The following is a 112,270-nucleotide window of genomic DNA, read 5'->3' as shown; positions in this document are numbered from 1 at the left end:
CGTCCGCACTCGCGGCAGGCGCCTCGGCCATGATGGATGTTTCCGACGGACTGGTCCGCGACGGCAACCGCCTGGCCGCCGCCAGCGGTGTGGTGCTGGACCTTGATCCCGCCGCCCTGAAGCAGCTCGCAGAGCCTTTGGCCGCTGTCGCCGACGCGGTGGACGGTGACCCGATGGGCTGGGTGCTCGGCGGCGGGGAAGATCATGGACTTCTTGCCACATTCCCCGCGGACGTTCAGCTGCCTCCGGGTTTCGCTGCGATAGGCTCAGTAGAAGCCCTTGCACCAATGGAAAGCACTGGCGTGACGATAGCGGGCCGGCCCGCGGAAACTGTGGGATGGGATCACTTTGCAGACTAAGATTGCCGCCAACGCGCAAGCGATGAAGCGGTGGTTGGGCAAGGCCGAAACAGTCCTGGGGAACCACAGCGACCGCCTCAACGCCATCAATATTTTCCCTGTGGCGGACGGCGATACCGGCACCAACCTCTATCTGACGGTCCGTGCAGCTGCACAGGCCCTCCACGGCCCCGCAACGTCACCGGACCCCGAATTTGCGCCGCAGTCCGGGGGGACCCCGGGCCAGCAGGACGTCGGGGCCGTACTCGCAAGCGCAGGCCAGGCGGCGATGGAGCAGGCACGCGGCAATTCCGGCACATTGTTCGCTGTGTTCCTGTGCGCCGCTGCGGAGCCGTTGGCCGGTCATAACCGCCTGAGCTCGCCGCTGCTCGCAGCCGCGCTTAACCGCGCCCAGATCCGCGCCTGGTCGGCGTTGAGCGATCCTGTTCCGGGGACCATGCTCTCGGTTATGGAGGCTGCTGCGCGCGCCGCCGCCGGAGTGGACGCCGAGCAGAACGGCGACGACAGCAACCATGTCCTGGGACTCGCCCTGGACGCAGCGGTGGAGGCGGCCCTCGAAGCCGTGGTCCGCACCGAAGACCAGCTGGCAGCCCTGCACGAGGCCCATGTCGTGGACGCCGGCGGAGTGGGGATGCTCCTGATCCTTGACTGCCTGCGTTCCGCGGTGCTCGGCGAAGAACTTCAAGGCGACATGCTGGACGGCCTGCACGGCTACAACGTCCAGGACCCCCACATCCATGCAGACATGCCCGACGACGACGGCGTGGAAGTCATGTGCACCATCAACCTTTCGCCCCTGGATGCGGCCACCCTGCGGCAACGGCTGGACGAAATGGGTGATTCGGTGATCATGAGCCAGGTTGGCGGTGCAATCGACGCCGACGGAAAGTACCGCTGGCGCGTGCACGTCCACGTGCCCGCCCCGGAACCGGCCGTGGCGCTCATCGGTTCCCTCGGCGAACCCACGGACATTTCGGTCAGCCAGCTCGCCCTGCCGCGGGACCCCGACGGACATGAACACTGAGCTGGAACTGGGCCTGGAACGCCGCATCGGCAAACGGTCCGCAGCCGTCATTGAGAAACACCTGGGGATCACCACCGTCGGCGGCCTACTCAACTATTTTCCGCGCCGGTACCTCAGCCGGGGTGAGCTGACCCCCATCAGTGAGGTGCCACTGGACGAAGAGGTCACCCTGATTGCGCGCGTCGTGTCCAACAGCACCAGGGCCATGCGGGCGCGCCGCGGCACGCTGACCGACGTCGTGATCACGGACGATTCCGCGACGAGCCACCATAACCCCGGGAGCGCCGGCAGGCTCCCCGGCGCCGGCGTGCCCGGCACCTTGAAGGTGAGCTTCTTCAACGGCTACCGCGCCAAAGCGGAGCTGCTCCCGGGGCGCCGGGCGATGTTCTCGGGCAAGGTCACCCGGTACGGCGGCAGCTTAAGTCTCACCAACCCTGACTTCCTGCTGCTGGACGAGGACCCGGACACCCCGGGCATGGACCCGGAGAAGCTCGCCGCCATGCCCATCCCGGTCTATCCGGCAACGGCCAAGCTCACCAGCTGGTCGATCCAGAAAGTCATATCCACCCTCCTGGACACCGTCGACCTGGATGTCCTCGACGATCCGGTGCCGGCCGGGGTCTCGGCGCGGGAGAAGTTCCTGCCGGCTCCGGAGGCCTACCGGCTGATCCATGCCCCGGAGGTGCCCGGCGACTGGCAGCGGGCCAGGGACCGCTTCAGGTACCAGGAGGCCCTGGTCCTGCAGACCGCCCTCGCGCGGCGCCGCGCCCAGCTCGCCGCCGAGGAGGCCACGGCCCGCCGGCCGGTTACCGGCGGAATCCTGACCGCGTTCGACCGCCAGCTGCCCTTTACGCTCACCGCCGGCCAGTCCGCCGTCGGGAAAACACTTGCGGAGGAGCTCTCGCAGGACAGCCCCATGAACCGGCTCCTCCAGGGCGAGGTGGGGTCCGGCAAGACCATCGTCGCCCTGCGCGCAATGCTCCAGGTGGTTGACGCCGGGGGCCAGGCCGCCCTGCTGGCGCCCACGGAAGTCCTGGCCGCGCAGCACTTCGAATCCATCCGCAGGACCCTGGGACCGCTGTCCCGGGACGGTCTGCTGGGCGGATCAGGTCCCGACGCAGTGCAGGTCACGCTGCTTACCGGATCGATGCCCACTGCTGCCCGCAAGCAGGCCATGCTGGATGCCGCGTCAGGGACTGCCGGGATCGTGATCGGGACGCATGCCCTGCTGAGCGACAATGTCTCGTTCTACGACCTCGGCCTGATCGTGGTGGATGAACAGCACCGCTTCGGGGTGGAGCAGCGCGACGCCCTGCGTGCGAAAGCCAGCAAACCGCCCCACCTGCTCGTCATGACTGCCACGCCCATTCCGAGGACCGTGGCCATGACCGTGTTCGGCGATCTCGAAACCTCCGTGCTGGACGAACTCCCCGCGGGCCGTGCCCCCATTTCCACGCACGTCGTTGGCCTCGCCGAAAACCCCGGGTGGGCCGGACGTATCTGGTCCCGGTCCCGGGAGGAGATCGACGCCGGGCACCAGGTCTACGTGGTGTGCCCCAAGATCGGCGAAGACGACGACGGCGACTTCAGCCCCGGGGAAGCGGAGCCTTCCGCGGCGGACCTGGAAGGTGACGGCCCTGCCCGCGAGCTCGCATCCGTTACCGCCGTCGTCGAACACCTGCAGGACGAACCCGCGCTGGCCGGTGTTCCGCTGGCACCGCTGCACGGCAGGCAGGATCCCGTGCTCAAATCCGCAACGATGGCATCCTTCACGGCGAATGAAACCAAGCTGCTGGTGTCCACCACTGTGATCGAGGTCGGAGTTGATGTCCACAACGCCACACTGATGGTGATCCTGGATGCGGACAGGTTCGGCATCTCCCAGCTGCACCAGCTGCGCGGACGGGTGGGCCGCGGCGGGCTGCCCGGCACCTGCCTTCTGGTCACCACGCTTGAGCCCGGGCATCCCAGCCGCCGCCGCCTGGACGCCGTGGCGGCCACGACGGACGGCTTCGAGCTGTCGCAGGAGGACCTGAAGCTGCGCCGCGAAGGCGACATCCTCGGCGCATCGCAGTCCGGCGGACGCTCCACGCTCAAGCTGCTGCGCGTGCTGGAGCATGAGGACGTCATTGCCAAGGCACGCCGGGACGCGCAACACATCGTGGCCGCCGATCCCGGCCTGACAGACCATTCCGCACTCGCGGAGGCAATCGATGAGTATTTGAACCCGGAAAAGGAGGCCTTCCTTGAGCGTGGCTAGGACATGGTGTGTGGCTGGACATGACGGGACGGATCCGGCGTGAGCCGCATCATCGCCGGGGCCTGCGGGGGAATGCCGCTGGCCAGCGTGCCCGGGTCCCTGACCCGCCCCACCACCGACCGCGTCAAGGAAGCACTCTTTTCGCGCCTGGAGGCCTTCAATGTGGTGGCGGGTGCCCGCGTCCTGGATCTTTATGCGGGCTCCGGCGCGCTGGGCGTGGAAAGTGCCAGCCGCGGGGCGGAAACTGTGGACCTCGTTGAGTTCGACGGCAAGGCCAGTGAGGTCTGCCAGCGCAATGCGGACCTTGTCAACGGGGCCGTTGGTCACAAGGCGGTGTCTGTCCACCGCTCCCGGGTGGAGTCCTTCCTGGAAAGGACGGCGCCGGGCACGCTGTGGGACCTCGTGTTCCTGGACCCGCCGTATCCGCTGGACGAGCCCGCCATGGGCGCGGTCCTGGAGGAGCTGTCGCCGTACCTGGCAGAGTCTGCCGTCGTGGTGGTGGAGCGCTCGTCCCGCAGCCCGGAGCCGTCATGGCCTGCGTCGCTGGAGCGGTTCGCCGAGAAGAAATACGGCGAGACCAAGCTCTGGTTTGCCGAACCCGTGGGCGGCGGCAGCTGACTTAGTCCGAGATCGCGTCGAGGTCCACGCCGGCCAGCACCTTCGCGGGGTGCGGACCGCGTGCCGCCAGCTCCACGGTCCATTCCGCGGGCCACGGACGCCGTGTGCCGGCAAGGATGATGTTGCCGGGATGCCGCCCGGCGAACATCCCGGACTCGGCGAAAGCGGCGACACCGCCCAAGACCTGCCGCATGGCTGCCACCTGGCTCCGTACCAGGGTCAGCCCCGGTTCATCGCCCACATTGACGATCAGCACCCCGCGTGGTGTCAGCCTGGCCGCAGCCTCCTCGTAGAAACCGGCACAGGCGATGTGCTCCGGCGCCTCCGGCCCGGAGAATATGTCCAGGATCACGACGTCGAAACGCAGTTCAGCCGGCAGTTCCGCCAGAGCGTCCCGTGCGTCGCCGATCAACGTGTGCAGCACCGTTCCGTCCGGCATGGGCAACTGCTGCAGGACGAAGTCCAGCAGCTCGCGTTCGAGCTCGACGGCGTACTGCAGGGACCCCGGGCGGGTCGCCTGGATGTAGCGGGCCAGCGTCAGCGCCCCGGCTCCAAGGTGCAGCGCGTTGACCGGTTCGCCGGCAGGCGCCGCCAGATCCACGACGTGCCCGATCCGGCGGAGGTACTCGTAGAAGATTTCGCCCGGCTCGGCGAGGTTCACGTGGGACTGCTCCGCTCCGCCGATACTCAGCACATAGGACCCCGGGGTAAAGGCATCCGGTTCGATTGTGGCGTGCTGTCCGGTGGTCCGGAGGAAACGTGACCCCGCCGGAGTCCGGGCGGGCATCGTCACAGCCTGTCCCGGAGGGTGGCGAGCCGTGATGCGGCCTCCTCGAGGACCTCGGTCTTCTTGCAGAACGCGAAGCGGAGCAGGCTGCGGGTCCGTTCGGCGCCCGCAGGATGGCAGAAGACGGGAACCGGGATGGCGGCGACCCCCACCAGTTCCGGAAGCCTCCGGGCCAGGTCGACGGAATCCGAAATTCCCAGGGGAGCCGTGTCCACATTCACGAAGTAGGTTCCCTGCGGTGTGAAGACGTCCAGGCCGGCGGCCTTCAACCCGTCGCTGAGGATGTCCCGTTTGCGCCTGAGTGTCTCGGAGATCCCGCTGTAGAAGTCGTCGGGCAGGGCGAGTCCCACGGCGATGGCGCCCTGGAACGGCGTGCCGGAGCTGTAGCTGAGGAACTGTTTCACCGTCCTGATGGCGGATACGAGGTGTTCCGGTCCGCTCAGCCAGCCGATCTTCCAGCCGGTAAAAGAGAAGGTCTTCCCGGCGGAGGAGATGGTGACGGTCCTCCCGGCGGCTCCGGGCAGTGTTGCCACCGGGATGTGCTGTTCCCCGAACGTCAGGTGCTCGTAGACCTCATCGGTGATGATGACGGCGTCGTGCCTGGCGGCAAGTTCGACGACGCGCTGGAGAACCTCACGCGGAAAGACCGCGCCCGTGGGATTGTGCGGATTATTGATCAGCACAACTTTCGTGCGGTTGCTGAAGGCCGCTTCCAGGGCCGCCATGTCCGGCATGAAATCCGGAGCGAGCAGCGGAGCTGTCACATGCGTGGCTCCCGCCAGCCCGATCATGGCGCCGTAGGAGTCGTAGAAGGGTTCAAAGGTGAGCACCTCGTCACCGTGCTCCACGAGGGCCAGCAACGAGGCAGCGATGGCTTCGGTGGCGCCCGTCGTGACGATGATCTCAGTCTCCGGATCCGGCGTGAGCCCGTAGAACCGCTGCTGGTGCGCCGAGATGGCCTCCCGGAGGGGAAGGATTCCCTTGCCTGGTGCGTATTGGTTGGCACCGGAGGCGATCGCCGCCTGGGCGGCCGCCTTGATTTCCATCGGACCGTCCTCATCGGGGAAGCCCTGGCCAAGGTTGATGGCGCCTGTCCGGACCGCGAGGGTGGTCATCTCCTCGAAGATCGTCACCCCGAGGGTGCCGTTGGCTGCCAGGAGATTGGCACCCGACGCTGCCCGCTGCCACGGTGCCGGAACTGTTGCGTTCACTGTCTGCCTGCCTGTCGGTTGGAGGCGGCGTCCTCTGCGCGCCCGGTGAATTTTTCCATGCCGGTGTAGATCCGGAAGACCCGACCGCCGATGAAGTCCCATACGCGGACCGGGAGGATTCCCCGCAGGACCTTTCCAAGATTGGCCGTCGCCGGAGCAATGAGGAGCGGCCGGCCAGCGGCCATGGCCCGCCATGCCCGGTCGACGGCGTTATGGGGAGTCATGAGCGGCGTGAGCAGGGGGCCGCGGGCGCCGGCGAACATTCCGGTGGAAATGTAGCTCGGACAGAAGGTGGTGACCCGCAGATGCCGGTAGCCTTCCTGTTCCAATTCAAGCCGCAGCGAGTCGCTCCAGCCCACTACAGCCCACTTGGAGGCTGCATAAACGCTCATCCTGGGGTTGGATACCGTGCCGGCGGCGGAGGCGACGTTCAGGATCCGGCGGGCGCGCCCGCTGTCGGCCATCATGTCCGGAAGGAAGGCAAGGGTGGCGTACATCGGCGCCAGCGCGTTGACGTCCATGGTCAACGCAATGTCAGGGCCGGGCCGGTGTTCCCAGAAGAAGGCACCGCGCACGATTCCAGCGTTGTTAATAAGGAGGGTAAGGGCGCCTTCCGCCCGGCATTCCCGCGCGGCCTCGGCGATGGCGGCACGGTCTGCAAGATCCACTGCGCGGGCGACGGCCCGGGCGCCAAGCGCAGTGACTTCGCGGGCAACGCCCTCGAGTCCGGCAGCGTCCACGTCCCACAGGATCACCACTGCGGCGCCTTCGCTCGCGGCACGTAGTGCGTGCAGCCGGCCCATGCCCATGGCTGCGCCGGTGACCAGCACCACGCCCCCTGCAACAGTGAAGGGAATGTTCGACTCGGGCATCCAGTCATGTTATCCCGCTCGGGGGATGCGGTAGGTTCGGAACATGAGACGCGCCGTATGCCCAGGCTCCTTCGACCCGATCCACAATGGCCACCTGGAAGTCATCGCCCGGGCCGCAGGCCTCTTTGACGAAGTCATCGTGGCGGTGTCCACCAACTACGCCAAGAAGTACCGCTTCCCGCTGGAGGAACGGATCGACATGGCCAGGGAGACCCTCGCGTCGCTGCGCGGCATTGTGGTGGAGCCGGTGGGCGAAGGGCTGCTAGCCGAATACTGCAGGCAGCGGGGTGTGTCCGCAATTGTGAAGGGCCTTCGATCGTCGTCGGACTTTGACTACGAGCTCCCGATGGCAACCATGAACCGGCAGTTGAGCGGCGTGGAAACGGTCTTCCTTCCCACCGAGGGCCACTACCTCCACTTGTCGTCAACGCTCATTAAGGAAGTCTTTAGCCTCGGCGGCAACGTGTCCGAGTATGTGCCGCGATCAGTGTTGAAACGGCTGCTGGCGGGCGAGTCGTCCCCGGATCAGTCCGGCAGAGGGTAGGCTTGATCGGTACGCAACGGCCCCTGCCGGTTTTGCGGCCCATTCCCTGTCCGTCCCGCGGTGCTCAACTGCGTGGCATTCAGCCGGTTTGAGTCCGCCCGGAAGATCAGGCTAAGATAGTACGTCGGTCATATGTTCAACAGGAGTTCTCATTAAACGAGATGCTAGTTCGCCCTTGGCGTTCGACGTCAAGGACCTCGGGCGCAGCCCGGGGAGCATGCGGACGCTGAAAGAACATGTACCCGCACCAGCTGAGCTTGGTGTGGCACTCATTGGCGTGCAGGAAGGCTCGGATGTCGGGCTGGATCTGCGGCTGGAGGCCGTACACGAAGGAATTCTGGTATCAGGAACCGTTCACGTCGAAGTAACCGGCGAGTGCGGCCGATGCCTGGATCCCCTTGCGTATGACCTCGAGGTCGATGTGCAAGAACTTTTCTTCTACGAGGACGCCCAGTTCTCCGCCGAAGAAGACGAAGAAGAGCAATATCGAATCGAGCACGATTTAATCGATCTTGAGCCGGTGTTGCGGGACGCGGTTGTAACCATGCTGCCGTTCCAGCCGGTGTGCCGGGAAGACTGCCAGGGCCTTTGCTCCGAATGCGGAGTACGCCTGGAAGACGAGCCGGGGCATCACCACGAGGTCGTAGATCCTCGCTGGGCTGCCCTAGCTGACTTGGCTAAGCCTGACCGGCAAAATTGATTTGTAAGTGTTTTTCTAGAGAGAAATGAGTTAGCCGTGGCTGTCCCGAAGCGGAAAATGTCTCGCTCGAATACCCGCGCCCGCCGCTCCCAGTGGAAGGCAACCGCCCCCCACCTGGTGAAGACCGTTGAGAACGGCCAGGTTACGTACAGCCTGCCGCACCAGGCAAAGGTCGTTACCGACTCGGCTGGCACTGCGCTGTTCCTTGAGTACAAGGGCCGCAAGGTCGCGGACGTCTAATCGGCCCACTGGCTGAACATGACGTCTTCAACTGAAGAGCTTTTGAAGCGTCTCGGTGTCTCCATTGATGCCGGGACGCTTCGTCTTGCTCTGACACATCGTTCGTATGCCTACGAAAACGGCGGCATACCCACCAACGAGCGCCTCGAGTTCCTGGGTGATTCCATCCTGGGCTTTTCCGTGACGGATGCCCTGTACCGCGACAACCCTGCACTGCCTGAGGGTGACCTCGCGAAGCGGCGTTCAGCTGTGGTCAGCACCAGGGCGCTTGCCGGAATCGGCCGCAGCCTTGGCATCGGCGAGTACATCTACCTCGGGCAGGGCGAAAAGCTCACCGACGGCAAGAACAAGGCCTCCATCCTTGCGGACACCATGGAAGCGCTCATTGGCGCCACCTACGTGTCCAACGACATCGAGACGGCGCGCCAACTGGTCATGCGGCTGATCGGCCCGCTGCTGCAGGACGCCGCTGCCCTCGGTGCAGGCACTGACTGGAAGACCAGCATCCAGGAACTGGCGGCAAGCCGCCAGCTGGGCAGCATCTACTACGCCGTGGAGGGCTCCGGCCCGGACCACGCGCGGACCTTTGTTGCCGTGCTCCGGATCGGCGGGACCGACTACGGGCAGGGTGCCGGACGTTCCAAGAAGGAAGCGGAGCAGGAAGCTGCCGCTGACGCCTGGCGGAAGCTGTCCGTTGCCGGGACGTCAAGTCTTCCGGCGGAATCCGAAGCCGGCCTCTAGGTCTTTCCGTGCCCGAACTGCCGGAAGTCGAAGTTGTCCGCCGCGGCCTGGTGAGCTGGGTCCGCGGCAGGACAATCACCTCTGTCGACGTCCTGGATCCGCGTTCAATCCGGCGGCACGCCCTCGGCGCCCAGGACTTTGCCGGCAACCTCGAAGGCGCCCGGGTGCTGGACGTGGTGCGCCGCGGAAAGTTCCTCTGGCTTCCGCTTGAGGAGGCTACCGCGGGGCAGCCGGATGCTGACGGTGTCCCGGCAGCGGACATGTCCCGGCCGGGAGTAGCGCTCATGGCCCACCTGGGAATGAGCGGCCAGCTGCTGATGCAGGATTCCCTCGTGCCGGATGAGAAGCACCTGAAAGTCCGCCTGCGGCTGAGCCCCGCCGATGGCATGCCGGAACAGCTCCGATTCGTGGACCAACGCATCTTTGGCGGCCTGTTCGTCACATCGCTGGTACCAACAGACGACGGCGGACCCGGCGGCCTGGGGGAGACCCCGTCGCCCTTCATTGCCGGGGAAGCCTCCCACATTGCCCGGGATCCCCTGGATCCCCATTTTTCCTTTGATTCCTTTTACCGCCGGCTGCGCGCCCGGAAGACCGGGCTCAAACGGGCGCTCCTGGACCAGGGACTCGTTTCCGGGATCGGCAACATCTATGCGGACGAGGCACTGTGGCGTGCCCGCCTCCATTACGCCCGGCCCACAGACACGCTCCGCCGCGCCGATGCGGTGCTGGTTCTCGATGCCGCCCGTGAGGTCATGCTGGACGCCCTGGCCGCCGGCGGGACAAGCTTCGACTCCCTCTACGTCAACGTAAACGGCGCCTCCGGGTACTTTGACCGGTCGCTTAACGCGTACGGCAGGGAAAACCAGGAGTGCAAACGCTGCGCCGCTGCAGGCATCGTCAGCCTGATGAAGCGCGAACAATTCATGAACCGGTCGTCCTATACCTGCCCCGTTTGCCAGCCGCGTCCCCGCAACGGCCGGTGGTGAGCCAAGGAAAAGCAGGTACCGCCACTCTATCGAAGCCGTCTTTTCCGGTGTCAGACTGTGCCCAAGGCAGCCCGGGCTGCCGGAATCGCAGGCGCGTTGGTCTTCAACGCCTGAACGGGAGGCGGGGGCCCAATGATAGCGAAGAGGCTTGTCATCGTGGGGGTGAGTGTCGCGGCAGTGCTGGGCGGCACCGCCGTGGTGTTCGATCAGCTGGCCGGCGCCACGGACACGCGGGCGGCCGCTCCGTCAACGGGCGTGCCCCCGGCACCGGCCGGCAGCGGCGGCACTGTTCCGCCGGGAGCCCTGGCCACTGAAGACGCGACATCCGCCGCACCGGGAACTGAGGCAGGCGAAGGGAACCGGCCGTCCTCCGGAACCCAAGGGTCAGCCGGAAGCGCCCCACCTGCGTCCGGGCAGCGTGAAGTGCTTCCCCCGGTAGCAGCGGCCCCGGCGGGCCTTCCGCTGCCATCCCCGCCGGTGGCTTTGGTCAGTACGCCGCTGCCGCCGACAGCTTCCGCCCAGGGAAAAATCGTGGCCGGCTTCCCCGAGGCCGCGCTGCCGTTTCCTGATGGAAGCGTGGTGGTCTCCACGGGGGTATCTTCCGCGGATACCGTCCTCCAAGTGACGGCGGATGCCATCTCGGCGTCCAGCCAGGATTCAGTAGTGGGCCACTTCCAGCAGAAGCTCGCCGGACTCAACTTCTGGTCCGAGCCGGCCCCCGCGGCGGACGGGCAGCGATCGGTCCGTTTCGTCAGGGGCGCCGACTCGGTGACGCTGACGACGTCAACCACCGGTACGGGCAGTACCCGTTTCATGTTGCTCGGCAACCTTCACACGACGGCAGGGTAGCGGCCATGTACATCTCTGTTTCAGACCGGAACGGCGGCAAGAAGGACGCGCTGCCGGCAACGAACGATCCCACGGCGTCCCGGCGGGCTTTCCGCCTGTCGCCTGTCATCCTGTGGCTGGGCGTTGTCAGCATGTTCACCGATGTCTCCTCCGAATCGGTGTCGGCCGTCCTTCCCCTTTACATCACCGGATTCCTCGGCCTGTCAGCCATTGCCTTCGGGATACTTGACGGGATCAACCAGGGTGCCAGCGCTATTGTCAGGATCGCCGCGGGGTGGGCAGCGGACCGTAGCGGACATCCCAAACGCATCGCGCTCGCAGGCTACGGGTTGTCCATGGTGGCCCGGATCGGATTCCTTTTCGCCGGCGGCTTCTGGTCCCTGACGGCCATCGTTACCGGAGACCGGATCGGTAAGGGCATCCGCACGGCACCGCGGGACGCGCTCATCACGGTGTCCGCCCAGCCCGAGTACCTGGCGCGCCACTTCGGCGTGCACCGGATGCTGGACAACATCGGTGCCGCAACCGGACCGTTGCTGGCCTTCTTCATCCTCATGCTCATCCCCAACGGCTACGGCACCCTCTTTGTGGTGTCCCTTGCCTTCGCGGTGATCGGGGTCGCCGCCCTCGCACTGCTGGTACCCAACGTGAAGACGGGAACCCCGGCAGGACCGGTGCCCGACCGGCGCTCCGGCCCGGTCTTCGTCTTTCGCTTGAGCCTGTTGCGCGAGCCCGGACTTGGCCGGCTGCTTATCGCCTCGGGGCTCCTCGGATTGCTGACCGTCGGCGACGGATTCATCTATCTGGTCCTGCAGAACCGGGACTCTTTTGCGGTGCAGTGGTTCCCGCTGCTGTATGTGGGCACGAACGTGGTGTTCCTCGCTCTCGCGATCCCGCTTGGCAAGCTGGCCGACCGCTGGGGGAAAGCGAAAGTCTTTGTTGCGGGGCACGTGGCGCTCCTGCTGTGCTACCTCCTCGCGGCGGCACCGCTTGGCGGATTCGGTCCGACGCTGGCCTGCCTTGTCCTGCTCGGAGCCTTCTACGCTGCCACCGATGGTGTGCTCGCCGCCCTGGCAAGCCAGCTCACGCCGCCGGAGAAGCTGGCCACGGGCATCGGGGCAGCCCAGACCGTTGTGGCCCTGAGCCGCATGGCTGCTTCGGCCGGCTTTGGTGTCCTGTGGTTCACGCTGGGTCCATCCACGGCAATGGTAGTGGTGGGCGGCTGCCTCGCAGCCGCCGTCCCGGCCGCCCTGCTGATCCTGCGGGCGGAAACGCGCCAAAGGCACACAGCTTGAGCCCCGGGGGCGGCAGGAAGAGCTGGATCATCCTGCTGGTGATCACGGTGGTGGTCCTCGCGGGGGCCGGTTCCTATGCTGCCATCGCTTTCCAGCGGTTCCAGGACAGCCGCTCGGCGGCGTCCGCTGTCAGTGTGGCCTCCGGAGGCGCCCTTCCTGCGGCTGCTTTTGTCCTGTTCCGCAATACCGCGCCGGGCCAGGGGTATGGCATGGCCGCCACTGTCCCGCTGGGGGAGCCCGCCGGGCAGCGGGATTTGGCCTCCGAGGCTTGCGACCGGGTCTACGGCACCGTCCGGAATATCGTTTGCCTGAAGACTAACCGTGGCCTCGTAACCAACTTCGAGGCGGTGCTGTTGAACCGGGAGTGGCAACCCACCAGCCGGTGGGCGGTGCCGGGGATGCCCAGCCGAACACGGATGAGTGCTGACGGCTCGCTGGTGTCCACAACGGTGTTTGTCACCGGCCACTCCTACGGCGCAACGGGTTTCTCGACGGAAACGTCTATCAGCCGGGCTGACGGAAGCCCCCTAACCGGCACCCTGGAAGGGTTTGCCCTCCTGGTCAACGGAGCTCAGGTGACAGCGGCCGACCGGAACATCTGGGGCGTGACCTTCGTGCCCGGGGAGCCGGACGCGTTCTATGCGACGGCGGCGTCGTCGGGGCGCATCTGGCTCGTCAAAGGCAGCATCTCGGCCAGGACCCTTAGGGCAGTCCACGACGGCGTCGAATGCCCCTCGCTGTCGCCTGACGGTACCCGAGTGGCCTACAAGAAGAACACCGGCACGCCTTTGGCCGCTCATTGGAAGATCGCCATTCTGGACCTGGCCAGCGGAAACGAAACAGTTTTGTCGGAGGCCCGCAGCGTAGACGACCAGATCGAATGGCTCGATGACGGGACACTGCTCTACGGACTGCCCCGTGACGGCGCCGAGGGCGACAGCGACATCTGGCAAATCGGGGCTGACCCTTCCGACCAGGCGTCCCTGTACATAGAGCACGCCTGGTCGCCGTCCGTGGTCCGCTAACTACCCCTCCGCAAACGCGAGCTGCGGTACAACAGGGCCTACAGCAGTGCCGGCCGCGCCAGTTCCGGCGGCCTGGACCACGAGAACTAAACAGCGCGGGCGGCCACTCTCCGCCGGTGCGAGCGATGAGCCTGGCCCGGACCAACAACCTGTCCTGTCCGCGGGCTCAGTCGCGCGCCCGGTACAGGGCCCTGGGAAAACACGGCCGGGCCCTTGAAACACGGCCAGGGCCCCTTGGAAACAACCAAGGGGCCCTGGCATGGGCGGCGCGTACCAGGTCTACCGTGGAGCGAACACCACATCCACGAAGTAGTTCGTCCTGTTGCTCGACTGGTTGGGAACCGCCGTCCCCGAACCAAAACGGTAAAGCCCGTTGTTGTTCGCCCTTGCAGTAAGGGCACCGCTGGTCCACGCCTTCGTGAAGAAACTGGGCGTGTAGGAGTATCGGCCCGCCGGCGCGTTGTAGGACACGATGTAGGTGGTCCCTACCGTCAGCGCTATCGGTGTCGGGAGCGTGGCAGTCTGCCATCCGCTTGCCGTTTCATTCGTGAACGTCACCTTGGCCAGGCGCACTCCCGATGCAGTCCAGAGCGATCCGGTATGTGTTCCCGTGTTGGCTGTGCCCTTGTAGAAACGGACGGCCGTGACGGAACCGGCGACTGATGCCTTGAATGCCACGCCAAGCTCCACGGAGCGGACGTCCGTCGACGCTGCGATCTGAGGAAGCAGGGACGCGAAGAGGGACTGCGTGGGCGGCGGCGGGGTAAGGGTGGTGAATTGCCAGGAGGTGGGGGCAAGCGCTGCGCCGGCCAGCGAGGTGACATTCGCGGCGCTCGCGGTGATGACGGTATTACCCGGCAGCTGTTGTGCCGGCGTGAACGTCACGGTGCGGCTATCTGCGGACAATGCCGACGTCCCTGCGATGGTGGTGCCGCCGGCAGCGAGGACGAGCGAAGCACCCGGCTGAACAGCGGAGGACAGTGTCAGGCTGGGCTGGACATTGAGCGCCACTCCGGTGGCGTTCGGGGCCGGCGACTGTGCAGTGACGGTTACCGGCTCCGGGGGAGGCGCAACCGCCGAGGTCTGGAAGACCAAGTCCACAAGGTAGCTCGAACTGGAAGAAGATCCCGGGAAGTCTCCGCTGTACGAGAATCCGCCGGAGTCTTGAGTGGTCCGCAGGGGTCCGCTGGTGAAGCCGGTCAAGAATCCGCCAGGAGTAGCGGAGTACGTGCCGGTGGGCGATTTATAGGCTGCCACGTATTCGGTGTCGGCAGCTATGGCGACCGGCTGGCTGAATGTTGCAGTCTGCCAGCCGGCAGTGGACTCGGCCGTGAACGTCACGGTCGCGAGCTGCTGGCCCGTAATGCTGAACAGGCTTCCGGTGTGGGTTCCGGTGTTGCCCGCGGCTTTGTAGAAGCGGATACCGGTGACTTGTCCGCTGGTCGAGCTCGCAAAGCGGACGCCCAAGGCCACGGGGGCTCCATCCTTGATTTCCAGTACAGACGGCGTCACCGTGTCCTGGTACAGGGTGCAGGGGCACGTGCCGTCGGTCCGGGGGAGCGGAACAGTGGTAAAGGTCCACGTGCCGCCAGCGCTGAGCACCTGGTCAGTTGTCGAGGTGGCAGCCAGAGTGGCTGTGTAGCTGGTGGCTGCGGCGAGTGGCGCAGACGGTGTGAAGGTCACTTTGCCGGACGCTGAGTCGTAGCTCGTGGTCCCGGAAATGTTCGTGCCGCCGGGCCCGGCCAGTGTCAGCCTGACACTCGATGCGATGGCCGCTTTGGAGAACGTGGCCCCGACGGTCGTGTCCAGTGCAACACTGGATGAACCGGGAAGCGGTGTCTGGGCAGCTGCCACAAATGCCGGCTCCGGGTACTGCACTACGACATCGACGAGGTAGCTCGCTGTGGAGCGGACGTTGGGAAAGTCGCCCGTGTAGGAGTAGGCGCCCGCATCGGAGACCGTGCGGAGGTTTCCGACGCTGAGGCCACCGGCACCGAATCCGTTCGCCGTCGCGGAGTACGCTCCGGTCGAAGTCTTGTAGGCCATGATGTACTCCGTGTTCGAGGACATCCCCACTGGCTGGTTGAAGTAAGCGGTCTGCCAGCCGGCGGTGCTTTCATTTGCGAAGGTTACGGTTGCCAGTTGCTGCCCGGCGGCCGTGAACAGTGTGCCGGTGTGCGTGCCGGTATTACCTGCGGACTTGTAGAAGCGGACGCCGGTAACAGTACCGTCCGCGGTGCTCGAGAAACGGATGCCCAGGGTCAGCGGGACGCCGTCCCGGATCTCCTGGATCCCGGGGAGGACCGAGTCATCGTAGAAGCTGCACGGGCAGCTTCCCGGCGTCGGCGGCGAGACCACTGTCGTGAAGGACCACGTTCCGCCGTCCGTCAGGGCTCCGCCGGTGGCGGCAGTGGCGCTGAGCGTCGCGGTGTAAGTCGTTGCCAGCGCCAGGACGGCACCCGGCGTGAACGTGACCTTGCGTGTGGTTGAATCGTAGGCGGTTGTGCCGGCAACGGTCGTGCCGTCGGCCGCTTTGAGCGTCAGTTGCACACTGGACGTCGTGACCGGCTTGGAGAAGACAGCTCCGACAGTCGTTGCCTGCGGGACACTGGATGAGCCGCCCAGGGGCCATTGCCCGGAGGCAGTCAGAGGCGTGTTGTCTACGGTGTCGAAGACCGCATCAACGAAATAGTTGCCGTTGCCGAAGCTGTTCTGCGGGAAGGCGTCGGGGCCGCCATAGACGCCGGAGGGCTCGCTCCCGAATCCGCCCGCCACCGTGAGCGGCGGTTCAGTGAACCCGAAGCTGGCCCACTGGTAGTCCTTGATGGCGTAGTGGCCCTTCGGGGCTGTGTAGGACACCGTGTATTTCTGCCCTGCCGAAACCGCTACCGGCTGGCTGAAGAGGACCTTCTGCCATCCGGAGGATGATTCCGACGTGAACGTAGCGGTTGCGAGCCGCTGCCCGGCCGAATTCCACAGCGAACCGGTGTGTGTTCCGGTATTTCCGGTGCTCTTGTAGAAGCGGACACCGGTGATGAAGCCGTCCACGCTCGGCGTGATCTTCATGCCGAGTTCGTAGGCGCCGCCGTCCTGGGAATCCGGCACGGCGGGGACCTGCTGGCCGAAGACGGTGTAAGGGCCGCTTAGCTGCAGGTTTCGCGTTGCGGCAGTGCCGATGTTGGCGCTGTCGTCCACGGCGCGCACCTTGATGCTGGCCGTGTTGAGCCCTTTCTGGATATACGTGTAGGTCCAGTTTTGTTTGCCCTGGGCGGGATGCCAGGTGGTCCCGCCGTCGGTGGAGACCTCCACGCCGGCTACGATGCCGCCGGTATCACTGGCTGTTCCGGACACTGTGACGCTGCTGCCGTGGGCGATGACGGACCCTTCCGCGGGGGAGGAGATGGAAGCAGTCGGTGCTGCTGCGTCACTGGTGGCAGTCGCCGCGGTCAGCGCGGGATCCCGCGTCCCCGGCTGGGCGCCCATGTCCGCCAGCAGGTTGATCTGGGCCTGCTGCATCCGCGGATCCGCAGCGGCACCGTTCCCGTCATGCTCCTGGTCGAGGCCCCAGGTCCACTGGACTGTGCCGGCCGAAAAGACCAGTGCTCCGCTCGCTGCCTTGTACAGCGTGGTGTTATGGGTTGTCGTTCCGGGTTTCACCGTGTTGCCGAAGTCCTGGAGGTACTGTTCAACGGCGCCGGTGGTGGTGGACAGCCTGATGGTGCCCGCCGGCCGGAAGCCGTTGTCGAGGTCCTCATTGGACTCGTAACCGACAGTATGTTGTGCCAGCTGCGCAGAACTTCCGGTGGCCTGCGACGCGAGCGGTGTGTTGCGCCAAAGGCGGGCCTTGCCCTCTGCGGCACTTACGGTGATTGGCAGGTCCGTGAAGTTGGACATGTAGAGGGTGCCGGTCAGTCCGTTCTCGGGCAGGCCGCCGCCGTTGGCCTGTGAGGCGTACCTGGGATCGCGCCACGTCCCGGTCCATTCGGTGCTTGGATCGATCTTGCCGTTGGACCAAGTCTCCTTGTAGGAGGTGATGGTCCGGTACGCCGCTCCGTCGACCTGTGACGGTTCGTAGCGCGTGCGCCAGTACATTTCGTTACCGGACAGGAACTGAAGGTTTACGCCGGCGTCGCGCGCGGCTTGCACATTGGCCCGCTGGGGACCTGACCAGTACTCGTCGTGGCCCACGGAAAGAAACACCTTGTGGTTCAGCAGCTGAGCGCCGTCCCGGTGGGTGTCCACGCCGCTGATGTAGCTGACGTCGTAGCCGTTTTTCTCCAGGAAACGAACCAGAGGGTACTCGTTGCCGAAGTAGAAGTCCCGGCCCGAGGATTCGCCCCGGGTGGCAAACGGCCGGTTGTAGCTGATCTTGTAGGCCCTGCCGTTGACAGCCCCCTGGTAGAAATCGGCCCCGCCATAGGTGTTGTAGGCCTGCCACGTTGTGTCGGAGGTCTGGAAGACTACGTCGGAATGGCTGCCGTCGGAGCGGACAATAAAGGTGATGTGGCTTTGGCCGCCGGTGTCCGGCCGGGTCAGCAAGGCGACGTAGACGCCCGAGACGGCCGTGGCCGGGACCTGCCACGTGGCGGAAACAGCCCACGTTCCGCAATCGTAAAGTTCCGTTGTCACGTCGGACCGGCACTGGGGCTGTGATTGCCGGAAGGCCAGGGGCGTGACGTCGGCGATCTTGCGGGCCCCGAGGCCCTGATACCAGCCGGTCCGGTAAATGGCGATGCTGTAATTGGACGCGTTGGTATCAATCTTGAAGTTGATCGGCTGGCCGGCATTGACGCTGATGTCGGTGGCAAACCCCTGGATGTCCGAATCACCGGCCCCGGTGATGTCCCATTCTGATGGCGGGCTTCCCGGCTTGGAGTTTTCGCAGGCAATGGCGTTCACAACGGGAGCACAGGGGTCCGCCGCATATGCGAACGGTAGGAGCCCGGAGGGTGCTGCAGCCGGCAGGAGCGCGGCCACCATGGCTAATGCCAGCAGGAAGATGACCTGCTTGAAGGCTTTGAGCGTGCGATCGGCTGAGGGTACAGACATGTGAACTCCTGGAGTGAGTGCGCAGTTGCGAATCAGGCGGTGCTTTGTGCACTGCCCTGCATGCCGCCCCCCGGCGCAGCCAAACCAAGATATTCAGTTGTCGTCCAGCAAAAGGTCGCGTCCTAAACGCCCCTCACTGCATCATGGCCAGTCCAGCTCCGCTGGATCCTGCCAAGTCGATCCGGTGTGAGACCACCGGGTCGAGCAGCGTCATGCAACCTTTAGCCGCGAGTCTAAGGGCTTGCAGCGCGGTGTGGCAAGGGTCTGGATGCCGCAAAGTGCCAAAATCCGGGCTTTGTCACAGGCACGCAGTAGATTTAAACCGGGAACAGCCCGCTTCAGCCATTCAGGAGATCCGAACCACCTTGCACCTCAAGAGCCTGACCGTCCGCGGATTCAAGTCGTTCGCGTCAGCCACGACGTTCGACTTCGAGCCGGGCGTCACTGCAGTGGTCGGTCCCAACGGTTCCGGCAAATCCAATGTTGTGGATGCCCTGGCCTGGGTCATGGGGGAACAGGGTGCCAAGACACTGCGCGGCGGCAAGATGGAGGACGTCATCTTCGCGGGCACGTCCGGCCGCCCGCCGCTGGGCCGGGCCCACGTCTCGTTGACCATCGACAACACTGACGGCGCCCTGCCGATCGAGTACAGCGAAGTGACCATCTCACGGACGCTGTTCCGCACCGGCGGGTCCGAGTACGCCATCAACGGTGCGGGCTGCCGTCTCCTGGACATCCAGGAACTGCTCTCCGATTCCGGCCTGGGCCGGGAAATGCACGTGATCGTGGGGCAGGGGCAGCTGGACAAGGTTTTGCACGCCACCCCGGAGGACCGGCGCGGCTTTATTGAAGAGGCGGCGGGCATCCTCAAACACCGCCGGCGCAAGGAAAAAACGGTCCGGAAGCTGGAAGCGATGCAGGCAAACCTGCAAAGACTGAGCGATCTCACCAGTGAAATCCGGCGACAGCTGACCCCCCTGGGCAAACAGGCGGAAGTGGCGCGCCGGGCCCAAAGTGTCCAGTTTGACGTCAGGGACGCCCGTGCCAGGCTCCTGGCGGACGACCTGGTGCAGTTGCAGTCCGCCCTTGCCCAGGACGTGGCCGACGAATCCGCGCTGAAGGCGCGCCGGGCCGTTGTGGAGGAGGGCCTCGAAACCGGTCGTCAGCGGCAGGCGGCGTTGGAACAACTCGCGGCCGAGGCAACCCCGCGGCTCAATGCAGCGCGTGACACCTGGTACCAGCTATCGGCGGGCCGGGAAAGATTCCGTTCCCTCGGGTCGCTTGCTGAGGAACGCCGCCGCCTGCTGGGAGCTGCGGACGAGATACCGGATTCCGGAAGGGACCCGGAGCAGCTCGAAAGGAATGCCGCCCGGGTCCGCGAAGAACAGGCCGCCCTGGAAGACGCGATCCTGCGACAGCGCACGGCGCTTGAAGCCGCGTCGGCAGCCAAGCAGGAAGCCGAAAGTGCTGCAAGTGCCGAAGACAAACGATTGGCTGCGGTGCTCCGTGCCGCCGCCGACCGCCGTGAAGGTTTGGCAAAATTGGCCGGCCAGGTGGGTGCGGCGCGCTCACGCGTGGAAGCTGCGCAGGCCGAGCTTGGCCGGCTCCGGGAATCCCAAACGGCCGGTGATGAGCGCCGACGCCGCGCCCAGAGCGAGTTCACGGCGCTGGAATCGCAGGTCGCGGGCGTCGAGGACGGCGAGGAATCCCTGGACGCTGATTACGAGGATGCCAGCGATTCGCTGGACGCAATCCTGGCGGACATCGAGGCGCTGAAATCTGCCGAACGCGAGGGGGAACGGGAGCGCGATTCGCTGCAGGCCAGGCGGGACGCGCTGCAGCTTGGGCTCAACCGCAAGGACGGGTCAGGCCGGGTGGCGGATTCGGGACTGCCCGGGATCATGGGGCCCCTGGCATCCATGCTCTCGGTCGAGCCCGGGTATGAAGCGGCAATCGCTGCCGCGCTGGGAAACTGTTCGGATGCCGTTGTGGTCAGGGATGCCGGCACCGCCGTCGAGGCCCTGGAGCTGCTGAAGGCCGACGACGCCGGCCTTGCCTCGCTGCTGTTGGCGGTGCCGGCCGGGCAGGTCGCCGCGGACCCGCCGTCCGGCGTCGAAGCCGCGCCAGCGCCGGGGCCCCTTCCCGGGGGTGCCCGCTGGGCCGCGGACCTGGTCGCCGCCTCTGCCGCCGGACTTAACGGGTTCCCGTCAACGTCGGAGGACGCCTCCGGGGCGGCCGCCCCGATGCACGCCCTTCTGCGCAGGCTGCTGGCGGGTACTGTCGTTGCTGAAGACCTGGAGTCGGCGTCGGCGCTCATCCACGCGCAGCCCGGTCTGACCGTCGTGACACGGGCGGGCGATGTCTTCACCGCATTCACCGTCCGGGGCGGCTCGGCGAGTGCACCGTCACTGCTGGAGGTGCAGGCCGCCGTCGACGACGCCGGGACCAGGCTCGCCAAGGTCAGCGCTGATCTTGAACGGAACCGGTTCGCACTCGCCGCCGCCCAGGCACGAAAGACGCAGGCCCAGGAACGCGCGGATGCCGCCTTGGAGCGGCTCCACGAATCGGATGCCCGGCTGGCGGCCGTGGCCGAAAGGCTGGGACATTTGAACTCGGTGCTGAGGAGCGCCGTGGGCGAGAGCGAACGGCTTGGTGCTTCGCTGGCAAGGGCAGAGGCCAATATGGTGGCCGGGGAGGAGGCCCTGCAGGCTGCAGTCGCACGCCTGGAAGCAGCCCGGCAGGCCCCTGAGGATGAGGAACCGTCGGCTGAACTCAGGGACGAGCTGGCCCTGGCTGCGTCTGCTGCGAGGGCGGCCGAGATGGAGGCCAGGCTTTCGCTGCGGAGCGCCGAAGAGCAGCTGACCGCCACCCGCAACCGCGCCCTGTCCCTGGAGCGGGCGGCGGCGGCGGAGCGTCGGGCACGGGAAGAAGCCGCTCAGCGCGCCCGCCGCCGCAGGTTCCAGGCGCGCCGGGCGGCGGCCGTATCAGCTGCGGTGGAGCAGGTCATCGGCTTCATGGACATCTCCGTGGAGCTTGCCCGGCATTCGCGGGATCTGGCAGAGGAAGAGCGGGAGCTCCGGGACCGTGAACTGGTCGACGTGAGGTCCCAGAACGATTCCCTGAGCCGCGAGCTTGCGGAATTGACGGATTCGGTGCACCGCGACGAGCTTGCCCGCACCCAGCAGCGGCTGCGGATCGAATCCCTCGAATTGCGGTCCGTCGAGGAACTCGGCTTATCACCGGACCAGCTCGTGGCAGACTATGGACCCGACCAGCTGGTGCCGGTGCCGGCGGGGACGTCCAATGACAAGTGGGCCGCCCTCCGGGCACCGGTGGACGAGAACGGCGCGCCGGTCCTGGAAGGCAAGCCCTTCGTCCGCGATGAGCAGGAAAAACGGCTCCGCAAAGCAGAGCGGGACCTTTCCTCGCTGGGACGGGTGAATCCGCTGGCCTTGGAGGAATTCGCCGCGCTCGAGGAACGGCACCAGTTCCTTAGCAGCCAACTCGAGGACCTCAAATCCAGCCGTAAGGACCTGCTGGACATCATCAAGGAAGTGGATGACCGTGTGCAGAAGGTGTTCGCCGAAGCGTTCGCTGATACCTCGGCACAGTTCGTCCGGGTTTTCGCCCGGCTTTTTCCGGGCGGTGAAGGCCGGCTTATCCTGACCGACCCTTCAGACATGCTCACCACCGGAATTGAAGTGGAGGCGCGGCCGGCCGGCAAGAAGATCAAACGGCTCTCACTGCTGTCCGGGGGCGAGCGTTCGCTGACCGCAGTGGCCCTGCTGGTGGCCATCTTCAAAGCGAGGCCATCCCCGTTTTATGTGATGGACGAAGTGGAGGCCGCCCTGGACGACACCAACCTGGGCCGGCTGATCACGATTTTCGAGGAACTCCGCGAGTCCAGCCAGCTGATTGTCATCACGCACCAGAAACGGACCATGGAGGTTGCCGACGCGCTCTACGGCGTCACCATGCGGGGTGACGGGGTCTCAACCGTCATCAGTCAGCGGCTCGGCGCGGACGTATAGCGGCCCGGACCGCAGCATTTCATGTGTGACACATGGGTGAAACGTGTGTGAGAAGCTAGGGGAGTGAATGACATCCTCCCCATTATTCTTGCCATCCTCGCTGCCCTGGTGGTCATTGGCGGACTGATCCCGGTCCTCCTGAAGACCCGCCGGAACATCACCAAGTACCCGGGCACCCGCGACGCCAACGATCCCGTCGAGCCCGTGCGCGGCGCGGGCGGAACGCTGGTGGAGGACCGCCCGGCGGTGACGCCCGAGCGCAAGGCGCCCGGCGCCGTCGACCTCGAAGATCTGGAGACCGCCGAGGTACCCGATGACGCGGCAGGGCTTGAGACCATTGCAGTAGAGACGCCGTTGCCCGTTGCGGGACGGCTGACGAGGCTCCGGGAACGCCTTGTCAGGTCCAACAACATCCTCGGCAAGGGCCTGCTGGCGCTCCTCTCCAGCGACAAGATCGATGAGGACGTCTGGGACGAAGTCGAGGAAACTCTCCTTCTCGCGGACCTTGGCACCGAGCCGACCATGCAGCTGGTTGACGCCCTACGGGAGCGCGTCAAGGTGCTGGGCACGCGGACCCCCGAACAGGTCAAAGCCCTGCTCCGTGAGGAACTCATCAAACTCGTGGACCCGACCATGGACCGCAGCCTCCGTACCGAACGCCACGCCGACAAGCCCGCCGTCATGATGGTGGTGGGCGTCAACGGCGTCGGTAAGACCACCACGGTGGGCAAGCTCGCACGCGTCCTCGTGGCCGAGGACAAGGACGTTCTGCTGGGCGCCGCGGATACTTTCCGTGCGGCCGCCGCGGAGCAGCTCGCCACGTGGGGCCAACGCGTCGGTGTCCCCACGGTGAAGTCCGACGTCGACGGCGCCGATCCCGCCTCTGTCGCCTATGAAGCGGTCAAGGCAGGCATCGACCAGGAGGTCGACGTGGTGATGATCGACACCGCCGGCCGGCTCCAGAACAAAGTGGGCCTGATGGACGAGCTTGGCAAGGTCAAGCGAGTCATTGAAAAGCTGGCCGAGGTGGATGAAGTCCTGCTGGTGCTGGATGCCACCACCGGACAAAACGGCCTGAACCAGGCCCGCGTGTTTTCCGAAGTAGTCAACATCACCGGCATTGTGCTCACCAAGCTGGACGGCACTGCCAAGGGCGGCATCGTGGTGGCAATCCAGAAGACGCTCGGGGTTCCGGTCAAGCTGATCGGGCTGGGCGAAGGCGCGGATGACCTGGCCCCGTTCGATGCCGAGAGCTTCGTGGACGCCCTGCTGAACTGAGCAGGCTACCCAAACCCGGCTGGCTACTGAACCCGGCAGGCCGCTGAACTAGGCAGGCCGTTTGAGCGTCTCCCGCGCGAGCAGCCAGCCGGCCGCGGCCACGACGAGCACGCCGCCGGTCACGCCGAATGCCCACCCGTATCCGAGCCGGTCCGCCAGGAGCCCGGCAAGGACCGGGCCGATGATGGCGCCGGCGTCGGACATCATTTGGAAGACCGCCAGCACGCGGCCGCCGGAGCGTCCGTTGCCGATCACATCGGCGATGGCGGCCTGCTGGGCCGGACCCAGCAGGCCGGAACCTATTCCGGCGACGGCGGAGGCCGCCAGGAACCATGGCATGTCGTGGGTCAGTCCGATGCCTGCGGTCGCCACACCGGTGAGTACCAGCCCGGAGATCATCAACGGCTTGCGGCCCAGGCTGTCGGCAAGTTTCCCCGAGACGGTCAGCGCTGCCGCATTGCCGCCGGCAAAAACCGCCAGCGCCCAACCCGCCGCGGCCGGTCCGGCGTTCAGCGCAGCCACGGCGAAAAGCGGCACGGTGGCCATCCGGACACCGAACGTTGCCCAGCCGTTGGCGAAGCTGGAGAACAGTCCCGCACGGTAGGCACTGTCACGCAAAGCATCGCCGAGCCTCATCGCCGGCTCCAGGCTGCCATCCTTCCGTGATTTGCCGGGCACATGGCTGAGTTGCGTCTGGACCACCAGCGCGGCCAGGACCAGCGCAGCGGCATAGGCCAGGAACGGGATGCGGAGGCCGAAACCGGCAAGCATTCCGCCGACGATAGGGCCGCAGACGTTGCCGATGAGGAAGGCGGACGCGTAGGCGCCGGAGACCCGGCCCCGGCTCTCCGGCGGCGCCAGCCGGACCACCAGCGCCATGGACGCGACTGTGAACATCACCGAACCGGCGCCGCCCAGGCCCCGGAAGATGAGCAGCTGCCAATAATCCTGGGCGAAGGCGCAGGCCGCAGTTGAGGCTGCCACGATCAACAGGCCGGCCACATAGACCGGCCGTTCACCCAGCTTCACGATCAGCGCGCCGCCGGCGGGCGCGAACAGCAGCCGCATGAAGGCAAAAATACTCACGATCACGGCTGCGGCCGTTGCCCCGACGTCGAACGTGGTGGCGAACTGGGGCAATACCGGCGCCACAAGCCCGAACCCCAGTGCGATCAGGAACGCAGCGGCCAGCATCACCTTAATGTCGCGGGGGAGCCGTGTGGAAGGAGGCTGTATTGCAGCGTCGGGGTGGTCGGATTGGCCGCCATTCCGGCGGGGCAGGGCCTTGCCGGAGCGGAAACGATCGGTCATGGTGCCGTGGTCCTTGCGGGGTGCTGGGAAGTGCGGTTTGGGACTGGTGAAACATATCCGTAACAAGCAGGATATGCACCATTTACTTCCGGGAGGTTGTTGTAACAGCCCGGACATCTAATTCCTCCGCCGGCGAAACACTGCCCGGCAAAAATCGTCTAAGAACGCAAAAAGGCGTTGGGCAAGCGGATGAGTCCGCAGGATCAACTAAGCATCTAGGCAAGGGAGGACGTGCACCATGGAACTTACCGCAGGTCACGTATGGCTCATGGTTGCGGCGGCACTTGTGCTGTTCATGACACCAGGGCTGGCATTTTTCTACGGCGGCATGACACGTGCGAAGGCCGCGCTGAACATGATGATGATGAGCTTCATCTCCATCGGCATGGTTGGCGTGGTGTGGGTGCTGTGGGGCGCATCGATGAGCTCCGGCGAAGGCTTCATGCAGATCGTCGGCAACCCGTTCGCAACGTTCGGACTTGAAGGCATCACCACTCCGGACGGGCTCATCAAGGTCGGCTACGCAGCAACGTTCGCCATCATCACGGTGGCACTGATCAGCGGCGCCATCGCGGACCGCGCAAAGTTCGGCGCATGGACCGTGTTCGTCCCTGTCTGGGTAACGCTGGTCTACTGCCCGATCGCTTACATGGTCTGGGGCGGAGGCCTCTTCGGGCCTGAAGGCGCAGTCGGCCAGGCCCTCGGTCCGGCAATCGACTTCGCCGGCGGTACGGTAGTCCACATCAACGCCGGTGTTGCAGCCCTGATCCTTGTCCTGATCATCGGCAACCGCAAGGGCTTCGGGAAGGACCCGAACCACCGTCCCCACAACATCCCGTTCGTGATGCTCGGCGCGGCCATCCTGTGGTTCGGCTGGTTCGGCTTCAACGGCGGCGCGGCAACCACGGCAGAACAGGGCGGCCTCATCTGGGTCAATACCCTTGCCGCACCGGCAGCTGCCATGCTCGGCTGGCTCATCACCGAACGCATCCGCGACGGCCACCCCACCTCACTTGGTGCAGCTTCCGGTGTTGTTGCCGGCCTGGTCGCCATCACCCCGGCCTGCGCCAACGTCAGCCCGGTCGGTGCACTTGGCCTGGGCGTCGTCGCCGGTGTGGCCTCCGCCCTGGCAGTCGGCCTCAAGTTCCGCTGGGGCTTCGACGACTCGCTGGACGTCGTCGGCGTCCACCTTGTATCGGGCATCATCGGCACTGTCGCCCTGGGCTTCATCGCCCTCCCGGTTGAGGGTGTCGGCGGCGGCCTCTTCTACGGCGGCGGCCTGACCCAGCTGTGGGCCCAGCTCGCAGCGGCCGGAATCGCCATCGCCTACTCGGCCATCCTGACGTCGGTGATTGCACTGGCCATCCACAAGACGATGGGTTTCCGTGTCTCCCAGGAGCAGGAAGTTGTGGGCGTGGACCTCAGCCTGCACGCAGAAACCGCCTACGAGTTCGGTGTCGGCGGCCACGGTGGAAGCTTCCAGCCGCTGCATGAACTGATTACCGGCAAGCAGGGCGACGAGTCCGCTCCGGTAACCGAAGACGGTAAGAAGACTGACGCAGCAACAGGTAAGGAAAGTGTGGGGGCATGAAACTGATCACAGCAATCGTCCGGCCGGAAAAGCTAGATTCCATCCGGGAGGGGCTCGAATCCTATGGTGTGCAGGGCCTCACGGTCAGCGCGGCCAGCGGATACGGCAGGCAGCGCGGGTATACGGAGGTATACCGCGGGGCTGAGTACAACGTGGACCTGCTTCCTAAGATCCGCGTTGAGGTCCTGGCCACGGACGAACAGGCGGACGACATCCTGGATGTCATCATCGCCAGCTCCAACACAGGGCGTGCCGGCGACGGCAAGGTCTGGACGGTGGACGTTTTTGAAGCTGTAAGAGTACGAACGGGAGAGCGCGGCTCGGCCGCTATCTAGCCCACGCACAAAGCATGAAGCGGGCCGCTACCTTCTGGTAGCGGCCCGCTTTGTGCATTCGAAACGACCTAGACAGGCCAGCCGTCGGGCCCCGATGTTCCTGCAGCGTATTCCTCCAGCGGAACACTGCCGCGGCTCCACGCTTTGATGACCGGCTCAATGATCCGCCAGCAATCCTCTGCCGTGTCCGCCCGTACGGACAGCAGCGGATCACCGGTGAGGACGCCCTCGAGTACTTCGCCATAGGGGAGCAGCTCGGATGCGCTGAGTTCGGCGTTCAGGGTGGCCCGGTCAAGGCTGAGGAAATTGCCGGGGCCGTTCACGTCGACGTCGAACTGAAGTGTGTCGGGCCCGAACCCGATGCGGAGCTGATTCGGCGAATCGACGCCGGTGAATCCCTTGGGAAGGTGGGGCACCGGCTTGAAGGTGATCACGGCTTCCTTGCGTTTTGCCCCGAGCGCCTTGCCTGAACGGAGGAAGAAGGGCACTCCCGCCCAGCGCCAGTTGTCGATGTCAACCTGCACTTCCGCGAGTGTTTCGGTGTTCCTGGACGCGTCCACGCCTTTTTCCCTGGCGTAGTCCGGCACTTCCCGCCCGTCGATGGACCCGGCAGTGTACTTGGCACGCCGGGTGCTTGACCGGTAGGGCGCCTTGACGCTGCTGGCGCGAAGGAGTGTGGCCACAGCGTCCCGGAGGTCACGCTCGTCAACGGAAGCCGGCGGCTCGATGGCCATCAGCGCCATGATCTGCAGCAGGTGGCTCTGGATCATGTCCCTGAGCGCGCCGGCGGCGTCGTAGTAGCGGGCGCGGCCTTCGAGGGCGAGGTCCTCGTCGAAGATGACCTCCACCTTTTCGATGTAATCGCGGTTCCAGATCGGTTCCAGGAAGGTGTTCGCGAAGCGAAGGCCGAGGATGTTGAGTACCGTTGCCTTGCCCAGGAAGTGGTCCACCCGGTGGATGTGGTCTTCGGGGACCAGCGCCGCGAGGGTCTGGTTGAGGTGGCGGGCGGAATCCTCGCTGGATCCGAAGGGCTTTTCCATCACCAGCCGGGTGCCGGCGGGTACTTCCTCCGGGGCCAGCACTTCGCAGGCCTTCTGGCTGACGTGCGGGGGCAGGGCGAAGTACACGGCCACCGGGGCTTCCAGGCCGGAAAGCAGGGAGGCCAGCTCGCCGCCCGCCGTCACGTCAAGCTGGTGGTATGCCGTTGATCCCGCAATGCGTTTGAGCTCGCGCTTGCCGGCGGCGTCTGCCTGGGAGTTCGAATCGGCAAAGGACGTCTCGACGCGTTCCAGCCATTGTTCCGGGGTCCAGGGATCCGATCCGGCACCCACGAGCGTCAGCCCGTCGGCACGCCCCCGGGCAGCGAGGCGGGCGAGTCCAGGCAGCAGCAGCCGGCCGGTGAGGTCCCCGGAGGCGCCGAGGATGAGCAATGTTTTTACAGTGGTTTGGGCGGCCATCCTGCCAGCATGCCATCTTGAAGGGCTGTCTTGGTACCCTAGATAGTCGAGTCCCGTTGTCGAGGCAGTTGGTCCAGGCCAACAACAGTCACGACTCTGGCGAGCCGCACCGGCCGCCAGCTGTAGATCCACTGAAAGAAGTGCACGGCGCGTGTTCAATTCACTCTCTGACCGGTTGACAGCAACCTTCAAGAATCTCCGCGGCAAGGGCCGCCTCACCGAGGCGGACGTTGACGCCACGGTCCGCGAGATCCGGCGGGCCCTCCTGGACGCCGACGTTGCCGTGCCCGTGGTCCGCGAGTTCACGGGCCGGGTGCGCGAGCGTGCCCTGGGCGCCGAGGTGTCCGGTGCCTTGAACCCCAGCCAGCAGATCGTCAAGATCGTCAACGAGGAACTCGTTGAAATCCTGGGCGGCGAGACCCGGCGTATCCGCCTGGCCAAGACCGGCCCCACCATCATCATGCTCGCGGGCCTCCAGGGTGCCGGCAAGACCACCCTCGCCGGCAAGCTCTCCAAATGGCTGAAGTCCCAGGGCCACAGCCCCATGCTCGTGGCCTGTGACCTCCAGCGGCCCAACGCTGTCAACCAGCTCCAGGTTGTCGGACAGCGCGCCGGGGTGCCCGTCTTCGCCCCGCACCCGGGTGCCACCTCCATGGAGCTGGAACACCCGGCCGGCGACCCCGTGGCAGTTGCCCGGGCCGGTGTCGAAGAAGCGCGCCAGAAGCTTCACGACGTCGTCATTGTGGACACCGCCGGACGCCTTGGCGTGGATGCCGAAATGATGGAGCAGGCGCGCCAGATCCGCCGGGCGATCGTGCCCAACGAAGTGCTCTTCGTCATTGACTCGATGATCGGACAGGACGCCGTCAACACGGCGCTTGCCTTCGATGAAGGCGTCAACTTCACCGGCATCGTACTTTCCAAGCTCGACGGCGACGCCCGCGGCGGTGCCGCGCTGTCCGTTGCGTCGGTCACCGGCAAGCCCGTCATGTTCGCCTCCACCGGCGAAGGCGTGGACGACTTTGAGCTGTTCCACCCGGACCGCATGGCGTCCCGCATTCTCGACATGGGCGACGTCCTCACCCTGATCGAACAGGCTGAAAAGTCCTGGGACAAGGACGAAGCGGCCCGGATGGCGAAGAAGTTCGCCGACCAGGAAGACTTCACGCTGGATGACTTCCTGGCCCAGATGCAGCAAATCCGCAACATGGGCTCCATGAAGAAAATGCTCATGATGATGCCGGGCGCGCAGAACATCCGCCAGCAGCTCGAGCAATTCGACGAACGCGAAATCGACCGCGTCGAAGCGATCGTCCGTTCCATGACCCCGCATGAGCGCGTTGCCCCCAAGATCATCAACGGCTCACGCCGGGCCCGCATCGCCAAGGGCTCGGGCATGCATGTGTCGGACGTCAACGGCCTGCTGGAGCGGTTTGCCCAGGCGCAGAAGATGATGAAGAAGATGGCAGCCGGCGGCGGAATGCCGGGCATGCCTGGAATGCCTGGCATGGGCGGCGGAGGAGCCCGCAAGGGCGCCAAGAACGCGCCGAAGAAGAAGGCCAAGTCCGGAAACCCGGCCAAGGCAGCGCAGGAACTCCGCGACGCCGAGGCCCGGCGCGCCAGCGCCGGCAAGGCACTTCCGACCGGGGCGGCTTTCGGTCAGCAGGGAGCGGACTTCGACCCGTCGCAGCTCAACCTGCCCAAGGGGTTCGACAAGTTCCTCGGCGGGAGCAAGTAGTTACTGGCGGCGCGGTTTTACGTACGGTCAACGTGGCTGCCGGCAGGTTCAATGTCGTCCGGCCGAATTGTCCGGCCATTGCCATAGGGTTGGGGCATGTTTAAGCAGCGCGTAGTGTTCGTCCACGGTTCGGGAGCCTTCGGGTCTGCCGCGTGGCCCAAGCAACACGGCATGGCCCTGGCCTACGACGCACTGTTCCTGCGCCGCCACGGTTTTGACGCGTCTGCGGAGCCCGTCGAATCGGACTTCCAGACGGACGCCCGGATTGTGCTGGGGGCCTTGGCGGACGAGGGCCGCGGCGTTGCCGGCGGACATGTGGTGGCGCATGCCCAGGGCGCCATTGCGGCCATGATGGCGGCCGTGGAACGCCCGGATCTGGTGCAGTCCCTCACCCTCGTGGAGCCCGCCTGCCTGTCACTGACCGCTGAACTGCCTGCCACTGCTGCGCACCGCGCACTGATGCAGCCGCTTTTTGACGTGCGGCACCAGCTCGGCGACGACGACTTCCAGCGGGAGTTTGTCCGGCGGGCGTTTTCCGTGCACAGTGATGGCCCCGCCACGCCGGAAGCACTCAACGCTGCCCGCCGGCTCCGGTTACAGGCGCCTCCGTGGGAGGCGCCGCTGCAGATCGTGCCGGGTGTCGCCACGCTCGTCCTGACCGGCGGCTGGGAGCCGCTCTACGAAGAGATTGCGGGCTACCTGCGTGAAACCGGTGCCCAGCACCGCGTTGCCGCGGGCGGACACCGGCCTCAGGACTCGGTGGAGGGAGACCGGGTTATCCGGTCCTTCATCGCAGAAGTCAGCAGGCGTCAGCACTCACAGGCGTCGTAGCGTCGCCCGTCGCTGCACTGTGCCGGCCCGGTTGTTCCGGGTTTGGAAGCTGCAGCTCGGGAAGGTAGACCTTGCCGCCGGCTGCCAGGAATTCGTTGCTCTTTTCACGCATGCCTGCCGCCATCTCGGCGAGTGCCGACTGTGCTTCGGCGGAACCGTACTCGTCCCTGATGTCCTGGCTGATGCGCATGGAGCAGAACTTGGGCCCGCACATGGAGCAGAAGTGCGCGGTCTTGGCCGGTTCCGCGGGGAGGGTCTCGTCATGGAAGGATTCGGCGGTGACCGGGTCCAGTGAGAGGGCGAACTGGTCCCGCCAGCGGAATTCGAACCGGGCCTTGGACAGGGCGTCGTCGCGTTCGTGCGCGCCGGGGTGGCCCTTGGCCAGGTCGGCGGCGTGGGCGGCAATCTTGTAGGTAATGACGCCGGTCTTGACATCGTCCTTGTTGGGCAGCCCCAGGTGTTCCTTGGGCGTGACGTAGCAGAGCATGGCCGTGCCGTAGCGGGCGATTTCCGTGGCGCCGATGGCGGACGTGATGTGGTCGTAGCCCGGGGCTATGTCCGTGACCAGCGGCCCCAGCGTGTAGAACGGTGCTCCCTTGCAGAGTTCCTGCTGGCGTTCCACGTTTTCACGGACCAGATGGAACGGCACGTGGCCGGGTCCTTCCACCATCACCTGCACGTCGAACTCCCAGGCGCGCTGCGTCAGTTCGGCCAGGGTATCCAGCTCCGCGAACTGGGCGGCGTCGTTCGCGTCCGCGGTCGCACCTGGCCGCAGCCCGTCGCCCAGCGAGAACGCGACGTCGTACTTGGCGAAAATTTCGCACAGCTCGTCGAAGTGCGTGTACAGGAAGTTCTCCTGGTGGTGGGCAAGGCACCAGCCGGCCATGATGGAGCCGCCGCGGGAGACTACGCCGGTCACCCGGTTGGCCGTCAGCGGCACATACCGCAGCAGCACCCCGGCGTGGATGGTCATGTAGTCCACGCCCTGCTCGCACTGTTCGATCACGGTGTCGCGGAAGATTTCCCACGTCAGTTGGTTGGCCTCGCCGTTGACCTTTTCCAGGGCCTGATAGATGGGAACGGTGCCGATCGGGACGGGCGAGTTGCGGATGATCCACTCACGGGTGGTGTGGATGTCATCGCCGGTGGACAGGTCCATCACGGTGTCGGCGCCCCACTGTGTGGCCCATTGCAGCTTGTCGACCTCCTCCGCGATGGAGCTCGTGACGGCCGAGTTGCCGATGTTGGCGTTGATCTTCACCAGGAAGGCCTTGCCGATGATCATCGGCTCGGATTCCGGGTGGTTGATGTTGTTGGGGATGATGGCGCGGCCCGCAGCCACTTCGCTGCGGACCAGCTCCACGTCGCAGTTTTCGCGGAGGGCAACGAACTGCATCTCGGGCGTCACCACACCCTGCCGGGCGTAGTGCATCTGCGTGACTGTCCTGCCTTCGACGGCGCGGCGGGGCACGGGCTGCGCGCCCTTCCACTCCGCGGACGCGGCGCCGCGGCGCACTGCCGACCTGCCGTCATCGAGCAGGTTCCGTTCCCTTCCGCCATAGGGCTCGGTGTCTGCCCGCGACTCGATCCACCGGGTCCTGAACGGCTCCAGGCCCACCACGGGATCGCTGCCGGGCCCGGCAGTCCGGTACACGCGGAACGGCGGGTTGGCTGCCCCGCCCGGTGAGTCCTCAAGGGCGATTTCGGTCACCGGAACCCGGATCCCGGTGGCCTCATCGGCGATGAATGCCAGCGAGTGGGACTTCATGGACTGCGCTTCGGCAGGTGCCGAATTGCCGGGTGCGGTCTTGTTTTGGGCACGGATCAGCTGTGTTTCTTGTGTATTCACGGAATACTCACTTCCTTCGCCGGCATTACCCGGACAGGTTCAACGGTCGCAGGCCGCGTCAGCCCGATCTCAGCCCTTGCAAGGGCACCCGTGTGGTCGTAGACGAAGCTACCACAGGGCCGGGGCGGGTCCATGTCACATGCAGGTCACAACAGGGGAGGGTGCCCGGCCGGTCTAGGCTTGAAGCATGCGTGACGTCATCGAATTCAGCGGAACCGTGCTCACCGCCCCGGACCGGGAACGGCAGGGCCTCTGGGCTGTGGACGGCAGGCTGACGTTCACACGGCCGGCCGCTCCGCCTGACCTGGTGTTGAACGGCTGGGTGCTGCCTGGCCTGGTGGATGCGCATTGCCACATCGGGCTGGGACCAGCCGGTGACGTTCCGGATTCCGTGGCCGAGGAACAGGCCCTCACGGACAGGAATGCCGGCACGCTGCTCGTCCGGGATGCCGGCGCCGTCCACGACACCCGCTGGCTCCAGCAGCGGCCGGAGCTGCCGCGCATCATCCGCGCCGGCCGCCACATCGCCAGGACGCGCCGCTACCTGCAGGGATTCGCTGTCGAAGTTGAGCCGGACGGACTGGTCGAGGCCGTGCGGAAGCAGGCGCTGGCGGGTGACGGCTGGGTCAAGCTCGTAGGGGACTGGATCGACCGGGACGCCGGCGACCTGGCGCCTTCGTTCCCCGCCGCAGTGGTGCGGGACGCTGTCCGCGCAGCCCACGACGAAGGCGCCAGGGTGACCGCCCACTGTTTCGCGGAGGACACCCTGGATGACATGCTCGACGCCGGCATCGACTGCATCGAACACGGAACCGGCCTGCTGCCGCGCCACATCCCCCGTTTCGTGGAACAGCGCGTCCCCATCATTCCCACGCTGATCAACATTGCGACATTCCCCGACATTGCGGCCCGTGCGAAAGCGAAGTTTCCGGTGTACGCGGCCCACATGCAAAGGCTCTGGGAACGGCGGAACGAGCGCATCCTCGAGGCCTTCGAAGCCGGCGTCGCGATCTACGCCGGGACCGATGCGGGCAGTGTCATCAGCCACGGCAGGATCGTGGACGAGATCCAGGCGCTCCACGCCGCCGGCCTGCCGGCGGCCTCAGCCCTGGACGCCGCTTCCTGGGCCGCGCGTGAGTGGCTGGGAGCGGACGGCATCGCCGAAGGTGCCAGCGCCGACGTCGTGCTGTGCGAACTGGACCCCAGGCTCAACCCGGCAACACTGCGGGACCTCAAGCACACCGTTCTTCGGGGCCGGCAGCTCCGCTAGGAATAAATTGAAGCTTCAAGTAATTTACTCTATGTAATCGTCGCCGGTCGCCGGCGGCCGAGTTTCCGGAGTTTGGAGTTGGAATGACCGTGGAATCCAGCAGCAAGGACCTGCTGCCCGCCGATCTCACCATGGGCACGGTGATGCTCAAGGTGGGCGACATGAAGCTGATGACGGACTATTACCAGCGCGCGCTCGGGCTGGACGTCGTGGCTGAGCAGGACGGCGGGGTGTACCTCGGCCGCCGGGGTGCACCCCTGGTCCACCTGGCCGCGGCCCCCGGGTTGAACCTCCCGGCCCGCGGCGAGGCGGGGCTGTTCCACACGGCACTGCTGTTCGAGGACCGGTCGTCGCTCGCTGCCACGGTGGCCTCTGCCGCCCGGTATGAACCGAAGCTTTTCACGGGAAGCGCGGACCACCTCGTCAGCGAGGCCTTCTACTTCAACGACCCCGAGGGCAACGGCATCGAGCTCTACCGGGACCGACCCCGCGCCGCCTGGTCCTGGGAGGGGGCCAATGTGGTCATGGACAGCCTTGCCCTGCCGCCGCAGCGGTTCCTGCAGGACCACCTGACCGAGGACGCGGTGGGCGGGCAGCGCGAGGCAGCAGCCGCCGTCGGGCACATCCACCTGCAGGTCGGCGACGTCCAGTCGGCACACGACTTCTACGTGGGCACTCTTGGCTTCGAAAAGACCGCGGGATGGCACGGGCAGGCCCTGTTCGTCTCGGCCGGCGGCTACCACCACCATATGGCCATGAACGTCTGGAACAGCAGGGGTGCCGGGCCCCGCCGGGACACCCTGGGGCTGGGTGAAGTCCTGATCGAAGTGCCGGGAACGGACGACGTCGGCGCGCTCGCCGACCGTTTGCGGGTCGCCGGCGTTGCTTCGCACCATACGGGAGCCGAGCTGCGGTTTGAGGATCCGTGGCGCAACCGGATCCGCGTCGCCGTCCGCTGAGGCGGCGCCGAGCTGCGCGTTCTTCTGGGCTAGGCTGAAGCCGGAAGTCCGTGGAGGCTGCGAAGCTGCCCTGCCGGACCATGACACCGCCGACGGAATGAGGATGATTTCCATGGGTTTCACCGAAATCTTTGTTTCCACCCACGACGAGGCGCTCAAGCGCGCGGCGGCACTCGACGGCGGAGGCCTCGCTGCTCCGGACGCGCTTCGGATTCCGGACATCAGCGATTTTGAGATTGAGCAGCTGGGTGACCTCGCCGGAGCGGCGGTCCACGCGTCAGGAGCGGACTATGAGCTCGCCATGGTGGACGTGGCCAGCGATTCGCTCCTGGGTGTGCCGGCCGCCATGGTGCGTGCGCTCGCCGAACTCCTCAGCTATGAGACCGAAGGCGAGGGCAATGTCCTGGAGGACGTGGCGGCCAGGTGGGCGGCGGAGGAGGACATGCCTTTTGGCTCCGAAGAGGCCCTCGGGTATGTCCAGCGGCTCGCGCAGATGGCCGGCAGCGTGGACCCGAACGCGCGGACCGGGCTGTACGTCTGGTCGTCCTGAACGGCCCGCCGGGTGTCAAGTCGAAATCCCGCCGCTGATCTGGCACAATAAACAGGTACTCGATCTGCGTGGCCCCTCTCTCCGCGTCCGGATCCTGTCCTTTTAGAACCCCCTAGTACGGCCCGCCCCACGGGTGCAGAACGCCGGGCTCGACCCCGTTTCAGAAACAGGAGTGACCACAAAAGTGGCCGTAAAGATTCGCCTTAAGCGCTTTGGCAAGATGCGCGCACCGTACTACCGCATCGTCGTCATGGACGCACGCTCCAAGCGTGACGGCCGTGCCATCGAAGAGATCGGCAAGTACCACCCCACCGAAGAGCCCTCATACATCGAGGTCGACACGGACCGTGCCCAGTACTGGCTCGGCGTCGGCGCACAGCCGTCCGAGCAGGTTGCTGCGATCCTCAAGATCACCGGTGACTGGCAGAAGTTCAAGGGTCTCCCCGGCCAGGAGGGCACCTTGAAGACCAAGGCTCCCAAGGCTGCCTTCGTTACCCCGGAAAAGGGTTCCGTGATCATCCCGGAAGCCATCACCAAGAAGGCCAAGAAGGACGAGGCAGCCGACGCTTCCACCGAAGCTGAAGCAGAGACCACCGAGGCTGAGTAAATTGCTGGCAGAAGCGCTCGAACACCTTGTCCGCGGGATCGTTGACAGTCCCGAGGACGTCAAGGTCAGTGCCAAGAACAACCGCCGCGGGGACACCCTCGAGGTGCGGGTTCACCAGGACGACCTTGGACGGGTGATCGGTCGTCAGGGCCGCACGGCACGCGCACTGCGCACCGTCGTGGCGGCGCTGGCCGGCGGCGAGCAGGTCAGGGTCGACGTCGTCGACACGGACCGCCGCCGGTAAACGCCCCGCAATACTTGTCTCAAGTCCGGCCCCTTCACCAGATTATGGTGGAGGGGCCGGACTGTTTTCGGCCGCAGTAGAACCACAACAGAACGAACCCCGGAACAGAGGAACAGATGCAGCTTCAGGTGGCACGAATCGGCAAACCGCACGGCATCCGCGGCGAAGTGACCGTCCAGGTCCTGACCGACGCGCCGGAGGACCGATTCATTCCGGGCACCCGGTTCATGGTTGAACCCGCGTCGGCGGGGCCGCTCACCGTTGACAGTGCCCGCTGGAACAAGGACATCCTGCTGTTGGGCTTCGAAGGCATCGAGACGCGCAACCAGGCCGAAGCCCTGCGCGGTGCCAAACTATTCATTGAGACCGAGGAACTCGAGGAGGAAGACGACGAAGGCTGGTACGAGCACGAGCTCGTCGGCCTCGAAGTCCGCGTTGGCGACGCCGTGGTCGGCAGGATTTCCGGCCTCCGTACCCTTCCGGTCCAGGACCTCATTGTGGTGGAGGCGCCGGACGGCCAGGAAATCCTGATTCCCTTCGTCGAGGAAATCGTGCCTGAGGTCAATGTCGGCGAGAAGTACATCCTGGTCACCCCGCCGCCCGGCCTGTTCGAAATCAACGTTGACGATTCCGGCGAAACGCCGGGCGCCGGCGGGTCCGGAGCGGACGAGGCGGAGCCGGGCAAGCCTCAGGCCGGAGACAACGCCTAAATGAGGATCGACGTCGTCAGCATCTTCCCGGAGTACCTTGCGCCCCTGGAACTTTCGCTGATCGGGAAGGCACGCCAGGACGGCATCCTGGACTTGAACGTCCATGATCTCCGGGAGTTCACCACTGACAAGCACCGCTCAGTAGACGACACTCCGTACGGCGGCGGAGCCGGCATGGTGATGAAAGCGGAACCATGGGCGCAGGCGCTCAGTTCTGTAGCCGGAGCCAGGGGCGGCGACGCCGCCCGCAAGCCGGTGCTGATCGTCCCCTCCCCGGCAGGGGAACGGTTCACCCAGGCGCTGGCGCACGAACTGGCCGAAGAAGACCAGCTGGTCTTTGCCTGCGGCCGGTATGAGGGCATCGACGAGCGGGTCATCGAGTGGGCGGAAGAGCACTTCATAGTCCGGCCCATGAGCCTGGGCGACTACGTCCTCAATGGCGGCGAGGTGGCTGTGCTCGCCATGACGGAAGCCATCGTCAGGCTCCTTCCGGGCGTTGTGGGCAATCCTGAGTCCCTCGTCGAGGAATCACACTCGGACGGCCTGCTGGAGTACCCCGTGTACACCAAGCCGTCCTCCTGGCGTGACCGCGAGGTTCCCCCGGTTCTGCTGAGCGGCAACCACGGCAAGATTGCCCAGTGGCGCCGCCACCAGCAGTACCGCCGGACCGCCGAACGCCGCCCCGACCTGCTTGCAGAGTTCGACGCCGGCAATCTTCCCCGCGCGGACCGCACCGCGCTCGGCGACCTGGGGTACGACGTCGTCGACGGTCGTCTCCGGCTCCGCCCGGAGGAGCCCGGGAACGGCGCGCCGGCGGACGGCTGACGCCTCGCGGAACCGCCGACGCCGTCAGGCGGGTAAGGATTCGCCGGAATCCTTCGAATGTGGCAAAATTAGTCCTTGTGCCTGCTGGGTGCGCACCTGCCACAGGGGGAGCGCCACCAACAGCCCGGCACCCCGGTCCCGTCAATCAGTGACGGAGTCGGATCAGAAAATTTTCGGCAGTGATTTCCGGGACTGTTCCCGGGCTTGGCCGCCGTGACCCAAAGTGGATGACCTGTGGCGTTCACCAGGAGTGGATCAATGCATATCCTCGATACCGTAGACGCAGCGTCGCTGCGCACCGATGTTCCCCGGTTCCGCGCGGGTGACACCCTCAAGGTTCACGTGAACATCATCGAAGGCAAGAACTCCCGTGTCCAGGTATTCCAGGGCTTCGTCCTGGGCCGCCAGGGCGACGGCATCCGCGAAACCTTCACGGTCCGCAAGGTTTCCTTCGGTGTCGGCGTAGAGCGTACCTTCCCGGTACACTCCCCGATCATCGACAAGATCGAGGTCGTCACCAAGGGTGACGTCCGCCGCGCCAAGCTTTACTACATGCGTGCACTGCGCGGTAAGGCCGCGAAGATCAAGGAAAAGCGCGACTTCAGCACCGCCAAGTAAGTCCCCGGACTTCCACGGCGGGTCCAGAACCCGGATCCGGTCCGCGCCGGAGCCTTCCGCAACAGCGCCACAGGATACGGATCATGGACCAGTCAAAACGCCAGCCCAGGAAACCGGGCTGGCGTTTTGTGTTGCTGGCACTGGCGCTGGCCGTTCTGATCAGCGGACTTGTCCGCGCCCTCTGGCTGGATGTGTACTACATACCGTCCGCCTCCATGGAGCCGCTCTTCGGCGCGGGCGACAGGATTCTGGTGTCCCGGACCGACTTCCAGTCCGAGCCGGTCCGGCGGGGTGACGTCGTAGTCTTTGACGGCCGCGGGACGTTCGCCCCGCTCAACAGCGGCAACGGCCCGCTCCAGGACGCCGCTGCGGCGGCGGGCCACTGGCTTGGCGTTACCGGGAGTGATACAACCTACATAAAGCGGGTTATCGGGCTGCCCGGGGATCATGTTGTCTGCTGCGACGACCAGCAGCGGCTCACAGTGAACGGTCAGGCGCTTGAGGAACCATACCTCTATGGCGGAGACGTTGCGAGCAAGCAGAAGTTCAGCGTGATCGTTCCAGCGGGACGGTTATGGTTGCTTGGGGACCACCGCTCGATGTCCGCCGATTCCCGGAGCCTCCTGGGCGCGCCGGGCGGCGGCATGGTGCCTCTGGGGCGGGTCATTGGCAGGCCGGTCCAGATCATCTGGCCGCTCGACAGATTTGCGGCCGTTCCCCGGCCAGCAGAAACCAGCACGACGACGAAGGACGGACAGTAGATGCCCGAGACCGACCCCCGGACTCCTGATCCGTTCAAGCACGACACCGGACGCGCGTCGGCCGGAGGCGACCAAACGGGAACCGCCACGGACAGGGAGACCGTCCTTCCGTCCGCAGGCACACCTGCTGATCCGTCAGCCGAAACCGGCCTGCCCGCCGGAGCCGGGAGCCGGGCGGCCGGTTCGCACGGCGCGCATTCGAAATCCGGCCCGTCGAAAGCGCCTAAAGAAGGCAAAGCCCATGGCGCGGTGTACCTCTGGGTCAAGGAGGTGCTCACGGTGGTGGCCATCGCTGTGGTGCTGTCCTTCCTGATCAAGACTTTCCTGTTCCGGGCGTTCTACATCCCCTCCGAATCCATGGTCAACACACTGGATGTGAACGACCGGATCTTCGTTAACTTGCTTGTGCCTGAACCTTTCGCCCTTGAGCGCGGCGATGTGGTGGTCTTCAAGGACACCAAGGGATGGCTGGTGCCCTCACCGGAGAAGGCCGACGGCCCGTATACCTGGGTCCAGGACGGCCTGACGTTCGTCGGCCTGCTGCCGGACAATTCGGAGCAGCACCTGGTCAAGCGCGTGATCGGCCTCCCGGGTGACCATGTGGTGTGCTGTGACGCCGGCGGCAAGCTCACCATTAACGGCACCGCCGTGGACGAGACCTACGTCAACCCCGCCGAGGTGCCGGACATCCGCAACTTTGACGTCATTGTCCCGGACGGCAAGATCTGGGTGATGGGAGACAACCGGAACCACTCGGCCGATTCCCGCGCCCACCAGGACAGCAACGGCGGCTTCATCGACATGCCCGATATTGAGGGCAAGGCGGCCGTTATTGCTTGGCCCCTCAACCGGCTGACTGGCCTGGGCAACTATCCTGACGTGTTCCGGAACGTCCCTGCGCCGGCTGGAAAATAGATGTCCGTTGCACCCACCCTCGACTACGAGCACCGGTTCTTGAGTTCCGGCGCCAGGCTGCTGGCCGGCATCGACGAAGTAGGCCGGGGTGCCATCGCGGGGCCGGTGACCGTCGGGATCACCGTCGTGGACCTGAGCCGGCCGGTACTGCTGGACGACGTCCGAGACAGCAAGCTCCTGAAAGAATCCGACCGTGAGCGGCTGGAACCCCTGGTGCGGAGCTGGAGCGTCGCCTCGGCGGTGGGGCACGCCTCCGCCGGCGAGATCGACGCCCTGGGTATCATCGCTGCCCTGCGGACAGCCGGCACGCGGGCCTGGCTGCAGATCCTGGCCGGTGGGGTCACCCCGGACGTGGTCTTGCTCGACGGCAGCCACAACTGGCTCTCCCCGGAGACGCAGGCCTCCCTGTTCGACGATGCCCCGGCGGGTCCGGGCTGCGACGCGCCGGTCCACACCCTCATAAAAGCGGACATGCAGTGCCTGAGCGTGGCCGCCGCCAGCATCCTGGCCAAGGTGGAACGCGACCGGCTGATGCGTTCGCTGCACGAGGAGTACCCTGCCTTCGGCTGGGATGAAAACAAAGGCTACGGAACAGCGTCACACAAGGAAGCGCTCAAAGCAGCGGGCCCGACGCCCTATCACCGGGTCAGCTGGCAGATTCTCTAACTCCGGCTCCCCGCCCTGGCCGCGGGGCAGCGCGGAATAGTGCAAGATGGAACCATGAGTGCCGAGGATCTTGAGAACTATGAAACCGACATGGAGCTTCAGCTCTACCGCGAATACCGTGACGTCGTCGGGCTGTTCAGCTACGTAGTCGAGACCGAACGGCGTTTCTACCTCGCCAACCACGTGGACCTTCAGGCGCGCAGCGCGGACGGCGAAGTCTATTTCGACCTCACCCTCCAGGACGCCTGGGTGTGGGATGTCTACCGCTCGGCCCGGTTCGTCAAAAGCGTCCGGGTGATCACGTTCAAGGACGTCAACGTGGAAGAGCTGCCACGCAACGAGGAACTTGCCCTTCCCAAGGACGTGGATCTCGGCAACTGACGTGGCCGTTGGCCCAGGCACCTGACCTTCGCCTCTGACCACCGGTTCGGCGGTTCGCACTACTTGTTTTTTGCCCGGGGGCTGGCATCCCTGCCATCCTTGGCGCGAGACTACTGTAAGGGATTGATTCGCAGTTCTGTTCCGACGGCTTACCGCGATGCGGAGGGGTCTCGCGTCCTGCAGATAAATACTGGCGGTGCTTGAGTCGAGCGCCGCGGGCTCGTACTGGCACTGCCTACCCGGCTGAAATCAGAGAAGATCTCACCATGAAAATACTCTGCTGGTTCCTAGGGCACATCTGGAGCAGCCATGCCGGCTTCTACGATGAGCGGCCGCACCAGTCTGCCCACTGCATGAGATGCGGAACCCGCGCCTAGCCGTACTTCCCGGATCCAACATCTCCTCCACAGCACCCGATTAGCGGGCTTTCCCACATAGCGGCGTTCGCTGCTATGCCCGCCCCCGCGCCCTCCCGCAGTCTGGTGGCGGAGGTAAGAATGAGAGCCAAAGACTTGCTTGGCCGGCGCGGAGAAGAACTAGCCGCCGGATATCTGGAATCACAGGGCATGCGGATCGTGGACCGCAACTGGCGCTGTTCCGAAGGCGAAATCGACATCGTGGCCCTTGACGGCGATTCGCTCGTCATCGCCGAGGTGAAAACGCGGAAGTCCCTGGCGTACGGGCATCCTTTTGAAGCCGTCGGCGTTGCCAAACTGGCGCGCTTGCACAGGCTTGCATCGGCATGGTGCCGGGACCACGAACTGCGCATGCCCTGCCGCCGCGTCGACGTGGTTGCCGTCCTGGACGACGGCGCCGGCCAGCCGCGCGTGGAGCATCTCAGGGGGGTGGGGTAGGTGGCCCTGGGCAGGACGTATTCCGTGGCGCTCGTGGGACTCAATGGGTACATCGTGGAAGTTGAAGCTGACATCGGCCAGACTCTCCCGGCCTTCGTAATTCTCGGCTTGCCGGACGCTTCGCTGAACGAAGCCAAGGAACGGATCCGGTCGGCCGCGCAAAACTCCGGCATTCCGCTGAGCCGGCGCAAGATCACCGCCAACCTCATCCCTGCATCGCTGCCCAAACGGGGCTCGGGTTTCGACCTGGCCATCACCATGGCGGTTCTTCGGGCCGCAAATGACATCCACTCAACTGAACGGACAGTCTTCATTGCTGAGCTGGGCCTTGACGGCAGGCTCAGGCCGGTCCGCGGCATCCTCCCCGCCGTGATGGCCGCCGTGCAGGCGGGTTACCCGGACATAGTGGTTGCCCAGGCGAATGCGGCTGAGGCCGGCCTCGTACCCGGCGCCCGCGTACGCGGATACAAGACCCTTGCCCGACTTGCCTGTGACTTCGGGGCTGATCCGATGGAGCTTGCGCTTGACTTCGAACCCGAAGACGAGGAATGCTCCGGCGAAGCTGCGGCCGGACCCACCGTGGCACCGGACATGTGCGATGTCTCGGGCCAGGGGGATGCCCGGAGGGCACTCGAAGTCGCGGCCGCGGGTGCCCATCATCTGCTCCTGTCCGGCCCGCCCGGTGCCGGGAAGACAATGCTCGCCGAACGGCTCCCGGGCCTGCTGCCGGACCTGGCTGACAGCGAGGCCATGGAAGTGACGGCCATCCACTCTTTGTGTGCCCTGCCGTCAGCCTCCGTGCAGCTCCTTCGACGGCCGCCGTTTGAGAATCCCCACCACAGCGCCACCGCCGCCGCCATCATCGGAGGCGGATCAGGGCTGCCGCGTCCGGGCGCCGCCTCCAGGGCACACCGTGGCGTGCTGTTCCTGGATGAGGCCCCGGAATACGAACGGCGGGTCCTCGATGCGCTCAGGCAACCCTTGGAGAGTGGCGAACTGGTGATCCACCGGTCCGCCGGTACAGCTGCCTATCCGGCAAGATTCCAACTCGTGCTGGCCGCCAACCCGTGCCCCTGCGGCAAGGCCTCGGGGAAGGGGCTTGATTGCACCTGCACCCCGATGATGCGGCGCCGCTACCTCGCCCGGATGTCCGGGCCACTCCTGGACCGGGTGGACATCCAGTTGCAGGTGGAGCGGGTTTCGCTTGCCGATTTCGGGCGTACCGGTGCGGAGGAAGGCACTACTGCAATTGCTGCACGGGTCCGTGACGCCCGCCTGCGCCAGCTGCAGAGGCTTCGGCCCCTTGGGCTGGAAACCAACTCCCAGGTGCCCGGCCGCGTCCTTCGCGGAGCACTGCGCCTTGCATCACCCACCACACGCATCCTGGACCACTCGCTTGAACGCGGTGTGCTGACTGCCCGCGGATACGACCGTGTTCTGCGCCTTGCTTGGACACTGGCGGACCTGGCATGCCGTGACACCCCGGATCCCGACGACATCGGGCAGGCGCTGGGGCTCCGGCAAGCTGTCTCGGCTGCCGCCTGAAAGGAAAACGATGACTGACCATGAACGCATATCCCGTGCCGCCCTATCGCGCCTTATGGAACCGCAGGACGCCGTAGGCCTGGCACTCGTCAGGGCGGCCGGCGCAGTGGACGCGCTCCGGATAGCTACCGGCCAGTTGGGGTCCGGGCCTCAGCTGGAACAGGACGTCACGGCTTTGCTTGCGGAGAACGGGACAGCGAGCTGGCCCGGAATGAGCGCTTCGCTCAAGCGCTGGGCCCCGCGCATTCCGGACCTGGCTCCGGAGCGGGATCTCGCCACCATGCACCGGCTGGGCGGCCGGATGATCATGCCGTCCGATTCACTCTGGCCCGGGCAGTTGGCCGACCTGGAACTTCATGAGCCCATCTGCCTCTGGTGGCGCGGAATGGAACACCCGCTGCCTGCGGCGGCGAAGTCCATCGCCCTGGTTGGTTCCCGCGACAGCACCAGCTATGGCGCGGCTGTCACGGGCGACCTGGCCTATTCGTTGGCACAGCGGGGCTTCACCATTGTGTCGGGAGGGGCTTACGGGATCGATGCGCACGCCCACCGGGCTGCGCTGGCCGGTGCCGGTGACGTGATGCCCACAATCGCCGTCATGGCCGGGGGAGTGGACCGTTTCTATCCGTCCGGCAACGAAGACTTGCTCAGGACCGTCGCGAACCAAGGTGCCGTCCTGGCTGAAGTACCGCCCGGATCCGCACCCACCAGGTACCGGTTCCTGCAGCGGAACCGCCTTATCGCTGCGTTGTCCTCGGTGACCGTGGTGGTGGAGGCCCGCTGGCGCTCCGGTGCACTGAACACTGCCCACCACGCGGAAAGCCTGGGTAGGGCAGTCGGCGCCGTCCCAGGGTCCGTCCACAGCGCAAATTCCGCCGGGTGCCACCGGCTGATTCGCGAAGGGGGAGCCGTCTGCGTCACGGACGCCGGCGAAATCGCGGAACTTGCCTCACCCAGCGGCGAATCGTTGGCAGACGAGGCCCCGGCACAGCGTGCCGACCATGACGGCCTTACCCTGGAGGACCTCATCCTCCTGGACGCACTGCCGCTCAGATCCACCAGCTCCGTCGAAAAACTGACGTCGGTCGCGGGACTGAGTACTGAGGCGGTCAGGGCTGGCCTGGGCAGGCTGGGGCTGCTGGGGCTTGCCGAATCCGAACGCGGCGGCTGGAAACGGTCCCGGAAAGCCGGCTGACCGTATCCCTCCTGCCGGCCATGTGACCGCTGCACTCGCTGCCGTCAGGCCTGCGACTTCCGTTAACCGGCTGCCCCGGCTGCGTGGTTCCTTGATTGGCAGTCGAATAATGGGAAAGTTGGACCGTGGACACTCATGACCTCCCGCCGGCCCTCGCTGACGCCGCCCGCGGTTTCGGCCGCTACCTGGAAGGCGAACGTGCCAGGTCGCCCCACACCGTGCGCGCCTACCTGTCCGACGTCCAGAGCCTGCTCCAGGTGGCGGCAGCAGACGGTGCCACCAACCTCGACGGGATCGAACTGTCCACGTTGCGGCGCTGGCTCGGCGCGCAGAGCGAGGCGGGCATGTCCCGGTCCACGCTGGCCCGGCGCGCCGCGACGGCCCGGTCCTTCACCTCCTGGGCGGTGCGGGAAGAGCTCCTGGGGTCCGATCCGGCGCTGCGACTGAAGGCGCCAAAGCGGGAAAGAGCCCTGCCGGGCGTCCTGCACCAGCAACAGGTACTGCGCGTCGTCGACCAGCTGAAGGCGGCAGCTGAAGACGGCGGCCCGCTCGCCCTCCGGGACCGTGCAATGGTGGAGTTGCTCTACGCCACCGGCGTCCGTGTCGGGGAGCTGGCAGGTATGGACGTGGACGACCTCGATCCAGACCGGCGGACGCTCAGGGTTGTCGGCAAGGGCAACAAAGAGCGGACAGTTCCGTACGGGCTGCCGGCAGCAGTCGCCGTCGACGATTGGTTGCGCCGCGGACGTCCGGCGTTGGTCGTTACCGGGAGCGGTCCGGCACTGTTCCTCGGAGCAAGGGGCCGACGGGTGGATCAGCGGCAGGTTCGCACGGTGGTGAAAGACGTGCTGGACGCGCTGGGAGACACTGCTGCCACTGGACCCCACGCTCTCCGGCACTCCGCCGCCACCCATTTGCTGGACGGAGGAGCCGACCTAAGGGCAGTTCAGGAAATCCTCGGCCACAGCAGCCTGGCGACCACGCAGATCTACACCCACGTCTCGGTCGACCGGCTGCGGCAAAGCTACCAGCAGGCGCATCCGCGAGCCTGAAACGTATCCAGGAGCCGACGTTGGGCACCTCCCGCCCACGTTCGGCCCCGCCGGGCCGCCTGCAGAGCCCCGCCAGCCGGAGTGCAGGATTTCTTGATCATCTCCGGCGCGCCGAATTGCACTGGCGTAATTAGGCGGGGTACGGCACAATAAGAATCACGCCCGGCAACTGTCAAGTCAGGCTTGAAGCTCGCCCTCAAGCGGTTTCAAGTTTCGCCGGGCACTAATTTCATAGTCTTGCAGGGACCACCGGCAGCATGCGGACCCGGCGCGGCAGACACACATCCAGGCAGAGGTCGTTGGGGAAGACGTACCTACAGCTATGGAGGATGGAATGTCTGTTGCAATGACCCGCGGTGTCTTGTTCGTTCACTCGGCCCCGACCGCCCTGTGCCCCCACGTTGAGTGGGCCATCGGGTCGGTCGTGGATAAGCGGACGGACCTGGAGTGGACTGCCCAGCCTGCTGCGCCCGGAATGTTCCGTTCGGAGCTTTCCTGGACCGGCAGCCCGGGGACCGGTGCGCTGCTGGCGTCAGCCCTGCGTGGCTGGGCGCACCTGCGCTATGAGGTCACCGAGGAGCCGAGCCAGGGCGTGGATGGCGGCCGATGGTCACACACCCCGGAACTGGGAATCTTTCATGCCGTCACGGACGTGCATGGAAACATCATGGTCTCCGAGGACCGCATCCGCTATGCCTACGAGTCCGGTGCCGGCGACCCGTCCGCCGTCTACCACGAGCTGTCCCTTGCGCTCGGTGAAGCCTGGGACGAAGAGCTGGAGCCGTTCCGGCACGCTGCCGAGGGCGCTCCAGTACGCTGGCTACACCAGGTGGGCTGACCGGGCCCCCGCGACCGGACCCCCGCGAGCGGACTCAGCGCAAGCGGACACAGCGCAAGCGGGCACAACCGGATTGCTCAGCAATACCCTCCATAACGTAAGAGGCCCCTGCCGGACGGCAGGGGCCTCTTACTGTGACATCGCGGACGCTAGATGCTGCGGACGGCAATGACGGCGTTGTGGCCGCCGAAGCCGAACGAGTTGCTTAGCGCCACGATGCTGCCCGAGGGTAGCTCGCGGGCGGTCTTCGTGACGACGTCCAGCGGAATCTCCGGATCCTGGTTTTCCAGGTTGATGGTTACGGGAGCCTTGCGCTCGTACACGGCCAGTACGGTCAGCACAGCCTCTACGGCGCCCGAAGCACCCAGCAAGTGGCCCATCTGCGATTTGGTCGCGGAGACCGCCACGTTGTCCACGTGCGATCCCAGGGCAGCTCGAAGAGCCGTGTACTCGGGCTTGTCACCTACGGGCGTGGACGTCGCGTGCGCGTTGACGTGCACGACTTCCTCGGCCTGGATACGGCCGTCGAACATGGCCGCCTTCAGGGCGCGGGTGGCGCCCAGGCCCTGGGGATCCGGCGCGGTGATGTGGTAGGCGTCTGCCGTCACAGAGGTTCCGGCGAGCTCGCCGTAGATCCGGGCTCCACGGGCAAGCGCGTGTTCCTCAGCCTCGATGACCAGGGCTCCGGCGCCTTCGCCCATGACGAAACCGTCGCGGCCCGTATCGTAGGGGCGGGACGCGTGCTCGGGATCGTCATTGCGGCGGGAGAGTGCCTGCATCGAGGCGAACGCGGCAATGGGCATCGGGTGGATCGCGGCTTCGGCGCCGCCGCAGACCACGACGTCGGCCTTGCCTGAGCGGATGAGGTCCAGTCCGAGGTGCAGGGCCTCAGTGCCGGACGCGCAGGCGGACACCGGGGTGTGGGCGCCGGCGCGGGCGCCAAGGTCAAGGCTAACCGCTGCGGCCACGCCGTTGGGCATGAGCATGGGCACGGTCATGGGCAGAACGCGTCGCGGGCCCTTTTCGCGCAGGGTGTCCCAGGCGTCCAGGAGGGTCCATACGCCGCCGATGCCCGTGGCAAAGGCCACCGCCAGGCGGTCGTGGTCGACTTCGGTGATGCCGGAGTCGGCCCACGCTTCGCGTGCGGCGACGACGCCGAACTGCGTGGACGGGTCCATCCGCTTTGCTTCCACACGGCTCAGGACATCCAGGGCGGGGGTGGAGGCGCGGGCTGCGAAGTGAACGGGCAGTTCATACTTCGCCACCCAGTCATCCTCGAGCGTGCGCGCGCCGGAGACGCCCTTCAGCGCGTTATTCCACATTGTGGGGACATCGCCGCCAATGGGCGTGGTGGCACCCAGACCGGTAATGACTACTTTGCGTGCCATGGGATCACTCTCTATCGGTGCGCATGCCGTATCCGGGGAGATGCCTGGCCGGGGATGCGTGGGGAAAACTTGAGGTCATTCAGCGGTGCCCGGTCCGGGGCGCGTGGTCAGCGCTCCGGACCGGATACCAGTGCAGGCCGTTGCCGGCAGGAGCCAGGACTAGGCCTGTGCGTTTGCGATGAAGCTGACAGCGTCACCGACGGTCTTGAGGTTCTTGACCTCTTCATCCGGGATGCGCACGCCGAACTTCTCTTCGGCGTTGACCACGATGGTCATCATGGAGATGGAATCGATGTCGAGGTCCTCGGTGAAGGACTTGTCCAGCTCGACTGCTTCGGTGGCGAGGCCGGTCTCTTCGTTGACGATTTCAGCCAGGCCGGCCAGGATCTCTTCGTTGCTAGCCATTGATGGCTCCTTTTCTTGTTGTTGCCGGCAGGTACTGCCGGAAATGATTCAAGCCGCGGTTACGGCTTGGTTCGCGAATCCGTACTGTTCAGAACGTATTCAGTTGTGGGTAAAGGTTCGGCTACGGGAGCACGATGACCTGGGCACCGAACACCAGACCTGCGCCGAATCCGATCTGCAGTGCGAGTCCGCCGCTGAGTTCGGGATTTTCCTGCAGGAGGCGGTGGGTGGCCAGCGGAATGGAAGCTGCGGAGGTGTTTCCGGCCTCAGCGATGTCCCGGGCCACCTTGACGGTCTCGGGGAGCTTGAGCTTCTTGACCATTTCGTCGATGATCCGCATGTTGGCCTGGTGGGGGATAAAAGCCACTAGGTCGTCAGCTGTGATCCCGGCGGCGTCGAGGGCCTGCTGGGCGACCTTGGCCATCTCCCAAACCGCCCAGCGGAATACGGTCTGGCCGTCCTGGCGCAGGGTGGGCCAGATGGCAGCGTCGGTTACCTCGGCCTCCTCGGCGCTCAGCGCGCCGGACTTGTTCGCGGCCAAGGCGAGTTCCCGCACATCAAGCAGCGAATGTGTCATGCCGATGGCATCCCACTTGCTGCCGTCCGAACCCCAGACCGAGGGACCGATGCCGGGCGTGTCGGAGGGGCCGATCACCACGGCGCCGGCGCCGTCACCAAGCAGGAAGGAGATCGTGCGCTCGGTGTTGTCGATGACGTCGGAGAGCTTCTCGGCTCCCACCACCAGCACGTACTCGGCCGCTCCGGAGCGGACCAGGGCGTCGCCCTGGGCAATGCCGTAGCAATAGCCGGCACACGCAGCCGAGATGTCGAAGGCCGGAGCAGGCGTTGCGCCGAGGCGGTCTGCCAGGCTTGCAGCAGCAGAGGGCGTCGCGTACGGGTGCGTAACAGTGGAGACGATGACGGCGCCCAGCTGGCTGGCTTCGATGCCGGCCTTCGCCAGGGCTTCGCGGGCCGCGCCTTCCGCCATGTCAATGACACTGACGTCTGCGGGGGCCCGGTGACGGGTCACGATGCCGGTACGCTGCCGGATCCATTCATCCGAGGAGTCGATCCACTGGCACACATCCTCGTTGGTGACGATGACGCTTGGCCGGTAGGCGCCAAGTCCGAGGATGCGGGTGTGTTCCCGCAGCGGTGCCTGCTTGAGTACGGGGGCGCTCATGCCTGTCCCTCCAGTTCTGCGAATAGTGCAAGGGCGGCGGTGAGATCGTCCGGGGTTTTGACGGCGACCGTCTTCACTCCGGGCATGCCCCGCTTGGCGAGTCCGGCCAGGGTTCCGGCCGGTGCAAGTTCAATGACTCCGGTGACGCCGCGCTGCACCAGCGTTTCCATGCACAGGTCCCAGCGGACCGGGCGGGAAACCTGGGCGATGAGGCTGCCGACTGCTGCGTCGCCGTCGGTCACTTCCTTGCCGTCAAAGTTGGACAGCAGCGGTACCTGGGGGTTCCGGGGCTTGAGCGACGGCTTCAGGGCTTCCAGGGCAGCGACCGCCGGGGACATGTGCGAGGTGTGGAAGGCACCGGCCACCTTCAACGGGATCACGCGGGCCTTGGCCGGCGGGTTCTCCGCGAGGGCCTTGAGCTGCTCGAACGTGCCTGCGGCGACGGTCTGGCCGGCACCGTTGACGTTGGCAGGCGTGGCTCCGGAGGCCTCAATGGCCGCCAGGACCTCGGCAGGGTCCCCGCCAACCACGGCGCTCATGCCGGTGGGCGTGACGGCTGCCGCGGCGGCCATGCTGTTGGCACGTTCCCGCACGAAGGTCATTGCCTCGGTCTCGGTGAGGACACCCGCAAGCGCCGACGCCGTGATCTCGCCGACGGAATGCCCGGCGAGGATGACGGGCAGGGTGCTGAGTTCGACGTCGAACAGCGACTTGGCGGCCACCAGTCCGGCCGCAACGATCAGTGGCTGGGCCACCGCCGTGTCCTTGATGGTTTCCTCATCCGACGTGGTGCCGTGTGCGGTGAGGTCGATGCCTGCTATTTCACTGAGGGAGGCCAAATGGCCTGCGACGGGAGGCAGTTCCAGCCAGGGGGCCAGAAAACCAGGGGTCTGGGAGCCCTGTCCAGGGCAGACGATTGCAAGCACGTATCCAGCTTTCCAAATTACCGCGTGATTCTCGGTGTATTCATGCACCAAGCTCACTGGGTCAGTTTGTAGGAAGTCTACAACGGTTCAGCTGCCGTTCCGGGACGGCTGGCGTTCGGCGGGTGCCTTGGGCGGCGCGGAAAGCCGCCCCACCACGAGGGCTGCCTGCAGCACAAACGCCTCCCGGGGAAGGAGCGGATCCCAGCCTGTGACGTCACAGACGCGCTTGAGCCGGTAGCGGACGGTATTGGCGTGCACAAAGAGTTCACGGGCCGTTGCTTCCAGTGAGTGCCCGAGTTCGAGGTAGGTACCGAGGGTCTCCACCAGCCCGTTGGACGCTGCGATCAATGGCCGGTAGATGTTCTTGATAAGCGAGCGGCGGGCGGCATCGTCCCCGGAAATGACCCGCTCCGGCAGCAGGTCGTCGGCAGCAACCGGGCGCGGTGCCGAGGGCCACGCGCGTGCAGCTGTCAGCCCGGCGAAAGCCGACTGGGCCGAACTGCTCGCTTCCAGCAGGGAACCCGCTTCCGGCCCGTAGACAACAGGACCCGGGGCGAAGAGTTCGCTGAGTTTCAGGTAGGCGCTCTCCCGGTCCTGGACCCCTCCGAGGATGAGGATGAGCCGGTCGCCCTGGATCCCCACCAGCGCGTCTTCGGCGAACCTGCCGGCGGTCCGGCGCAGTTCGCTGACGTAGCTGGCGCTGGGTTCCGACGGCGAATTTCCCACCATCACGGTAAAACGTTCCTGGGCTTTCCAGCCGAGGGCGGCAATGCGGGACCTTAAGGCATCGGTATTCTCGCCGCGCAGGATCGCATCGACGATCAGGGCTTCCAGCCGGGTGTCCCAGGAGCCCCTGGACTCGGCCGCCCGGGCGTAGACGTCAGCCGCGGCAAAAGCCACTTCACGTGAATAGCGGAGCACGGCTTCACGGAGTGCGGGCTGATCCGCCTCCGGGGCGATCACGGGCACCTGGTCCTCCACCACCTCCACCACGATCCTGATGAGCTGGAGGGCCTTCTGCAGGCTGATGGAGCGGGTTAGTTCAGTCGGCGCGGTCCCGAAGACGTCGGTGAGGATCCACGACGGCGAGCTTGGCCGCTCGTACCAGGTCACGAACGCGGCAATACCGTTCTGGGCCACCATCCCGAGGGCGGACCGCTCATCGGAACTGAGCCGGCTGTACCACGGCAGCGATTTCTCCAGCTGGCGCATCGTGGTGGTGGACAGCTGCCCCACGCTCGCCCGGAGTTTCTTCAGCGTCTGGGCTTTTTCCGGCGTCAGGGCGCGCGAGGCCGGCTTGCGCTTTGCGGGGGTGGGGGTTGGCTCTGCCATGCATCGAGCATACGGTGCGCGCAGGCCAAGCTCCATTTGTGCAAAGGCTACAACTCGGTTTGCGCTGCGTCACAGGCCAGCCCGGTACGCGCAACACCCCGCCCGGTCAGGCCAACACACCGGTCAGGCCAACACAGGGCAGCAACGACGACGGCGGCCCCCACCATTGGTGGGGACCGCCGTCGTCAATCTCCCTGGCTAGGGGCGGAACGTCAGGATTCGCCTCCGGCGTTTCCGGTGGAACCCGCGTTCACATTGTGCAAGCGGTACTTCTCAATGGCCTGGGCGGGAGCCTGGGCGTCAACTTCGCTGCGCCGAGCGAGCATCTCCAGTGAACGGACCACGATGGAGTGGATGTCGTTCTTGAAGAAGCGGCGGGCGGCGGCGCGGGTGTCGGAGAAGCCGAAGCCGTCCGCGCCGAGCGAGGCGAACTCGTTCGGGAGGAACTGGCGGATCTGGTCCGGGACGGCCTTCATGTAGTCCGTGACCGCCACGATGGGGCCGGTGGCCCCTTCGAGCTGAGCGGTGACGAACGGTACCCGCGCCGGCTGGCCCGGGTTGAGGAATGCTTCTTCCTCGGCGGCCATGGCGTCGCGGCGGAGTTCGTTCCAGGACGTGACGGACCAGACGTCCGCGGAGACGCCCCAGTCCTCGGCCAGGATCCGCTGGGCTTCCAGCGCCCAGGGCACCGAAACGCCCGAGGCCAGGATCTGCGTGCGGGGGCCGTCAATCTTGGCCGGTGCGAGCAGGTAGATGCCCTTGATCACGCCTTCAACGTCCAGCTCTTCCGGCTCGGCCGGCTGGGTGATGGGTTCGTTGTAGACGGTGATGTAGTACATCAGGTTCCGGTCAGTGGAGTCCGGTCCGTACATCCGTTCGATGCCGTCGCGGATGATGTGGCCCATTTCGTAGCCGTAGGCGGGGTCGTAGGTGACGACTGCCGGGTTGGTGGCGGCGAGGATGGGGGAGTGGCCGTCGGCGTGCTGGAGTCCTTCGCCGGTGAGGGTGGTCCGTCCTGCGGTGGCGCCGATGATGAATCCGCGGGTCATTTGGTCCGCGGCGGCCCAGAAGGCGTCGCCGGTGCGCTGGAAGCCGAACATGGAGTAGAACACGTAGACCGGGATCAGCGGTACGCCGTGGGTGGCGTAGGCGGTGCCGGCGGCGGTGAAGGCTGCGACGGCGCCGGCTTCGTTGATGCCGGGGTGGATCAGCTGGCCCTGGGCGGATTCCTTGTAGGCCAGGACCAGGTCCCGGTCTACGGAGAGGTAGTTCTGGCCCTTGGGGTTGTAGATCTTGGCCGTGGGGAAGAACGCGTCCATGCCGAACGTGCGTGCCTCATCGGGGATGATCGGCGCGATGTGCTTGCCGAACTCCTTGTCCCGCATGAGGTCCTTGAGCAGGCGGACGAAGGCCATGGTGGTGGCTGCCTGCTGCTTGCCCGAACCGCGCTTGGCCACCTCATAGGACTTCGCGTCCGGAAGCGTGATGGCGGCATGCTTGCTGCGGCGCTCCGGAACGGAGCCGCCCAGCGCTGCCCGGCGCTCCATCATGTACGCGATTTCCGGCGCATCGTTGCCGGGGTGGAAGTACGGCGGCTGGTAGGGATCGCCCTCGAGCTGCTCATCCGTGATCGGGATGCGCAGGTGGTCCCGGAACGACTTGAGGTCGTCGAGGGTGAGTTTCTTCATCTGGTGCGTGGCGTTGCGGCCTTCGAAGTGCGGGCCGAGGCCGTAGCCCTTGACCGTTTTGGCCAGGATGACGGTGGGTTTGCCCTTGAATTCGGTGGCTGCCTTGTACGCGGCGTAGACCTTGCGGTAGTCGTGGCCGCCGCGCTTGAGCTTCCAGATCTGGTCATCGGTGAGGTCCGCGACGAGGTCCTTGGTGCGGGGGTCCTTGCCGAAGAAGTGTTCGCGGACGAACCCGCCGGATTCGGCCTTGTAGGTCTGGTAGTCCCCGTCCGGGGTTTCGTTCATGATCTTCACCAGCGACCCGTCGGAGTCCTTGGCGAGCAGCTCATCCCATTCCCGGCCCCAGACGACCTTGATGACGTTCCAGCCCGCGCCGCGGAAGAACGCTTCGAGTTCCTGCATGATCTTCCCGTTGCCGCGCACCGGCCCGTCCAGGCGCTGGAGGTTGCAGTTGATCACGAAGTTCAGGTTGTCCAGGTTCTCGTTCGCGGCGAGCTGGAGCAGGCCGCGGGACTCGGGCTCGTCCATTTCCCCGTCGCCCAGGAACGCCCAGACCTGCTGGTCCGAGGTGTCTTTCAGGCCGCGGTTGTGCAGGTACCGGTTGGACTGGGCCTGGTAGATCGCGTTCATCGGCCCGATGCCCATGGACACGGTGGGGAATTCCCAGAACCCGGGCATCAGCCGCGGGTGCGGGTAGGAGGACAGGGCGTGCCCGGCCTTGGACTTTTCCTGCCGGAACCCGTCCAGGTCTTCCTCGGTCAGCCGGCCTTCCATGAAGGCACGGGCGTACATGCCGGGGGAGGCGTGGCCCTGGAAGAAGACCTGGTCCCCGCCGCCGGGGTGGTCCTTGCCGCGGAAGAAGTGGTTGAACCCGACCTCGTACAGGGTCGCGGCACCGGCGTAGGTGGAGATGTGCCCGCCGACGCCGATGTTCGGGCGCTGGGACCGGTGCACCATGACCGCGGCGTTCCAGCGCATGTACGCCCGGTAGCGGCGCTCGTATTCCTCGTTGCCGGGGAACGGTGCTTCCTGGTCCGCGGGGATGGTGTTCACATAGTCCGTGGTGGTGACCATCGGAACCCCGACGCTCTGGGCGCCGGCACGCTGCAGGAGACTGCGCATGATGTACTGGGCACGCTCAGTGCCCTGTTCCCTGATCAGCGTATCCAGGGACTCAATCCATTCGGCGGTCTCTTCCGGATCACGATCAGGCAGCTGGTTAGTCAACCCGCTGAGGATATGGGAGGTATCTTCTCCTGCAGCCACGTCCAACCTCTCTTTGCGCGCATGCATCGGCGCCCTCAGGTCCGGCAGGGTAACTGCCTGGCGTGAACGCGACGTGTGCGACGTATCGGTTACATCAGCCCGGTCATGTGCGCCGGGCAGGGTCCTATCACGTCTATGTCCTCTTAAAACCAGGGCGATCGCCCCGCCGGCATAGTCGTCATCAGCCACTCTAGCCGTGAGAGCTATCCGATGCGTAGCCGCTGCCTGACGTGCCTGTCGTATTTGACGTCATACTGGTTTGTGACGGAAAGCCGAACGGCCGGTCCGTCGCCAGGCCCTGATGTGACGCAGAATAAGTGGGATCGCGGGGGCAACAGCTTGAAGAGCAGGCACAAAGGGTGTTGGCTTGTAGTAATGGAAATCACTAGATTTATGCAGATGACTAAGCATTGGAGGAACACGTGAGCGAGGCCGACGCCGCCACTTCGGTAAATGTGGCGGAAAAATTGGGTTTCAAAAACGGGGATCTGATTCAGGAGTTCGGTTACGACGACGACGTCGACTTCGACTTACGTGACGATATTGAGGACCTGACCGGTTCTGAACTCCTTGATGAAGACGACCATGACGTGGTTGACGCCGTCATTTTTTGGTGGCGGGACGGCGACGGGGACCTGATTGACACCCTTATGGATTCCCTCACCACTTTGAGTGAGAACGGTGTGGTCTGGGTACTCACTCCGAAGTCGGGAAGGCACGGCTACGTGTCGCCGGCGGAGATTCAGGAAGCCGCCCCCACGGCAGGGCTCCATCTCACTACTTCCGCGGGCGTTTCCAAGGACTGGAGCGCCACGCGCCTGGTCACCAGGAAGAACAAGTGACGCTGCAGCAACTGCAAACGGTTGACGACGCCGGTGCGGCCCCCGCTGTTCCCGAGGTCGGAGACCTGGCACCGGACTTTGAACTGGTCAATCAGTACGGCGAACCCGTACGGCTGTCGGAACTGCGGGGACGCAACGTCGTCGTCGTTTTTTATCCGTTCGCCTTTTCCGGCATCTGCACGGGCGAGCTCTGTGAAATCCGGGACAACCTCTCCCTGTTTGAGGACGCGAATGCCACCGTCCTGGCCCTTTCCGTGGACAGCAAGTTCACTGTGCGGGCCTACGCGGAAAAGGAGGGGTACGGATTCGACCTGCTGGCTGACTTCTGGCCCCATGGGGCAGTTGCCGCCCAATACGGCGTCTTCGACCCCAATAGCGGCATGGCTCAACGGGGTACGTTCATCATCGATGCGGACGGCATCATTCGGTACGTCGTGGTGAATCCTCGCGGCCAGGCCCGCGACCTGGCCGCCTACCGTGCCGCCCTGTCGGAGCTCGGCGGGAACTGACCCAATGAGGCAGCGGCACCCCGGGCTCGGCATGACTGGCTTCGCCAGTCTGCCGCCGGTGGGTGCCGCCGCTCCTGCACCCGACGAGCTCGGTGTCCTCCGGGGCATCAGGGACACAATAGCCGGAACGCGCTTCGCGCTCCTCACCGGAGCCGGCCTCAGCACCGACTCCGGCATCCCGGACTACCGGGGTCCGGATGCTGCCCCCAGGGCGCCGATGACCTACCAGGAGTTCATCGGACACGCCGGCAACCGCCAACGGTACTGGGCGCGCAACCATATCGGCTGGTCCCACCTGCGGCGTGCGGACCCGAACGACGGCCACGCGGCAGCGGCCCGGCTTGAGAAGCGCGGCCTGTTGACCGGCCTGATCACCCAGAATGTGGACCGGCTCCATGAGGACGCCGGGAGCGTCAACGTGGTGGACCTCCATGGCCGCTTTGACCGGGTGGCCTGCCTGTCCTGCGCGCGCCGTTACAGCAGAACGCTGCTGGCCGGAGTGCTGGAGGAGCTGAACCCGGGATTCCTGGAGCAGGCCCTGGCTGACGGTGTGGTTGAGATGGCTCCGGATGCCGACGCAACGGTGGAAGACTCGGACCTCATCCGCAGTTTTGTCGTGGCGCACTGCCCGGCCTGCGGGGGAACCCTCAAGCCTGACTTTGTGTACTTCGGCGAAAACGTACCAAAGGACCGGGTTGAACGCTCCTATGCCATGGTCGATGAGGCCGGCGCGCTGGTTGTTGCCGGATCCTCACTGACGGTCATGAGCGGGCTTCGCTTCGTCAGGCACGCCGCCAAGCAGGAGAAGCCGGTGGTCATCATCAACAGGGGAGCGACGCGCGGCGACGACCTTGCGACCATCAAGCTGGAGGCCGGCGTTAGCGAATCGCTCACGTGGCTCGCCGCCGAGCTTCCGGATCTGTGATGTGCACCTCACCCGCCCCTTGAGAAGGTTGCCGATTGGCTTTCTGCACGTTGCATCCGGTACAGTTGCTGTTCGTTGGTTGAAGCGCTGAGGCACGGAAATCATCGTTTGGGTCTTTAGCTCAGCTGGTAGAGCGCCACGTTTACACCGTGGATGTCATCGGTTCGATCCCGGTAGGACCCACCAGCAGAACCCCGTCATTGCAGGCTGAACAGGCCGCAACGGCGGGGTTTTTTGGGTCCAACGCCAAAGATATATTGTCGGACCCCGTCCATAGTGTGGCGGCATGGAACACATCATGATGAGGATGGCCCCGGACGGCCGGCCGCTCTCGATTCTCCGCGGCGGCCGCGAATGGACCATCGGCGCGGAGCCTGTCCGCTGGTTTGAGCGCGTGAGCTGGTGGGAGGCCGAGCGCAGGATGCCCAAGGGCCTGGGCAGGGTGGACATCGAGGTGTGGCGGGTCCAGGCAAGGCTGGGCAGGAACGAGAATTCGGCTCTGACCACCATGGAACTGATCCGCGACGGACTCGGCGGAGGCTGGCGGCTGAGGGAGGCTATTGCGGACGCCGCGTGATTCCTGGCCCGGCGATGCTGCCGGGGAATTGGAAAAGCCTTCCACCGCGGCTATTGGGGGATGCCGCGGTGGAAGGCTTGAATTGAATATACAGTGAATTTTTCGAAATGTGAAACAGTTTGAGGCGTGGCGTCCGCGCTCTCCAGAGTCAAAGGTCCTGAGCTGCCGGACTTAGCCGTCCAGGACTGCCGGCTTCCCCTGTCCCGGCAAGCGGGGCGCAGGGGAACAATTCGCTTCCCCAGACATTATGATGGTTACTGTTCAGCTGAATGAACAGGTTTGAATGAACGGCGCATTAACGGACGCGCTTTAACTGAAGGAGAATCATGGCCGATTCCCGGGCTCCCCGCACCTCCGACGGACTGGGGAGTGCGTCCCCCGCGCCGGCTGTGACGCGCGCCGCCGCCGTGCTGGAGGCCCTGGCTGCCTCCGCGACGGGCAGGCTCACGCTAAGTGACCTTTCGCGTGAACTCGGCATCCCCAAGTCGTCCACCTCGAACCTTTTGCTCGCCCTCGAAGAGGCGCGCCTCATCAACCGGCAGGGAGCCGACTTTACGCTCGGGCGCAAGCTCGTGGAACTTGGCGCCGCGTACCTCAGCCGGCTCGACGAGGTCCAGGAGTTCTACCGCTTCTGCGAACAGGCTCCCACCCTGTCCGGGGAGACGGTCCGCATCGCGATGCTTGACGGAACCAACGTCATCTACCTGGCCCGTTATGAGGGCCACCCTGCGGTCCGGCTAACGTCGAACATCGGCGACAAGATGCCGGTGTCGCTCTGCGCGGTGGGCAAGGCGCTCATCGCACGGCTGCACGACCACGACATTGACGAGCTGTTCCCCGATGACGCGGAGCTTCCGGTGCTCACGCCGAAGTCGCTGCGGACGGGTGCCGAATTTAAGAAGCAGTTGCCGGTCATCCGCGAGCAGGGATATGCCTTCGAGGATGAGGAATCCACCACCGGCGTCGTCTGCCTCGCCGTCTCAGTCCCCACGAGGGGAGCCCACGGGCCAAGCCTGGGCCTGTCGGTCACCGCCCTGAAGGCCACGTACTCCGACGAGCAGGGCGCCCTCATGGTCAAGGAGCTCAAGGAGTTGGCCCGGTCCCTGGGCAATCCCATGGGCTAGGCCGGGCCCGCGCGTGCGATCACGCACGGCCGGAAAAATAAATCGGATTTCATCATTGGCTATCCGTTCAGAGTGCTGTACTCTGTTCAATATAGTGATCGACACCACCGGTGACGCCGCTATCCCACCAGACCAACGGGGGTCTGGAGTGTTCTTAAGGGAGTGCTAGTGACAACTCGTACTGAATCACCGCTTGCCGATGCGGACGGCGCCGTCGTCGAACCGGAACAACTGCGGAGGGCAACTCTTGCCAGCTCCGTGGGCTCCGCTCTGGAGTATTACGACTTCTACATTTATGGCCTGGCTTCAGCCTTGATTTTCGGTCCCCTCTTCTTCAAGCCCCTCGGTGAGGACGGCGCGCTGATCGCGTCGTTCGCCACGTACGGCGTCGGGTTTGCTGCCCGTCCCTTCGGCGGCGTCATCTTTGGCGTCATCGGTGACAGGTTCGGCCGAAAAATGGTGCTGATCCTCACGATCGGCCTGATGGGAACCGCAAGCTTCGCCATCGGGCTGCTGCCCACGTTCGAGCAGGCGGGCATGCTGGGCGCGGTCCTGCTCGTGACCCTGCGCATCCTCCAGGGCCTCGGTGCCGGTGCTGAACAGGCCGGTGCAACAACATTGATTTCCGAAGTGGCGCCGCGCCGTCGCCGTGGATTCTTTGCTTCCCTGCCGTTCGTCGGCATCCAGCTGGGCACCCTCCTCGGTGCCGGCACGTTTGCACTGATCGCCATGGCTGACAAAGCCGTCCTTGAAGGCTGGCTGTGGCGTGTGCCGTTCCTGGCCAGCATCATCCTTATTGCGGTGGCCATCTTCATTCGGCTGCGGCTCAAGGAAACGCCGGTATTCCAGGAGCTCGAAAAGCACAAGAACGTGGTCAAGAACCCCATCGGCCAGTTGTGGAAGCACTCCAAGAAGAACGTCCTGATCGGCATCGGACTGCGCATGGGAGAGAACGGCAACTCCTCGATCTATTCCGCGCTCCTGATCGCGTTCCTGGCGGCAAAGGACGGCGTGTTCCCTGGCGACAAGTTCATCGGGCCTGTAGGCCTGCTCATTGCGGCCGGCTTTGCTGCCGTCATGGTGGTCACGTTCGGCGCACTCTCGGACCGTTACGGTCGCGTCCCGGTATACCGCTACGGCGCCCTGTTCCAGGCCGTCATCGCCCTTCCGGCGTTCTACCTCGTGACGCTCGGCAACGTTACCCTTGTCTGGGTGGTCATGGTGGTGGGCATCGCCATCGGCGTCCAGTCCATGCTTGGCCCCCAGTGCCCGCTCCTGCCTGAACTGTTCGGCTCCCAGTACCGCTTCACCGGAGTGGCCATGAGCCGCGAACTCTCTGCCGTCATGGCCGGCGGTCTTGTGCCCCTCGTGGGCGCATCGCTCCTTGCTGCAACGGATCACTCGTGGCTGGTGCTCGCCATCTACTCGCTGGTGCTCGCCCTGATCTCGTTCGCCACCACGTTCTTCACTCCGGAGACCGTGGGCCGCGACCTCGTCCTCACAGAGGATGCGAGCTAAGCCCCGCACGGACCCGGCAGCGCCGGAACTGCATTTCCAAAGCTAAGGACGTGGCTCCCTCCGCAAGGAAGGGGCCGCGTCCTTTGCTGCGCCCGCCACCAGTCATCCCTTCTGGTTTAGGAACGGTTCCGTTCAATTGACTCGCCGATGATCCGCGCCCCTTCGGGGAAGGCGCCCGGGTTGGACCCGGAGTAGTTGAGGCGGATAAATGCGCCGGCCGGTTCGGCCGGGAACCACTCCCGCCCGGCAGCAATGATGACGCCCCGGCTTTCGCAGTCACGGGTCAGCCGATCGAGGTCCGTCCCGTCGGGCAGCCGTGCCCAAAGATTCAGGCCTCCCTTGGGAACCTGATCGATGTGCGCCTGCGGTGCGTGCTCGCGGATGCTGGTCACCAGGAGGTCGCGGCGCGACTGGAGCTGGTGGCGGAGGCTGCGCAGGTGCGTCTGCCACCCGGGCTGCGTCACGACGTCCAACGCTGCGGCCTGGAGCAGCCCGCTGACGTACATCGACTCGGCTGCCCGGTCCGCGAGGATGCGCTCACGTGCCGGGCCGCGAGCGATCACGGCGGCAATGCGGATGGCCGGCGACACGCTCTTGGTCAGGGAACGCAGGTACACCACATGGCCGGAGTCGTCGCGGGAGGCGACAGGCACCGGACTGGTGGTGATGCCGAAGTCGTGCGCCCAGTCGTCCTCCACCAGGAATGCACCCTTCCCCCGCACTACCTCCAGGACCTCTTCCCCCCGCCCCGGCGCCCACTGAGCACCCGTCGGGTTCGCGTAGTTGGGTTGCGCGTAGAAGAGGCGCGCGCCGGTTTCGTCAAACGCCCGGGCCAGTTCCGCCGGGTCCGGGCCGTCCGGACCGCTGGGTACCGGGACGACGCGGACTCCGGCCTGGGCCGCTGCGAGGATGGCTCCCCAGTAGGTGGGGGATTCCATCAGCAGAGGCTGTCCGCGGCCCGCGAGCGCGCTGAAGATGGAGCTGAGCCCGCTCTGGCTTCCCGGCAGTACGACGACGTCGCTCGGGTTCGGCGGTGTGGTTCCGGCGGGTGTCGAGGCGCCGAGTTCGCGGGCGAACCACGATTGCAGTTCCGGCAGGCCCGCTGCGGGTGGACGGGACAACGCGGCGTCGCCCCGGGCTGCGCGGGTGAGTGCTGCACGCACCAGGCGCTCCGGCAGGAGTTCCCGGTCCGGGTAGCCGGAGTGGAAGGCGATGGCGTTGTTCGCGACGTCGCGCATGGTGGTGGAGGCCGACGGAAGCGGTGCCCGTGGTGACCGCAAGGCCGCCGTCTGCCAGCCGTAGTCCGAGGGGCGTGCGGTCCGGACGGCCCGGACGAAGGTTCCGACGCCGGGCCGGCTCTCAATGAGCCCCTGCGCTGTAAGGGTCTGCAGTGCCTTTTGAACGGTCACCGGACTTGCCTGGTATTCAGCCACCAGCGATCGCGTGGACGGCAAGCGGGCCCCGGGTGCTGCTGCGGCGATCCATTCCCGCAGTCGCGTGGCAATCCGGGAACTGCTATCGTTGTTCATGAAAGACCATAGTAGCGCTACTGCGCCAAAAGCTCGAGTGATATTGACCGGACCGCCTTCCGGCCTCTGGTGGGGCATCCTTGGAGTAGCGGCCTTCTCGTTTACCGTTCCGTTCACGAAGGTCGCCGTCGCGGGAATGTCGCCGCTGTTCATCGGATCCGGACGCGCGGTCGTGGCCGCTGTCCTGGCCGCTGCCGCCCTCACCCTCGCGCGTCAGCGACTTCCCCGCGGCGTGCAGTGGGCCCGCCTCGCGGTGGTGGCCGCCGGCGTCGTGATTGGCTTTCCCCTGCTGACATCCTTCGCGCTCGCCACCACTCCGGCCAGCCACGGCGCGGTGGTCATCGCACTGCTCCCGGCTGTGACGGCGACGGCGGCAGTGCTGAGGGGCCGCGAGCGTCCGCCGATGTTGTTCTGGCTTATCACCGGTGTGGGCGCCCTGGCTGCCATCGGCTTCGCTTCGATGCAGTCCGGCGGATTCGGACAGTTGCACTCGGCGGACCTGCTGCTCCTTGGCTCAGTGGTCGCAGCGGCCATCGGCTACGCGGAGGGCGGCCTGCTGGCCCGTGAGCTCGGCCCCTGGCAAACCGTGTCCTGGGCATTGGTGCTTGCGTCGCCGCTCATGGTGATCCTGACGCTGTTTGCCATGGTCCAGCAACCACCGACGGCCACTCCGGTCCAGTGGGCGGCGTTCGCCTATCTCGGTGTGGTGAGCATGTTCCTCGGGTTCTTCGCCTGGTACCGGGGCCTGGCCATTGGGCCCATGGCGCGGGTCAGCCAAGTACAGCTCATCCAGCCCGTACTGAGCATCTGCTGGGCCGGGCTCCTACTGGGCGAGGCCCTGACCTGGACCACCATCATCGGTGGCCTGGCCGTCGTCCTCTGCGCCGGCGCAGCTGTCCGGGTCCGACTCAGCCCGGTGCCGACTCCGCAGCCCAACCTTCACGCCACAAGATCCCTCCAGCCCGCAAAGGATTAGCACCATGTACACCCCAGCCCACTTCGAAGCCGGACCTAGCGCCATCAGCGACCTCCTGGCCCGGCCGGCCGCAGCCAATCTGGTCACCATGACCTCGCAGGGCCTGCTCGCAACGCTGTTGCCGTTCGTTTTCGATCCGTCTGTCGGAAGCCACGGCGCCCTGCACACCCACCTGGCCCGGAACAACATGCAGTGGTCCGAACCGGCGATAGGCGAGGCACTCGTCATCATCCAGGGCGCGGACGCTTATATTTCGCCGTCCTGGTATGCCTCAAAGGCTGAGCACGGGCGCGTCGTACCCACCTGGAACTACACGACGGCGCACGTATACGGCGAGTTGGTGATCCACGACGACCCGGTCTGGCTGGCCAGCCAGGTCAGGCGGCTGACGGACGTGAACGAAGCCGGCTTCGGTCAGCCGTGGAGCGTGGACGATGCCCCGGAGCGCTATATTGCCGGGCAGTTGCGGGCCATCGTCGGCCTTGAGCTGGTGATCACCAGGATCGAGGCGAAGGCCAAGCTGAGCCAGAACCGGCCTGATGCGGACCTTGACGGCGTGGTGGCGGGACTTGCTGCCAGGGGCCAGGCAGAGAGTGCCGCCGACGTCGAGCGGGCAAGGCAGCCGTAAGCGCCCGTAAGTCCGGAGCCCACAGCACAGGGCGGCCCTTCCGTTCGCCGGAGGGGCCGCCCGTGTGGTGCGGTGTGCCGCGCAGTCTGATGGACCGCGGATTAGTGCGGCTTAGTAGAAGTGCACGGTGTCCACGAGGTGGGGGAGTTCCCCGCCGTCAAGGAACGTGCGCAGGTTGCTGCTGAAGCGTTCGGCGATCAGCCGGTTCTCGGCTGCGCTCAGCGCCGAGGTGTGCGGGGACACCATCACCTTGGGGTGGTTCCAGAGCGGGCTGTCCTGCGGCAGGGGTTCGACGGCGAACACGTCCAGGCAGGCGTACCCCACCTGGCCGTTGTCCAGCGCTTCCAGGAGTGCGTCTTCGTCCACCACGGTGCCGCGGCCTACGTTAACGAAAACCGTTCCCGGCTTCATGGCAGCGAACACTTCACGGTTGAACAGCTTTTCCGTGTAGGGCGTGCCCGGCAGGGTGTTGACCACTGCGTCAGCCGAAGCGAGCAGGCCGGGCAGTCCGTCGTTGTCGACAACGTCAACGATTCCCTCGATCGGCTCCACGTTCCGTTTGGTACCGCTGACCTTCATTCCCAGTGCGCGGGCGATGCGGGCCGTCTCCAGCCCGATCTCGCCGAGGCCGGTCACCACGAGCGTGGAGCCGTTGACCAGGCGGGTCGGCGTCCGCAGTTCGGGCCAGACCCTGGCTGCCTGGTCCGCGGCGAGCTCGGCGCTGCGCTTGAATCCGTTGAGGATGCCCAGCGCGGCGAACTCCGCCAGCGGCAGGGCGTGCACGCCGGCCGAGGTGGTGACCCTGAACTTCTGCAGGGTTTCCTGATCCAGGCCGGATGCCTTCACTGCTCCGCCTGCACCCGCGGCCATGGCATGGATCCACTGGAGCCGGGGGTTGCTGCCGGCAATGCGGGCAAGTCCGGACGGGCTCTCGTTGGGAAAGCCGTACAGGACATCAGCCTTGTTCAGCATGTCCCAGTACCGTTCCTCCTGGTCCGGAGTGCGTTTGAAGTCCGGGTCGCCGGCGTGGTCAGCGGGAAAGCGTTCGGGCGGGAGGAGATCGGGCTCGTACAGGACGGTCACGGAAGGATCTACGGCGCGGATGCGCTCCACCAGCTCAGCTTCGAGCGGGACGGCGATTGCGACGGTGGTTTTAGTCGTCATGGTGTTCATCATACTGAATGGAGGCTAGGATATTGAACAGATTTCCTCCCATTAACCCGACGATCAACCACAATGAAGTGAGGTGGCGCTGCCGATGAGCGTGCAGACAGACCCTGATGTGAGCGAAGAGTTGAGCCGGAAGAGGGCCGGCTTCGTAGGGCTGGGCCTGATGGGCGGCCACATGGCAGCCAACCTGCTGAAGGCCGGCTGGAACGTCACCGGCTGGAACAGGTCCGCGGCCGCCCTGGACGATTTCGCCGCGCGCGGCGGCATGCGCGCGGCGGATGTTGCCTCGTTGCGCGACGAACCGGTCATCATCTTTATGCTCCCTGACCTGTCCTACATCGAGGACGCGGCGGCAGGGCTCCTCGCAGGCTGGGCCGAAGAGCCGCCCGGGCAGGGCACCGTCGTTGTGGTCATGAGCAGCGTGTCGCCGGCGGCCGTACGGGAGTTCGGGGTGAGGGTATCCGCCGCGAGCCGGGGCAACGCCGTCGTGGTTGACGCACCCGTCAGCGGCGGCACCAAAGGTGCCGAGGACGGAACCCTTGCCATTATGGCGGGCGCGGGGGAGCAGGACTTCCAGCGGCTCCTTCCCCTTTTCAGCGCTATGGGCGGCACGGTCCGCCGGCTGGGGCCGCTGGGTTCCGGATCGCTGGCGAAAGCCTGCAACCAGCTCATCGTGGGAACCACGACGGCGGCGCTCGCCGAAGCCGCCGAGCTCGCCGAACGCTCCGGCATGGACGTTGCGGCGTTGTACGAGGTGCTCGCCGGCGGGCTGGCAGGCAGCAGGGTCCTGGACATCGTCGGGCCCCGCCTCGCTGCGAAGGACTACGAGCCCACCGGACCCGCGAAATTCATGCACAAGGACCTTTCCTTCGTCCTGGAGAGTGCCGCCGCCGTGGAAGCCGCCGTACCCATGGCCACGGCCGGCGCCCAACTGTACGCCGAACTGAAGCGCCAGGGACTCGGGGACCTGGACCTCGCCGCCGTCCGGCAAACCATCGCCAATCTCAGCAGGGACGCAAGTCACAAGCAGTAGTAACAACCAGAAGTCATGACAGCAGTCAGAACCGGCAGCCACACCCGGCAGTCGAGACCAATTGAGGAACAGCCAACCATGAGTGCACTTTTTGACCTGACGGGGCGCGTTGCCCTGGTGACCGGTTCGAGCAGGGGGATCGGCAACGCGCTGGCGAGGGCCCTGGCTGATGCCGGTGCCACCGTGGTGCTGAACGGCATCAACCGGGAACGGCTCAAATCCGCCGAGGCCGCGATGGCCGCCGACTATCCGCCGGGGCGGGTACACAGCTGCGCCTTCGACGTCACCAGCGACGCCGAGGCCGCGCGCGGCGTCGCCTGGGTGGAAGAGAACGTGGGGCCGCTGGAGATCCTGGTGAACAACGCCGGGATCCAGCACCGGGTGCCCATGCTGGAGCTGGATGTGAAGGACTGGGAACGCGTCATCTCCACGGACCTGACCAGCGCCTTCCTGGTGGGGCGGGAAGCGGCCCGGCACATGATCCCGCGCGGCCGGGGCAAGATCATCAACATCTGCTCGGTGCAGACCGACCTGGCCCGGCCCACCATCGCCCCGTACATCGCGGCCAAAGGTGGACTGCGGAACCTGACCCGGGCCATGACCGCGGAATGGGCGGCGTCCGGCCTGCAGATCAACGGGATCGCACCGGGCTACATCCACACCGAGATGACCCAGAACCTGGTGGATGACGAGCAGTTCAACGCCTGGATCCTGGGACGCACCCCGGCCCACCGTTGGGGGACCGTGCAGGACCTCGCCGGCCCGGCCGTCTGGCTGGCCTCCGACGGTTCCAACTTCGTGAACGGCCAGACCATCTTCATCGACGGCGGAATGACGGTGGTGGTCTGATGTCCAACAGCGAAGACCTGCCTGCCGCAGCCCTTCCCGTCTCTGGTCCTGCCGTGGTGGCCCACGCGGCCGGTGACCTCCGGGTCGAAGACGTACCTGTGCCGCCTCCGGGTTTCGACGAAGCGGTGGTGGAAGTGGCCTTCGGCGGCATCTGCGGCTCCGACCTCCATTACTGGCTCCACGGTGCCGCGGGTGAGTCCATCCTCCGCGCACCTATGGTCCTGGGGCATGAAATTGTGGGAACGGTCCTGCACGCGGCTGCTGATGGCACCGGACCTGCAGCCGGCACCCCGGTCGCCGTTCACCCCGCCACCCCCGGCCCGGGTACCGCACGGTATCCCGAGGACCGGCCCAATCTGTCGCCGGGCTGCACCTACCTGGGCAGTGCCGCCCGTTTCCCGCACACTGACGGGGCCTTCAGCCGCTACGTGAACCTGCCGGCGCGGATGCTCCGTGCACTGCCTGCTGGACTCAGCCTCCGGACTGCCGCACTCGCCGAACCGGCCAGCGTCGCCTGGCATGCCGTCGGCCGGGCCGGTGACGTCGCGGGGAAGACTGCCCTGGTGATCGGCAGCGGCCCCATCGGTGCGCTGGCTGTCGCCGTGCTGAAACGCGCCGGTGCCCGGCGGATTGTGGCCGTGGACATGCATCCAAAGCCACTGGAAATAGCCCGGGCCGTCGGCGCCGACGAAGTCCTCAAGGGAGACGAAAGCGACGCCATCGCAGCGGTGGAGGCGGACGTGGTGATCGAATCCTCCGGCAGCCACCACGGTCTTGCCTCCGCCATCAAGGGCGCTGTCCGCGGCGGCAAGGTGGTGATGGTGGGCCTGCTGCCGTCCGGACCCCAGCCCGTCCTGATCTCGCTGGCCATCACCCGTGAGCTGGAACTCCTGGGCTCCTTCCGCTTCAACGGCGAAATCGACGAGGTCATTGCCGCACTCGCCGACGGCACCTTGTTCGTTGACCCCGTGGTCACCCACGACTTCCCGCTGGAACGCGGGCTCGAGGCCTTCGAGGTGGCCAGGAACTCGGCCGAATCGGGGAAGGTGCTGCTGGACTTCAGCCCTGCTGCAGGGGGATGAAAACCCTGGGCTGGTCCCGCCAGCCGGCTTCCATTTCGGAGATCGTCTCGCGCATGATCCGGCTGGACGCCTCGCGGGCTCCGGCAGCATCCCCCGCTGCGATGGCCTCAGCAACGTCCACATGCCACTGCAGGGCGGTCTCACGCGGATGGTCCGGCATCAGGCCGTGGACGGTCCGGCCGGTCAGCGTTTCGGCCACCTGCCCGACCAGGTTCGCGAACATTTCGTTTCCGGAGCCCGTGAGGAGGAGCGAATGGAACTTGATGTCCAGCTGCAGGAACTCCGCCACGCTGCCGGCCTGGCCGGCGTCGCGCATTGCCCGCGAGACATCCAGCAGTTCCCTGCGGATCTCCTGGGGGGCGTTTGCGGCGGCCAGTTCCGCGGCCACAGGTTCGACGGCGGAGCGCAGCTCCGCGAGGGACCTCAGCTGGGCGCCGCGGCCGTCGCCGGCCAGGCGCCAGCGGATCACCAATGGATCGAACGGATTCCAGCGGCTTGACGGCAGCACCCGGATACCTACGCGCTTGATGGTCTCCACCAGGCCGAGGGACTGGAGGACCCGGACCGCTTCGCGCACCACTGAGCGCGAGACCTTCAGCTCGTCTTCGAGCTGCTCAGCCAGCATCACATGGCCCGTGGGAAGCGCGCCGCTGACGATGCGGGTGCCGAGGTGTTCGATGGCGCGGTGGTGGAGGCTGGTTGACATAGTCGTAAGCATAATCGGGCCGGCGCTGCCGTCCTGTGCGTGCACGGACCCCGCCGGGCGTCCGCCAGGCGGAACGCCGGCAGCATCATAGACTGTTTTGTGACGCGCCACCTTCCAAAACGTGGGCGCAACTTTCCGGTAGTCGGCGGAAATACATATGGTTTATTGACAGCCACTGGTTCTTAAAGCGTGTTCCGCAGGAAGTGCGGAACAGAATGCACACGTTGCACAGAAATGAATTGGAGTTTTGATGTCAGCACACATCGGTGTCACCGGCCTTGCGGTGATGGGGGCCAACCTTGCCCGCAACCTGGCCCGGAACGGCTTCACCGTTGCCCTGCACAACAGGTCTGTTGAGAAGACTGACGCGCTGCTGGAAAAGCACGGACACGACGGCGACTTCGTGCGTACCGAAACCCTCCAGGAGCTTGTGGATTCCCTGGAAAAGCCGCGCCGCGTGCTCATCATGGTCAAGGCCGGCAAGCCGGTCGACTCCGTGATAGAGCAGCTTGAGCCCCTCTTGGAGGCAGGCGACATCATCATCGACGCCGGTAACTCGCACTACGAGGACACCCGCCGGCGCGAAGCCGCACTTGCCAAGAAGGACCTGCACTTCGTGGGCATCGGCGTGTCCGGCGGTGAGGAAGGCGCCCTGAACGGCCCGTCCATCATGCCCGGCGGTTCCAAGGAGTCCTACGACGCCCTCGGACCGCTGCTGGAAAAGATCGCCGCCCACGTTGACGGCAAGCCCTGCTGCGCCTGGATCGGTACCGACGGCGCGGGCCACTTCGTGAAGATGGTCCACAACGGCATCGAATACGCCGACATGCAGGTCATCGGCGAAGCCTTCGACCTCCTCCGCTCCGGTGCAGGCATCGAGCCGGCCGAGCAGTCCAAGATCTTCGCCGAATGGAACAAGGGCGAGCTCGCCTCCTTCCTGATCGAAATCTCCGCCGAGGTCCTCGGCCACGTGGATACCCGCACGGGCAAGCCGTTCGTCGACGTCGTGGTGGATGCCGCCGGCCAGAAGGGAACCGGCCGCTGGACTGTCATCTCGGCACTCGAGCTGGGATCCCCGACGTCGGGCATTGCCGAATCCGTGTTCGCACGCGCCCTCTCGTCCCAGGCCGAACAGCGCAAGCTGGCCCAGGAGCTGCTCGCCGGTGAGGAAATCGCCGTCGAGGTTCCGGAGACGTTCGTTGAGGACGTCCGCCAGGCGCTTTACGCCTCCAAGCTGGTTTCCTATGCCCAGGGCCTGGACATGCTGACCTCGGCCGCGAAGGAATACGGCTGGGACCTGAAGCTGGACGAGATCGCTTCGCTCTGGCGCGGCGGCTGCATTATCCGTGCGGAACTGCTGAAGGAAATCACCAAGGCCTACGCCGCGGACGAAAAGCCGGCCAACCTGCTGTTCGCACCGGCCTTCACCAAGGCCATCGCCGAGGTGCTGCCGGCCTGGCGCCGTGTTGTTGCCACTGCCGTGCAGCTGGGCATCCCCGTGCCGGTGTTCTCCTCCTCGCTGGCTTACTACGACGGCCTGCGCCGCAAGCGCCTGCCCGCCGCCGTAATCCAGGGCCAGCGCGACCTCTTCGGCGCGCACACCTACGGCCGCGTCGACGCCGAAGGCACTTTCCACACCCTCTGGGGCGAGGACAAGTCCGAAATCGAGGCAGTGGACACCCACTAGCTTCAACGCCACACCGGCTCAGACACCAACGGTGACATCAACGGCCGGCGCTTCCCGGATACTCTGGGAGGCGCCGGCCGTTGGGGTTAACGGGCTTTGTCCGTCCCATGGGCGCCGTCCGTTCACTGATTTGCCGTTTCTTAGGAGTGCAGCCCATGTCGCAGCCAGTAGCGTTTGTCACCGGTGCGTCCACCGGCATCGGGTTCGAGGCAGCCAGGAAGCTCTGTGGGCAGGGATTTACTGTGTATGCCGGGGCCCGTCGGGTTGAGATGATGGAGCCGCTGAAAGCATTCGGCGTGAACGTACTGGCGCTGGACGTCACTGATGAAGCGTCCATGGCAGCAGCAGTGGGCGGAATCCTCGAGGCCCACGGCCGGATCGACGTCCTGGTGAACAACGCCGGCTACGGATCCTACGGATCGCTGGAAGAAGTCGAGCTGGCCGAAGGCCGGCGGCAGTTCGACGTCAACGTCTTTGGCCTGGCCCGCATGACCCAGTTGGTCCTGCCGGCCATGCGCGCAGCGGCGCAGGGGAGGATCATCAACGTGTCCTCCATCGGCGGCAAGATGTACGAGCCCCTGGGGGCCTGGTACCACGCCACGAAGTTCGCGGTCGAGGGCCTGAGCGACTCTTTGCGCCTCGAACTCAAGCCCCACGGCATCAAGGTGTCAATCATCGAACCGGCGGGCACACAGACAGAGTGGGGCGCCATCTCCGGCGAGAGCCTGCTGGAAACGTCCGGGCACGGTCCCTACCGGGACCAGGCCAAAATCGTCGCGGCGGCGCTGGCCTCCACTGAAGGCTCCGGCATGTCCACGCATCCGGACGTCATTGCCGACGCCATTGTCCATGCCGCCACCGCCGCCCGGCCCAAGACCCGATACCCGGTGGGCAAGGGGGCGCGAGCCATCCTGACCCTGCGAAGGATCCTTCCGGACACCGTCTTCGACGTGGTGCTCTGGACGATCTACAAGCGGTTTGCCGCCTAGATCCGGTATTCGATGTAGTATTCGGCCGGATCCACGGCGGGCTTGGTTTCACGCTGGGCATCACGGTGGCGCCAGGTCGCCGGGACGCCGGTGATGATGGATTCCGGCGGAGCGTCCTTGACCACCACGGCATTGGCGCCCACGGCGCTGTCGCGTCCGATAGTGATGGGGCCCAGGATCTTGGCGCCGGCACCGATGGTCACGCGGTCCCCGATGGTGGGATGCCGTTTGACCTTTGCCAGGGAGCGTCCGCCAAGGGTCACACCGTGATAGATCATGACGTCCTCACCGATTTCCGCTGTTTCGCCAATGACCACGCCCATGCCATGGTCAATGAAGAACCGCTTGCCGATCGTGGCGCCCGGGTGGATCTCGATCCCGGTCAGGAAGCGCGCAAGCTGCGAAATCAAGCGTGCAGGGAAGCGGAGCGAGGGATTCTGCCAGAGCTTGTGCGTGAGGCGGTGCGCCCAGATGGCGTGGAGGCCGGAGTAGGCGAAAAAGTTCTCAAAAGAACCTCGAGCCGCCGGATCGTGCGACCGGGCGGCGTCGAGGTCTTCCTTAAGTCTTGCGAAAAAGCTCACAAAGACCTTTCTACAGGAAACGGTGAATGTCGGGCTAAGGCTTAGCCCCGGATGTCGTCATAGAGCACGGTGGAGATGTAACGCTCGCCGAAGTCGCAGACAACAGCGACGATGAGCTTACCGGCGTTCTCCGGGCGCTTGGCGAGCTCGAGGGCTCCCCAGACGATTGCACCGGAGGAAATGCCGCCCAGGATGCCTTCCTTGACGCCGAGGTCGCGGGCAACACGGACGGAGTCCTCCAGGGTGGCGTCCAGGACTTCGTCGTAGACGTTAGTGTCCAGGATTTCGGGAATGAAGTTGGCGCCGATGCCCTGGATCTTGTGCGGGCCGGGAGCGCCGCCGTTCAGGATGGCGGAGTCCTTCGGTTCGATGGCGACGATCTGGACGTCCGGCTTGCGTTCCTTCAGGACCTGGCCGACGCCGGTGACAGTGCCGCCGGTGCCGATGCCGGCGACGAAGATGTCCACCTTGCCGTCGGTGTCGGACCAGATTTCCTCGGCTGTGGTGGTGCGGTGGATCTCCGGGTTGGCTTCGTTGGCGAACTGCTGTGCCCAGATGGAGTTCTCCGTGTTGGCGACGATCTCCTGGGCCTTTTCCACGGCGCCCCGCATGCCTTCAGAGCCGGGGGTCAGCACGATTTCCGCGCCGAACGCGCGGAGCATGACACGGCGTTCCGTCGACATGGTCTCCGGCATGGTCAGGATGACCTTGTAGCCGCGGGCCGCACCCACCATGGCCAGGGCGATGCCGGTGTTGCCGGAGGTGCCTTCGACGATGGTTCCGCCGGGCTTGAGGGCACCGGACTTCTCGGCGGCGTCGACAATGGCCACGCCGATACGGTCCTTGACGCTGTTGGCCGGGTTGTAGAACTCGAGCTTGACCGCCACCTGGGCGTCGAGGCCCTCAGTCAGCCGGTTGAGCCTTACCAGCGGGGTGCCGCCGACAAGCTGGGTGACGTCGTCGTAGATCCGTGCCATGTATTTGTGCCTATCTCTGAAGAGTTCTCTGAACAGCGAATACTGAGGTCAGCCTAACGAGGGCGGCAGGACCGCTGCTAAGCATTAAGCCATGCAGAGTAATATTTCCGCGCCTTCGCCAGTTTCGGGTTGATGATCACCTGGCAGTAGCCCTGCTCCGGATGCTTGGCGTAATAGTCCTGGTGGAAATCCTCCGCCACATGGAACACGGGCAGCCTGCTGACTTCGGTAACGATCGGATGCGCCCACAGCGCCTGGTTCCGTTCGATGGCTTCTTCGAAGAGGATCTTCTCTTCGGTGGTCTCGTAGAACATGGAGGAGCGGTACTGGGTGCCGACGTCGTAGCCCTGGCGGTTGAGCGTGGTGGGATCGTGAAGGGCAAAGAACATGTCCAGGATGACTTCTGCCGGGATCACGTCCTCCTCGAAACTCACCGCAACCACTTCGGCATGGCCTGTGGTGCCCGAACAGACCGAGTAATAGTCCGGATGGCGGTCGTGGCCGCCGGTGTAGCCCGAAATGACCGACGTGACCCCTTTGGTTTTTTGGTAGACGGCGTCAAGGCACCAGAAGCAGCCTCCGCCAAGCACAAAAGTTTTCATGTCCTCTTCAATGGTCGAAGCGTGCTGATGATTCCCCCACCACCTTACGAGACTGTTACGGGTGCAGGCGAAGCCGGCGGATAGGGTAAAAATGAGGGTATGGAACCTGTGAACACCGACGTTGCAGAAGACGCGCGAAATACTGCTGATCCCGCCGGTGCCGAGGCCGCCGAATCATCCGCTGTACCCACGCTCGGCGAGGTCCTGCTGGCAGTGGAAGAGCTCTGGCCGGAGTCCCTGGCCGAGGAATGGGACGAGGTGGGGCTGGTCGCCGGCCATCCGTCGGCAGAGGTCAGCAGGATCATGTTTGCGGTGGATCCCACCCTTGACGTCATCGAGGAAGCCATTGAGTGGGGCGCCGAACTCCTGATAACCCACCATCCGCTCCTGCTTAAGGGAGTCACCTCTGTTGCGGCCACGACCGCGAAGGGCAAGGCGGTCCACCGACTCATCGAGTCCGGGACCGGTCTCCTGACCGTCCACACCAACGGTGATTCCGCCGTCGGGGGCGTCTCCGATGTCCTGGCGGACGCCCTGGGCCTCCACGATGTAGTGCCGCTCACGCCCGCGCCGAACGGCCTGCCGGAAGAAGGCATCGGCCGGGTGGGCGACCTTGAGGACGTCATGACGCTGGGAGACTTCGCCGCCCGGGTCTTCGGCATTCTGCCCTCGGTGGCCGGCGGCGTGAGGGTCTCAGGAGACAAGGACGGCCTGGTGCGGCGCGTCGCCGTGTGCGGCGGCGCGGGGGACTCCCTGTTCAATGAGGTCAGGGCGAGCAACGCCGACCTTTTTGTAACCGCGGACCTCCGCCACCACCCGGCGTCCGAAGCCCGTGAGAATGCCCTGAATGACCGGCCCTACCTCATTGACGTTTCGCACTTCGCCAGCGAGTGGCTGTGGCTGCCGGCGGCGGCCGAAGCCTTGGGCAACGTCCTCAGCGACCAGGGCCACGACGTCGACATCCGGGTCAGCACCACCAACAGCGATCCGTGGGACTTCATTCTGACTCCGGGCGGGGACTAGAGTCTAAACTGCGCCGGTCCGGTGCCCGGCTGCGGCCGGTAGGAACAAGCGGAGGTAATAGTGGCCAAGGCAGCACCGGCGGAACAGTTGAAATTGCTCGAACTGCAAGGACTCGACGCCAGGCTCAAATCGCTGTCCAACCGCCGCCGGACCATCGAAAGCGATCCCCGGATCAGCGACCTTCAAGCGGCGCTGTCCGTTGCCAATGGCGAACTCGGAGCGGCGAAAGTGGCCGTCCACGACGCCGAAGCCGAGCTCAAGCGTGCCGAAACGGACGTGGAGCAGGTGGCCTCCCGGATCGAGCGGGACGAAGCACGGCTGAACAGCGGCACCGGCCTGTCCAAGGACCTTGTTGCCCTGCAAAGTGACATCGCTTCGCTCAACAAGCGGCGGTCGGCCCTCGAAGACGTGGAACTGGAGGTCATGGAACGCCTGGAGGGGCTCCGTGAGCGTCAGTCGGCCCAGCAGAAGATCGTGGACGATGTCCAGGGCTCCTTTGGCGGGATCCGCGCGGAGCTGGACGCCGCCCTGGCCGAGATTGCCGCAGAGGCCGCAGAGGTGGGTGCCAGGCGTGCGGAGTTCGCCGCAGGCCTTGACGCCGGCCTGCTGGCAATCTACGAGAAGACCTTGGCCAAGCGCGGAGTGGGCGCGGCCCGGCTCTTCCATGGAAAGTCCGAGGGCTCGGGCATGCAGCTCAGCCCCGGTGACCTGGCTGAAATCAAGGCAGCCGCCGAGGACGACATCGTCTTCTGCCCCGACTCCGGCTGCATCCTGGTGCGCTCGGCCGAATGGGCCTAAGCCGGCAGGACGATGTTCAGTGCGTGCGCCTTGCGGGGAGTGCCGTCCACTAGTTCGGATTCCCACTTTTCGCGGGCCGCTTTGAGCAGCTGGGCCGGGGTCCCGGGAGCGGAGCCCCGGCGTGTCAGCAGGTGCCGGGCCAGCTCGCCGCGGGTGTGCTTGGCGAAGTGGCTGACCACCTTGCGCACACCGTTGTTTTCGGTGAAGACGTTGACGGCGACCGTCTGCGCCGGCGGGGGAGCCCAGGCGGCGGAATAGGTGCTCGAGCGGCAGTCCACCAGGAGCTCCCCTTCGGTCTCGGCCGCCAGGGCCTCGGAAATCTGGGGCTTCCAGAACGAGGCGAGGCGGCCGACGTCGGGCAGTGACGTTCCCATCGACAGCCGGTAGGCCGGCACCCGGTCGGCGAAGCGGATGGCGCCCCAGAGCGCGGAGATGACCACTACCGATTCATCCGCCTTGCGGCGCTGCGCCGCCGTCATCGACCGGTAGCCCAGGGCGTCGTACAGGACGCCGGAATAGACCTGGTGCGCGGGGGCCGCCGGTTCGGTGTGCAGCCGGGTGTTGCGTTCGACGTCGGCACTCAGCGAGGCGCCGACGCCCAGCAGCGCGAGGGCGTCCCGGTGGGCACTGACGTTTCCCAGTGCGTCGAGGACCTTCGCGCGGTACGTGTTCAGCCCGGGGAAGCTCAGGGCGGTCCAGTCGACGGAGTCACCATGGACAGCGGGGGTCTTGCCTTCGGACGGGGGGAGCAGAATCAGCACCGTACGATCTTACCGGCGCCGCGGATTGGTGCTGAGCGGTGTTGCCTTAGGCCAGGTTCCGGCCCAGGAACGAGAAGACATCCGGGAGGATGGAGCGCCAGTAGCCGCTGTCGTGGCCGCCGTCCTGGAATCCTCCCTCGTGTTCCCCCGGGAGCCCGCTCACATACTCCTTGACGCTGTAGAGCAGGTTGTCTGAGGTGCCGCAATCGATTCTCTTGGGCAACGTTTCCAGTTCCGGCCTGAGCGCAAAAATATCGTTGGCCGCGAAGTCGGCGGCGCTGTCAAAGTTGTCCGCGCGTCCGTCGTCGTACAGGCTCCAGACGGCCGGGCTCATCGCTGCGACGGCGCGGAGCCCGGGGATCCGGTGCTGCGAGGCGAGGAGCAGTGCGCCGAAGCCTCCCATGGACAGCCCAAACACGGCGAGCCTGCCGGTGTCGAGGCCCTGCCCGGCAAGCAGGGGGATGAATTCCTCCACCACCATGGCCTGGGTGTCGGTGCCTGTGTCCCGGCGGTGCCACCAGCTTTCGCCGCCATCCACCGCCGCGATCGCGAATGGAGTCCCGCCCCGCGCTACGTGCTGTGCCAGGAGCCGGTCCGCTCGGAGATCGTCAAAAACCATACGATGGTCAGCGCCTGTCCCGTGCAGGAAGACGGCAACGGGGAGGGGACCTTGATCGCCGCTGGAGCCGCGGTCCGGAACGGCTACGGACCAGTTCGTGTCGGTGTCCGGGCGGAACTTCGACGTGAAGGATCCGCTGCGCACTTCCGCGGCCGAACCCTCGGGGCCGGCGCTGACGGGCGCGCAGGCGGCCAGCAGGGCGGCAGTCACGCCCCCGGCTCCGAGTTGCAGCAACCGCCGGCGTCCGAGCGTCGGAAGATCCATACGCCGATCATAGACGCGGAGGCTCCGGATACCGGGCCGGCTCAGGCCGCCTTGACCGGCGGTTTGGCGGCAGCCGTGGCCGCCTGGTTCTCGCGGGCGAGGAACGCGGACAGTTCGCCGATGGTGCTCATCAGCGGCGCCGGGAAGACGACCGTGGAGTTCTTGTCCACGGCGATTTCCACCAGGGACTGCAGATTCCGCAACTGCAGGGCAAGCGGGTGGGCCATCATGGTGTCCGAAGCCTCGCCGAGGGCGGCTGCCGCGATGGCTTCGCCTTCAGCGGCGATGATCTTCGCCCGCTTCTCCCGCTCGGCCTCTGCCTGGCGGGCCATGGCGCGCTTCATACTGTCGGGAAGCTGGATGTCCTTCAGCTCCACCAGCACCACCTCGACGCCCCAGGCGAGGGTCAGCTGGTCCAGAATTTCCCGGATATCACTGTTAATGCGCTCGGTTTCGGACAGCGTCTGGTCCAGGCTGTGGCGGCCCACCACCTTCCGCAGGGTGGTCTGGGCGATCTGGTCGATTGCCGCTGCGACATTTTCAATGGCCACGACGGACTTCACGGCGTCCACCACGCGGTAGTAGGCGACAGCGGAGATGTCCACGCTCACATTGTCCTGGGTGATGATGCCCTGCGACTGGATGGGCATGGTCACTATCCGCAGGCTGACCAGCGGAAGGCGGTCAATAACAGGAATGATGAACCGCAGTCCCGGCATCCTGACGCCAATGACCCTTCCCAGCCGGAAGAGCACGCCTTGCTCGTACTGCCGGACGATCCGGATGGACATCTTGAGGAGGATGAGCAGCAGCAGTGCGACGGCGATGGCGATAAACGAATTGGTGGGGTCCATCAGGATCCCCTCCTTCTTGCCTGGTGTGGTCTTGTTCAATTGTCCCACCAAGGGATCAAAAAGCGCCCGGCACCCGCTGCGCAAACGGGCGCCCGGGGTTGCCCGTAGAATGGACGGCGGATGGGTTGACCAGGCGGCCGCGCGTCACGCAAGTGGCTCGAGGAACGTCCGGGCTCCGCAGAGCAGGGTGGTGGGTAACGCCCACTCGGGGTAACCCGCAGGCCAGTGCCACAGAGAACAGACCGCCTGCCTCGGTCCGTGTCCGCACGGTCCGTGAACAGGTAAGGGTGAAACGGTGGTGTAAGAGACCACCAGCTTCCCGGGTGACCGGGAAGGCTAGGTAAACCCCACCCGGAGCAAGGCCAGACAGGACACGTTCGAGGGCTGCTCGCCCGAGTGTCCGGGTAGGCCGCTGGAGGGCGTCGGCAACGGCGTTCGTAGATGGATGGCCGCTATTCCTGCCCTGGCAACGGCGCGGGAACACAGAACCCGGCGTATCGGTCAACCCATCCACCACCACCGGCGCCGCGGGGCCCGTGGCAGGGCGTCGGCAACCGTCTGTAAAAACGACAAGGGGCCGGCACCGTGTGGTGCCAGCCCCCGCCGGTAGAGACCGGGTTTCAGGTCAGGCCTTGGCCTTCCGCTTCACCCATCCCCAGGCCGCCGTAGCGACAAACAGGATGAGGCCGATGACAGCCAGCCAAAGCAGGCCTTTCACGACGAAGCCCAGGATGGAAAGAATGAGCCATATGACAAGAAGTGCAATGATGAGTCCCATTCGGACATCCTATGTCAAGGGAGTGCGGTCCGGCGTGTGAGTGACTTCACGCTTTTCCGGGCGCGGGAGAACCCGCCGCCGCCCTAGAATGGATAGCGAACGTAGAAGTTCTGCCGCCGGGTCTGCGTTCGCAGCCGGCGGTTTTTCTTTGCGCTTCTCCAAGGTGTCCGGGGTGGACCGAATCCCCGCCGATGCCTGTGCCCCGGAATACCTCCGGTGGCCGACATCCGCATACGAGGACGTATGTGGTTGACCCAAGGAAGGTAGTTCTGTGAGCCAGACGTCAGATTCTTGTCTTGATACGTGGATGGGCCGTGAGGCGCTAGCCGAGGCCATGATCCCGGTCATCGGCCGGCTGTACCGCGAGAACAACGTGGTGACCTCCATCCACGGCCGCAGCCTGATCAACAAATCCACCATGAACATCCTGAAGGCGCACCGCTTTGCGCGACGGATGAGCAAGGACGAGCTGCTCCTGGAAGAGACGGCCCCGCTGCTGGATGCCCTCGCCGGGCTGGACCTGGGCGCTGCGGCTATCGACATTGCCCGCCTGAACCAGAAGTTCAAGACCGAGGCCAACGGTGCAAGCCTGGATGAATTCCTGCGCGCCGAACTCGCCGACATCGTCGGGAAGCGCGGCGGCGACGACCGCACCAGCACCGACGTCGTGCTCTATGGCTTCGGCCGCATCGGCCGCCTGCTCGCGCGCCTGCTCATTGAAAAGGCCGGCGGCGGCCACGGCCTCCGGCTCCGGGCCATCGTGGTCCGCCGCGGCTCGGACAACGACCTCGCCAAGCGTGCCAGCCTGCTCCGCCGGGACTCGGTCCACGGCTCGTTCGAGGGCACCATCAAGGTGGACACCGCCAACAACACCATTACGGCCAACGGTGTCCAGGTCCAGGTCATCTACTCTGACAACCCTTCAACCGTGGACTACACGGCCTACGGCATCAAGGACGCCCTCGTGGTGGATAACACGGGACGTTGGCGCGACGCCGAGGGCCTGTCCCAGCACCTCCTGAGCAAGGGCGTTTCACGCGTCCTGCTCACGGCACCGGGCAAGGGCGAGCTGAAGAACATCGTCCACGGCATCAACCACGGCACCATCCTTGACTCGGACAAGATCGTTACGGCCGCGTCCTGCACCACCAACGCCATCACTCCGGTCCTGAAGGCCATCAACGACAAGTTCGGCGTCGTCCACGGGCACGTCGAGACGGTGCACTCCTTCACCAACGACCAGAACCTGATCGACAACTTCCACAAGGGCGACCGTCGCGGCCGCTCCGCCGCGCTGAACATGGTGATCACCGAAACCGGTGCCGCCAAGGCCGTCGCCAAGGCACTGCCCGAGCTGCTGGGCAAGCTCACCGGCAGCTCCATCCGCGTTCCCACCCCGGACGTGTCGCTGGCCATCCTGAACCTGAGCCTGGAACGCGGCACCACCAAGGACGAAGTCAACGACTACCTGCGGCAGATGTCCCTGCATTCCGAGCTGCGCAAGCAGATCGACTACATCGATTCCCCCGAGGTTGTTTCCACCGACTTCGTCGGCTCCCGCCGCGCAGGCATCGTTGACGGCCTGGCCACCATCTCCAACGACAAGAACCTGGTCCTCTACGTCTGGTACGACAACGAGTTCGGCTACAGCTGCCAGGTAGTCCGCGTGATGGAGGAAATGGCCGGCGTCAACCCGCCGTCGTTCCCCGTCAAGGAACCGGCCGCCGCACTGGCAGCCATCGCGGTCTAATTCCCGGGACAGGTCCGGTCTGAGGTTTCCCGGCCGATGCTCTGGCATCGGCCGGGAAACGGACCCAAAATGGAGTCATGGAACACGAATCGACTCTCGAACATGAAACCACCCTCGAACACGCCCTCGACGTAGCACGGAAAAACCATAAGGAAGCCACCCGCCTCCTGGACCAGGCGCGAGTGTCGCATGCCGCGGGAGAGATTCCCGACAGCAGGATCAAACAGCTTGAGGAGCTGCTCGACCTTGCCGCCAACGACCTCAAACGTGTGTTGAAGGAGCAGTAACACCTCCTCCACACTGTGGATAAGAGGCCACGTTGTCGGTGGCCGCCCTAGGCTCGTCCGGTGCATAGGAATTTTCACCGGGCAGGGCAACCATGACCATCAGCTGGGCGGCGTACCGCCGTGCCCGGCGCCGCTCCCGCCAGGCCTGGGCTGTCCTGATCGTGCTGGCTGTGGGGCTGGTTTCCGCCGTCTGCTGGTTTTTCACCGCAGGCCAGTTCGCCGCGGCAGAGCCGCCTGTCACCGGCCCGAGCGAAGCCCCCGTGCTGGATACTACGTGGATGAAAGCCGTTCCCTCGGTCCGGCCGGTGCCCGGCGGCCGGGCTGTGGAAGCGCTGGAGGCACTTGCGGTGAAGGGCCGGGCGGCCAACGACAATTACGAGCGTACGGCATTCGGCCAGGCCTGGCTGGACGTGGACCGCAACGGCTGCGACACCCGCAATGACATCCTGCGGCGGGACCTCGACGGCGCACAGTTCACGGAGGGCTCCCGGTGCCGGGTGGCAGGCGGTGAATTCCATGAGCCGTACACCGGCGCGGTGGTCACGTTTACCAGGGGAGCGGAGAGCAGCAAGGCCGTCCAGATCGACCATGTCGTGGCACTCGGTGACGCCTGGCAGAAAGGCGCCCAGCAGCTCACGCCGCAACAGCGCCAAAGCCTGGCCAACGATCCTCTCAACCTCGTGGCCGCGGACGGTCCGGCCAACCAGGAAAAAAGCGCTTCGGACGCAGCCAGCTGGCTGCCGAAGAACAAGGCCTTCAGATGCCACTACGTGGCGCGCCAGATCTCCGTTAAGGCCGCTTACGGCCTGTGGGTGACCCCGGCGGAGAAGGACGCCATGAAGCGGGTCCTCGACTCATGTCCGCAGCAGCAGACTGTCATACCGCGGTAGGGCAGCAAGGAGTCCTGCGGGTTAGTGACCGAACGGGTCGGGGTCGACGCCGGGCATCCACGTCAAACCGGGAACCCCCCAGCCGCTCCGTTTAGCCTGCTTCATGGCTTTCCGGGCATAGCGATCCATCAGCCGGTTCACGTAGAGCTTGCCGTCCAGATGGTCGTACTCATGCTGGATGATCCGGGCGAACCACTCGGTCGCCTCAAAGTCCACCGGGTTCCCGTCCCCGTCGAATCCCTGCACCCGAGCCCACTCCGCACGCTTGAGCGGGTACTGGCCGCCCGGGAACGACAGGCAGCCCTCCACTTCCTCGTCCGGGTCCGGGAGTGCGCCGGAAACCTTGGACAGCGTCAGGACGGGGTTCACCACAACCCCTGTGGGGGGCACGCCGTCGTCGTTGGCGAACTTGTAGACGAAGAGGCGCTTGCCCACGCCCACCTGGGGGGCTGCGAGGCCCACGCCGTTGGCGGCGTCGTTCGTTTCGAACATGTCGGCGATGAGGGTGCGGAGTTCGTCGTCGAAGACTTCCACTTCGGCGGCCCGGCGGTGGAGAACCGGCTCGCCCCAGATGGTGATCGGCAGAACGGTCATGTCAGGCGGTTCCTTTGATGCAGTGCGGTGAAACACAAAAGGCCGCACCGGATATCCGGTGCGGCCTCCTTGCTGGACGGCGGCAATACCATCCTGTGAGGGTGAGCTACGGGGGTTGAACCCGCGACCTCCTGGACCACAACCAGGCGCTCTGCCAACTGAGCTAAGCCCACCACGTGCCTGAGGACCATCCGGCTAACCGGCTGTCTTGGAAGGCAACGTCATATAGCTTACCTGCTCCGCGGAGCTGTTTTTGCCACTTTTGCCTGTTTCGAGGAAATTTCCCTCAAACGTGGCGCAGATTACTTCTCCGACGGTTCCGACAGGGGCTCGGCGGAGGCCATGACGGCTTTGGAAATCCGCTGCGCTGTGGCACTGTCCGGACCCGGCGCGGGGACGAAGATAGCCTCCCGGTAGTAGCGCAGCTCATCGATGGAATCCTTGATGTCTCCGAGCGCGCGGTGCCCGCCGTGCTTGGCCGGAGCCTGGAAGTATGCCCGCGCGAACCAACGACGGGAGAGTTCCTTGATGGTGCTGACGTCAATCACCCGGTAGTGCAGGTGCTCAACTACCGCAGGCATGTCCCGGGCGAGGAAGACGCGGTCCGTGCCCACGGAATTGCCTCCCAGCGGAGCCTTGCGGGGATCCGGAACCCACTTTGCGATGTAGTCCATGATCACTGCTTCGGCCTCAGCCATCGTCTTGCCGTGCGGAAGCTCTTCGAGGAGCCCCGAGCGTGTGTGCATGTCGCGGACGAAATCGTTCATCTGGGACAACGCGGCATCGTCCGGGCGGATGACGACGTCGACGCCGTCACCGAGGATGTTGAGTTCGGAGTCCGTCACCAGGGCGGCCACCTCAATGAGGGCGTCGTTCTTGATGTCCAGGCCGGTCATCTCGCAGTCGATCCAGACAATGCGTTCGTTAGTTATAGGCACCCGCCCAGCCTACCGTTCAGCTGCCACGGAGCTGTCCGATGCTAGGATTTCGGATACGTGGCGGTGCCTCTTTTTCATTGCTGCGGCCCCACCCCCGCCGGCTTGCCCGGCTATCACCGGGTGAAAAACGCCCCACAACAGATTGGACGATCCTGAGATGACGGCGCGTGTGCCTGCGGCGGGAAAAGTGGCTGCCGGCAGGTCGCCGGAGCCGGCCACTGCCGAAGTGGACAACGCGCTCTCGCCGCTCCTCTCGGGGTTCGCCGGCTCGATGTTCATGGCGATCGGTTCGCTGGGCGTGGGCTGGCTCGCGCCTGTTTCCGAGCTTCGCCGCCTGCCGCTGTTCATCTGGATGCGCACGGAAGCGGTAGGGGTGGCGCTCTCCATTGTGCTGCTGGCCGTGGGCGGCATGCTCCTGGTGCGTGCCTGGCTTCGCCTTGGCCAGCGGGTCCGGGTCTGGGGTGCAGGCGCCCGCAAGGCCACGCTGCAGGCTGTGGCTCTGTGGGGGCTGCCCATGATGTTCTCCGTGCCGCTCTTCAGCAGGGACGTGTACGCCTACATCGGGCAGGGGCGCCTGATGGTGGAAGGCTTCAACCCTTACGAAAACGGGATCTCGGCGCTGTCCAACTACTTCCAGCTCGGTGCCGACAAGATGTGGACTGAAGCGCCCGTTCCCTACGGCCAGCTGTTTCTCTGGATCGAACAGCTGGTGGTGTGGTCCACCAATGTGCAGCCTGAGGCCAGCATCATGCTGTTCCGCGTCGCCGCCCTGGTCGGCGTGGTCCTGTGTATCGTGTACGTCCCCAAACTGGCAGAGCTGCACGGCGTCAATCCGCACCGGGCACTGTGGCTCACCGCAGCCAACCCGTTGTTCCTCACCAACTTCATCGCCAGTGTCCACAACGATGCACTTATGATCGGACTGGCGCTGGCCGGGCTCTACTACTGTGCCACCCGGCGCGTTCTTTTCGGCCTGGTCCTCGTGACGCTATCCATCTCCGTCAAGCCGATCACCATCGTTTTCCTGCCGTTCATAGGGCTCCTGTGGGCCGGCAAGAACGCCGGCTGGCCGCGGAAGTTCGTCTTCTGGGGGCTCACTGCCGGCATCAGCCTGGCCATCCTGTACCTGATGAGCATGGTGAACGGCTTTGGCTTCGGCTGGGTGAACGGACTCTCCGCCCCGGGCAGCATCTGGATCTGGTACGCGCCGGTGGGCCTGCTGGGACTTGTGGTGGCCTCCATCTCCAACGCCTTCGGCCTGGACGGCTGGGGTCTGGCCAAATGGGTTTACGACGCCGGCAAGCTGCTGGCCGTTGGAATTGTCGCCTGGCAGATCTTCCGCGGCGACCACGACCGCCTGATGCGCCGGCTCACGTTGGGGTTCGCGGCAGTGGTCCTGCTGGCGCCCATGATCCAGTCCTGGTACGTCGTGTGGCTTATCCCGCTGTTCGCCGTGACGGGTATCCGGGATGACTGGCAGGTGAAGGCCCTCTACTTCATCGTGTCCTTCTTTATGGTCTACGCCATTTCCGACCAGCTGGAAGTCTTCCCGTACCTGCAGACGGAGGACCTGGGCCTTCCCCTGGCCCTGGCGCGCAACGCGGCGGCCATCATCGCGCTGATGTTCGCGCTGTACCTGATCTTCCTCGATCCCAAGACCAAGCAGCTGTTCAGCAAACCCGACGAGCCGGTAACCACCCGCCCGGTTATCTAACCGGCAGGTTCCGGAGGGCCTCGCGGCGGGAGAGCGGGCTGAGCGCGGTGTCGTGCCTGGCCACAAACTGACGGACCCAGTCGGCATCGGTTTTTGCGTACTCACGCAAGGCCCAGCCAATCGCTTTGCGGATAAAGAACTCCCGGTCGGCCAGGTTGGGCTCGATGACCGAGGCGAGCAGCCCCGGATCGGTAGCGGATTTTGCCCCGAGCTGCGCCGTGATGGCAGCCCTGCGAACCCACATGTCAGGGTCGCTGCTCCAGGAACGGAGCACCCGGCCGAGCTCCGGACGGTGTGCCTGCAGCAGATCGCAGATCCGGTGCGCCACTCCGTCCACAAGATCCCACCATGCACCGGTCCGGATGATTTCCTCGTACACGGGAAGCATCTCCAGCCTGCCCCTGGCCGGCCTCGCACCCGTCAGGTCAATGGCGGCGTAACGCTCTTCGCGGAAGGCAGCTGAACGCCAGAGCTCCAGGACAGTGTCGCTCAGCTCCTCGAACGACCCGCAGGGCCACTGCCCGGCGGCGCCATTCGTGATCTTGCGGACCTCGGGAACCCTGACTCCCAGCGTCGGCATGTCCGATTTCATGTAGGCCCGGCTTCCCGCGGCCCGTACCGGATCCGCCGCTGCCTTCAGCCTGGTGCGGATCCCGGCGATCAGTTCGTCGTTGGCCATGGTGGATACTCTACTGACGGGCCGGCAGGCACTATAATAGTGAGCGCTAACACACGTATTCCGGCAGCATTGGAAACCCATGACCCACACCGAACATGAGATCAGTTTCGGCCCCTACACGGCCGTCGCCACAGCGCGTGGAGGAGCGCTCCGCGAGTTGCGGCATGAGGGCCGCGACCTGGTGGTCGGCTTCGGTGCCGACGGCGAAATTCCGGACTACCGCGGCGTCATCTGTGCACCGTGGCCGAACCGGCTGGCTGATGGCCGGTACAGGTTCGAGGGCAAGGACTTCCAAGCGGTGGTCAACGAGGATGAGCGGGGGACTGCCCTGCACGGGCTGGTGTTCGGGGCGGACTGGGAACTGCAGGAACACACTGCGTCCTCCGTCCGCCTTGGAACCCGCATCGAGCCGGGGGACGGCTATCCGGGACGCCTTGACGTGTCAGTTGACTACGAGCTGCGGGCAGACGGGCTTCACAGCACTGTGCGTGCCCGGAATATTGGCGTTGAAGCAGCCCCCTACGGCGTGTGCCCGCACCCGTACCTTATCGCCGGTCCGGCCCCGCTTGATGAGTGGACCGTGCAGATCCCGGCCACGGAATTCATGGAGGTCTCCGCCGACCGGCTGCTCCCGGAAGGCATGGCCGGGGTGGAAGGCCATGCCTTTGATTTCCGGGCAGGGAAGGTCCTCGGAGCCGTGGAAATCGACCACGCTTTCACGGGCCTGACTTCCAACGCGGACGGTCTTGCCGCGGTGCGCATTCATGACCCCTCGGGCACCGGAGTGGAGTTGGAATGGGACAGGGCGTGGCCCTGGCTGCAGATCCATACCGCGGACAAGCCGTCGGGGCCTTCCCGGCTTGGCCTCGCCGTTGAACCCATGACGTGCCCGCCTGATGCCTTCAATAGCGGAACGGATGTGGTCCGGCTGGCTCCGGGGGAGTCCCATAAGGCCGGCTGGACCATCCGGGCGATCAGCCGTTGAGTTAGGGCTCAGCCGTTGAGGTACGTCCTGGCGAAGCGCCGGTACTGTTCGAGCACCTCGGACGCGCCGCCGTCGGCCGCCGTCACTTCGGTGCCGGACGACTCCCACTCCGGCCACCGGCCCGCGAGGACGGCCGCCGCCTGCCGGGCGGCGCCGTCGGCCACGTATTCACCGGGCTCGGGCACCATGACGGGAAGGCCGAAGACGGACGCGGCAATCTGCTGCACGGCAGCGGACTGCGCGCCGCCTCCCACGAGGATGACGCGTGCGGCCGCAACTCCCTGCGCCTGCAGGGCCGCCAGCCCGTCCGCGAGGGAGCAGACCACGCCTTCGACGGCGGCCCGGGCCAGGTTGGCCCGCGTGTAGCTCGCCAAGGTGGCGCCGTGCAGCGAACCGGTGGCGTGCGGCAGGTTGGGTGTGCGCTCGCCTTCGAAATAGGGAACGAGCGTGAGGCCGCCCGAACCTGCCGGGGCGGCAAGGGCGAGTTCGTTGAGCCCGCCCAGCGTCACGCCGAGCAACGCGGCCGTGGAATCGAAGATCCGGGTGGCATTCAGCGTGCAGGCCAGCGGGAGGAAGTTGCCGGTGGCGTCGGCAAATCCGGCCACAAGTCCGGTTGCATCGGCGGCCGGAGTCTCCGAGACGGCGAAAACCGTCCCCGACGTCCCCAGCGATACCACCACGTCGCCCGGACGGGCGCCGACGCCAAGGGCTGCAGCCGCATTGTCGCCGGCGCCGGGGCCGATGAGTGCGCCCGACGGCGTTGTGCCTGCGGCCTCCAGCGAACCGGCGACGGCGGGCAGAACCGGGACATGTCCCAGTACCTTCCGGAGGAGTTCCGGGAGGTAGGTCCCCGAGGCCGTGGAGAAGTATCCGGTTCCGGAGGCATCGGACCTGTCCGTCCTGAGCAGCTGCAGCGAGGAGGGTCCCGATCCCGGGCCATGGCCCGCGAGCCGCCAGCTGAGCCAGTCGTGCGGCAGGCAGACGGCCGCCACGCGGCGTGCGCTGTCCGGCTCATGGCGGGCCAGCCAGCGAAGTTTGGTGATGGTGAGGGAAGCCACCGGAACCGTACCCGTCGCCTCCGCCCAGTAGGCGGCTCCGGCTCCCGCGTCGCCGTCGCCCGCCTCTTTGATGAGCTGTTCCGCATCCTCTGCGGAGCGCGTGTCGTTCCAGAGCAGGGCGGGGCGCACCACCGCACCGGAGGCGTCCAGGCACACCATGCCATGCTGCTGGCCGCCTACGGAGACGGCGGCCACATCGTCCAGGCCGCCGGCCTGTGCGATGGCTTCCTGGAGCGCGGCCCACCAGTGGTCGGGGTGGATCTCGCTACCGTCGGGGTGGGCGGCGCGGCCCTGGCGGATCAGCGTGCCGGTGTGCGCATCCCGGATCACCACTTTGCATGACTGCGTGGAACTGTCGATTCCTGCTACCAACGGCATGGCGGGTTCTTTCTGAAGGGCTGCCGCCGGATCCGGCGGTCCGGATCCGGCGGCAGTGGAGCTGGCTGGTTGGGGGAGCCTGGCCTAGCGGGCGCCGAGCAGGTGCTCGATGGCCAGCTGGTTGAGGCGGACGAAGGCGAAGGACCGCCGGGCGGCGGCATCGGCGTCGAACTCCGCGAATGCGGAAGCGTCAGCCAGCAGATCCGCCGTGGTCTCTCCGGCGGCGAGGGTGGGCTCGCCGAGTTCGAAGACGCCGGAGGTCTTCAGGGCTTCCTGGACATCGGGGTCGGCGCGGAAGGCCAGGGCACGCTCCTTGAGGAGGAGGTACATGGACATGTTGGATTTCGCGGATTCCCAGACGCCGTCGTATCCGTCGGTGCGTGAGGGCTTGTAGTCGAAGTGACGCGGGCCGTCGTACTTCGGGCCGCCGTTGGGGAAGCCGTTTTCGAGCAGGTCCACGGTGAAGAATGCGCTGGTGAGGTCGCCGTGCCCGAAGACGAGGTCCTGGTCGTACTTGATGCCGCGCTGGCCGTTGAGGTCGATGTGGAAGAGTTTCCCGGCCCACAGCGCCTGGGCGATGCCATGGGTGAAATTCAGCCCGGCCATCTGCTCGTGCCCGGTTTCCGGGTTGAGGCCCACGATGTCGCCGTGTTCCAGCTGTGCGATGAAGGCCAGTCCGTGGCCGACGGTGGGCAGGAAGATGTCGCCGCGGGGCTCGTTGGGTTTTGGTTCCAGGGCGATCCGAAGGCCGTAGCCCTTGTCCTTGATATAGGCGGCGGCCGTGTCCACGCCTTCCTTCATCCGGTCCAGGGCGGCAGAGAGGTCCTTGGAACCGTCATACTCGCTGCCTTCGCGCCCGCCCCACATGACGAAGGTCTCTGCACCCAGCTCTGCTGCAAGGTCGATGTTCTGAAGGACCTTGCTGAGCGCGAACCGGCGGACCGAACGGTCGTTGGAGGTGAAGCCGCCGTCCTTGAAGACGGGATGGCTGAACAAATTGGTGGTCACCATTGGGGTCTTGAGGCCCGTCTCGGCCAAGGCGGCCTTGAAGTTCTTCAGGATCAGCTCGCGCTCGGAGGCTGTGGCGTCGAACGGGACCAGGTCGTTGTCATGGAAGGTGATGCCGTAAGCGCCCAGTTCGCTGAGCTTGTGGACGGCTTCGACGGGGTCCAGGGCGGGGCGGGTGGCGACGCCGAAGGGATCCGCCCCGGTCCAGCCGACGGTCCAAAGGCCGAAGGTGAAGCGGTCTGCAGGGGTGGGCTGGAGGGTCATGAAACATCCTTGGTTCGGAGGTGGGGTGGAAGCTGTCGGCCAGGTAGGAAAGCAGGCCGGTGAATTAGTTTTCAATCTGAACTATATGCGTCATGATTGACTTGGGTCAATGATTAAGGCGGCGGAAATGTCACGGGAAAATAATGTTGACGGCAGTGCGGCGCGTCCGGCACCCGGCCGGGTGGAGGACGTCCGGCGTGGCAACCTCGTCCGGGTCCTCGCGGCCATTGCGCAGGCACGGACGGATCCGCAGCGCTACCCGACGCGTGCTGAGCTGGCTTCCCTGACCGGCTTGACCAAGGCTTCAGTGTCCAGCCTGGTCGCCGAGCTCGCGGACTCCGGCCTGGTCATGGAGTCCGGCGCCACGCGCGACGGTGAACGCGGCAGGCCCGGGGTAGGCCTCCAGCTCAGCACCCGCCGCGGCGTGGTGGGCATGGAAATCAACGTGGACTACATCTCGGCGGGCCTTCTGGACCTCGGCGGTGCGCTGCGCGCGTTCAGGACGCTGGAATGCGGAAACCGCGGCCAGTCGCCGGAATCCGTCATGGCCCTGTTGTCCGGGCTCGTGAACGACGTAGTCGCCGAGGCAGCAGCCGCCGGGATCGCAATCCTGGGCGGCGGACTGGCGGTGCCCGGACTCGTGGACACGGCATCCGGAACGGTTTCCAGCGCCCCCAACCTGCAGTGGCACAATGTTGCCCTTGAGCTGGGCGGGTTGCTGCCGGGCGCACCTCTGGGCACGGTTCTGTATAACGAGGCAAACTGCGCTGCCCTGGCCGAGCTCTGGTACGGGCACGGATTGGAATTCCGCGACTACCTGTTTGTTTCCGGTGAGGTGGGTGTCGGTGGCGGCCTGGTCATCGGCTCCCGGCTCTTTGCCGGACCCCACGGGCAGGCGGGGGAGGTGGGCCACGTGGTGGTTGATCCGTCGGGTCCGGACTGCTCGTGCGGCGGCCGCGGCTGCCTGGAAACATTCGCCGGACAGGAGGCCATCTTTGCCGAGGCCGGCATTCCGGCAGGAACTGCCTCCGTGCGGCTGGGGCAACTCGTGGAACAACTTGGCGCCGGCAATGCTGCCGCCGCATCGGCCGTGGCCCGTGCCGGCCGCTACCTTGGTATCGCCGCAGCCTCCACGGCACGGCTGATGAACCTCTCCGCCGTTGTCCTCGGCGGCCACTTCACCCGGATGGGGCCGTGGATTGCACCGGCCGTAATAGCAAGCCTCGCCGTCCATGCGCCCGGCGTCGTCAGTCCTGCCAGGGTGGCGGTTTCGGAACTCGGCCAGTCGGCTGCCCTCCTGGGCGCGGCCGGGAGCGCCCTGCGTTCCGTCCTTGCCGCTCCCTCCGGGCTGACGACTGCCGGCTAGGTGCGGCCCGGGGCGGCGAGCCGGACCACCGCCCGGCTCCACGGCACACCAGCCCACCGGCGCTCCGTCATGGAAGGCGAGGACGCCCGACGTCGGGCCATTCCGCCGGTCCTGTGATTAGGGGTGATGCGGTCACGGCCGCCAGCCGTGTCCGGTAAGCCAGGTGGCACACAGCTCTGTCCACCGCTCCACCCCGGCAACCCCGGGAGCGAGGCCCAGCCCGTGCCGGCCTTGCGGAAAGACGTGCAGCTCTGCAGGCACGGCAGCCTTGCGCAGCGCCATGGCGTAGCGCAGGCTGTGTTCAACATCGACCGCTGCGTCGTCAAACGTGTGCCAGATGAACGCCGGGGGAGTGCTGCTTGTGACGGTGAGCTCGGCGGACAGCTCTGCCAGCAGGTCACCGGAGGGTGCCGCGCCGAGCAGGTTGTCGATGCTGCCCTGATGGACGGCCGATTCGAAGGACACCACGGGGTAGCACAGGATGGCGAGGTCCGGCCGGGACCCCGGGGCGTCGAGTGTCTCGTCTCCGGTGGGAACGCCTCCGGCGAGGGTGGCAGCCAGGTGCCCTCCGGCGGAGAACCCCAGGACACCCACGCGGGAGCCATCCACTTCGAGTCCGTGGCCGCCGCACCTGATCCATGCCAGGGCCGCCTTCGCGTCCGCCAGCGGGGCCGGGTGGCGGTGCGGAGCCACCCGGTAGCGCAGCACGAAGGCGTGGATGCCCAGGGACGCCAGCCATTCGGCCACCGGCTCTGCCTCGTGGTCGGCGTGGCGCGCGTAGCCTCCGCCGGGAAGGACCAGGATTGCCGGGAACCGCCGGGGGGATTGCCCGCCGTCCGGGTGTGCGCGGCCCGGTGACGTGCCGCCTCCGGGCGCGGCAGGACCGTGGCGGGCCGGGACAACGGTGAGGCCGGCCGGCATCCGGGAGTTGCCGGTCAGGCGGTCCATTCTGTGCTCCGCCGGAGCGTCACCTGACCGGTGACGGCCGGACCGTCGTCGTGTTTTCCTTCAGTTCCGGCGGCCGCTGTGGACCCCACGGTGCTCAAGGTGGCCAGGCGGCCGATTTCCTCCAGCGGAAGGCGCACCGTTGAAAGCCCCGGGCGGAAGTCCCGGAGCGTTTCGATATCGTCAAACCCTGCGATCAGCGCGTCGCGGGGAATTCGGAATCCCTGGGAGCGAAGCCCTGCAGCTGCGCCGATTGCCATGACATCGTTCGCCGCGAAGATGCACAGATCCGGCTTCCCGCCCTCGTTCGCGGGGGCGGAGTTCCGGGCGTTCCGGATCCGTTCGGCCAGCACGAGTCCGGCTTCGTAGCCGCCGGCACGGTTGAAGGAGGCGCGGAGGACTTCGGCTTCGGGGCGGCCGGCCGAGGCGAGGCCGGCCTGGAAGCCGCGGATCCGGTCGTCGGACGTGATCAGGCCTTCGGGGCCGCCGATGATGACGAAGTCGCCTGAATGGCTGGCTGTGAGCTTTCCGGCAAGTTCCGCGGCCAGCTGCTCATTCGGCACTTCCACAAGGTGGTAGCCGTCCAGTTCAGCGGCTCCGACGATGGCTTGGCCCACCACCCCCACGTGCCCGCCATTGCGGCAGTAGCGGTCCAGTTCGGCGGCAAGTTCGGCGTTGCCCTGGTGGTCTTCCGGGCGGCTGGACCGTGAGCCGGCAATGACGATGGCGTCGGCCCGCCTGGCAGCGAAGGCGGCGACGGCTTCCTTCTCATCGGCCGGAGTTCCGCCTGTCGTGGCCAGCAGCACCATCTTGTGCTGCTCGCGGGCCACTTCCTGGACGCCGCGGGCTATGGCGGAGAAATACGGATCCGCGATGTCGTGCACAATCAGGCCCACCAGTCCCGAACTGGACTTCGCGAGTGCCTGGGCCTGGGCGTTGGGGATGTAACCAAGGGTCTCGGCTGCCTGCCGTACCCGCTCGGACACTCCCGGGCCGGGTTTGCGGGCGGAGCCATTGAGGACGCGTGACGCAGTAGCCGGCGAGACCCCGGCCAATCGTGCCACCTCGGTGAGGGTACTTGCAGCCACTGATATTTCTCCTGTTCAGCCAACGTGCGCGTAGTGGTCATTATGGCAGTTTGCACGACTTTCGGGAAAGCGCTTGCCATGCGGCGCGGGAAGATGCATCATAAATGCAGTGGGAATGCGCTTTCCCAGCACACCGTACTGAACCAACTCACCGTGGAGGACACATGGGCTTCGAAACAAAGACGATCCGTATCGCCATGAACGGCATTACCGGCCGGATGGGCTACCGCCAGCACCTGCTGCGTTCCATCCTCCCCATCCGCGACGCGGGCGGCTTCACCCTTGAAGACGGCACAAAGGTCCAGGTCGAACCCATCCTGGTCGGCCGCAACGAAGCCAAGATCCGGGAACTCGCCGAACTGCACAAGGTCTCCGAGTGGAGCACCGACCTGGACGCCGTAATCAACGACCCCACAGTCGACGTGGTCTTTGACGCGTCCATGACCAGCCTCCGCGCCGCCACCCTGAAGAAGGCGATGTCCGCGGGGAAGCACATCTTCACGGAGAAGCCCACGGCGGAAACCCTGGCGGAGGCCATTGAACTGGCCCGGACCGGCAAGGAAGCCGGGGTCACCGCCGGCGTCGTGCACGACAAGCTCTACCTGCCCGGTTTGGTCAAGCTGCGCCGCCTCGTTGACGAAGGCTTCTTCGGCCGCATCCTGTCCATCCGTGGCGAATTCGGCTACTGGGTCTTCGAAGGCGACGTCCAGGCAGCCCAGCGCCCGTCCTGGAACTACCGCAAGGAAGACGGCGGCGGCATGACCACGGACATGTTCTGCCACTGGAACTACGTCCTCGAAGGCATCATCGGCAAGGTCAAGAGCGTCAACGCCAAGACCGCAACCCACATCCCGGCCCGCTGGGACGAAGCCGGCAAGGAATACAAGGCCACGGCCGACGACGCCTCCTACGGCATCTTCGAGCTGGAAACCCCGGGCGGCGACCAGGTCGTCGGCCAGATCAACTCCTCCTGGGCGGTCCGCGTTTACCGCGACGAACTGGTGGAATTCCAGATCGACGGCACCCACGGTTCGGCGGTCGCGGGCCTGAATAAGTGCGTCGCACAGCAGCGCGCCCACACCCCCAAGCCCGTCTGGAACCCTGACCTGCCCGTGACCGAGTCCTTCCGCAGCCAGTGGCAGGAAGTGCCGGCCAACGCCGACCTGGACAACGGCTTCAAGCTGCAGTGGGAAGAGTTCCTGCGCGACGTCGTTGCCGGCCGCGAACACCGCTTCGGCCTGCTCTCCGCGGCCCGCGGCGTCCAGCTCGCCGAGCTCGGCCTGCAGTCCAACGACGAACGCCGCACCATCGACATCCCGGAGATCTCGCTCTGATGACATCCCTGATCCTTCCCACCGACGACGGCGGAACCCGCGAATACCGTCTTAAGTCCGCGCCCGCCTGGGCAAAGCCCTCGGCCCCCATCACCTCGCGGCACGCCTACGCCGCAGCCCACGTCATCCCGGAAGTCACCGCGGACAACACCCCCGGCGCACCGGCCCGGCTCGACTGGGACGCCACCATGGCCTACCGGCACGAACTCTGGTCCTACGGCCTCGGGGTGGCCGATGCCATGGACACCGCCCAGCGCGGCATGGGCCTGGACTGGGCTGCCACCCAGCAGCTGATCAAGCGCACCGGCGTCGAGGCGGCGTCGGTGGTCGCCGGGGGCGCTGCCGCCACGGCCGGCAAGTCGGTGCGCGACCTCGTCTCGTGCGGGGCCGGCACCGACCAGCTGGATCCGGCCGCCCTGCCGACGGGCGCCGCCGGCATCCAGGCCGTCCTGGACGCATACCGTGAACAGGTCGCCGTCGTCTCCGAGGCCGGGCCAAAGGTCATCCTCATGGCCTCACGCGCCCTGGCCAAAGTGGCCAGCGGGCCTGATGACTACCTGCACGTGTACTCCACGCTGCTGCGGGAAGCGGACCAGCCGGTCATCCTGCACTGGCTTGGCACCATGTTCGATCCCGCGCTCGCCGGCTACTGGGGTTCCGACGACGTCTCCACGGCCACTGATACGTTCCTCTCCCTGATCCGCGAGCACGCTGACAAGGTGGACGGCGTCAAGGTTTCGCTTCTTGATGCCAGCCACGAGGTGGCGCTGCGCGCCGCACTCCCCGACGGCGTCCGTCTCTACACCGGCGACGACTTCAACTACCCGGAACTGATCGACGGCGACGGCACCCACCATTCGGATGCCCTGCTCGGCATCTTCGCCGCCATCTACCCGGCAGCATCGGCAGCGCTGCAAAGCTACGACGCCGGCGATGCAGTCAAGGCGCGTGCCATCCTGGACTCCACCCGGGAACTGGGCAAGCACATCTTCAGCGCCCCCACCTTCTACTACAAGACCGGCATCGCGTTCATGTCCTGGCTCAACGGCAAGCAGCCCGGTTTCCAGATGGTGGGCGGGCTGCACTCCGGCCGATCCGTGGTGCACCTCGCCAAGACCTTCGAACTTGCCGACCAGGCCGGACTGTTGAAGGATCCCGCCCTGGCTGCGTTCCGGATGTCCGACTACCTGCGCATCAACGGGGTGGGAGTATGACGTTCAATTCAGGGCAGTCCCCTTTTTCGCGACTTTCCCTCAACAGCGCCACCACCAAGAAGTGGACCCTGGCCGAGGCCGTTGATGGCTGCGCCCGTGCGGGGATCCCGGCGATCGGCCCGTGGCGTGACCGCGTTCACGAGGCCGGCCTGGACAAGGCCGCCAAGATCATCCGGGATGCCGGACTGCGGGTGTCCTCGCTCTGCCGTGGCGGCTTCCTGACGGCAGCCGACGCGGAGGGGCAGGCTGCGGCGCTCGCCGACAACCGCGCAGCCATCCTGGAAGCCGTGGCGCTGGACACCCGGGAGCTGTTCCTGGTGGTCGGCGGCCTCGCACCGGGGGAGAAGGACGTAGTGGCTGCCCGCCAGCGCGTCGCCGACCGCCTCGCGGACCTGGTTCCGTTCGCCGCCGAGAACGGCGTCCGGCTGGTGCTGGAGCCGCTGCACCCGATGTACGCCGCCGACCGCGCCCTGATCTCCACCCTGGGCCAGGCCCTTGACCTGGCGGCACCGTACGACGCGAAGGCCGTCGGCGTCGCCGTCGACACCTTCCATGTGTGGTGGGACCCCGAGTTGAAGGCCCAGATCGAACGTGCCGGGCGGGAGAACCGCATCGCCTCCTATCAGGTCTGCGATTTCAACCTGCCCATCGCAGCAGACGCGCTGTTGTCCCGGGGCATGATGGGCGACGGCGTGATCGACTTCGCAACCATTGGCACCTGGGTCCGCGATGCCGGTTACACCGGCGACATCGAAGTGGAAATTTTCAACCAGGAAATCTGGGACGCCGACGGCGACAGCGTCCTGGCGACCATGAAGGAGCGCTACGCGGGACTCGTCCTGCCGTACGCCTGACCGGCCGCAGCGTCTTCCCGCGGGGACGCGATTCCTGATGCAGACCGCGGGCCCCTGCTTCGTCACGGCCGGGGCCCGCGCCCCACCGAACGGCCCGGCACCGAACAGCGGTGCCGGGCCGTTTTTGGCTCCTCCGATCTTCCGGGGCCGTAACTCGTCGGGGTTCTTAACAACGCCCGCCGTGGCGCGTAGGGTCGTGCGCAGGAGGGACTGACATGAATGATCAGATCAAGCTCGCGGAAGCATCCGTGCTGGTGGAAGCCCCACGGAGCCGGGTATGGCAGGCGCTGACCGATCCGGAAATCGTCAAGCAGTATTTCCTCGGCACTACTGTGACCACTACCTGGCGCGAGGGCGAGCCGGTGACTTTCGCCGGGGAGTGGAAAGGCAAACACTACGAGGACAAGGGCGTCGTGCTGGAGAACCGGCCTGAGGACCTCTTGCGCATCAGCCACTACAGCCCGCTGACCGGGCTGCCGGACGTGCCGGAAAATTACCATACGGTGGAGTACCGGCTGGATGAGAAGCCGGACGGCACTCAGGTCACCATCACGCAGGGGAACAACAAGAGTGACTCCGAAGCGGAGGAGTCTGCGAAGCTCTGGGAAATGGTCCTGGGAAACCTCAAGGGGCTGCTTGAACGCTGACGGTTCCTGCCGGACGGAGTGGTTGCCTGGGCCGCACGTGTGAAGCGTCGACAAGCCGAACGTTCCGGACTAGCTTGGGCACATGACTGAGATTCCAGACGAAAACGGCACCGCCCGGGGCGACGACGGTACGGTCCGGCCGGCGGAAGAAGCCGCCCGGGTTTCCGTCGCCGGCGATCTGGCGGAAACGGTTGAGCCCGATATCGCCGAAATGGACGACACCCCCGAAGGACACCGCGGAGACGTGGATTTTGGGTGAGGTTGCACGGGTGACACGGACCGCTTCGGAATGACTTGGCGGTGCCGCCACCGGGTGCTTTAGCGCACCCGCTGCGCAAGCACCCGGCGGCGATGGGCCGCGGCACGCAACTGGATGATCCGGGCTGCGCCGGCAACAGCCACCAGCACCCCGCCGCCCACAGCGGCAATGAAGAGTGCAATCCCCAGCGGAACGGCGCCCTCCAGCCCGAAATACCTGACCTGCACGTAGTCCTGGTTTTGCAGGATGAAGATGATCAGGAGCACCATTACCGCCAATGCAGTGGCGACGGCGGCCCAGACCATCCCGGCGCGCGTCACGTGCCGTTCCTCCGTCGGCGCAGTCGACTGCGTTGCGGGTGCGCCGGGGGACGGAACGCGCCGGGCCGGTGTGGCCTCTTCCGTTCCGCGCTGTGCCGGTACCCCTTGGGCCGGCGCGCCAGGTGCCTGTTCGCCCGGGACGGGTGTGTCCGCCGGCGGAATGCTCCGGGCCGCACCGGGTCCCGTTTGCGGTGATGACGTGGCTGTTTCCTGCGGCTCGTAGTCCGGTGATTGCTGAGTCATACGGTCCATCCTCTCCAAGATGATCCACCGCCACGGAAGGTGCGGCGCCGACGCCACTTCAAATGAGTCGGCGCCGCCCTCAAATGATAAGCAGGCTTAGCGTGAATTGCTCGCAGAAGCAGGTTGTCCTGCGTCCGGCATGTCAATTAACACTGTCCTCCGGAGACTCACGTCTGGAAAGGCCGAGGCGGCATTGCCCTTGCCGCCACGACGAAAGGTCCCCAATCGGGCTGACGCCAGGATGAACGAAACGGCCCCCACTGCGTTGACGCAAGTGGGAGCCGCTTCCTGTTGAGTGCCCCAGGAGGGAATCGAACCCCCGACCGGCGGATTAGAAGGCCGCTGCTCTATCCCCTGAGCTACTGGGGCACGTAGGCGTGTCCGGACCAATCCGGCAGCGCCTAGAAAAGTTTACAGTGCCACGCGCCCTCGGCCAGTCAGCCCCGTCGCGGCGTTTTGACTCATCCCCAACATCCCGGTTTTACCCGGAGTTGTGCACATAGCGACGCGGGCCCCTCGCCCCGGCGCTGATGCGGCCCGAAGCTGAAGGTGCCTGCTAGGGCACCACCATTCGAGACAGGACACCAAGATGACCGACAACATCACCGTCCGGGGCTTCGTCGCCACGGAAATCAGGAGTTCCACCACGCCCGGGGGAGTCGCCACCGCGTCGTTTCGACTCGGCTCCACGGACAGGCGGTATGACCGCGCATCGAGCACGTGGGTCGATGGCAATACCAACTGGTTCACGGTTCAGGGCTACCGGCAGCTTGCCGGAAACATGGGCTGCAGCATCAAGAAGGGCCAGCGCGTCATCATCGTGGGCCGGCTCAAGATGCGAAGCTGGGAAAAGGACGGCAGGATCTATCACGCTGCCGAGATCGACGCAGAGTCGGTTGGCCACGACCTCATGTGGGGCTCGGCCAATTTCACCCGCACCGCCGGCAACTCCGCCCACTCCGGCGCGGCCCAGGGGCAGCAGGACCACGCGTCCGGACCGCAGGACGGCAGCGGGCCCGGCGGGGAGGACCCCGATGACGCCGGAGACCTCAGGGGGGACGGGGGCGACCCCGATCCCGCAGCTGAAGGTATCTTCATCGACGGCGAGAGCGGTGACGTCCTGCAGCTCGATTCGGAGACCGGCGAACTTACCGGGACGGCCGCGTGAACATGCCCCGCTGATGCCCCGAGTGCGGCACCGTCCCCTGCGGTGCCGCATGGCAGAATGGCAAGGTGATCCGAGCAAAGACACCCCAGCCACAGTACGGAACGCCACAGTCCGTATCGCCGCAGTCCGGCACAGGGCGGCGGCTGCGCGGCGCGTCAGTTGTGCTCCTCGGGGCGTCCATGCTTGCGGCGGGCGTCGCAGGCTGCAGCGGTGCGGGTGCGGGTTCCGCGGCCTCTCCCTCTCAGGCCGCCGCTGTGCCCGGATCCCAGGTCGCGCAGCCGGCAGCGTCAGCTACTGCCGGGCCGGAGGCAGCTCCGGGACCGCAGCGGCCCGAACTGGACGCTGCCACCGCCCGGCTGAGCGAAACCGTCGGCAATGCCCTTCGCGGAGTCGCCGCGGCCAACCCCAAGCCGGGGCAGGACCAGCTGACGGCGGCCCTGACCGGCGCCGGGATACCCGCCGGTTCCCTGCAGGTATCCGCCAGCCGCACGCCCACCGGCCTGGAAGTCGACGCCATAGAGGCCGCAGCGCTTCAGGGTAGGGATTGTGTGATCGGCCAGATCCGCGACGGAAGTGTCGTGGTCACCGTCCTGCCCGTGCTGGCAACCGGAAAGTGCTTCGTCGGCGGCTGAGGCTGAGCCGGACCGCCCACGAATGACAGCCGCGAATGTGAGTTAACCCCGCCGACCCACTAGATTTGGAACCATGGCGGAATTTATCTACACAATGACCAAGGCCCGCAAGGCCGTTGGCGAAAAACTTATTCTCGACGACGTAAGCATGTCCTTCTTCCCGGGGGCCAAGATTGGTGTTGTTGGCCCCAACGGTGCCGGTAAGTCCACCATCCTCAAGATCATGGCTGGCCTGGACACCCCCTCCAACGGCGAGGCACGGCTTAGCCCCGGCTACACGGTGGGCATCCTGCTCCAGGAGCCGCCGCTGAACGAGGAGAAGACCGTCCTGGGCAACGTCCAGGAAGGCGTAGGCGAGATCTACGGGAAGATCCAGCGCTTCAATGAGATCTCCGAGGAAATGGCCAACCCTGACGCGGACTACGACACGCTTCTGGAAGAAATGGGCCAGCTCCAGGAAGCCATCGACGCCGCCGACGCCTGGGACCTCGACTCCCAGCTCGAGCAGGCCATGGATGCCCTCCGCTGCCCGCCGGCGGATGCCGACGTCACCCTTCTCTCCGGTGGTGAGCGCCGCCGCGTTGCGCTGTGCAAGCTCCTGCTGCAGAAGCCGGACCTCCTCCTGCTCGACGAGCCCACCAACCACCTCGACGCCGAAAGCGTCCTCTGGCTGGAACAGCACCTCTCGAACTACGCCGGCGCCGTCCTCGCCGTCACCCACGACCGGTACTTCCTCGACCACGTGGCCGAGTGGATTGCGGAAGTGGACCGCGGCCACCTCTACCCTTACGAAGGCAACTACTCCACGTACCTGGAGAAGAAGCGCGCCCGACTGGAAATCCAGGGCAAGAAGGACGCCAAGCAGGCGAAGCGCCTCACCGAGGAACTCGAGTGGGTCCGCTCCAACGCCAAGGGCCGCCAGACCAAGTCCAAGGCGCGCCTGGCACGCTACGAGGAAATGGCCGCCGAGGCGGACCGTACCCGGAAGCTCGACTTCGAAGAGATCCAGATCCCGCCGGGACCCCGCCTGGGCGGCCTGGTGCTCGAAGCCAAGAACCTGCAGAAGGGCTTCGAGGACCGGACCCTCATCGACGGACTCTCCTTTACGCTTCCCCGTAACGGCATCGTTGGCGTCATCGGCCCCAACGGCGTCGGCAAGACCACCCTGTTCAAGACGATCGTCGGTCTGGAACCGCTTGACGGCGGCGACCTGAAGATCGGCGACTCGGTCAAGATCTCCTACGCCGACCAGAGCCGCGGCGGCATCGACCCCAACAAGTCCCTCTGGGAGGTTGTCTCGGACGGCCTCGACTACATCCAAGTGGGCCACGTTGAAATGCCGTCCCGTGCCTACGTCGCGGCGTTCGGATTCAAGGGCCCGGACCAGCAGAAGAAGGCAGGTGTCCTCTCCGGTGGTGAGCGCAACCGCCTGAACCTGGCCCTGACCCTCAAGCAGGGCGGCAACTTGCTGCTCCTTGACGAACCGACCAACGACCTCGACGTCGAAACGCTCAGCAGCCTCGAAAACGCCCTTCTGGAATTTCCCGGCTGCGCCGTCGTGGTGTCGCACGACCGCTGGTTCCTGGACCGTGTGGCGACCCACATCCTGGCTTACGAAGGTGACGAGGAGAACCCGTCGAAATGGTACTGGTTCGAGGGCAACTTCGAATCGTACGAGGAAAACAAGGTGGAGCGCCTCGGCCCGGATGCGGCCAAGCCGCACCGCGTGACGCACCGCCGCCTGACCCGCGACTAGGCTCAGCGCGCACGTCAAGACAGGCAAAAGGCCGGTTTCCCGACGGGAACCGGCCTTTTGCCTGTGCAAGCCCGGACCGGCCGCCGGCCGCTGTCGCCCGGCGGCCCTGCTCCGGATAGGCCGGTTAGTCCTTCCCGGCCTTGCGCATCTGGTGCTGGAGTACCTTTGTCTGGAAGGCGCCCACCACTTTGTTCTTGAGGTCGGTCGGCACCCGGACCATGCCCTCCTGGGCCACCGTTGCGACGTGCTGTCCGTCCCGGCTGAATATCCTGCCCGTGGCCAGCCCGCGGGCGCCCTGTGCGCTCGGTGATTCCTGCACGTACAGCAGCCACTCATCGACGCGCACCGGGCGGTGCCACCACATGGCGTGGTCGAGGCTTGCGACGCTCATGCCCGGCGTGATCCAGCTGAGTCCGTGTTTGCGCAGGATGGATTCCAGCAGCGTGTAGTCACTGGCGTAGGCAAGGGCTGCGCGGTGTGTATTGGCGTCGTCCGGCATGGGCCCGAAGGTCTTCATCCAAACGGCATTGCGGGCTTCCCGTTCACCGTTTGCGGAAACGTACAGCGGCGGGTCCACATGCCGGATGTCGAAAGGACGCTCGTAGGCCCAGTGCCGTGCCACCGGGTGGTCGAACTTTCCCAGCAGGTCTGCCGTGCTGGGCAGCGATTCGGGGTCGGGGATGCCCTCGGGCATGGGGGACTGGTGGTCGATTCCCTCGTCTTCCTCCTGGAACGACGCGATCATGGACAGGATCGGCATTCCGTCCTGGTAGGCGTGGACCCGTCGGGCAGAGAATGACCGGCCGTCCCGCAGCCGCTGGACGCCGAAGGTGATGGGCTTGTTGGCGTCCCCCGGGCGCAGGAAATAGCCGTGCATGGAATGCACGCTGCGGGCGGGATCAACGGTGCGGTTGGCGGCGATCAGCGATTGTGCCAGGACCTGGCCGCCGAAGACCCGCTGCCGCGGCTGCCGCTGGGAAGGTCCCATGAAGATGTCTTCATCGGTCCGGGCACCCTCAAGTTCGCCGAGGTCAAGGAGTTCAATGAGCGAGGAGGTGGGGTCCTGTGTCGGTGGCCCCGGCAGTCCGGCATCGGCTTCAGTCATGGTTCGACTTTAGACGTCCCCCCGGCACCCTCCCAAAGAGGCGCAGCCGGTAGAGTCGATATTGTGTCTGACGTCCTAACCCAGTCCCTGCAGTTCACCGATCCCCGAGACCTCGCAGATTTGCGCACCTTTGCCACCCGCGCCAAGTCGATCGACGACGGCGCCATCCGCCTCCAGGCTTCCGGCCCGGTGCTCGCCGCCTACGTGTGCGTGCTGCGGCCCAGGCTGTTGGGCGAGGCGACGCCGACGATCCTTGGGCTGCGGACCATGGCCCTGGCACGGCCGGCGGACACCGACGTCACCGTTCCGATCTCGGCGGTACTGGACCGGCTCGCCCGGGCAGGGGAGAACGACGTCGAGCTGCCGCTGCCGCCGGTGACCGTTACCGAGTCATGGGCCGGCGTCGGCGCGCCGCGCACGGGGTGGGAGTCCGTCGGCGCGCTGCCGGACGCCACGCTGCGGCAGGCCGCCGAGGCCGGGATCACCGAGATCGCCGCCATCATTCCCGACAAACCCGGCGCCCTGATCGTCAACAACGCCCGTGCCACCGTCTGGGGCAGGGAATTGCCGGGTGCCGCCGGACTGCCACTGGGGGCCGCGTTTGCGGCCCTGACGCTCGGTTTCCTGGCCGACGGTGAACAGCAGCTTTACCGGGCTGGGCGGTGGTTCCGGCTCAGCGGGTCCCGCGGACACGTCCTGGCCCGCACCGGATCGGGGCTTTAAGACCCTCGTAAGGGTCTGAACGGGCCTGCCATACTGGGGCGCATGAGCGTCATGTCGGTGCTGGTTCCCCCGGTCGAGAGGCACCTTGGCTTCAACGACGCGCTGCATCCGGACCGAATGTGGATCCGCGCGCTGCGTTTCGCGGTCGGCGCCTTTGTGCTTATCGCCCTTGTCCGGAAGACGTATGATGCGACGCTCCCGGGCAATGACGTGGACGTCGCCCAGCTCTATTCGGAATTCACGGTCCAGTCGAACCTTGTCCTGGGACTCGTGCTCGTCGCATCAGCCGCCATGCCGCGCACCCGCCTCCCGGAATGGTGGGACCGCCTCTTCGGTGCGTTGGCGCTGTACCTGGTGATGACGGGCCTCATCTATGTGGTCCTCGTTGCCCCGCCGGGCGAGCCGTGGTGGAGCCTGGACATGTACTGGCCACAGCTGGCGCACCACCGCGTGGCTCCGCTGTTCGCCGCGCTCGACTGGCTCCTCGTGACGAGGACGGTGCGGGGCACACAGGTCCGTCCGCTCGTTTGGCTCGGATATCCCGCCGCCTTCCTCGTTTTCTCGTGGGTGCGCGGAGCCGTCGACGGCTGGTATGTCTACGATTTCCTTGATCCGACGCTCGACGGCGGCTGGCCGGCCGCGCTGGCGACGACGGCGCAGGTGCTCGTCGCCTTCCTCATCGTGGCGGTCCTCCTGCACGTCGCCGGCAATGCCCGCGCAGCACTCGCGGTACGGCACGAGCGGCGCTGATCACCGGACCATGCCGCGCCGGGACCTGCTGCCGCCGACGCGTCCACACGGAGGGTGGACCGCCCTCACGCGTCCGAGGGGCTGTTGATCATGGACAGCGCAGCGCGCTCCATATAATCCCACAGCGTGCCCTCGTAGAGCGGCGGCAGTTCCAGCGCGTCAACTGCCGTGCGCATGTGGTGCAGCCACCGGTCCTTGGCTTCGGGGGTAACGCGGAACGGCATGTGGCGCATGCGCAGCCGGGGGTGTCCGCGTTCCTCGCCGTAGGTGGTGGGGCCTCCCCAGTACTGCTCGAGGAACATCAGGAAACGCCGTTTCGCCGGTCCCAGGTCCTCTTCCGGATACATCGGCCGGAGCAGCGGGTCGGTGGCCACGCCGTCGTAGAAGACGTCTATGAGTTTCACGAAGGTCTCGTGGCCGCCCACGGCGTCGTAGAAATTGTCCGTGTACCCGGGACGGGAGAACGGATCGTTCTGCATCAGCATCTTCGGTTGGCGCGGTTCAGGGGTTGGCGTGCTCATGGCTACTCTCCGGCTTTCTGCTGGGGTGCGGTATCGGGGTCGGGCACGTCCGCGGTGTCGTCCGCCGGCGGGACATAGTTGCCCTGCGAGCGGTTGCCCACGCGCAGGATCTCACCGTTGCGCAGGTACCAGATGGCGCCGTCGTCGGAACGGACGCGGGTGATCCGCAGGCCCATGGACTCCACAGTGCCCACCACTTCGCTGGTCTCGATGACATCGCCGATGCCGTACTGGTCCTCGATTGTGATGAAGATGCCGGCCAGGAAGTCGCGGATGAGCTGCTGGGCGCCGAAGCCGATGGCGACACCCAGGATGCCCACGCTCGTCAGTAGCGGCGCGATGTCCACATCCAGGTTCTTGAGGACGTACATGATGGTGATCACGGCGATCAGGACACCCGCCACGCTGTTCAGCAGCGATCCGATCGTTTTGGCCCGCTGAACGCGGCGTTCGTGGTCCAGGGCCCGCAGCGCAGGGGCGACCCAGCGGAAGTGCGGCTTCTTGAAGAACGTGGTTCCGGCGGCCACACTCTTGGTGATTCCGGCAATCACAAACGAGGCTACGAGCCAGATTGTGACGCCCACTCCGATGCTGATCACGATCCCGGCGGCGTTGATTCCGGACATGTCCGGGGTAGCGGGCGGGGTGATCGACAACATGCTGTACATCGGCAGGGATGCTCCTTATTGCTTAGCGGCTCTCGCCGGAGCTGCCGGGCGTTCGCCGGGCGCATAACACTCTTTTCACCTTCAACAGTAGCGCCGTAGCGTGGCCACATGCGCATCCTGATTCTTGGCGGCACCGCATTCCTGTCGGCCGAAATTGCCCGGCAGGCAGCTGCCGCGGGCCATGCTGTGACGTGCCTCGCCCGCGGCTCGGCGGCCACCCCGCCGGAAGGAGCGGCCTGGCTGCGGGCCGACCGCACCATGGGGCCGCCGGCCTACGCCGAGGCGGCAGGAGACTGGGACGCCGTCATTGACGTGGCCCGTGACCCGGAGCAGGCCAGGGACGCGCTCGAAGCCCTGGCGCCCACGGCCGCGCACTGGACCGTGGTGTCCAGTTGCTCTGTCTACGCCGACCATTCAGTGCCCGGCGCGGATGAGAGTGCAGCCTTGCTGCCCCCGCTCACGCGGGGCACCGGCTTCGCGCCGGAGAACTACGGCGAGGCGAAGTCGGCCATCGAGCACCATGCCATCGCCATCACCGGCGGGAGGGCCCACCTCTGCCGGGCCGGGCTGGTCGGCGGTCCTGGCGACAGTTCGGACCGATACGGCTACTGGCCGGCCCGGTTTGCCCGTGACGCAGGACCGGTCATCGTTCCGGACACAGGCTCCAGTGCGACGCAGGTCATCGACGTCCGCGACCTCGCCGCGTGGATCCTGAAGGCAGCCGGACTGAAGATTACCGGAGCCCTGAACGCGGTGGGAGGCGTCGTGGGGTTCGATGACTACCTTGACGAAGCAAAGCGTGCAGCCAACTATTCGGGCCGCGTGCTGGCGGTCCCGGAGGACTGGCTGGTTGCCCGGGGGATCAGTTACTGGGCAGGCCCCGATTCACTGCCGCTCTGGCTCCCTGCGGGACACGACGGGTTTGCCACACGCTCCAACGACGCCGCGCTGGAAGCCGGCCTCAGCCTGCGGCCGTGGCAGGAGACGCTGCAGGATGCGCTCGACGACGAACGCCGCCGCGGCCTGCACCGGGAACGGAAAGCCGGGCTCAGTGCCGACACCGAAAAGCGGCTCGTGGAAGCCCGCGGCTAGGCTTCCCGCACCCGCACGGAGGGTTCGTGCAGGACGGGAAAGTTCACGCTCCGGGCAATGAAGCAGACCTTGTTTGCCTCCTCATGCAGCTGCTCCAACAGCGCGGGGTCCACGGCGGCGGCAACGGTCACCTCGGGCCGGAGGGTGGCGGACTCGAACTGGCCGCTGCCGTCGCGGTTGGTCCGCATCAGGCCTTCGGCGCTGTCCTCGTAGGCCGTCACCACCACGCCGTGCTTCACCGCCACATGCAGGAAGGACAGCATGTGGCATTGCGACAGGGCAGTCAGCAGCAACTGTTCGGGGTTGTAGCGTGTCCTGTCGCCATGGAAGGTGGGATCCGCGGAACCCTTGAGGACCGGAAGCCCGGGGATTTCGATGTCGTGGTCCCGGGAGTACCCCCGGTACGTCGACGTTCCGTCTCCCCGGTTCCCGGTCCACCGGACCGTCACGGCGTAGTGGTGCTCATCGAAGCTCATGCCGTTGGCTACCCGACGTCAGCCTGGCGGGCCCGCAGCGCGCGGGCAACGCCGTCGCGGTTTTCCAGCATCATGCGCCGCAGGGCGGCGCTGTCTTCGGGAAGCGAAGCCAGGAACTGGTCCGTCCGGTCCACGGTGGCCTGGGTGGTCTGCTGTGCCGGATAAAGCCCGACGACGATCTGCTGGGCGAGCGCGTGGGTGCGGTTCGCCACAATGCCGGGAACGGCGTCGAAATACTTCTCCGTGTAAGGTTCCAGCAGCGCCGGGTCCAGGACGCGGGTGAAACCTGCCACCGCGGACGCCTGGAGGGCGTTGGACAGTTCGCCCTTCACGACGATGGAGTCCCAGGCCGCAGCCTTGGCCTTGGCCGTGGGGATGGCCGCCTTGGCCAGTGCCGCCGCGTTCTGGCCGTTGGCGGTGTTGTCCTGTTCGAGTTCGGCGTCGATCCGGTCCTGGCCGGCCCGGCCGCCTGCCACCAGCGACGCAAGCAGTTCCCACCGCAGGTCCTGGTCGACGGTGAGGCCGTCCAGTGCCGCCGAGCCGTCCAGCAGCGCGGAAACCGTATCCAGCTGGCTGTCGCTGCGCGCCAGCAGCGCGAAGGACTTGACGAACTGCAGCTGCGCGTCCGATCCCGCCGGGACGGAACCGGCAAGGTTCCAGAGGGTGTCCGCTGCGGCCACGGACGTCTTCTCCCGGTGCGCTTCGGCAACGTAGTAGCTGAGCGTCGTGGCCAGCTGGCGAAGCTGGACCAGGATCACTGACGAATCGGATTCGGAGGCGATGTTGGCGAGGATCAGTTCGACGTAGCCGCGGGCGGGTGTTTCGCCATCGCGCGCCGCATCCCAGGCGGAGCCCCAGACGAGCGTCCGCGGCAGGCTCTCGCGGAAGTCCTTCAGGTGGGCCGTCGCGGTGGCCAGCGACTTCGGATCGAGCCGGACCTTGGCATAGGCGAGGTCGTCGTCGTTGAGCAGGATCAAATCCGGCTGCTGCAGGCCGGTAAGGGCAGGCACGTCGGTGCGTTCGCCGTCGACGTCCAGTTCCTCGCGGTGCACCCGGACAAGCTGCCCGTCGGCGACGTTATAGAAGCCGACCGCGAGCCGGTGCGGCCGGATGGTGGGCTGCTCGGGCACCGCGGACTGCACGATGGAGAAGGACGTGATGACCCCTGCGGAATCCACCGCCACGTCAGGAGTCAGCGTGTTGACGCCGGCGGTTTCCAGCCACAGCCTGCCCCACTGGTCCAGGTCACGGCCACTGGCTTTCTCCAGCTCCACCATGAGGTCGCTGAGCTCGGTGTTCTTCCAGGCGTGCTTGGCGAAGTACTCGCGGACACCGGCCATGAACTGCTCCGGGCCCACCCAGGCAACCAGTTGGCGCAGCACCGAGGCGCCCTTGGCGTACGTGATGCCGTCGAAGTTCACCTCCACGTCCTGCAGGTCGTTGATCTCGGCGAAGATCGGGTGCGTGGTGGGCAGCTGGTCCTGGCGGTAGGCCCAGGACTTCTCCACCGAGGCGAACGTGGTCCAGGCGTGGTCAAACTCGGTGTTTTCCACGGCAGCCAGGTGGGACATGTACTCGGCGAACGATTCGTTAAGCCAGAGGTCGTTCCACCAGCGCATGGTCACGAGGTCCCCGAACCACATGTGTGCGAGCTCGTGCAGCACGGTGATGGCACGGCGTTCAACCTGCGCGCCGGTGACCTTACCGCGGAACACGTAACCTTCCAGGATGGTCACGGCGCCGGCGTTTTCCATTGCGCCGGCATTGAACTCGGGAACGAAGAGCTGGTCGTACTTCTCGAACGGGTAGGGGCAGCCGAACTGCGCCTCAAAGAATTCGAATCCCTGCCGGGTGAGCTCAAAAATGTTGTCCGCATCCAGGTACTGCATGAGCGACTTGCGAGCGAACACGCCCAGGGGAACAACGCGCCCGTCGGCGCACTTCACCTCGCTGCGCACGGACTGGTACGGGCCGGCGACGAGCGCCGTGACGTAGGAGGACAGCCGCGGAGTGGCGGCGAATTCCCAGACGGAGCGGGCGCCGCCGTCCTCGCCGGGAATGGTTTCGATGGGGACCGGCGTGGGGGAGTTGGACACCAGGTCCCAGTGCGACGGCGCGGTGACGGTGAACGTAAAGCTCGCCTTCAGATCGGGCTGCTCGAACACCGCGAACATCCGGCGGGAATCCGGAACTTCGAACTGCGTGTACAGGTAGACCTCGTTGTCCACCGGGTCCACGAAACGGTGGAGCCCTTCGCCGGTGTTCATGTACGGCGCTTCGGCGACTACCAGCAGGTCGTTTTCCGCGGCCAGGTACGGGAGCTGGATGCGGACACCGTCGGACACTTCCGCGGGGTCGAGTTCCTCGCCGTTGAGCATCACGCTGAGGACCTTATCGGTCACCGCGTCGATGAAGGTGGAGGACCCGGGCCGTGCGCTGAACTTAACGGCCGTGGTAGTCCCGAAGACTTTGTCGCCCCGGGTCAGGTCCAGGCTGACGTCGTAGGACTCAACGGAGATGAGGTCGGCGCGCTCACGGGCTTCGGCGCGCGTCAGGTTCATGCCTGGCAAAGGGGGGCCTCCAGAATGGGTTGCGGTTGCCGGCCGGCAACGGTCATCGCCGGCACTGTGAAGTTATTCTTTCACTTCAGTGGGCGATGGCAAGTTAGGTGGATCACGCGGCGCCGGCGCGGAGTAGCGTTGGGGGTATGGGAATGATCAGGGATTCGGTGGACGCCAGGGCACTGCGGTTCGCGTTGGTGTTCCCCGTGCTGCTGGCCGCCGCGTTCGTTGTCTGCGCACTCTTGATCCGGCCGGACATACCGGACCCCATGGCGGTGCGCTGGACTGAGGCCGGACCGGCCGGCTTTGCGCCGTTCTCCGCCTTCGTGACCTTCGGGGGCCTGATCATCGCGCTGGTGGGCTGGCTGGTCCTGGGGCAGGCCGTACCGTTGAGCCGGCCCGCCGTCATGCGGCGTCTCATGATGGGCGCCGGACTGACGGTCAGCCTCTTCGTCACCACGGTGCTGGCTGCGGTGCTCGTGGGCCAGGCGGGAATCGCCGACGTCCGCGAAGCCCGTGTGGACATGACCGTCCTTGCCCTCGGGAGCGGGGCCGCACTGCCGCTCGGCGTCATCATGGGTTTCGTCTTCAAGGCCGACGAACGGTGGTCGGTGGATGATGACCGCGCTGTGCGGCAGGCGCTGGACCGCGAAATCGACCCTGAGCTGGCGGCGGATTCAGTCCGCTTGTGGGTCCATGCACGTAGTTCCGTGTTTGTGATGCTTGGCGTCGCTTCGCTCTTCCCGGCAGCCCTGATCTCCATCGCCGTCCCCTGGCTGGGTGCGCTCCTCGTGGCGCTGGCGGTGCTGGCAGCCGCCTTCCTCTTCGCCAGGGTCATCGTTGACCGGAGCGGGTTGCGGGTATTCGCCGCAGGATTCGTCCGCGTGATGCAAGTCCCGGCGTCGGCGATTTCCTCCGCAACGCCGGCCGTTGTCCGTGCCGCAGACTACGGCGGCTGGGGCTACCGCCACCACGGCGGAACCACCGCCATGCTGGTCAGCAGCGGACCCGCCGTCGTGGTCAACCGGGCCGACGGCAAGAAGGTGGCCATCAGCGGCGGCAGCGCCGATTCCGCCGAACGGGTGGCCGCCGTCCTGTCCCGCGTGGCCGCCAGGGCGCGCGGCGGGAAATAGCCCCCCGCGATCCGGGTTCCGACGCCTGATGCACCTCCCGGCGTCCGCAGAGTGTTCACGGCAGGCAGCCGGCGCCCGCGGGCTAGTACGCTTGGATCCGACCCCCGAAGCAGCCCGGAAGCCTACCGGTGCTTATGACTGAACGGACATTGCCGTGACCACATCCTCCGACTTTCCGCGCGTCCACATCGCCACCGACCACGCCGGCATGGAGCTCAGCGCCCATCTGGTAACCCACCTCACGGCCAAGGGCTACACCGTGGTGGACCACGGGCCCAAGGTCTACGACGCGCTGGACGATTACCCGTCCTTCTGCATCAACGCGGCGCTTGCCGTCGTGGCGGACCAGGCTGCGGGAATCAATGCCCTGGGCATCGTGCTCGGCGGCTCGGGGAACGGCGAGCAGATCGCCGCAAACAAGGTCAAGGGCGTCCGTGCGGCGCTGGCCTGGAACCTGTCCACGGCCACCCTGGCCCGCGAGCACAACGACGCCAACGTCGTGGCGGTCGGCGGCCGCCAGCACAGCGTGGACGAAGCGACGGAAATCATCGAAGCCTTCCTGCAGGAACCATTCAGCAACGATGAACGGCACGTCCGCCGCATCGGCAAGATCGCGGCCTACGAGAACACCGGCGAGGTTATCGCCTAGTGCCTGAGGGGCATTCGGTCCATCGGCTGGCCCGCCAGTTCGGGGACGTATTCGCCGGCCAGCGCCTCGCCGTTTCCAGTCCGCAGGGCAGGTTCGCCGACGGCGCGGCCCTGCTGGACGCCCGCACCTTGCTCAGCACGGTGGCGCACGGGAAGCACATGTTCCTGCATTTCGACAACGGACTCGCCCTGCATGTGCACCTGGGCCTCTATGGCGCCTGGGATTTCGGCGGTGACGCCACTTTCCGGGGCGCGTCCAGCATCGGCGCACCCCGGAAGGTGGGGGAGCGGGAAGTGTTCGACGACGGCGCAACGGACCCCGGGGCCGGCGGCGGACCGGAATACACCGGGCCGCCGGCGCCGGTGGGCGCCGTCCGTGTCCGCCTTGCCGGTGCCCACGGGTGGGCGGATCTCAGGGGTGCCACCACGTGCCACGCCATCACGGAGGCGGAGGCCGATGCCGTCCTGGCCCGGCTGGGGCCCGACCCGTTGCGTAACCTTCCCGGGGACAAGGAAGGTTTCGTTTCCGGTGTTCGTGCACGCAAGACGCCCCTCGCGGCGCTGCTGATGGACCAGAAGGTGATCGCCGGCGTCGGGAACGTCTACCGCGCCGAACTGCTCTTCCGCCAGGGCCTGGATCCCTGGCTTCCAGGGCGCTCCCTGGGCGCGGACGCGGCGGGCGGGCTCTGGGAGGACACTGTCGCCATGATGTCCGACGGCGTCCGCGACGGCAGGATCATCACCACGCCTCCCCGATACTGGACGGAACCCGGGGCCGGCCTGCCAGCGCCCGGGGAGTCCCATTTCGTCTACCGGCGGCACGGCCTTGACTGCCGGATCTGCGGTTCCCCCGTGGCACTGACGGACCTTGGCGCGCGCAAGCTTTACTGGTGCCCCGTGTGCCAGCAGGGGTCCTGAGGCAAGTTGCCGGGACAACAAGAAAGCCCCTCCGGAGAGGGGCATTCTTGTGGTGTCCTGGAGGGGACGACGGGAATCGAACCCGCGTAATCAGTTTGGAAGACTGAGGCTTTACCATTAAGCTACGTCCCCGTGGAAAGGCATCCGGCCTTGCTGCTGATCCGCAGGGGCTGTTGGTGCATTTCTTCCGGTCGGCTGCTCGAGCCGGATATAACTAAACCTAATTCAGGGCCCCAGTGTCAAATGTGCATATCCGGCCGTTATGACCGTAGACTGTTCTGTGCACTTACGGGGTGTAGCTCAGCTTGGCTAGAGCGCCTGCTTTGGGAGCAGGAAGTCGCAGGTTCAAATCCTGTCACCCCGACTCTGCAGCTTGTCAGATCATTGCGTTTGCAGAACCCCATCCCACAAAACCAGGAGTACTTAGACTGTGAAGAGCGCTGTCGAGAACCTCACCCCCACGCGGGTCAAGCTCAATGTTGAGGTCCCCTTTGAGGAATTGAAGCCCAGCATCGATGAGGCATACAAGACTGTTGCTTCGCAGATCCAGGTCCCTGGCTTCCGCAAGGGCAAAGTCCCCGCAAAGCTGATCGACCAGCGCGTTGGCCGCGGCTACGTGCTGGAAACCGCCATCAATGAAGGCCTCAACGGCTGGTACCAGGAGGCTGTCCAGGAAACCGGCATCCGCCCGCTGAGCCGTCCCGAGGTTGAAATCACCGAGGTCCCGGATCCCACCGCGAC

Annotated in this window: 107 protein-coding genes, 5 tRNA genes, 1 other RNA gene and 1 riboswitch (2 of these 114 only partly in view); of the genes, 74 read left to right on the top strand and 39 right to left on the bottom strand. The window is 65.8% G+C overall.

What is annotated here, in order from left to right; translation table 11 throughout:
• The 4 genes in view from ACSQ12_RS13050 to rsmD are tightly spaced (at most 39 nt apart) and all read left to right on the top strand, a layout consistent with a single transcriptional unit that may run on beyond the window.
• Positions 1 to 359, top strand: partial view of a thiamine-phosphate kinase gene (locus ACSQ12_RS13050; protein ID WP_436065674.1) — the 3' end only. 667 nt of this gene lie to the left of the window's left edge; 359 of the gene's 1,026 nt are visible here — the last part of the coding sequence; its start codon lies beyond the left edge, outside the window; the stop codon is at positions 357 to 359.
• 22 nt (positions 360 to 381) lie between these two features.
• Complete coding sequence (locus ACSQ12_RS13045; RefSeq protein WP_436065673.1) at positions 382 to 1,383, top strand: DAK2 domain-containing protein; 1,002 nt, start codon at positions 382 to 384, stop codon at positions 1,381 to 1,383.
• The gene (locus tag ACSQ12_RS13040; protein ID WP_436065672.1) at positions 1,373 to 3,643 is read left to right on the top strand and encodes an ATP-dependent DNA helicase RecG; all 2,271 of its coding nucleotides are present in this window, start codon (positions 1,373 to 1,375) and stop codon (positions 3,641 to 3,643) included. The genes ACSQ12_RS13045 and ACSQ12_RS13040 overlap by 11 nt, the downstream gene beginning before the upstream one ends.
• A gap of 39 nt (positions 3,644 to 3,682) precedes the next feature.
• Positions 3,683 to 4,261 carry a 16S rRNA (guanine(966)-N(2))-methyltransferase RsmD gene (rsmD, locus tag ACSQ12_RS13035; protein WP_436065671.1) on the top strand — a complete coding sequence of 193 codons (579 nt, stop codon included), beginning with the start codon at positions 3,683 to 3,685 and terminating at the stop codon, positions 4,259 to 4,261.
• 1 nt (position 4,262) lies between these two features.
• Here rsmD and ACSQ12_RS13030 read toward each other — a convergent pair whose 3' ends face one another.
• Genes ACSQ12_RS13030 through ACSQ12_RS13020 form a run of 3 tightly spaced genes read right to left on the bottom strand, consistent with a single transcriptional unit; the run spans position 4,263 to position 7,131 of the window.
• The gene (locus ACSQ12_RS13030) at positions 4,263 to 5,048 is read right to left on the bottom strand and encodes a spermidine synthase (RefSeq protein WP_436065670.1); all 786 of its coding nucleotides are present in this window, start codon (positions 5,046 to 5,048) and stop codon (positions 4,263 to 4,265) included.
• A 2-nt stretch (positions 5,049 to 5,050) separates the two neighbouring features.
• On the bottom strand, positions 5,051 to 6,259 hold the full coding sequence (locus tag ACSQ12_RS13025; RefSeq protein WP_209743894.1) for an aminotransferase class I/II-fold pyridoxal phosphate-dependent enzyme: 1,209 nt from the start codon (positions 6,257 to 6,259) through the stop codon (positions 5,051 to 5,053).
• Positions 6,256 to 7,131: an SDR family NAD(P)-dependent oxidoreductase gene (locus tag ACSQ12_RS13020; protein WP_436065669.1), complete on the bottom strand. Its 876-nt coding sequence runs from the start codon at positions 7,129 to 7,131 to the stop codon at positions 6,256 to 6,258. The genes ACSQ12_RS13025 and ACSQ12_RS13020 overlap by 4 nt, the downstream gene beginning before the upstream one ends.
• Before the next feature lie 43 nt (positions 7,132 to 7,174).
• Here ACSQ12_RS13020 and coaD point away from each other — a divergent pair, with 43 nt between their 5' ends.
• The 8 genes from coaD (at position 7,175) to ACSQ12_RS12980 (ending at position 13,514) form a co-directional block, all read left to right on the top strand.
• Complete coding sequence (gene coaD, locus ACSQ12_RS13015; protein WP_436065668.1) at positions 7,175 to 7,675, top strand: pantetheine-phosphate adenylyltransferase; 501 nt, start codon at positions 7,175 to 7,177, stop codon at positions 7,673 to 7,675.
• 175 nt (positions 7,676 to 7,850) lie between these two features.
• On the top strand, positions 7,851 to 8,375 hold the full coding sequence (locus ACSQ12_RS13010) for a YceD family protein (RefSeq protein WP_390247082.1): 525 nt from the start codon (positions 7,851 to 7,853) through the stop codon (positions 8,373 to 8,375).
• A gap of 36 nt (positions 8,376 to 8,411) precedes the next feature.
• A complete protein-coding gene (gene rpmF / locus ACSQ12_RS13005; protein WP_009356569.1) occupies positions 8,412 to 8,615 on the top strand; it encodes a 50S ribosomal protein L32 in 204 nt (67 codons plus the stop codon).
• Between the two features lie 18 nt (positions 8,616 to 8,633).
• Positions 8,634 to 9,356 (top strand): ribonuclease III, encoded by a 723-nt coding sequence (gene rnc / locus ACSQ12_RS13000; protein ID WP_209743906.1) that lies wholly within the window; start codon positions 8,634 to 8,636, stop codon positions 9,354 to 9,356.
• A gap of 8 nt (positions 9,357 to 9,364) precedes the next feature.
• On the top strand, positions 9,365 to 10,345 hold the full coding sequence (gene mutM / locus ACSQ12_RS12995; protein ID WP_436065667.1) for a bifunctional DNA-formamidopyrimidine glycosylase/DNA-(apurinic or apyrimidinic site) lyase: 981 nt from the start codon (positions 9,365 to 9,367) through the stop codon (positions 10,343 to 10,345).
• A gap of 132 nt (positions 10,346 to 10,477) precedes the next feature.
• Positions 10,478 to 11,194: a hypothetical protein gene (locus ACSQ12_RS12990; RefSeq protein WP_436065666.1), complete on the top strand. Its 717-nt coding sequence runs from the start codon at positions 10,478 to 10,480 to the stop codon at positions 11,192 to 11,194.
• A 5-nt stretch (positions 11,195 to 11,199) separates the two neighbouring features.
• The gene (locus ACSQ12_RS12985; RefSeq protein WP_436065665.1) at positions 11,200 to 12,489 is read left to right on the top strand and encodes an MFS transporter; all 1,290 of its coding nucleotides are present in this window, start codon (positions 11,200 to 11,202) and stop codon (positions 12,487 to 12,489) included.
• Positions 12,486 to 13,514 (top strand): TolB family protein, encoded by a 1,029-nt coding sequence (locus ACSQ12_RS12980; protein ID WP_436065664.1) that lies wholly within the window; start codon positions 12,486 to 12,488, stop codon positions 13,512 to 13,514. Before ACSQ12_RS12985 ends, ACSQ12_RS12980 begins: the two co-directional genes overlap by 4 nt.
• Positions 13,515 to 13,793: 279 nt before the next feature.
• On the opposite strand, the gene ACSQ12_RS12975 is transcribed toward ACSQ12_RS12980, so the two are convergent.
• A complete protein-coding gene (locus tag ACSQ12_RS12975) occupies positions 13,794 to 18,563 on the bottom strand; it encodes a DUF4082 domain-containing protein (RefSeq protein WP_436065663.1) in 4,770 nt (1,589 codons plus the stop codon).
• Positions 18,564 to 18,928: 365 nt separating this feature from the next.
• Between ACSQ12_RS12975 and smc the strand changes: the two genes are divergently transcribed.
• Positions 18,929 to 22,594 (top strand): chromosome segregation protein SMC, encoded by a 3,666-nt coding sequence (gene smc / locus ACSQ12_RS12970; protein WP_436065662.1) that lies wholly within the window; start codon positions 18,929 to 18,931, stop codon positions 22,592 to 22,594.
• 63 nt (positions 22,595 to 22,657) lie between these two features.
• Positions 22,658 to 23,872 carry a signal recognition particle-docking protein FtsY gene (gene ftsY / locus ACSQ12_RS12965; protein ID WP_209743916.1) on the top strand — a complete coding sequence of 405 codons (1,215 nt, stop codon included), beginning with the start codon at positions 22,658 to 22,660 and terminating at the stop codon, positions 23,870 to 23,872.
• A gap of 48 nt (positions 23,873 to 23,920) precedes the next feature.
• Here the strand turns inward: ftsY and ACSQ12_RS12960 are convergent, their stop codons facing one another.
• Positions 23,921 to 25,183, bottom strand: coding sequence for an MFS transporter (locus tag ACSQ12_RS12960; RefSeq protein ID WP_436065661.1), 1,263 nt, complete (start codon positions 25,181 to 25,183; stop codon positions 23,921 to 23,923).
• A gap of 238 nt (positions 25,184 to 25,421) precedes the next feature.
• Here ACSQ12_RS12960 and ACSQ12_RS12955 point away from each other — a divergent pair, with 238 nt between their 5' ends.
• Positions 25,422 to 26,774 carry an ammonium transporter gene (locus ACSQ12_RS12955; protein WP_436065660.1) on the top strand — a complete coding sequence of 451 codons (1,353 nt, stop codon included), beginning with the start codon at positions 25,422 to 25,424 and terminating at the stop codon, positions 26,772 to 26,774.
• Complete coding sequence (locus ACSQ12_RS12950) at positions 26,771 to 27,109, top strand: P-II family nitrogen regulator (RefSeq protein ID WP_011692333.1); 339 nt, start codon at positions 26,771 to 26,773, stop codon at positions 27,107 to 27,109. Before ACSQ12_RS12955 ends, ACSQ12_RS12950 begins: the two co-directional genes overlap by 4 nt.
• Positions 27,110 to 27,177: 68 nt before the next feature.
• Here the strand turns inward: ACSQ12_RS12950 and ACSQ12_RS12945 are convergent, their stop codons facing one another.
• Positions 27,178 to 28,566: a glucose-6-phosphate dehydrogenase gene (locus ACSQ12_RS12945; RefSeq protein ID WP_436065659.1), complete on the bottom strand. Its 1,389-nt coding sequence runs from the start codon at positions 28,564 to 28,566 to the stop codon at positions 27,178 to 27,180.
• 151 nt (positions 28,567 to 28,717) lie between these two features.
• Between ACSQ12_RS12945 and ffh the strand changes: the two genes are divergently transcribed.
• The gene (gene ffh, locus ACSQ12_RS12940; RefSeq protein WP_209743928.1) at positions 28,718 to 30,304 is read left to right on the top strand and encodes a signal recognition particle protein; all 1,587 of its coding nucleotides are present in this window, start codon (positions 28,718 to 28,720) and stop codon (positions 30,302 to 30,304) included.
• 96 nt (positions 30,305 to 30,400) lie between these two features.
• On the top strand, positions 30,401 to 31,135 hold the full coding sequence (locus ACSQ12_RS12935) for an alpha/beta fold hydrolase (protein WP_436065658.1): 735 nt from the start codon (positions 30,401 to 30,403) through the stop codon (positions 31,133 to 31,135).
• Here the strand turns inward: ACSQ12_RS12935 and thiC are convergent.
• Positions 31,104 to 32,984, bottom strand: coding sequence for a phosphomethylpyrimidine synthase ThiC (gene thiC / locus ACSQ12_RS12930; protein WP_436065657.1), 1,881 nt, complete (start codon positions 32,982 to 32,984; stop codon positions 31,104 to 31,106). The genes ACSQ12_RS12935 and thiC overlap by 32 nt on opposite strands.
• Positions 32,979 to 33,086: riboswitch (TPP riboswitch) on the bottom strand. It overlaps the preceding gene by 6 nt.
• A gap of 85 nt (positions 33,087 to 33,171) precedes the next feature.
• On the opposite strand from thiC, the gene ACSQ12_RS12925 reads away from it, so the two are divergent.
• The 17 genes from ACSQ12_RS12925 (at position 33,172) to ACSQ12_RS12845 (ending at position 46,974) form a co-directional block, all read left to right on the top strand.
• The gene (locus tag ACSQ12_RS12925) at positions 33,172 to 34,254 is read left to right on the top strand and encodes an amidohydrolase family protein (protein WP_436065656.1); all 1,083 of its coding nucleotides are present in this window, start codon (positions 33,172 to 33,174) and stop codon (positions 34,252 to 34,254) included.
• Positions 34,255 to 34,337: 83 nt separating this feature from the next.
• On the top strand, positions 34,338 to 35,213 hold the full coding sequence (locus ACSQ12_RS12920) for a VOC family protein (protein WP_436065655.1): 876 nt from the start codon (positions 34,338 to 34,340) through the stop codon (positions 35,211 to 35,213).
• 112 nt (positions 35,214 to 35,325) lie between these two features.
• Entirely contained in the window at positions 35,326 to 35,763 is a 438-nt protein-coding gene (locus ACSQ12_RS12915; RefSeq protein WP_436065654.1) for a hypothetical protein, read from the top strand.
• 184 nt (positions 35,764 to 35,947) lie between these two features.
• A complete protein-coding gene (gene rpsP, locus ACSQ12_RS12910) occupies positions 35,948 to 36,370 on the top strand; it encodes a 30S ribosomal protein S16 (RefSeq protein WP_043429855.1) in 423 nt (140 codons plus the stop codon).
• 1 nt (position 36,371) lies between these two features.
• The gene (locus ACSQ12_RS12905; RefSeq protein ID WP_011692324.1) at positions 36,372 to 36,614 is read left to right on the top strand and encodes an RNA-binding protein; all 243 of its coding nucleotides are present in this window, start codon (positions 36,372 to 36,374) and stop codon (positions 36,612 to 36,614) included.
• Positions 36,615 to 36,730: 116 nt separating this feature from the next.
• Positions 36,731 to 37,324, top strand: coding sequence for a ribosome maturation factor RimM (gene rimM / locus ACSQ12_RS12900; protein WP_436065653.1), 594 nt, complete (start codon positions 36,731 to 36,733; stop codon positions 37,322 to 37,324).
• Positions 37,325 to 38,149 (top strand): tRNA (guanosine(37)-N1)-methyltransferase TrmD, encoded by an 825-nt coding sequence (gene trmD, locus ACSQ12_RS12895; protein ID WP_436065652.1) that lies wholly within the window; start codon positions 37,325 to 37,327, stop codon positions 38,147 to 38,149.
• A 258-nt stretch (positions 38,150 to 38,407) separates the two neighbouring features.
• The gene (rplS, locus tag ACSQ12_RS12890; RefSeq protein ID WP_436065651.1) at positions 38,408 to 38,767 is read left to right on the top strand and encodes a 50S ribosomal protein L19; all 360 of its coding nucleotides are present in this window, start codon (positions 38,408 to 38,410) and stop codon (positions 38,765 to 38,767) included.
• 83 nt (positions 38,768 to 38,850) lie between these two features.
• The gene (lepB, locus tag ACSQ12_RS12885) at positions 38,851 to 39,528 is read left to right on the top strand and encodes a signal peptidase I (protein ID WP_209743948.1); all 678 of its coding nucleotides are present in this window, start codon (positions 38,851 to 38,853) and stop codon (positions 39,526 to 39,528) included.
• Entirely contained in the window at positions 39,529 to 40,443 is a 915-nt protein-coding gene (gene lepB, locus ACSQ12_RS12880) for a signal peptidase I (RefSeq protein WP_436065650.1), read from the top strand.
• A complete protein-coding gene (locus ACSQ12_RS12875; protein WP_436065649.1) occupies positions 40,444 to 41,109 on the top strand; it encodes a ribonuclease HII in 666 nt (221 codons plus the stop codon).
• Between the two features lie 54 nt (positions 41,110 to 41,163).
• Positions 41,164 to 41,490, top strand: a complete 327-nt coding sequence (locus ACSQ12_RS12870; protein ID WP_003806068.1) for a DUF2469 domain-containing protein — start codon at positions 41,164 to 41,166, stop codon at positions 41,488 to 41,490.
• 497 nt (positions 41,491 to 41,987) lie between these two features.
• Positions 41,988 to 42,344 carry a YraN family protein gene (locus ACSQ12_RS12865; RefSeq protein WP_011692316.1) on the top strand — a complete coding sequence of 119 codons (357 nt, stop codon included), beginning with the start codon at positions 41,988 to 41,990 and terminating at the stop codon, positions 42,342 to 42,344.
• Positions 42,345 to 43,889, top strand: a complete 1,545-nt coding sequence (locus ACSQ12_RS12860) for a YifB family Mg chelatase-like AAA ATPase (protein WP_436065648.1) — start codon at positions 42,345 to 42,347, stop codon at positions 43,887 to 43,889.
• A 10-nt stretch (positions 43,890 to 43,899) separates the two neighbouring features.
• Positions 43,900 to 45,084, top strand: coding sequence for a DNA-processing protein DprA (gene dprA / locus ACSQ12_RS12855; RefSeq protein WP_436065647.1), 1,185 nt, complete (start codon positions 43,900 to 43,902; stop codon positions 45,082 to 45,084).
• Between the two features lie 125 nt (positions 45,085 to 45,209).
• A complete protein-coding gene (locus tag ACSQ12_RS12850) occupies positions 45,210 to 46,136 on the top strand; it encodes a tyrosine recombinase XerC (protein WP_436065646.1) in 927 nt (308 codons plus the stop codon).
• A 334-nt stretch (positions 46,137 to 46,470) separates the two neighbouring features.
• Complete coding sequence (locus ACSQ12_RS12845) at positions 46,471 to 46,974, top strand: DUF3145 domain-containing protein (RefSeq protein ID WP_011692312.1); 504 nt, start codon at positions 46,471 to 46,473, stop codon at positions 46,972 to 46,974.
• 149 nt (positions 46,975 to 47,123) lie between these two features.
• On the opposite strand, the gene fabF is transcribed toward ACSQ12_RS12845, so the two are convergent.
• The 6 genes from fabF to aceE all read right to left on the bottom strand — a co-directional run bounded on the left by fabF (position 47,124) and on the right by aceE (position 55,189).
• The gene (gene fabF, locus ACSQ12_RS12840; RefSeq protein ID WP_209743967.1) at positions 47,124 to 48,362 is read right to left on the bottom strand and encodes a beta-ketoacyl-ACP synthase II; all 1,239 of its coding nucleotides are present in this window, start codon (positions 48,360 to 48,362) and stop codon (positions 47,124 to 47,126) included.
• Between the two features lie 159 nt (positions 48,363 to 48,521).
• Complete coding sequence (locus ACSQ12_RS12835; RefSeq protein WP_011692310.1) at positions 48,522 to 48,767, bottom strand: acyl carrier protein; 246 nt, start codon at positions 48,765 to 48,767, stop codon at positions 48,522 to 48,524.
• A gap of 121 nt (positions 48,768 to 48,888) precedes the next feature.
• The gene (locus ACSQ12_RS12830) at positions 48,889 to 49,950 is read right to left on the bottom strand and encodes a beta-ketoacyl-ACP synthase III (RefSeq protein WP_209743970.1); all 1,062 of its coding nucleotides are present in this window, start codon (positions 49,948 to 49,950) and stop codon (positions 48,889 to 48,891) included.
• Complete coding sequence (locus tag ACSQ12_RS12825; RefSeq protein WP_436065645.1) at positions 49,947 to 50,876, bottom strand: ACP S-malonyltransferase; 930 nt, start codon at positions 50,874 to 50,876, stop codon at positions 49,947 to 49,949. Before ACSQ12_RS12825 ends, ACSQ12_RS12830 begins: the two co-directional genes overlap by 4 nt.
• Positions 50,877 to 50,963: 87 nt before the next feature.
• Positions 50,964 to 52,208 (bottom strand): PucR family transcriptional regulator, encoded by a 1,245-nt coding sequence (locus ACSQ12_RS12820; protein WP_436065644.1) that lies wholly within the window; start codon positions 52,206 to 52,208, stop codon positions 50,964 to 50,966.
• Positions 52,209 to 52,420: 212 nt separating this feature from the next.
• A complete protein-coding gene (gene aceE / locus ACSQ12_RS12815; protein WP_436065643.1) occupies positions 52,421 to 55,189 on the bottom strand; it encodes a pyruvate dehydrogenase (acetyl-transferring), homodimeric type in 2,769 nt (922 codons plus the stop codon).
• A gap of 395 nt (positions 55,190 to 55,584) precedes the next feature.
• Here aceE and ACSQ12_RS12810 point away from each other — a divergent pair, with 395 nt between their 5' ends.
• The 7 genes from ACSQ12_RS12810 (at position 55,585) to ACSQ12_RS12780 (ending at position 60,657) form a co-directional block, all read left to right on the top strand.
• Positions 55,585 to 56,004 carry a DUF3052 domain-containing protein gene (locus ACSQ12_RS12810; RefSeq protein ID WP_043482300.1) on the top strand — a complete coding sequence of 140 codons (420 nt, stop codon included), beginning with the start codon at positions 55,585 to 55,587 and terminating at the stop codon, positions 56,002 to 56,004.
• Positions 56,001 to 56,513 (top strand): peroxiredoxin, encoded by a 513-nt coding sequence (locus tag ACSQ12_RS12805; RefSeq protein WP_374100832.1) that lies wholly within the window; start codon positions 56,001 to 56,003, stop codon positions 56,511 to 56,513. Before ACSQ12_RS12810 ends, ACSQ12_RS12805 begins: the two co-directional genes overlap by 4 nt.
• A gap of 4 nt (positions 56,514 to 56,517) precedes the next feature.
• Positions 56,518 to 57,438, top strand: coding sequence for an NAD-dependent protein deacetylase (locus tag ACSQ12_RS12800; protein ID WP_209743982.1), 921 nt, complete (start codon positions 56,518 to 56,520; stop codon positions 57,436 to 57,438).
• Positions 57,439 to 57,548: 110 nt separating this feature from the next.
• Positions 57,549 to 57,624 (top strand) — tRNA-Val (locus tag ACSQ12_RS12795).
• Between the two features lie 100 nt (positions 57,625 to 57,724).
• The gene (locus ACSQ12_RS12790; protein ID WP_011692302.1) at positions 57,725 to 58,015 is read left to right on the top strand and encodes a hypothetical protein; all 291 of its coding nucleotides are present in this window, start codon (positions 57,725 to 57,727) and stop codon (positions 58,013 to 58,015) included.
• Between the two features lie 326 nt (positions 58,016 to 58,341).
• Positions 58,342 to 59,139 carry an IclR family transcriptional regulator gene (locus ACSQ12_RS12785; RefSeq protein WP_209743986.1) on the top strand — a complete coding sequence of 266 codons (798 nt, stop codon included), beginning with the start codon at positions 58,342 to 58,344 and terminating at the stop codon, positions 59,137 to 59,139.
• Between the two features lie 168 nt (positions 59,140 to 59,307).
• Positions 59,308 to 60,657, top strand: a complete 1,350-nt coding sequence (locus tag ACSQ12_RS12780) for an MFS transporter (RefSeq protein WP_209743990.1) — start codon at positions 59,308 to 59,310, stop codon at positions 60,655 to 60,657.
• A 116-nt stretch (positions 60,658 to 60,773) separates the two neighbouring features.
• On the opposite strand, the gene ACSQ12_RS12775 is transcribed toward ACSQ12_RS12780, so the two are convergent.
• On the bottom strand, positions 60,774 to 62,186 hold the full coding sequence (locus tag ACSQ12_RS12775; protein ID WP_436065642.1) for a PLP-dependent aminotransferase family protein: 1,413 nt from the start codon (positions 62,184 to 62,186) through the stop codon (positions 60,774 to 60,776).
• On the opposite strand from ACSQ12_RS12775, the gene ACSQ12_RS12770 reads away from it, so the two are divergent.
• Entirely contained in the window at positions 62,185 to 63,162 is a 978-nt protein-coding gene (locus ACSQ12_RS12770; RefSeq protein WP_436065641.1) for a DMT family transporter, read from the top strand. The two genes, ACSQ12_RS12775 and ACSQ12_RS12770, sit on opposite strands and share 2 nt — an antisense overlap.
• 4 nt (positions 63,163 to 63,166) lie before the next feature.
• Positions 63,167 to 63,790, top strand: a complete 624-nt coding sequence (locus tag ACSQ12_RS12765; protein WP_436065640.1) for an FMN-binding negative transcriptional regulator — start codon at positions 63,167 to 63,169, stop codon at positions 63,788 to 63,790.
• A 111-nt stretch (positions 63,791 to 63,901) separates the two neighbouring features.
• Here ACSQ12_RS12765 and ACSQ12_RS12760 read toward each other — a convergent pair whose 3' ends face one another.
• Positions 63,902 to 64,966: a D-2-hydroxyacid dehydrogenase gene (locus tag ACSQ12_RS12760; protein ID WP_436065639.1), complete on the bottom strand. Its 1,065-nt coding sequence runs from the start codon at positions 64,964 to 64,966 to the stop codon at positions 63,902 to 63,904.
• Positions 64,967 to 65,048: 82 nt separating this feature from the next.
• On the opposite strand from ACSQ12_RS12760, the gene ACSQ12_RS12755 reads away from it, so the two are divergent.
• The 3 genes from ACSQ12_RS12755 (at position 65,049) to ACSQ12_RS12745 (ending at position 67,924) form a co-directional block, all read left to right on the top strand.
• Complete coding sequence (locus ACSQ12_RS12755) at positions 65,049 to 65,993, top strand: NAD(P)-dependent oxidoreductase (RefSeq protein WP_436065638.1); 945 nt, start codon at positions 65,049 to 65,051, stop codon at positions 65,991 to 65,993.
• Positions 65,994 to 66,071: 78 nt separating this feature from the next.
• On the top strand, positions 66,072 to 66,842 hold the full coding sequence (locus tag ACSQ12_RS12750; RefSeq protein ID WP_436065637.1) for an SDR family oxidoreductase: 771 nt from the start codon (positions 66,072 to 66,074) through the stop codon (positions 66,840 to 66,842).
• A complete protein-coding gene (locus tag ACSQ12_RS12745) occupies positions 66,842 to 67,924 on the top strand; it encodes an L-idonate 5-dehydrogenase (protein WP_436065636.1) in 1,083 nt (360 codons plus the stop codon). Before ACSQ12_RS12750 ends, ACSQ12_RS12745 begins: the two co-directional genes overlap by 1 nt.
• Here the strand turns inward: ACSQ12_RS12745 and ACSQ12_RS12740 are convergent.
• Positions 67,902 to 68,630, bottom strand: coding sequence for a FadR/GntR family transcriptional regulator (locus ACSQ12_RS12740; RefSeq protein ID WP_436065635.1), 729 nt, complete (start codon positions 68,628 to 68,630; stop codon positions 67,902 to 67,904). The genes ACSQ12_RS12745 and ACSQ12_RS12740 overlap by 23 nt on opposite strands.
• A gap of 250 nt (positions 68,631 to 68,880) precedes the next feature.
• Between ACSQ12_RS12740 and gndA the strand changes: the two genes are divergently transcribed.
• Positions 68,881 to 70,317, top strand: coding sequence for an NADP-dependent phosphogluconate dehydrogenase (gndA, locus tag ACSQ12_RS12735; RefSeq protein WP_209744020.1), 1,437 nt, complete (start codon positions 68,881 to 68,883; stop codon positions 70,315 to 70,317).
• A 155-nt stretch (positions 70,318 to 70,472) separates the two neighbouring features.
• On the top strand, positions 70,473 to 71,306 hold the full coding sequence (locus ACSQ12_RS12730; protein WP_436065634.1) for an oxidoreductase: 834 nt from the start codon (positions 70,473 to 70,475) through the stop codon (positions 71,304 to 71,306).
• On the opposite strand, the gene epsC is transcribed toward ACSQ12_RS12730, so the two are convergent.
• The 3 genes from epsC to msrA form a co-directional block, all read right to left on the bottom strand.
• The gene (epsC, locus tag ACSQ12_RS12725) at positions 71,303 to 71,887 is read right to left on the bottom strand and encodes a serine O-acetyltransferase EpsC (protein ID WP_011692289.1); all 585 of its coding nucleotides are present in this window, start codon (positions 71,885 to 71,887) and stop codon (positions 71,303 to 71,305) included. The two genes, ACSQ12_RS12730 and epsC, sit on opposite strands and share 4 nt — an antisense overlap.
• Before the next feature lie 41 nt (positions 71,888 to 71,928).
• A complete protein-coding gene (cysK, locus tag ACSQ12_RS12720) occupies positions 71,929 to 72,864 on the bottom strand; it encodes a cysteine synthase A (protein WP_011692288.1) in 936 nt (311 codons plus the stop codon).
• 77 nt (positions 72,865 to 72,941) lie between these two features.
• Positions 72,942 to 73,466: a peptide-methionine (S)-S-oxide reductase MsrA gene (gene msrA / locus ACSQ12_RS12715; protein ID WP_011692287.1), complete on the bottom strand. Its 525-nt coding sequence runs from the start codon at positions 73,464 to 73,466 to the stop codon at positions 72,942 to 72,944.
• Between the two features lie 99 nt (positions 73,467 to 73,565).
• On the opposite strand from msrA, the gene ACSQ12_RS12710 reads away from it, so the two are divergent.
• Both ACSQ12_RS12710 and ACSQ12_RS12705 read left to right on the top strand, forming a co-directional pair.
• On the top strand, positions 73,566 to 74,489 hold the full coding sequence (locus ACSQ12_RS12710) for a Nif3-like dinuclear metal center hexameric protein (RefSeq protein WP_436065633.1): 924 nt from the start codon (positions 73,566 to 73,568) through the stop codon (positions 74,487 to 74,489).
• Positions 74,490 to 74,549: 60 nt separating this feature from the next.
• Positions 74,550 to 75,287: a zinc ribbon domain-containing protein gene (locus ACSQ12_RS12705; protein WP_436065632.1), complete on the top strand. Its 738-nt coding sequence runs from the start codon at positions 74,550 to 74,552 to the stop codon at positions 75,285 to 75,287.
• Here the strand turns inward: ACSQ12_RS12705 and ACSQ12_RS12700 are convergent.
• From ACSQ12_RS12700 to ACSQ12_RS12690, 3 genes are read right to left on the bottom strand one after another with little or no spacing between them, the layout of a single operon-like run.
• Positions 75,284 to 76,048 carry a YaaA family protein gene (locus ACSQ12_RS12700; RefSeq protein ID WP_436065631.1) on the bottom strand — a complete coding sequence of 255 codons (765 nt, stop codon included), beginning with the start codon at positions 76,046 to 76,048 and terminating at the stop codon, positions 75,284 to 75,286. The two genes, ACSQ12_RS12705 and ACSQ12_RS12700, sit on opposite strands and share 4 nt — an antisense overlap.
• A gap of 46 nt (positions 76,049 to 76,094) precedes the next feature.
• Positions 76,095 to 76,931: an alpha/beta hydrolase gene (locus ACSQ12_RS12695; RefSeq protein ID WP_436065630.1), complete on the bottom strand. Its 837-nt coding sequence runs from the start codon at positions 76,929 to 76,931 to the stop codon at positions 76,095 to 76,097.
• Between the two features lie 41 nt (positions 76,932 to 76,972).
• A complete protein-coding gene (locus tag ACSQ12_RS12690) occupies positions 76,973 to 77,785 on the bottom strand; it encodes an SPFH domain-containing protein (protein WP_436066996.1) in 813 nt (270 codons plus the stop codon).
• A gap of 121 nt (positions 77,786 to 77,906) precedes the next feature.
• Here ACSQ12_RS12690 and rnpB point away from each other — a divergent pair.
• Positions 77,907 to 78,298, top strand: an RNA gene (gene rnpB / locus ACSQ12_RS12685) — RNase P RNA component class A.
• A 112-nt stretch (positions 78,299 to 78,410) separates the two neighbouring features.
• Here the strand turns inward: rnpB and ACSQ12_RS12680 are convergent.
• A complete protein-coding gene (locus ACSQ12_RS12680) occupies positions 78,411 to 78,563 on the bottom strand; it encodes a hypothetical protein (RefSeq protein WP_011692281.1) in 153 nt (50 codons plus the stop codon).
• A 271-nt stretch (positions 78,564 to 78,834) separates the two neighbouring features.
• On the opposite strand from ACSQ12_RS12680, the gene ACSQ12_RS12675 reads away from it, so the two are divergent.
• The 3 genes from ACSQ12_RS12675 (at position 78,835) to ACSQ12_RS12665 (ending at position 81,490) form a co-directional block, all read left to right on the top strand.
• On the top strand, positions 78,835 to 80,313 hold the full coding sequence (locus ACSQ12_RS12675; RefSeq protein ID WP_436065629.1) for a glyceraldehyde-3-phosphate dehydrogenase: 1,479 nt from the start codon (positions 78,835 to 78,837) through the stop codon (positions 80,311 to 80,313).
• A 77-nt stretch (positions 80,314 to 80,390) separates the two neighbouring features.
• Complete coding sequence (locus ACSQ12_RS12670) at positions 80,391 to 80,600, top strand: hypothetical protein (RefSeq protein ID WP_209744044.1); 210 nt, start codon at positions 80,391 to 80,393, stop codon at positions 80,598 to 80,600.
• A 92-nt stretch (positions 80,601 to 80,692) separates the two neighbouring features.
• A complete protein-coding gene (locus ACSQ12_RS12665; RefSeq protein ID WP_436065628.1) occupies positions 80,693 to 81,490 on the top strand; it encodes an HNH endonuclease family protein in 798 nt (265 codons plus the stop codon).
• Positions 81,491 to 81,511: 21 nt separating this feature from the next.
• On the opposite strand, the gene def is transcribed toward ACSQ12_RS12665, so the two are convergent.
• From def to orn, 3 genes are all read right to left on the bottom strand, one after another.
• Positions 81,512 to 82,084 carry a peptide deformylase gene (gene def / locus ACSQ12_RS12660; RefSeq protein ID WP_209744050.1) on the bottom strand — a complete coding sequence of 191 codons (573 nt, stop codon included), beginning with the start codon at positions 82,082 to 82,084 and terminating at the stop codon, positions 81,512 to 81,514.
• 100 nt (positions 82,085 to 82,184) lie between these two features.
• Positions 82,185 to 82,257: transfer RNA gene (locus ACSQ12_RS12655), tRNA-His, on the bottom strand.
• A gap of 129 nt (positions 82,258 to 82,386) precedes the next feature.
• Positions 82,387 to 83,022, bottom strand: coding sequence for an oligoribonuclease (gene orn / locus ACSQ12_RS12650; RefSeq protein WP_436065627.1), 636 nt, complete (start codon positions 83,020 to 83,022; stop codon positions 82,387 to 82,389).
• Positions 83,023 to 83,179: 157 nt separating this feature from the next.
• Between orn and mptB the strand changes: the two genes are divergently transcribed.
• Positions 83,180 to 84,736, top strand: coding sequence for a polyprenol phosphomannose-dependent alpha 1,6 mannosyltransferase MptB (gene mptB, locus ACSQ12_RS12645; RefSeq protein WP_209744056.1), 1,557 nt, complete (start codon positions 83,180 to 83,182; stop codon positions 84,734 to 84,736).
• Here the strand turns inward: mptB and ACSQ12_RS12640 are convergent.
• The gene (locus tag ACSQ12_RS12640; RefSeq protein ID WP_436065626.1) at positions 84,729 to 85,415 is read right to left on the bottom strand and encodes a DNA alkylation repair protein; all 687 of its coding nucleotides are present in this window, start codon (positions 85,413 to 85,415) and stop codon (positions 84,729 to 84,731) included. The two genes, mptB and ACSQ12_RS12640, sit on opposite strands and share 8 nt — an antisense overlap.
• A gap of 79 nt (positions 85,416 to 85,494) precedes the next feature.
• Here ACSQ12_RS12640 and ACSQ12_RS12635 point away from each other — a divergent pair, with 79 nt between their 5' ends.
• Positions 85,495 to 86,400, top strand: coding sequence for an aldose 1-epimerase family protein (locus tag ACSQ12_RS12635; protein WP_436065625.1), 906 nt, complete (start codon positions 85,495 to 85,497; stop codon positions 86,398 to 86,400).
• An 8-nt stretch (positions 86,401 to 86,408) separates the two neighbouring features.
• Here the strand turns inward: ACSQ12_RS12635 and xylB are convergent, their stop codons facing one another.
• Both xylB and xylA read right to left on the bottom strand, forming a co-directional pair.
• Positions 86,409 to 87,836 carry a xylulokinase gene (gene xylB / locus ACSQ12_RS12630; protein WP_436065624.1) on the bottom strand — a complete coding sequence of 476 codons (1,428 nt, stop codon included), beginning with the start codon at positions 87,834 to 87,836 and terminating at the stop codon, positions 86,409 to 86,411.
• Positions 87,837 to 87,920: 84 nt separating this feature from the next.
• Positions 87,921 to 89,108, bottom strand: coding sequence for a xylose isomerase (gene xylA, locus ACSQ12_RS12625; RefSeq protein ID WP_209744068.1), 1,188 nt, complete (start codon positions 89,106 to 89,108; stop codon positions 87,921 to 87,923).
• Positions 89,109 to 89,235: 127 nt separating this feature from the next.
• Between xylA and ACSQ12_RS12620 the strand changes: the two genes are divergently transcribed.
• Positions 89,236 to 90,474 carry an ROK family transcriptional regulator gene (locus ACSQ12_RS12620; RefSeq protein ID WP_436065623.1) on the top strand — a complete coding sequence of 413 codons (1,239 nt, stop codon included), beginning with the start codon at positions 89,236 to 89,238 and terminating at the stop codon, positions 90,472 to 90,474.
• Between the two features lie 132 nt (positions 90,475 to 90,606).
• Here ACSQ12_RS12620 and ACSQ12_RS12615 read toward each other — a convergent pair whose 3' ends face one another.
• Complete coding sequence (locus ACSQ12_RS12615) at positions 90,607 to 91,422, bottom strand: alpha/beta hydrolase (protein WP_436065622.1); 816 nt, start codon at positions 91,420 to 91,422, stop codon at positions 90,607 to 90,609.
• Positions 91,410 to 92,507, bottom strand: coding sequence for a LacI family DNA-binding transcriptional regulator (locus ACSQ12_RS12610; RefSeq protein ID WP_436065621.1), 1,098 nt, complete (start codon positions 92,505 to 92,507; stop codon positions 91,410 to 91,412). Before ACSQ12_RS12610 ends, ACSQ12_RS12615 begins: the two co-directional genes overlap by 13 nt.
• A gap of 164 nt (positions 92,508 to 92,671) precedes the next feature.
• On the opposite strand from ACSQ12_RS12610, the gene ACSQ12_RS12605 reads away from it, so the two are divergent.
• From ACSQ12_RS12605 to ACSQ12_RS12585, 5 genes are all read left to right on the top strand, one after another.
• A complete protein-coding gene (locus ACSQ12_RS12605; protein WP_436065620.1) occupies positions 92,672 to 93,841 on the top strand; it encodes a Gfo/Idh/MocA family protein in 1,170 nt (389 codons plus the stop codon).
• Positions 93,841 to 95,055, top strand: coding sequence for a dihydrodipicolinate synthase family protein (locus tag ACSQ12_RS12600; protein ID WP_436065619.1), 1,215 nt, complete (start codon positions 93,841 to 93,843; stop codon positions 95,053 to 95,055). The genes ACSQ12_RS12605 and ACSQ12_RS12600 overlap by 1 nt, the downstream gene beginning before the upstream one ends.
• Positions 95,052 to 95,909: a sugar phosphate isomerase/epimerase family protein gene (locus ACSQ12_RS12595; RefSeq protein WP_436065618.1), complete on the top strand. Its 858-nt coding sequence runs from the start codon at positions 95,052 to 95,054 to the stop codon at positions 95,907 to 95,909. Before ACSQ12_RS12600 ends, ACSQ12_RS12595 begins: the two co-directional genes overlap by 4 nt.
• 215 nt (positions 95,910 to 96,124) lie before the next feature.
• On the top strand, positions 96,125 to 96,556 hold the full coding sequence (locus ACSQ12_RS12590; RefSeq protein WP_436065617.1) for an SRPBCC family protein: 432 nt from the start codon (positions 96,125 to 96,127) through the stop codon (positions 96,554 to 96,556).
• An 82-nt stretch (positions 96,557 to 96,638) separates the two neighbouring features.
• A complete protein-coding gene (locus tag ACSQ12_RS12585) occupies positions 96,639 to 96,815 on the top strand; it encodes a hypothetical protein (RefSeq protein WP_436065616.1) in 177 nt (58 codons plus the stop codon).
• Between the two features lie 59 nt (positions 96,816 to 96,874).
• Here the strand turns inward: ACSQ12_RS12585 and ACSQ12_RS12580 are convergent, their stop codons facing one another.
• Positions 96,875 to 97,378, bottom strand: coding sequence for a lipopolysaccharide assembly protein LapA domain-containing protein (locus ACSQ12_RS12580; protein WP_436065615.1), 504 nt, complete (start codon positions 97,376 to 97,378; stop codon positions 96,875 to 96,877).
• A 296-nt stretch (positions 97,379 to 97,674) separates the two neighbouring features.
• Positions 97,675 to 97,747, bottom strand: a tRNA-Arg gene (locus ACSQ12_RS12575).
• A 220-nt stretch (positions 97,748 to 97,967) separates the two neighbouring features.
• Here ACSQ12_RS12575 and ACSQ12_RS12570 point away from each other — a divergent pair.
• The 3 genes from ACSQ12_RS12570 (at position 97,968) to ettA (ending at position 100,934) form a co-directional block, all read left to right on the top strand.
• Positions 97,968 to 98,546 carry a single-stranded DNA-binding protein gene (locus ACSQ12_RS12570; RefSeq protein ID WP_436065614.1) on the top strand — a complete coding sequence of 193 codons (579 nt, stop codon included), beginning with the start codon at positions 97,968 to 97,970 and terminating at the stop codon, positions 98,544 to 98,546.
• Between the two features lie 65 nt (positions 98,547 to 98,611).
• Entirely contained in the window at positions 98,612 to 99,178 is a 567-nt protein-coding gene (locus ACSQ12_RS12565; RefSeq protein WP_436065613.1) for a DUF6993 domain-containing protein, read from the top strand.
• A 73-nt stretch (positions 99,179 to 99,251) separates the two neighbouring features.
• A complete protein-coding gene (gene ettA / locus ACSQ12_RS12560; RefSeq protein ID WP_011692260.1) occupies positions 99,252 to 100,934 on the top strand; it encodes an energy-dependent translational throttle protein EttA in 1,683 nt (560 codons plus the stop codon).
• A 124-nt stretch (positions 100,935 to 101,058) separates the two neighbouring features.
• On the opposite strand, the gene ACSQ12_RS12555 is transcribed toward ettA, so the two are convergent.
• Positions 101,059 to 102,039, bottom strand: a complete 981-nt coding sequence (locus tag ACSQ12_RS12555; protein ID WP_436065612.1) for an acyl-CoA thioesterase — start codon at positions 102,037 to 102,039, stop codon at positions 101,059 to 101,061.
• Between the two features lie 63 nt (positions 102,040 to 102,102).
• On the opposite strand from ACSQ12_RS12555, the gene ACSQ12_RS12550 reads away from it, so the two are divergent.
• Both ACSQ12_RS12550 and ACSQ12_RS12545 read left to right on the top strand, forming a co-directional pair.
• Positions 102,103 to 102,762 carry a hypothetical protein gene (locus tag ACSQ12_RS12550; RefSeq protein WP_436065611.1) on the top strand — a complete coding sequence of 220 codons (660 nt, stop codon included), beginning with the start codon at positions 102,103 to 102,105 and terminating at the stop codon, positions 102,760 to 102,762.
• A 42-nt stretch (positions 102,763 to 102,804) separates the two neighbouring features.
• Positions 102,805 to 103,512: a Pr6Pr family membrane protein gene (locus ACSQ12_RS12545; protein ID WP_436065610.1), complete on the top strand. Its 708-nt coding sequence runs from the start codon at positions 102,805 to 102,807 to the stop codon at positions 103,510 to 103,512.
• Positions 103,513 to 103,577: 65 nt separating this feature from the next.
• On the opposite strand, the gene ACSQ12_RS12540 is transcribed toward ACSQ12_RS12545, so the two are convergent.
• Entirely contained in the window at positions 103,578 to 104,033 is a 456-nt protein-coding gene (locus ACSQ12_RS12540; protein WP_390246080.1) for a globin, read from the bottom strand.
• Positions 104,034 to 104,035: 2 nt separating this feature from the next.
• Positions 104,036 to 104,701 (bottom strand): mechanosensitive ion channel family protein, encoded by a 666-nt coding sequence (locus tag ACSQ12_RS12535; RefSeq protein ID WP_209744109.1) that lies wholly within the window; start codon positions 104,699 to 104,701, stop codon positions 104,036 to 104,038.
• A 108-nt stretch (positions 104,702 to 104,809) separates the two neighbouring features.
• Between ACSQ12_RS12535 and ACSQ12_RS12530 the strand changes: the two genes are divergently transcribed.
• Complete coding sequence (locus tag ACSQ12_RS12530; protein ID WP_436065609.1) at positions 104,810 to 105,793, top strand: NAD-dependent epimerase/dehydratase family protein; 984 nt, start codon at positions 104,810 to 104,812, stop codon at positions 105,791 to 105,793.
• On the opposite strand, the gene ACSQ12_RS12525 is transcribed toward ACSQ12_RS12530, so the two are convergent.
• Together ACSQ12_RS12525 and pepN are read right to left on the bottom strand one after the other, a co-directional pair.
• Complete coding sequence (locus tag ACSQ12_RS12525) at positions 105,790 to 106,269, bottom strand: OsmC family protein (RefSeq protein ID WP_436065608.1); 480 nt, start codon at positions 106,267 to 106,269, stop codon at positions 105,790 to 105,792. The genes ACSQ12_RS12530 and ACSQ12_RS12525 overlap by 4 nt on opposite strands.
• Before the next feature lie 8 nt (positions 106,270 to 106,277).
• Positions 106,278 to 108,830, bottom strand: coding sequence for an aminopeptidase N (gene pepN / locus ACSQ12_RS12520; protein WP_436066995.1), 2,553 nt, complete (start codon positions 108,828 to 108,830; stop codon positions 106,278 to 106,280).
• A gap of 146 nt (positions 108,831 to 108,976) precedes the next feature.
• Between pepN and ACSQ12_RS12515 the strand changes: the two genes are divergently transcribed.
• The 3 genes from ACSQ12_RS12515 to ACSQ12_RS12505 all read left to right on the top strand — a co-directional run bounded on the left by ACSQ12_RS12515 (position 108,977) and on the right by ACSQ12_RS12505 (position 111,529).
• The gene (locus ACSQ12_RS12515) at positions 108,977 to 109,963 is read left to right on the top strand and encodes a hypothetical protein (RefSeq protein ID WP_436065607.1); all 987 of its coding nucleotides are present in this window, start codon (positions 108,977 to 108,979) and stop codon (positions 109,961 to 109,963) included.
• Positions 109,964 to 110,117: 154 nt separating this feature from the next.
• A complete protein-coding gene (locus ACSQ12_RS12510) occupies positions 110,118 to 110,612 on the top strand; it encodes a ribose-5-phosphate isomerase (RefSeq protein ID WP_209744124.1) in 495 nt (164 codons plus the stop codon).
• The gene (locus tag ACSQ12_RS12505) at positions 110,612 to 111,529 is read left to right on the top strand and encodes an Fpg/Nei family DNA glycosylase (RefSeq protein WP_436065606.1); all 918 of its coding nucleotides are present in this window, start codon (positions 110,612 to 110,614) and stop codon (positions 111,527 to 111,529) included. The genes ACSQ12_RS12510 and ACSQ12_RS12505 overlap by 1 nt, the downstream gene beginning before the upstream one ends.
• Before the next feature lie 58 nt (positions 111,530 to 111,587).
• Here the strand turns inward: ACSQ12_RS12505 and ACSQ12_RS12500 are convergent.
• Positions 111,588 to 111,661, bottom strand: a tRNA-Gly gene (locus ACSQ12_RS12500).
• Between the two features lie 157 nt (positions 111,662 to 111,818).
• Here ACSQ12_RS12500 and ACSQ12_RS12495 point away from each other — a divergent pair.
• Both ACSQ12_RS12495 and tig read left to right on the top strand, forming a co-directional pair.
• Positions 111,819 to 111,893: transfer RNA gene (locus ACSQ12_RS12495), tRNA-Pro, on the top strand.
• 66 nt (positions 111,894 to 111,959) lie between these two features.
• Positions 111,960 to 112,270: the 5' portion of a trigger factor gene (tig, locus tag ACSQ12_RS12490; RefSeq protein ID WP_209744130.1), read on the top strand. The gene runs 1,102 nt beyond the window's last position; only the first 311 of its 1,413 coding nucleotides appear in the window; its start codon is at positions 111,960 to 111,962; the stop codon falls past the right edge of the window.

It is taken from the genome of Arthrobacter sp. LjRoot14 (genome assembly GCF_964253905.1).
Taxonomy (GTDB): Bacteria; Actinomycetota; Actinomycetes; order Actinomycetales; family Micrococcaceae; genus Arthrobacter.
Note: the sequence above shows the minus strand (reverse complement) of the source record. Positions and strands in the feature narration are given on the sequence as shown.

Bases quoted from the DNA above. Each gene is read 5' to 3' on its own strand.
- ACSQ12_RS12570 (WP_436065614.1), top strand. From the start codon at position 97,968: ATGACCGACAACATCACCGTCCGGGGCTTCGTCGCCACGGAAATCAGG.
- coaD (WP_436065668.1), top strand. From the start codon at position 7,175: ATGAGACGCGCCGTATGCCCAGGCTCCTTCGACCCGATCCACAATGGC.
- ACSQ12_RS12820 (WP_436065644.1), bottom strand. From the start codon at position 52,208: ATGGCAGAGCCAACCCCCACCCCCGCAAAGCGCAAGCCGGCCTCGCGC.
- ACSQ12_RS12790 (WP_011692302.1), top strand. From the start codon at position 57,725: ATGGAACACATCATGATGAGGATGGCCCCGGACGGCCGGCCGCTCTCG.
- ACSQ12_RS12925 (WP_436065656.1), top strand. From the start codon at position 33,172: ATGCGTGACGTCATCGAATTCAGCGGAACCGTGCTCACCGCCCCGGAC.
- fabF (WP_209743967.1), bottom strand. From the start codon at position 48,362: ATGGCACGCAAAGTAGTCATTACCGGTCTGGGTGCCACCACGCCCATT.
- ACSQ12_RS12585 (WP_436065616.1), top strand. From the start codon at position 96,639: ATGACTGAGATTCCAGACGAAAACGGCACCGCCCGGGGCGACGACGGT.
- ACSQ12_RS12765 (WP_436065640.1), top strand. From the start codon at position 63,167: ATGTACACCCCAGCCCACTTCGAAGCCGGACCTAGCGCCATCAGCGAC.
- xylA (WP_209744068.1), bottom strand. From the start codon at position 89,108: ATGACCCTCCAGCCCACCCCTGCAGACCGCTTCACCTTCGGCCTTTGG.
- ACSQ12_RS12745 (WP_436065636.1), top strand. From the start codon at position 66,842: ATGTCCAACAGCGAAGACCTGCCTGCCGCAGCCCTTCCCGTCTCTGGT.
- ACSQ12_RS12955 (WP_436065660.1), top strand. From the start codon at position 25,422: ATGGAACTTACCGCAGGTCACGTATGGCTCATGGTTGCGGCGGCACTT.
- ACSQ12_RS12600 (WP_436065619.1), top strand. From the start codon at position 93,841: ATGACATCCCTGATCCTTCCCACCGACGACGGCGGAACCCGCGAATAC.
- ACSQ12_RS12975 (WP_436065663.1), bottom strand. From the start codon at position 18,563: ATGTCTGTACCCTCAGCCGATCGCACGCTCAAAGCCTTCAAGCAGGTC.
- trmD (WP_436065652.1), top strand. From the start codon at position 37,325: ATGAGGATCGACGTCGTCAGCATCTTCCCGGAGTACCTTGCGCCCCTG.
- pepN (WP_436066995.1), bottom strand. From the start codon at position 108,830: ATGAACCTGACGCGCGCCGAAGCCCGTGAGCGCGCCGACCTCATCTCC.
- rnc (WP_209743906.1), top strand. From the start codon at position 8,634: ATGACGTCTTCAACTGAAGAGCTTTTGAAGCGTCTCGGTGTCTCCATT.
- ACSQ12_RS12730 (WP_436065634.1), top strand. From the start codon at position 70,473: ATGTCGCAGCCAGTAGCGTTTGTCACCGGTGCGTCCACCGGCATCGGG.
- rplS (WP_436065651.1), top strand. From the start codon at position 38,408: ATGCATATCCTCGATACCGTAGACGCAGCGTCGCTGCGCACCGATGTT.
- ACSQ12_RS12515 (WP_436065607.1), top strand. From the start codon at position 108,977: ATGGGAATGATCAGGGATTCGGTGGACGCCAGGGCACTGCGGTTCGCG.
- cysK (WP_011692288.1), bottom strand. From the start codon at position 72,864: ATGGCACGGATCTACGACGACGTCACCCAGCTTGTCGGCGGCACCCCG.
- ACSQ12_RS12635 (WP_436065625.1), top strand. From the start codon at position 85,495: ATGACCCACACCGAACATGAGATCAGTTTCGGCCCCTACACGGCCGTC.
- ACSQ12_RS12615 (WP_436065622.1), bottom strand. From the start codon at position 91,422: ATGGACCGCCTGACCGGCAACTCCCGGATGCCGGCCGGCCTCACCGTT.
- ACSQ12_RS12670 (WP_209744044.1), top strand. From the start codon at position 80,391: ATGGAACACGAATCGACTCTCGAACATGAAACCACCCTCGAACACGCC.
- ACSQ12_RS12695 (WP_436065630.1), bottom strand. From the start codon at position 76,931: ATGGATCTTCCGACGCTCGGACGCCGGCGGTTGCTGCAACTCGGAGCC.
- ACSQ12_RS12525 (WP_436065608.1), bottom strand. From the start codon at position 106,269: ATGAGCTTCGATGAGCACCACTACGCCGTGACGGTCCGGTGGACCGGG.
- mptB (WP_209744056.1), top strand. From the start codon at position 83,180: ATGACGGCGCGTGTGCCTGCGGCGGGAAAAGTGGCTGCCGGCAGGTCG.
- ACSQ12_RS12690 (WP_436066996.1), bottom strand. From the start codon at position 77,785: ATGGACCCCACCAATTCGTTTATCGCCATCGCCGTCGCACTGCTGCTG.
- def (WP_209744050.1), bottom strand. From the start codon at position 82,084: ATGACCGTTCTGCCGATCACCATCTGGGGCGAGCCGGTTCTCCACCGC.
- ACSQ12_RS12605 (WP_436065620.1), top strand. From the start codon at position 92,672: ATGGGCTTCGAAACAAAGACGATCCGTATCGCCATGAACGGCATTACC.
- ettA (WP_011692260.1), top strand. From the start codon at position 99,252: ATGGCGGAATTTATCTACACAATGACCAAGGCCCGCAAGGCCGTTGGC.
- ACSQ12_RS12545 (WP_436065610.1), top strand. From the start codon at position 102,805: ATGAGCGTCATGTCGGTGCTGGTTCCCCCGGTCGAGAGGCACCTTGGC.
- ACSQ12_RS12945 (WP_436065659.1), bottom strand. From the start codon at position 28,566: ATGGCCGCCCAAACCACTGTAAAAACATTGCTCATCCTCGGCGCCTCC.
- ACSQ12_RS12775 (WP_436065642.1), bottom strand. From the start codon at position 62,186: ATGAACAACGATAGCAGTTCCCGGATTGCCACGCGACTGCGGGAATGG.
- ACSQ12_RS12935 (WP_436065658.1), top strand. From the start codon at position 30,401: ATGTTTAAGCAGCGCGTAGTGTTCGTCCACGGTTCGGGAGCCTTCGGG.
- lepB (WP_209743948.1), top strand. From the start codon at position 38,851: ATGGACCAGTCAAAACGCCAGCCCAGGAAACCGGGCTGGCGTTTTGTG.
- ACSQ12_RS12760 (WP_436065639.1), bottom strand. From the start codon at position 64,966: ATGATGAACACCATGACGACTAAAACCACCGTCGCAATCGCCGTCCCG.
- ACSQ12_RS12915 (WP_436065654.1), top strand. From the start codon at position 35,326: ATGGGTTTCACCGAAATCTTTGTTTCCACCCACGACGAGGCGCTCAAG.
- xylB (WP_436065624.1), bottom strand. From the start codon at position 87,836: ATGCCGTTGGTAGCAGGAATCGACAGTTCCACGCAGTCATGCAAAGTG.
- ACSQ12_RS12845 (WP_011692312.1), top strand. From the start codon at position 46,471: ATGTCTGTTGCAATGACCCGCGGTGTCTTGTTCGTTCACTCGGCCCCG.
- ACSQ12_RS12580 (WP_436065615.1), bottom strand. From the start codon at position 97,378: ATGACTCAGCAATCACCGGACTACGAGCCGCAGGAAACAGCCACGTCA.
- ACSQ12_RS12835 (WP_011692310.1), bottom strand. From the start codon at position 48,767: ATGGCTAGCAACGAAGAGATCCTGGCCGGCCTGGCTGAAATCGTCAAC.
- ACSQ12_RS12875 (WP_436065649.1), top strand. From the start codon at position 40,444: ATGTCCGTTGCACCCACCCTCGACTACGAGCACCGGTTCTTGAGTTCC.
- ACSQ12_RS12960 (WP_436065661.1), bottom strand. From the start codon at position 25,183: ATGACCGATCGTTTCCGCTCCGGCAAGGCCCTGCCCCGCCGGAATGGC.
- ACSQ12_RS12620 (WP_436065623.1), top strand. From the start codon at position 89,236: ATGTCACGGGAAAATAATGTTGACGGCAGTGCGGCGCGTCCGGCACCC.
- ACSQ12_RS12595 (WP_436065618.1), top strand. From the start codon at position 95,052: ATGACGTTCAATTCAGGGCAGTCCCCTTTTTCGCGACTTTCCCTCAAC.
- dprA (WP_436065647.1), top strand. From the start codon at position 43,900: ATGACTGACCATGAACGCATATCCCGTGCCGCCCTATCGCGCCTTATG.
- ACSQ12_RS12540 (WP_390246080.1), bottom strand. From the start codon at position 104,033: ATGAGCACGCCAACCCCTGAACCGCGCCAACCGAAGATGCTGATGCAG.
- ACSQ12_RS12770 (WP_436065641.1), top strand. From the start codon at position 62,185: ATGAAAGACCATAGTAGCGCTACTGCGCCAAAAGCTCGAGTGATATTG.
- lepB (WP_436065650.1), top strand. From the start codon at position 39,529: ATGCCCGAGACCGACCCCCGGACTCCTGATCCGTTCAAGCACGACACC.
- ACSQ12_RS12555 (WP_436065612.1), bottom strand. From the start codon at position 102,039: ATGACTGAAGCCGATGCCGGACTGCCGGGGCCACCGACACAGGACCCC.
- ACSQ12_RS12800 (WP_209743982.1), top strand. From the start codon at position 56,518: ATGAGGCAGCGGCACCCCGGGCTCGGCATGACTGGCTTCGCCAGTCTG.
- ACSQ12_RS12785 (WP_209743986.1), top strand. From the start codon at position 58,342: ATGGCCGATTCCCGGGCTCCCCGCACCTCCGACGGACTGGGGAGTGCG.
- msrA (WP_011692287.1), bottom strand. From the start codon at position 73,466: ATGAAAACTTTTGTGCTTGGCGGAGGCTGCTTCTGGTGCCTTGACGCC.
- ACSQ12_RS12535 (WP_209744109.1), bottom strand. From the start codon at position 104,701: ATGTACAGCATGTTGTCGATCACCCCGCCCGCTACCCCGGACATGTCC.
- ACSQ12_RS13020 (WP_436065669.1), bottom strand. From the start codon at position 7,131: ATGCCCGAGTCGAACATTCCCTTCACTGTTGCAGGGGGCGTGGTGCTG.
- aceE (WP_436065643.1), bottom strand. From the start codon at position 55,189: ATGCATGCGCGCAAAGAGAGGTTGGACGTGGCTGCAGGAGAAGATACC.
- rimM (WP_436065653.1), top strand. From the start codon at position 36,731: ATGCAGCTTCAGGTGGCACGAATCGGCAAACCGCACGGCATCCGCGGC.
- ACSQ12_RS12740 (WP_436065635.1), bottom strand. From the start codon at position 68,630: ATGTCAACCAGCCTCCACCACCGCGCCATCGAACACCTCGGCACCCGC.
- ACSQ12_RS12985 (WP_436065665.1), top strand. From the start codon at position 11,200: ATGTACATCTCTGTTTCAGACCGGAACGGCGGCAAGAAGGACGCGCTG.
- ACSQ12_RS12870 (WP_003806068.1), top strand. From the start codon at position 41,164: ATGAGTGCCGAGGATCTTGAGAACTATGAAACCGACATGGAGCTTCAG.
- ACSQ12_RS12990 (WP_436065666.1), top strand. From the start codon at position 10,478: ATGATAGCGAAGAGGCTTGTCATCGTGGGGGTGAGTGTCGCGGCAGTG.
- ACSQ12_RS12920 (WP_436065655.1), top strand. From the start codon at position 34,338: ATGACCGTGGAATCCAGCAGCAAGGACCTGCTGCCCGCCGATCTCACC.
- ACSQ12_RS12680 (WP_011692281.1), bottom strand. From the start codon at position 78,563: ATGGGACTCATCATTGCACTTCTTGTCATATGGCTCATTCTTTCCATC.
- ACSQ12_RS12865 (WP_011692316.1), top strand. From the start codon at position 41,988: ATGAGAGCCAAAGACTTGCTTGGCCGGCGCGGAGAAGAACTAGCCGCC.
- ACSQ12_RS12640 (WP_436065626.1), bottom strand. From the start codon at position 85,415: ATGGCCAACGACGAACTGATCGCCGGGATCCGCACCAGGCTGAAGGCA.
- ACSQ12_RS12750 (WP_436065637.1), top strand. From the start codon at position 66,072: ATGAGTGCACTTTTTGACCTGACGGGGCGCGTTGCCCTGGTGACCGGT.
- ACSQ12_RS12950 (WP_011692333.1), top strand. From the start codon at position 26,771: ATGAAACTGATCACAGCAATCGTCCGGCCGGAAAAGCTAGATTCCATC.
- ACSQ12_RS12530 (WP_436065609.1), top strand. From the start codon at position 104,810: ATGCGCATCCTGATTCTTGGCGGCACCGCATTCCTGTCGGCCGAAATT.
- ACSQ12_RS12665 (WP_436065628.1), top strand. From the start codon at position 80,693: ATGACCATCAGCTGGGCGGCGTACCGCCGTGCCCGGCGCCGCTCCCGC.
- ACSQ12_RS13030 (WP_436065670.1), bottom strand. From the start codon at position 5,048: ATGCCCGCCCGGACTCCGGCGGGGTCACGTTTCCTCCGGACCACCGGA.
- ACSQ12_RS12710 (WP_436065633.1), top strand. From the start codon at position 73,566: ATGGAACCTGTGAACACCGACGTTGCAGAAGACGCGCGAAATACTGCT.
- ACSQ12_RS13045 (WP_436065673.1), top strand. From the start codon at position 382: ATGAAGCGGTGGTTGGGCAAGGCCGAAACAGTCCTGGGGAACCACAGC.
- ACSQ12_RS12755 (WP_436065638.1), top strand. From the start codon at position 65,049: ATGAGCGTGCAGACAGACCCTGATGTGAGCGAAGAGTTGAGCCGGAAG.
- ACSQ12_RS12830 (WP_209743970.1), bottom strand. From the start codon at position 49,950: ATGAGCGCCCCCGTACTCAAGCAGGCACCGCTGCGGGAACACACCCGC.
- ACSQ12_RS13040 (WP_436065672.1), top strand. From the start codon at position 1,373: ATGAACACTGAGCTGGAACTGGGCCTGGAACGCCGCATCGGCAAACGG.
- gndA (WP_209744020.1), top strand. From the start codon at position 68,881: ATGTCAGCACACATCGGTGTCACCGGCCTTGCGGTGATGGGGGCCAAC.
- ACSQ12_RS12590 (WP_436065617.1), top strand. From the start codon at position 96,125: ATGAATGATCAGATCAAGCTCGCGGAAGCATCCGTGCTGGTGGAAGCC.